Annotated in this window: 101 protein-coding genes, 1 pseudogene and 2 riboswitches (2 of these 104 only partly in view); of the genes and pseudogenes, 66 read left to right on the top strand and 36 right to left on the bottom strand. The window is 72.1% G+C overall.

Features of this window, described 5'->3' with window-relative positions; all coding sequences use genetic code 11:
• The 7 genes from ELQ39_RS09060 to ELQ39_RS09030 all read right to left on the bottom strand — a co-directional run.
• A protein-coding gene (locus tag ELQ39_RS09060; protein WP_242591596.1) for a M4 family metallopeptidase crosses the window boundary here: on the bottom strand, nt 1–1,656 show its 5' portion. Its footprint begins 3 nt before the window's first position; only the first 1,656 of its 1,659 coding nucleotides appear in the window; the start codon lies at nt 1,654–1,656; the stop codon falls past the left edge of the window.
• A gap of 285 nt (nt 1,657–1,941) precedes the next feature.
• Nucleotides 1,942–3,984, bottom strand: a complete 2,043-nt coding sequence (locus ELQ39_RS09055; RefSeq protein WP_242591595.1) for a M4 family metallopeptidase — start codon at nt 3,982–3,984, stop codon at nt 1,942–1,944.
• A gap of 302 nt (nt 3,985–4,286) precedes the next feature.
• Nucleotides 4,287–6,053 carry an ABC transporter ATP-binding protein gene (locus ELQ39_RS09050; RefSeq protein ID WP_242591594.1) on the bottom strand — a complete coding sequence of 589 codons (1,767 nt, stop codon included), beginning with the start codon at nt 6,051–6,053 and terminating at the stop codon, nt 4,287–4,289.
• A complete protein-coding gene (locus ELQ39_RS09045) occupies nt 6,050–7,771 on the bottom strand; it encodes an ABC transporter ATP-binding protein (RefSeq protein WP_242591593.1) in 1,722 nt (573 codons plus the stop codon). The genes ELQ39_RS09050 and ELQ39_RS09045 overlap by 4 nt, the downstream gene beginning before the upstream one ends.
• A 52-nt stretch (nt 7,772–7,823) precedes the next feature.
• A complete protein-coding gene (locus ELQ39_RS09040; protein WP_242591592.1) occupies nt 7,824–8,708 on the bottom strand; it encodes a fructosamine kinase family protein in 885 nt (294 codons plus the stop codon).
• 68 nt (nt 8,709–8,776) lie between these two features.
• Nucleotides 8,777–10,633 carry an ABC transporter ATP-binding protein gene (locus ELQ39_RS09035; protein WP_242591591.1) on the bottom strand — a complete coding sequence of 619 codons (1,857 nt, stop codon included), beginning with the start codon at nt 10,631–10,633 and terminating at the stop codon, nt 8,777–8,779.
• Complete coding sequence (locus ELQ39_RS09030) at nt 10,630–12,417, bottom strand: ABC transporter ATP-binding protein (protein ID WP_242591590.1); 1,788 nt, start codon at nt 12,415–12,417, stop codon at nt 10,630–10,632. Before ELQ39_RS09030 ends, ELQ39_RS09035 begins: the two co-directional genes overlap by 4 nt.
• 220 nt (nt 12,418–12,637) lie before the next feature.
• Between ELQ39_RS09030 and ELQ39_RS09025 the strand changes: the two genes are divergently transcribed.
• Genes ELQ39_RS09025 through ELQ39_RS09010 form a run of 4 tightly spaced genes read left to right on the top strand, consistent with a single transcriptional unit; the run spans nt 12,638 to nt 16,251 of the window.
• Entirely contained in the window at nt 12,638–13,540 is a 903-nt protein-coding gene (locus ELQ39_RS09025) for an ABC transporter ATP-binding protein (protein ID WP_242591589.1), read from the top strand.
• Nucleotides 13,537–14,286 (top strand): ABC transporter permease, encoded by a 750-nt coding sequence (locus ELQ39_RS09020; RefSeq protein ID WP_242591588.1) that lies wholly within the window; start codon nt 13,537–13,539, stop codon nt 14,284–14,286. The genes ELQ39_RS09025 and ELQ39_RS09020 overlap by 4 nt, the downstream gene beginning before the upstream one ends.
• 26 nt (nt 14,287–14,312) lie before the next feature.
• Complete coding sequence (locus ELQ39_RS09015) at nt 14,313–15,587, top strand: sensor histidine kinase (RefSeq protein ID WP_242591587.1); 1,275 nt, start codon at nt 14,313–14,315, stop codon at nt 15,585–15,587.
• Complete coding sequence (locus ELQ39_RS09010; RefSeq protein WP_277994655.1) at nt 15,577–16,251, top strand: response regulator; 675 nt, start codon at nt 15,577–15,579, stop codon at nt 16,249–16,251. The genes ELQ39_RS09015 and ELQ39_RS09010 overlap by 11 nt, the downstream gene beginning before the upstream one ends.
• Before the next feature lie 19 nt (nt 16,252–16,270).
• On the opposite strand, the gene glgX is transcribed toward ELQ39_RS09010, so the two are convergent.
• Entirely contained in the window at nt 16,271–18,523 is a 2,253-nt protein-coding gene (glgX, locus tag ELQ39_RS09005; protein WP_242591586.1) for a glycogen debranching protein GlgX, read from the bottom strand.
• A gap of 186 nt (nt 18,524–18,709) precedes the next feature.
• Here glgX and ELQ39_RS09000 point away from each other — a divergent pair, with 186 nt between their 5' ends.
• The 7 genes and pseudogenes from ELQ39_RS09000 to ELQ39_RS08970 form a co-directional block, all read left to right on the top strand.
• Entirely contained in the window at nt 18,710–19,936 is a 1,227-nt protein-coding gene (locus tag ELQ39_RS09000) for an Ig-like domain-containing protein (protein ID WP_190005626.1), read from the top strand.
• Between the two features lie 152 nt (nt 19,937–20,088).
• Entirely contained in the window at nt 20,089–21,330 is a 1,242-nt protein-coding gene (locus ELQ39_RS08995) for a L,D-transpeptidase (RefSeq protein WP_242591585.1), read from the top strand.
• Between the two features lie 198 nt (nt 21,331–21,528).
• Nucleotides 21,529–22,296, top strand: coding sequence for an enoyl-CoA hydratase/isomerase family protein (locus ELQ39_RS08990; RefSeq protein WP_242591584.1), 768 nt, complete (start codon nt 21,529–21,531; stop codon nt 22,294–22,296).
• Nucleotides 22,297–22,580: 284 nt separating this feature from the next.
• Nucleotides 22,581–23,084, top strand: coding sequence for an ATP-binding protein (locus ELQ39_RS08985; protein WP_242591583.1), 504 nt, complete (start codon nt 22,581–22,583; stop codon nt 23,082–23,084).
• Between the two features lie 85 nt (nt 23,085–23,169).
• Nucleotides 23,170–24,084: a helix-turn-helix domain-containing protein gene (locus tag ELQ39_RS08980; protein ID WP_242591582.1), complete on the top strand. Its 915-nt coding sequence runs from the start codon at nt 23,170–23,172 to the stop codon at nt 24,082–24,084.
• A 43-nt stretch (nt 24,085–24,127) separates the two neighbouring features.
• Nucleotides 24,128–24,340 carry an EF-hand domain-containing protein gene (locus ELQ39_RS08975; protein ID WP_242595569.1) on the top strand — a complete coding sequence of 71 codons (213 nt, stop codon included), beginning with the start codon at nt 24,128–24,130 and terminating at the stop codon, nt 24,338–24,340.
• Between the two features lie 210 nt (nt 24,341–24,550).
• Nucleotides 24,551–25,216 (top strand): annotated as a pseudogene (locus tag ELQ39_RS08970) (NADPH-dependent F420 reductase); the annotation flags it as partial.
• Between the two features lie 223 nt (nt 25,217–25,439).
• Here the strand turns inward: ELQ39_RS08970 and ELQ39_RS08965 are convergent.
• On the bottom strand, nt 25,440–26,405 hold the full coding sequence (locus tag ELQ39_RS08965) for a YihY/virulence factor BrkB family protein (RefSeq protein ID WP_190005630.1): 966 nt from the start codon (nt 26,403–26,405) through the stop codon (nt 25,440–25,442).
• Nucleotides 26,406–26,591: 186 nt separating this feature from the next.
• A complete protein-coding gene (locus ELQ39_RS08960; protein WP_242591580.1) occupies nt 26,592–27,386 on the bottom strand; it encodes a MerR family transcriptional regulator in 795 nt (264 codons plus the stop codon).
• 78 nt (nt 27,387–27,464) lie between these two features.
• Between ELQ39_RS08960 and ELQ39_RS08955 the strand changes: the two genes are divergently transcribed.
• Both ELQ39_RS08955 and ELQ39_RS08950 read left to right on the top strand, forming a co-directional pair.
• Nucleotides 27,465–27,827, top strand: a complete 363-nt coding sequence (locus ELQ39_RS08955) for a nuclear transport factor 2 family protein (RefSeq protein ID WP_190005632.1) — start codon at nt 27,465–27,467, stop codon at nt 27,825–27,827.
• Nucleotides 27,828–27,865: 38 nt separating this feature from the next.
• Nucleotides 27,866–28,654: an SDR family oxidoreductase gene (locus tag ELQ39_RS08950; protein WP_242591579.1), complete on the top strand. Its 789-nt coding sequence runs from the start codon at nt 27,866–27,868 to the stop codon at nt 28,652–28,654.
• A 137-nt stretch (nt 28,655–28,791) separates the two neighbouring features.
• Here the strand turns inward: ELQ39_RS08950 and ELQ39_RS08945 are convergent, their stop codons facing one another.
• The 5 genes from ELQ39_RS08945 to gcvT all read right to left on the bottom strand — a co-directional run bounded on the left by ELQ39_RS08945 (nt 28,792) and on the right by gcvT (nt 33,880).
• Entirely contained in the window at nt 28,792–29,349 is a 558-nt protein-coding gene (locus ELQ39_RS08945; protein ID WP_242591578.1) for a glycoside hydrolase family 25 protein, read from the bottom strand.
• A 103-nt stretch (nt 29,350–29,452) separates the two neighbouring features.
• Complete coding sequence (locus ELQ39_RS08940) at nt 29,453–30,820, bottom strand: L-serine ammonia-lyase (RefSeq protein WP_190005635.1); 1,368 nt, start codon at nt 30,818–30,820, stop codon at nt 29,453–29,455.
• A gap of 166 nt (nt 30,821–30,986) precedes the next feature.
• Nucleotides 30,987–32,246: a serine hydroxymethyltransferase gene (gene glyA, locus ELQ39_RS08935; RefSeq protein WP_225640600.1), complete on the bottom strand. Its 1,260-nt coding sequence runs from the start codon at nt 32,244–32,246 to the stop codon at nt 30,987–30,989.
• A 14-nt stretch (nt 32,247–32,260) separates the two neighbouring features.
• Entirely contained in the window at nt 32,261–32,638 is a 378-nt protein-coding gene (gene gcvH, locus ELQ39_RS08930) for a glycine cleavage system protein GcvH (RefSeq protein WP_190005637.1), read from the bottom strand.
• A 123-nt stretch (nt 32,639–32,761) separates the two neighbouring features.
• The gene (gene gcvT, locus ELQ39_RS08925; protein WP_242591577.1) at nt 32,762–33,880 is read right to left on the bottom strand and encodes a glycine cleavage system aminomethyltransferase GcvT; all 1,119 of its coding nucleotides are present in this window, start codon (nt 33,878–33,880) and stop codon (nt 32,762–32,764) included.
• A gap of 73 nt (nt 33,881–33,953) precedes the next feature.
• Nucleotides 33,954–34,077: riboswitch (glycine riboswitch) on the bottom strand.
• Nucleotides 34,078–34,177: riboswitch (glycine riboswitch) on the bottom strand.
• A 222-nt stretch (nt 34,178–34,399) separates the two neighbouring features.
• On the opposite strand from gcvT, the gene ELQ39_RS08920 reads away from it, so the two are divergent.
• From ELQ39_RS08920 to ELQ39_RS08875, 10 genes are all read left to right on the top strand, one after another.
• On the top strand, nt 34,400–35,068 hold the full coding sequence (locus ELQ39_RS08920) for an AAA family ATPase (RefSeq protein ID WP_190005639.1): 669 nt from the start codon (nt 34,400–34,402) through the stop codon (nt 35,066–35,068).
• A 51-nt stretch (nt 35,069–35,119) separates the two neighbouring features.
• The gene (locus ELQ39_RS08915) at nt 35,120–35,896 is read left to right on the top strand and encodes an enhanced serine sensitivity protein SseB C-terminal domain-containing protein (protein ID WP_242591576.1); all 777 of its coding nucleotides are present in this window, start codon (nt 35,120–35,122) and stop codon (nt 35,894–35,896) included.
• 105 nt (nt 35,897–36,001) lie between these two features.
• Nucleotides 36,002–36,784 (top strand): enhanced serine sensitivity protein SseB C-terminal domain-containing protein, encoded by a 783-nt coding sequence (locus ELQ39_RS08910; protein ID WP_225626478.1) that lies wholly within the window; start codon nt 36,002–36,004, stop codon nt 36,782–36,784.
• Between the two features lie 433 nt (nt 36,785–37,217).
• The gene (locus tag ELQ39_RS08905; RefSeq protein ID WP_242591575.1) at nt 37,218–38,888 is read left to right on the top strand and encodes an ABC transporter substrate-binding protein; all 1,671 of its coding nucleotides are present in this window, start codon (nt 37,218–37,220) and stop codon (nt 38,886–38,888) included.
• 107 nt (nt 38,889–38,995) lie between these two features.
• Nucleotides 38,996–40,000 carry an ABC transporter permease gene (locus ELQ39_RS08900; RefSeq protein WP_190005642.1) on the top strand — a complete coding sequence of 335 codons (1,005 nt, stop codon included), beginning with the start codon at nt 38,996–38,998 and terminating at the stop codon, nt 39,998–40,000.
• A gap of 1 nt (nt 40,001) precedes the next feature.
• A complete protein-coding gene (locus tag ELQ39_RS08895; protein ID WP_190005643.1) occupies nt 40,002–40,961 on the top strand; it encodes an ABC transporter permease in 960 nt (319 codons plus the stop codon).
• A gap of 6 nt (nt 40,962–40,967) precedes the next feature.
• Nucleotides 40,968–41,969 (top strand): ABC transporter ATP-binding protein, encoded by a 1,002-nt coding sequence (locus ELQ39_RS08890; RefSeq protein WP_190005644.1) that lies wholly within the window; start codon nt 40,968–40,970, stop codon nt 41,967–41,969.
• A complete protein-coding gene (locus ELQ39_RS08885; protein ID WP_242591574.1) occupies nt 41,966–43,321 on the top strand; it encodes an ABC transporter ATP-binding protein in 1,356 nt (451 codons plus the stop codon). The genes ELQ39_RS08890 and ELQ39_RS08885 overlap by 4 nt, the downstream gene beginning before the upstream one ends.
• A gap of 69 nt (nt 43,322–43,390) precedes the next feature.
• The gene (locus ELQ39_RS08880; protein WP_225626480.1) at nt 43,391–44,059 is read left to right on the top strand and encodes a trimeric intracellular cation channel family protein; all 669 of its coding nucleotides are present in this window, start codon (nt 43,391–43,393) and stop codon (nt 44,057–44,059) included.
• 52 nt (nt 44,060–44,111) lie between these two features.
• Complete coding sequence (locus ELQ39_RS08875) at nt 44,112–44,972, top strand: thioesterase family protein (protein ID WP_242591573.1); 861 nt, start codon at nt 44,112–44,114, stop codon at nt 44,970–44,972.
• Between the two features lie 58 nt (nt 44,973–45,030).
• On the opposite strand, the gene ELQ39_RS08870 is transcribed toward ELQ39_RS08875, so the two are convergent.
• The gene (locus ELQ39_RS08870) at nt 45,031–45,681 is read right to left on the bottom strand and encodes a TetR family transcriptional regulator (protein WP_242591572.1); all 651 of its coding nucleotides are present in this window, start codon (nt 45,679–45,681) and stop codon (nt 45,031–45,033) included.
• Nucleotides 45,682–45,780: 99 nt separating this feature from the next.
• On the opposite strand from ELQ39_RS08870, the gene ELQ39_RS08865 reads away from it, so the two are divergent.
• From ELQ39_RS08865 to ELQ39_RS08855, 3 genes are all read left to right on the top strand, one after another.
• A complete protein-coding gene (locus tag ELQ39_RS08865) occupies nt 45,781–45,963 on the top strand; it encodes a hypothetical protein (protein WP_190005702.1) in 183 nt (60 codons plus the stop codon).
• Between the two features lie 48 nt (nt 45,964–46,011).
• Entirely contained in the window at nt 46,012–46,278 is a 267-nt protein-coding gene (locus ELQ39_RS08860; RefSeq protein WP_190005649.1) for a DUF4190 domain-containing protein, read from the top strand.
• Between the two features lie 93 nt (nt 46,279–46,371).
• Entirely contained in the window at nt 46,372–47,541 is a 1,170-nt protein-coding gene (locus ELQ39_RS08855; RefSeq protein ID WP_190005650.1) for a cysteine desulfurase family protein, read from the top strand.
• A gap of 24 nt (nt 47,542–47,565) precedes the next feature.
• Here ELQ39_RS08855 and ELQ39_RS08850 read toward each other — a convergent pair whose 3' ends face one another.
• The gene (locus tag ELQ39_RS08850) at nt 47,566–48,288 is read right to left on the bottom strand and encodes an N-acetylmuramoyl-L-alanine amidase (protein WP_242591571.1); all 723 of its coding nucleotides are present in this window, start codon (nt 48,286–48,288) and stop codon (nt 47,566–47,568) included.
• A 60-nt stretch (nt 48,289–48,348) separates the two neighbouring features.
• Here ELQ39_RS08850 and mnmA point away from each other — a divergent pair, with 60 nt between their 5' ends.
• On the top strand, nt 48,349–49,479 hold the full coding sequence (gene mnmA, locus ELQ39_RS08845) for a tRNA 2-thiouridine(34) synthase MnmA (RefSeq protein ID WP_225626483.1): 1,131 nt from the start codon (nt 48,349–48,351) through the stop codon (nt 49,477–49,479).
• A gap of 28 nt (nt 49,480–49,507) precedes the next feature.
• Here mnmA and ELQ39_RS08840 read toward each other — a convergent pair whose 3' ends face one another.
• Nucleotides 49,508–50,287: an alpha/beta fold hydrolase gene (locus ELQ39_RS08840; RefSeq protein WP_242591570.1), complete on the bottom strand. Its 780-nt coding sequence runs from the start codon at nt 50,285–50,287 to the stop codon at nt 49,508–49,510.
• Between the two features lie 80 nt (nt 50,288–50,367).
• Nucleotides 50,368–50,691: a DUF427 domain-containing protein gene (locus ELQ39_RS08835; protein ID WP_242591569.1), complete on the bottom strand. Its 324-nt coding sequence runs from the start codon at nt 50,689–50,691 to the stop codon at nt 50,368–50,370.
• A gap of 78 nt (nt 50,692–50,769) precedes the next feature.
• Here ELQ39_RS08835 and ELQ39_RS08830 point away from each other — a divergent pair, with 78 nt between their 5' ends.
• The 9 genes from ELQ39_RS08830 to gatB all read left to right on the top strand — a co-directional run bounded on the left by ELQ39_RS08830 (nt 50,770) and on the right by gatB (nt 61,578).
• A complete protein-coding gene (locus ELQ39_RS08830) occupies nt 50,770–51,309 on the top strand; it encodes a TIGR00730 family Rossman fold protein (RefSeq protein WP_242591568.1) in 540 nt (179 codons plus the stop codon).
• An 18-nt stretch (nt 51,310–51,327) separates the two neighbouring features.
• Nucleotides 51,328–52,026, top strand: a complete 699-nt coding sequence (locus tag ELQ39_RS08825; RefSeq protein WP_242591567.1) for an SDR family oxidoreductase — start codon at nt 51,328–51,330, stop codon at nt 52,024–52,026.
• A gap of 98 nt (nt 52,027–52,124) precedes the next feature.
• Nucleotides 52,125–53,126, top strand: a complete 1,002-nt coding sequence (locus tag ELQ39_RS08820; protein WP_242591566.1) for a methionine synthase — start codon at nt 52,125–52,127, stop codon at nt 53,124–53,126.
• Nucleotides 53,127–53,140: 14 nt separating this feature from the next.
• Complete coding sequence (ligA, locus tag ELQ39_RS08815; protein ID WP_242591565.1) at nt 53,141–55,336, top strand: NAD-dependent DNA ligase LigA; 2,196 nt, start codon at nt 53,141–53,143, stop codon at nt 55,334–55,336.
• Between the two features lie 260 nt (nt 55,337–55,596).
• Nucleotides 55,597–57,849 carry a putative bifunctional diguanylate cyclase/phosphodiesterase gene (locus ELQ39_RS08810; protein ID WP_225640593.1) on the top strand — a complete coding sequence of 751 codons (2,253 nt, stop codon included), beginning with the start codon at nt 55,597–55,599 and terminating at the stop codon, nt 57,847–57,849.
• Nucleotides 57,850–58,014: 165 nt separating this feature from the next.
• The gene (gatC, locus tag ELQ39_RS08805; RefSeq protein WP_006130840.1) at nt 58,015–58,311 is read left to right on the top strand and encodes an Asp-tRNA(Asn)/Glu-tRNA(Gln) amidotransferase subunit GatC; all 297 of its coding nucleotides are present in this window, start codon (nt 58,015–58,017) and stop codon (nt 58,309–58,311) included.
• Nucleotides 58,312–58,317: 6 nt separating this feature from the next.
• Nucleotides 58,318–59,814 carry an Asp-tRNA(Asn)/Glu-tRNA(Gln) amidotransferase subunit GatA gene (gene gatA, locus ELQ39_RS08800; protein WP_225628771.1) on the top strand — a complete coding sequence of 499 codons (1,497 nt, stop codon included), beginning with the start codon at nt 58,318–58,320 and terminating at the stop codon, nt 59,812–59,814.
• The gene (locus tag ELQ39_RS08795) at nt 59,811–60,050 is read left to right on the top strand and encodes a hypothetical protein (RefSeq protein WP_033276008.1); all 240 of its coding nucleotides are present in this window, start codon (nt 59,811–59,813) and stop codon (nt 60,048–60,050) included. Before gatA ends, ELQ39_RS08795 begins: the two co-directional genes overlap by 4 nt.
• Before the next feature lie 16 nt (nt 60,051–60,066).
• Nucleotides 60,067–61,578 (top strand): Asp-tRNA(Asn)/Glu-tRNA(Gln) amidotransferase subunit GatB, encoded by a 1,512-nt coding sequence (gatB, locus tag ELQ39_RS08790; RefSeq protein WP_225628772.1) that lies wholly within the window; start codon nt 60,067–60,069, stop codon nt 61,576–61,578.
• Between the two features lie 69 nt (nt 61,579–61,647).
• Here gatB and ELQ39_RS08785 read toward each other — a convergent pair whose 3' ends face one another.
• Nucleotides 61,648–62,451 (bottom strand): SAM-dependent methyltransferase, encoded by an 804-nt coding sequence (locus ELQ39_RS08785; RefSeq protein WP_242591564.1) that lies wholly within the window; start codon nt 62,449–62,451, stop codon nt 61,648–61,650.
• A gap of 188 nt (nt 62,452–62,639) precedes the next feature.
• On the opposite strand from ELQ39_RS08785, the gene ELQ39_RS08780 reads away from it, so the two are divergent.
• The 7 genes from ELQ39_RS08780 to ELQ39_RS08750 all read left to right on the top strand — a co-directional run bounded on the left by ELQ39_RS08780 (nt 62,640) and on the right by ELQ39_RS08750 (nt 70,552).
• Complete coding sequence (locus tag ELQ39_RS08780) at nt 62,640–63,086, top strand: hypothetical protein (RefSeq protein WP_242591563.1); 447 nt, start codon at nt 62,640–62,642, stop codon at nt 63,084–63,086.
• 193 nt (nt 63,087–63,279) lie between these two features.
• Nucleotides 63,280–65,526 carry an MMPL family transporter gene (locus tag ELQ39_RS08775; RefSeq protein ID WP_190005664.1) on the top strand — a complete coding sequence of 749 codons (2,247 nt, stop codon included), beginning with the start codon at nt 63,280–63,282 and terminating at the stop codon, nt 65,524–65,526.
• A complete protein-coding gene (locus tag ELQ39_RS08770) occupies nt 65,504–66,085 on the top strand; it encodes a GNAT family N-acetyltransferase (RefSeq protein WP_190005665.1) in 582 nt (193 codons plus the stop codon). Before ELQ39_RS08775 ends, ELQ39_RS08770 begins: the two co-directional genes overlap by 23 nt.
• 35 nt (nt 66,086–66,120) lie before the next feature.
• Nucleotides 66,121–66,675: a hypothetical protein gene (locus ELQ39_RS08765; RefSeq protein ID WP_242591562.1), complete on the top strand. Its 555-nt coding sequence runs from the start codon at nt 66,121–66,123 to the stop codon at nt 66,673–66,675.
• Between the two features lie 182 nt (nt 66,676–66,857).
• The gene (locus ELQ39_RS08760; RefSeq protein ID WP_242591561.1) at nt 66,858–67,037 is read left to right on the top strand and encodes a hypothetical protein; all 180 of its coding nucleotides are present in this window, start codon (nt 66,858–66,860) and stop codon (nt 67,035–67,037) included.
• Between the two features lie 149 nt (nt 67,038–67,186).
• Nucleotides 67,187–70,294, top strand: a complete 3,108-nt coding sequence (locus ELQ39_RS08755) for a helix-turn-helix transcriptional regulator (protein ID WP_242595568.1) — start codon at nt 67,187–67,189, stop codon at nt 70,292–70,294.
• A gap of 45 nt (nt 70,295–70,339) precedes the next feature.
• Nucleotides 70,340–70,552, top strand: coding sequence for a DUF6191 domain-containing protein (locus tag ELQ39_RS08750; RefSeq protein WP_190005668.1), 213 nt, complete (start codon nt 70,340–70,342; stop codon nt 70,550–70,552).
• Nucleotides 70,553–70,566: 14 nt separating this feature from the next.
• Here ELQ39_RS08750 and ELQ39_RS08745 read toward each other — a convergent pair whose 3' ends face one another.
• Both ELQ39_RS08745 and ELQ39_RS08740 read right to left on the bottom strand, forming a co-directional pair.
• Complete coding sequence (locus ELQ39_RS08745) at nt 70,567–71,709, bottom strand: PQQ-dependent sugar dehydrogenase (protein WP_225628794.1); 1,143 nt, start codon at nt 71,707–71,709, stop codon at nt 70,567–70,569.
• Nucleotides 71,710–71,832: 123 nt separating this feature from the next.
• On the bottom strand, nt 71,833–72,831 hold the full coding sequence (locus ELQ39_RS08740; RefSeq protein WP_190005669.1) for an aldo/keto reductase: 999 nt from the start codon (nt 72,829–72,831) through the stop codon (nt 71,833–71,835).
• Between the two features lie 75 nt (nt 72,832–72,906).
• On the opposite strand from ELQ39_RS08740, the gene ELQ39_RS08735 reads away from it, so the two are divergent.
• From ELQ39_RS08735 to serA, 6 genes are all read left to right on the top strand, one after another.
• Entirely contained in the window at nt 72,907–73,857 is a 951-nt protein-coding gene (locus tag ELQ39_RS08735) for a 2-hydroxyacid dehydrogenase (RefSeq protein ID WP_242591560.1), read from the top strand.
• A gap of 397 nt (nt 73,858–74,254) precedes the next feature.
• Nucleotides 74,255–77,266 carry an EAL domain-containing protein gene (locus ELQ39_RS08730; protein WP_190005671.1) on the top strand — a complete coding sequence of 1,004 codons (3,012 nt, stop codon included), beginning with the start codon at nt 74,255–74,257 and terminating at the stop codon, nt 77,264–77,266.
• Between the two features lie 232 nt (nt 77,267–77,498).
• Nucleotides 77,499–79,349, top strand: a complete 1,851-nt coding sequence (locus tag ELQ39_RS08725; protein ID WP_190005672.1) for an acetolactate synthase large subunit — start codon at nt 77,499–77,501, stop codon at nt 79,347–79,349.
• Nucleotides 79,350–79,370: 21 nt separating this feature from the next.
• Entirely contained in the window at nt 79,371–79,895 is a 525-nt protein-coding gene (gene ilvN / locus ELQ39_RS08720; RefSeq protein WP_019524397.1) for an acetolactate synthase small subunit, read from the top strand.
• 117 nt (nt 79,896–80,012) lie between these two features.
• Nucleotides 80,013–81,011, top strand: coding sequence for a ketol-acid reductoisomerase (gene ilvC / locus ELQ39_RS08715; RefSeq protein WP_190005673.1), 999 nt, complete (start codon nt 80,013–80,015; stop codon nt 81,009–81,011).
• Nucleotides 81,012–81,277: 266 nt separating this feature from the next.
• Nucleotides 81,278–82,867, top strand: a complete 1,590-nt coding sequence (gene serA / locus ELQ39_RS08710) for a phosphoglycerate dehydrogenase (protein WP_190005674.1) — start codon at nt 81,278–81,280, stop codon at nt 82,865–82,867.
• 18 nt (nt 82,868–82,885) lie between these two features.
• Here the strand turns inward: serA and ELQ39_RS08705 are convergent, their stop codons facing one another.
• A complete protein-coding gene (locus ELQ39_RS08705) occupies nt 82,886–84,427 on the bottom strand; it encodes an MFS transporter (protein WP_242591559.1) in 1,542 nt (513 codons plus the stop codon).
• An 84-nt stretch (nt 84,428–84,511) separates the two neighbouring features.
• Here ELQ39_RS08705 and ELQ39_RS08700 point away from each other — a divergent pair, with 84 nt between their 5' ends.
• Nucleotides 84,512–85,123 (top strand): TetR/AcrR family transcriptional regulator, encoded by a 612-nt coding sequence (locus ELQ39_RS08700; protein WP_190005676.1) that lies wholly within the window; start codon nt 84,512–84,514, stop codon nt 85,121–85,123.
• Here ELQ39_RS08700 and ELQ39_RS08695 read toward each other — a convergent pair.
• The gene (locus ELQ39_RS08695; RefSeq protein WP_242591558.1) at nt 85,104–86,342 is read right to left on the bottom strand and encodes a PucR family transcriptional regulator; all 1,239 of its coding nucleotides are present in this window, start codon (nt 86,340–86,342) and stop codon (nt 85,104–85,106) included. The genes ELQ39_RS08700 and ELQ39_RS08695 overlap by 20 nt on opposite strands.
• A gap of 138 nt (nt 86,343–86,480) precedes the next feature.
• On the opposite strand from ELQ39_RS08695, the gene ELQ39_RS08690 reads away from it, so the two are divergent.
• Both ELQ39_RS08690 and pruA read left to right on the top strand, forming a co-directional pair.
• Nucleotides 86,481–87,407, top strand: a complete 927-nt coding sequence (locus tag ELQ39_RS08690; protein ID WP_242591557.1) for a proline dehydrogenase family protein — start codon at nt 86,481–86,483, stop codon at nt 87,405–87,407.
• A 36-nt stretch (nt 87,408–87,443) separates the two neighbouring features.
• Entirely contained in the window at nt 87,444–89,075 is a 1,632-nt protein-coding gene (gene pruA, locus ELQ39_RS08685; protein WP_242591556.1) for an L-glutamate gamma-semialdehyde dehydrogenase, read from the top strand.
• 66 nt (nt 89,076–89,141) lie between these two features.
• On the opposite strand, the gene ELQ39_RS08680 is transcribed toward pruA, so the two are convergent.
• Nucleotides 89,142–89,348, bottom strand: a complete 207-nt coding sequence (locus ELQ39_RS08680) for a DUF5988 family protein (RefSeq protein ID WP_190005680.1) — start codon at nt 89,346–89,348, stop codon at nt 89,142–89,144.
• Between the two features lie 335 nt (nt 89,349–89,683).
• Between ELQ39_RS08680 and ELQ39_RS32400 the strand changes: the two genes are divergently transcribed.
• The 3 genes from ELQ39_RS32400 to ELQ39_RS08670 all read left to right on the top strand — a co-directional run bounded on the left by ELQ39_RS32400 (nt 89,684) and on the right by ELQ39_RS08670 (nt 92,289).
• Nucleotides 89,684–89,815, top strand: coding sequence for a hypothetical protein (locus ELQ39_RS32400; RefSeq protein WP_267461806.1), 132 nt, complete (start codon nt 89,684–89,686; stop codon nt 89,813–89,815).
• An 89-nt stretch (nt 89,816–89,904) separates the two neighbouring features.
• A complete protein-coding gene (locus ELQ39_RS08675; RefSeq protein WP_190005681.1) occupies nt 89,905–90,948 on the top strand; it encodes a 3-isopropylmalate dehydrogenase in 1,044 nt (347 codons plus the stop codon).
• 252 nt (nt 90,949–91,200) lie between these two features.
• The gene (locus tag ELQ39_RS08670) at nt 91,201–92,289 is read left to right on the top strand and encodes a branched-chain amino acid aminotransferase (protein ID WP_190005682.1); all 1,089 of its coding nucleotides are present in this window, start codon (nt 91,201–91,203) and stop codon (nt 92,287–92,289) included.
• On the opposite strand, the gene ELQ39_RS08665 is transcribed toward ELQ39_RS08670, so the two are convergent.
• Nucleotides 92,204–93,814: a cytosine permease gene (locus ELQ39_RS08665; RefSeq protein WP_242591555.1), complete on the bottom strand. Its 1,611-nt coding sequence runs from the start codon at nt 93,812–93,814 to the stop codon at nt 92,204–92,206. The two genes, ELQ39_RS08670 and ELQ39_RS08665, sit on opposite strands and share 86 nt — an antisense overlap.
• Before the next feature lie 153 nt (nt 93,815–93,967).
• On the opposite strand from ELQ39_RS08665, the gene ureA reads away from it, so the two are divergent.
• The 7 genes from ureA (at nt 93,968) to ELQ39_RS08630 (ending at nt 101,649) form a co-directional block, all read left to right on the top strand.
• The gene (gene ureA / locus ELQ39_RS08660) at nt 93,968–94,690 is read left to right on the top strand and encodes an urease subunit gamma (protein WP_190005684.1); all 723 of its coding nucleotides are present in this window, start codon (nt 93,968–93,970) and stop codon (nt 94,688–94,690) included.
• Complete coding sequence (locus ELQ39_RS08655; RefSeq protein ID WP_242591554.1) at nt 94,687–96,399, top strand: urease subunit alpha; 1,713 nt, start codon at nt 94,687–94,689, stop codon at nt 96,397–96,399. Before ureA ends, ELQ39_RS08655 begins: the two co-directional genes overlap by 4 nt.
• Before the next feature lie 8 nt (nt 96,400–96,407).
• Entirely contained in the window at nt 96,408–97,457 is a 1,050-nt protein-coding gene (locus tag ELQ39_RS08650) for an agmatine deiminase family protein (RefSeq protein WP_242591553.1), read from the top strand.
• A 9-nt stretch (nt 97,458–97,466) separates the two neighbouring features.
• Complete coding sequence (locus tag ELQ39_RS08645; protein ID WP_242591552.1) at nt 97,467–97,685, top strand: hypothetical protein; 219 nt, start codon at nt 97,467–97,469, stop codon at nt 97,683–97,685.
• Complete coding sequence (locus ELQ39_RS08640) at nt 97,682–98,284, top strand: TetR/AcrR family transcriptional regulator (protein ID WP_242591551.1); 603 nt, start codon at nt 97,682–97,684, stop codon at nt 98,282–98,284. Before ELQ39_RS08645 ends, ELQ39_RS08640 begins: the two co-directional genes overlap by 4 nt.
• A 341-nt stretch (nt 98,285–98,625) precedes the next feature.
• Nucleotides 98,626–100,227, top strand: coding sequence for a citramalate synthase (gene cimA / locus ELQ39_RS08635; protein ID WP_242591550.1), 1,602 nt, complete (start codon nt 98,626–98,628; stop codon nt 100,225–100,227).
• Between the two features lie 87 nt (nt 100,228–100,314).
• Complete coding sequence (locus ELQ39_RS08630) at nt 100,315–101,649, top strand: hypothetical protein (RefSeq protein WP_242591549.1); 1,335 nt, start codon at nt 100,315–100,317, stop codon at nt 101,647–101,649.
• A 99-nt stretch (nt 101,650–101,748) separates the two neighbouring features.
• Here the strand turns inward: ELQ39_RS08630 and ELQ39_RS08625 are convergent, their stop codons facing one another.
• A complete protein-coding gene (locus ELQ39_RS08625) occupies nt 101,749–102,351 on the bottom strand; it encodes a YceI family protein (RefSeq protein ID WP_190005691.1) in 603 nt (200 codons plus the stop codon).
• A gap of 186 nt (nt 102,352–102,537) precedes the next feature.
• The gene (gene hpnR, locus ELQ39_RS08620; protein ID WP_190005692.1) at nt 102,538–104,037 is read right to left on the bottom strand and encodes a hopanoid C-3 methylase HpnR; all 1,500 of its coding nucleotides are present in this window, start codon (nt 104,035–104,037) and stop codon (nt 102,538–102,540) included.
• Between the two features lie 291 nt (nt 104,038–104,328).
• Between hpnR and ELQ39_RS08615 the strand changes: the two genes are divergently transcribed.
• From ELQ39_RS08615 to ELQ39_RS08600, 4 genes are all read left to right on the top strand, one after another.
• Nucleotides 104,329–105,168 carry an SDR family NAD(P)-dependent oxidoreductase gene (locus ELQ39_RS08615; protein ID WP_190005693.1) on the top strand — a complete coding sequence of 280 codons (840 nt, stop codon included), beginning with the start codon at nt 104,329–104,331 and terminating at the stop codon, nt 105,166–105,168.
• 63 nt (nt 105,169–105,231) lie between these two features.
• The gene (locus ELQ39_RS32525) at nt 105,232–105,693 is read left to right on the top strand and encodes a polysaccharide lyase beta-sandwich domain-containing protein (RefSeq protein WP_337662997.1); all 462 of its coding nucleotides are present in this window, start codon (nt 105,232–105,234) and stop codon (nt 105,691–105,693) included.
• Between the two features lie 152 nt (nt 105,694–105,845).
• Nucleotides 105,846–107,429: an acyl-CoA carboxylase subunit beta gene (locus ELQ39_RS08605; RefSeq protein WP_190005694.1), complete on the top strand. Its 1,584-nt coding sequence runs from the start codon at nt 105,846–105,848 to the stop codon at nt 107,427–107,429.
• Between the two features lie 15 nt (nt 107,430–107,444).
• Nucleotides 107,445–107,636: an acyl-CoA carboxylase epsilon subunit gene (locus ELQ39_RS08600; RefSeq protein WP_190005695.1), complete on the top strand. Its 192-nt coding sequence runs from the start codon at nt 107,445–107,447 to the stop codon at nt 107,634–107,636.
• Between the two features lie 192 nt (nt 107,637–107,828).
• Here the strand turns inward: ELQ39_RS08600 and ELQ39_RS08595 are convergent, their stop codons facing one another.
• From ELQ39_RS08595 to ELQ39_RS08560, 8 genes are all read right to left on the bottom strand, one after another.
• Nucleotides 107,829–108,410: a GTP-binding protein gene (locus ELQ39_RS08595; RefSeq protein WP_044384251.1), complete on the bottom strand. Its 582-nt coding sequence runs from the start codon at nt 108,408–108,410 to the stop codon at nt 107,829–107,831.
• The gene (locus ELQ39_RS08590; RefSeq protein WP_242591548.1) at nt 108,391–108,963 is read right to left on the bottom strand and encodes a DUF742 domain-containing protein; all 573 of its coding nucleotides are present in this window, start codon (nt 108,961–108,963) and stop codon (nt 108,391–108,393) included. The genes ELQ39_RS08595 and ELQ39_RS08590 overlap by 20 nt, the downstream gene beginning before the upstream one ends.
• Nucleotides 108,964–109,057: 94 nt before the next feature.
• Nucleotides 109,058–109,471 carry a roadblock/LC7 domain-containing protein gene (locus ELQ39_RS08585; RefSeq protein ID WP_004983065.1) on the bottom strand — a complete coding sequence of 138 codons (414 nt, stop codon included), beginning with the start codon at nt 109,469–109,471 and terminating at the stop codon, nt 109,058–109,060.
• Between the two features lie 10 nt (nt 109,472–109,481).
• Nucleotides 109,482–112,757: a sensor histidine kinase gene (locus ELQ39_RS08580; protein ID WP_242591547.1), complete on the bottom strand. Its 3,276-nt coding sequence runs from the start codon at nt 112,755–112,757 to the stop codon at nt 109,482–109,484.
• A gap of 376 nt (nt 112,758–113,133) precedes the next feature.
• Entirely contained in the window at nt 113,134–113,724 is a 591-nt protein-coding gene (locus tag ELQ39_RS08575; protein WP_037641771.1) for a GTP-binding protein, read from the bottom strand.
• Nucleotides 113,705–114,100 (bottom strand): DUF742 domain-containing protein, encoded by a 396-nt coding sequence (locus tag ELQ39_RS08570; RefSeq protein WP_006130593.1) that lies wholly within the window; start codon nt 114,098–114,100, stop codon nt 113,705–113,707. The genes ELQ39_RS08575 and ELQ39_RS08570 overlap by 20 nt, the downstream gene beginning before the upstream one ends.
• Nucleotides 114,101–114,211: 111 nt before the next feature.
• The gene (locus ELQ39_RS08565) at nt 114,212–114,625 is read right to left on the bottom strand and encodes a roadblock/LC7 domain-containing protein (RefSeq protein ID WP_004983056.1); all 414 of its coding nucleotides are present in this window, start codon (nt 114,623–114,625) and stop codon (nt 114,212–114,214) included.
• Nucleotides 114,626–114,634: 9 nt separating this feature from the next.
• Nucleotides 114,635–115,343: the 3' portion of a sensor histidine kinase gene (locus ELQ39_RS08560; RefSeq protein ID WP_242591546.1), read on the bottom strand. The gene runs 2,966 nt beyond the window's last position; only the last 709 of its 3,675 coding nucleotides appear in the window; the start codon falls outside the window, past its right edge; it ends in the stop codon at nt 114,635–114,637.

Raw genomic sequence — 115,343 nt, 5'->3', positions numbered from 1 at the left:
GCTGACGTTGACCGCCTTCCAGGCCGCGTCGACCGCCTTGTACTCGGCGCTGCTCGCGCCGTACAGCGCGGACGCCGCGTTCAGGGTGCCCGTGCGGGCCGCCTTGTAGTTGGTCGTCGAGGTGAAGTACGTGGTCAGCGCCTTGTACCAGATTTGCAGCGCCTTGGCGCGGCCGATGCCGGTGACGGTGGAGCCGTCGTACGTCGGCGAGTTGTAGCTCACCCCGTTGACGGTCTTCGAGCCGCTGCCCTCGGCGAGCAGGTAGAAGAAGTGGTTCGCCGGGCCGGAGGAGTAGTGGACGTCGACCGAGCCGAGGCTGGAGGACCAGTAGTCCTTGGACGCGCCGTCTTTGCTCGGCTTGTCCATGTACCGCAGGGGGGTCCCGTTGCCGTTGATGTCGATCTTCTCGCCGATGAGGTAGTCACCGGCGTCGGAGGAGTTGTTCGCGTAGAACTCCGCCCCCGCGCCGAAGATGTCGCTGGTCGCCTCGTTGAGGCCGCCGGACTCTCCGCTGTAGCGCAGGCCGGCGGTGACGGACGTGACGCCGTGGCTCATCTCGTGGCCGGCGACGTCCAGCGAGGTCAGCGGGTGGGTGTTGCCCGAGCCGTCGCCGTAGGTCATGCAGAAGCAGCTGTCCTGCCAGAAGGCGTTGACGTAGTTGCTGCCGTAGTGGACGCGGGAGTAGGCGGCCTTGCCGTCGTTGCGGATGCCGCTGCGCCCGAAGGTGTTCTTGTAGAAGTCCCAGGTGATCTGGGCGCCGTAGGCGGCGTCCACGGCCGCGGTCTGGTCGCTGGAGGAGCTGGAGGCGGCGCCGGTGCCCCAGGTGTCGTCCGCGTCGGTGAACAGGGTGCCGGTGCCGGAGGTGCCGCGCGCCAGGTTGTAGGTCTTGTGACCGCCGCGCGAGGTGTCGTACAGCTGGTACGCCGAGCCGGACTTGTACGTGCCGAGGGTGACGGTGCCCGAGTACAGGCTCCTGCCGGTGCCGGTGTGCACGGCCTGCCACTCGTGCAGCTTCTCGCCGGTGGTGGCGTCGGTGATCACGTGCAGCTCGTTCGGGGTGCCGTCCTCCTGGAGGCCGCCGACGACGGTCTCGTAGGCGAGGACGGGCGTGCCCTCGGCGGCCCAGATCACCTTGCGGGGCGCGGAGGCGGCCTCGGTGCGCTCCGAGCCGGCCTTCTCGGCGGCGGCGAGCGCCTGCGTCTCGGCCTTGCCCGCCGCGACCTTCGGCGTCACGGAGGCGACCTTGACGGTGGTCCTCACGGCCTTGGTGACGGTTCTGGCGCCGTCCGCCGGCTCGTGCACGACGAGGTCGCCGCCGAGCACGGGCAGCCCGCCGTAGGTGCGCTCGTACCGGGTGTGGACCGTGCCGTCGACGTCCTTGACGACGTCCTTGACGATCAACTTCTCCTGGGCGCCGAGACCTATCGCGTCGGCGGTCTCGGCGGCCGTGGCCTGCTGCTCCTGGATGAGGGAGGTGCGCGCGGCGGCGGACAGCAGCACGGGGGCACCGCCCATGACCGGCTTGCCGGCGGGGGCGGGGGCGGGGTCGGCGGTCGCGGTACCGGCGGCCAGGCCGGTGGTGAGCAGGGCGCCGGCCGCGACGGCGGTGGCGGCGGCCAGGGCGGTACGGCGGCGACGCGCGTAGAGGGGAGTCACTCGAAGCTCCTCGGGGGGTGAGTGGGGGTGCCGGACGGTGGGGGCCGTCCGGGTGGTGCACCGAGCGAGGGAAGAGTGACATCTACGTCGCGTACATGTCATGAGGGTCTGATGATGTTGGCCGAAAGTCGACGTCCGAACGCATGTTGCGTCCGTGTGAATCCGCGTGACCTCGGCAAAGACGCAACCCGCGGGACGTATGGGGCAGGCAAAAAATGGCGCTGTTCCGGGCGGTGGAAACCACCCGGAACAGCGCCGTGCCGGTGTCCGTCCGGCCAGGTCCGCCTACGGGAAGGTCAGGCTCCAGCCGTTGATGTAGCCGGTGTCGTAGCGGGCCATGTCCTGGACCCGCAGCCGCCAGGTGCCGTTGGCCGTCTCCGACGACGCGTTGACCGTGTACGTCTCGTTGATGTTGTCCGCCGAACCGCCGGTGCGGTTGCGCAGCCGGTACGAGGTGCCGTCCGGGGCCACCAGGTCGACGACGAGGTCACCGCTCCAGGTGTGCACGATGTCGACCGCGACCTGGAGGTTGCCGGGCGCGTTGCCGGTGCGGCCGGTGACGGTGATCGAGGACGTCACCGCGGCGCCGGCGTCCGGGATCGCCACGTCGGTGGTCGACTCGAAGGTGGTGCCGCCGCCTCCGGGACCGCCGGAGCGGGCGCCGACGTTGACGGCCGCCCAGGCGTCCTGCACCGCCTTGTACTCGGCGCTGTCCGTGCCGTACAGCTCGCCGGTCGCCGCCAGGGTGCCCGTGCGGGCCGCCGCGTAGTTCGTGGTCGAGGTGAACTTCGTGGTGAGCGCGCGGAACCAGATCTTCTCCGCCTTGGCGCGGCCGATGCCGGTGACCGGCAGGCCGTCGGAGGTGGGGGAGTCGTAGGTGACGCCGTTGATGGTCTTCGTGCCGCTGCCCTCGCTCAGCAGGTAGAAGAAGTGGTTCGCCACACCCGACGAGTAGTGCACGTCGATCGAGCCGATGCCGGAGTACCAGGAGTCCTTGGACCGGCCGTCCTTGCTCGGCTTGTCCATGTAACGCAGCGGCGTGCCGTCGCCGTTGATGTCGATCTCCTCGCCGATGAGGTAGTCGCCGACGTCGGAGGAGTTGTTCGCGTAGAACTCGACGGTCGCGCCGAAGATGTCGCTGGTCGCCTCGTTCAGGCCGCCGGACTCGCCGCTGTAGACCAGGCCCGCGGTGGCCGAGGTGAGGCCGTGCGACATCTCGTGCGCGGCCACGTCGATCGAGGTGAGCGGGTTGACGTTGCCGGAGCCGTCGCCGTAGGTCATGCAGAAGCAGCTGTCCGACCAGAAGGCGTTGACGTAGTTGTTGCCGTAGTGGACCCGGGAGTAGGCGCCGACGCCGTCCCCGCGGATGCCGCTGCGGCCGTGCACGTTCTTGTAGTAGTCCCAGGTCAGCGCCGCCCCGTAGTGGGCGTCCGCGCCGGCCGACTCCGCGTTGGAGGGGGTGCCGTCGCCCCAGACGTCGTCGGAGCCGGAGAACAGCGTGCCGGTGCCGGAGGTGCCCCGGTTGAGGTTGTACGTCTTGTGTCCGCCGCGCGCCCCGTCGGTCAGGTTGTACGTCGAACCCGACTGGGTGGTCGTCAGGTCGACGGTGCCGCTGTAGACGGTGTGGCCGGTGCCGTTCCGCACGGCCTGCCACTCGTACAGCTTCTCGCCGGTGGTGGCGTCGGTGACGACGTGCAGCTCCTGCGGGGTGCCGTCGTGCTGGAGACCGCCGACGACCGTCTCGTACGCGACGACCGGGGTGCCGCCCGCCGCCCAGATCACCTTGCGCGGAGCCCGGTCGACGTCCGCGTCCGCGGCCTTCTCGGCCTTCGCGGCGGACAGGGCCTGCGCCTCGGCCTTCGCGGCCGGCACCTTCGCGGCGGTGGTGGCGGGCCTCACCGCGGCACGGGTCGCCTTCACGACCTTGTCCGCCTCGCCGGCCGTGTCGCCCTGGACGATCAGGTCGCCGCCGAGGACGGGCAGCCCGTCGTAGGTGCGCTCGTAGCGCACGTGCACGGTGCCGTCGCGGTCCTTGAGGACGTCGCGGACGACGAGCTTCTCCTTCGCGCCCAGACCGAGGTCCTTCGCGGTCCCGGCCTTGACGGAGTCCGCCTGGCGCATCAGCGCGGCTCGCTGGGCGGGGGTGAGCTCGACCGACTCCGAACCGGGCGCGGCGCTCGCGGTCCGGGGCGCCGTGTCAGGGGCGGCGGTGGCGGCGCCGGACTGGACGGCCGTGGCGATCAGTGCGGCCACGCCGGCCAGGGCGACGGCGGCGACGCGGCGCTGCGCGGTGCGGGGGGTGCGTCTGTGGGACGTCCTGCTTCTCAACGCTGACTCCTTCTGCGGGGCCGCGGGGTACGCGGCCTGGGGAGACCGGCCGGCGGGTCAGCCGGCCGGGCAGAACGGAAGTGCTTCGAGCAGTGACCGCCGCACAACGGGCAGCCGAAGCTGTGGGGTTGCTGTGAAGCGGCCGTGGGAAGAGTGGCAGGGGAGCGCGGTTTCTGTCAGGAGCGCGTCAGGAAGTTGGCCGGATCCCGTCCGGTGTCCGGCAGGAGGTGTCCGCTATCCGGGCGACGGCGGGATGGCGGCGGTCCGGTGAGCCGGGCACGCCGCCGCCACGGGGCCCCGTCCTACGCTCTGTCGCCGGTCCGCCCGTCCCCGTGCCACGAGCGCCACAGCGCCGCGTACACCCCGTCCGCAGCCACCAGGGCGTCGTGCGTGCCCAGTTCGGAGAGCCGGCCGTCCTCCATCACGGCCACCCGGTCCGCGTCGTGCGCGGTGTGCAGCCGGTGCGCGACGGCGACGACCGTACGGCCCTCCAGCACGGCGGCCAGGGCGCGCTCCGCGTGCCGGGCGGTCGCCGGGTCGAGCAGGGCGGTCGCCTCGTCGAGGACCAGTGTGTGCGGGTCGGCCAGCACCACGCGCGCCAGCGCGAGCTGCTGCGCCTGGGGGCCGTCGGTGGGGTGGCCGCCCTCGCCCAGCTCGGTGTCCAGCCCGCGCGGCAGCTCCCGCACCCAGCCGTCCGCGCCCACCGCCGCCAGCGCCGCCCACAGCTCCTCGTCCCCGGCGTCCGGTGCGGCGATCCGCAGATTGTCCCGGACCGACCCCAGGAAGACATGGTGCTCCTGGGTCACCAGCACCACCTGCCGCCGCAACCGCTCCGGGTCCAGCGACGCCACCGGCACCCCGCCCACGGTCACACTCCCGGCGGCCGGCGCGTCCACCCCCGCCAGCAGCCGGCTCAGCGTGGTCTTGCCCGCGCCCGACGGCCCCACCACCGCCAGCCGTTCGCCCGGCGTCAGCGTCAGATCCACCCCGCGCAGCACCTCGCCGCCCCCGTCGTACGCGTGGCGCACGCCGGTCACGTCGATGCGGTCGTCCGCAGGGTCCGGGGCGTCACTGCGCCCGGCCGCGCGCGGCGCCCGGGCCAGCCCTTCCACCCGGGCGAACGAGGCGCCGCTGGACTGGAGTTGCTCCAGCCGCATCAGCACCTCGTCCAGCGGGCCGCTCAACTGCAGCAGGTACAGAGAGGTCGCCACGACCGCGCCCAGGCTCACCGCGCCCCGCGCGTGCAGCCACCCGCCGCACAGCAGCACCCCCGCCACCGGCACGACGTACGACAGCTCGACCACGGGGAAGAACACCGAGCGCAGGAACAGCGTGCGCATACGGGTGCGGCGGGACGTCTCCAGCGCCTCCCGGCTCGCCCGGATCCGCCGCTCCTCCATCCGGAACGCCTCCACGGTGCGGGCGCCCGCCGCAGTCGACGCGACGACCTCCGCCACGTCCGAGTTGGCCGCGCCCTCGGCGAGGTACGCGTCCCGGGCCCGCCGCAGGTACCAGCGCAGCACCAGCCAGATCGGGGTGAGGCACAGCAGCCCCAGCGCCCCCAGCAGCGGGTCCACGACCAGGATCGCGACCATGACGAACAGCGACTGCACCAGGTTGACCAGCAGCGAGGGACCGGCGTCGCGCAGCGTGGTGCCCACGGCGGTCACGTCCGCCGTGCCGCGCGTCGTCAGATCGCCGGTGCCGGCCCGCTCCACCACGGCGGACGGCAGCGCCAGCACCCGGTCCACGAACCGCTCCCGCACCCGCGCCAGGGTCCGCTCCCCGAACCGGTGCCCCACGTAACGGGCCCAGCGGGACAGCAGCAGCTGCGCCACCGCGCACACCAGGATGGCCGGGGCCAGCCGGTCCACCACGCCGGTGCCGCCGCCCGCCCGCACCTCGTCGACGATCCGCCCGAGCAGCCACGGCCCGGCCAGACCGGCGAGGGCCGCCGCGCCGTTCAGCGCCAGCACGCCCGCGAAGGCCCGCCCGTCCGCCCGCACCAGCTCCCCGGCCGCCCGCCGCACATCGGCCGGTTCCGCCACCGGCAGTCGCTCGCCGCTCACCGGGCCACCTCCTCGGGGGCTTCCTGTCCGGCGTCCCTGGCGACCAGGCGCCGGTACTGCGGCTCGTCGTCGAGCAGCCGGCGGTGGGCTCCGGTCGCCGTCACCTTGCCGTCGGCCAGGAACAGGACCCGGTCGGCCCGGTCCAGGACCAGCGGCGAGGTGGTGACCAGCACCGTTGTGCGGCCCTCGCGCGCCGCGCGCAGCCGGTCGGCGACCAGGGCCTCGGTGTGCGCGTCGAGCGCCGAGGTCGGCTCCACCGCCAGCAGCACCTCCGGGTCGGCGAGCAGCGCCCGCGCCAGCCGGACCCGCTGCCGCTGGCCGCCCGACAGACTGCGGCCCTGAGCGGACACCACCGAGTCAAGGCCGTCCGGCAGCCCGCGCACCACGTCGTCGGCGGCCGCCGCGCGCAGTGCGGCCAGCACCTGTTCGTCGGTCGCCCCGCCCCGGCCCGCGACCACCTCGCGCAGCGGGCCCGCGAACAGCGCGGCCTCCGGTTCGGCGACCAGGATCCGCTCCCGCACCCGGGCGAGCGCGACCTCGTCCAGCCGGACCCCGCCCCAGGTGACCTCGGACGGTGTGTACCGGCCCAGCCGGTCCACCACGGCCGCCGCGTCGGCGGGCCGGGCGCACACCAGCGCGGTCAGCCGGCCCGGCAGCACCCGCACCCCCGACTCGGGGTCCTCCAGCGTGGACGGCTCGGCGGGCGGTTCGGCGGTGGCCGCGTCCGGCGGCGGCCGCAGCCGCAGCAGGGCCGCCACCCGGCCGGCCGCGACCACGCCCCGGCTGAGGTAGTAGCCGCACTCGATCAGGAACATCACCGGCCACACCAGCACGGTCACATAGCCGTACACCGACACCAGTTCGCCGATGGTGATGTCGCCCTGTGCGGCCTGCCGGGCGGCGATCCACGTCACCACCGCGAGGAACAGCGCCGGCAGACCCGCGGCCAGCGCCTGCATCCAGCTGGTCACCGCCCCCACCCGGTAGCCCTGCTCACGCAGCCGCCCCGAGTCGCGGCGGAACGCGTCCGCGACCAGCCCCTTGCCGCCCAGTCCGCTCAGCACCCGCAGTCCGCCCGCGAGGTCCCCGATCCGCGCGGTCAGCACCCCCTGCCGCTCCCGGTACTCCGTCTCCGCGCCCTGCAGCCGCCCGGCCAGCGGCCCCACCACGAGCCCGATCACCGGCACCCCCAGCAGCACCACCGCGGCCAGCAGCGGTGACACCGTCAGCAGCAGCATCGCCACCGCCGCGTACGCCACGACCGCGCCGATGCCCGGCCCCACGGCGGTGAGCGACTGGGCGATCACCTGGACGTCGCCCACACCGATCGTGACGACCTCCCCGGCCGCCGCCCGCCGGTCCAGCGCCGCGCCCAGCCGCACGGTGTGCCCGACGACCACCTTCACCGTGCGGAAGTTGGCGTCCATCCGCACCTTCGTCATCGTGCGGTGCCGCATCATGCTCAGCCAGGCGTTGAAGGCGGTCACCAGGACCAGCAGACCGGCCCAGCCGGCCAGCGCCGTCATGTCGCCCGTCCCCAGTCCGTCGTCCACCGCCCGGGACATCAGGTACGGCGTGGACGCCAGCAGCACCATCCACACGCTGCCGTACACCGCACCCGCCAGACTGCGCCCCGGCTGCCGGCGCACCAGCCACCACAGATAGCGGGCCCCGCCGCGCCCGTCGGGCGTGCCGGGATCCCCGTAGGCGTCGATCACGTGCGCTTCCCTCCCCGTGCGGCCCGGCGGCCGGCGTGTCTCGTCGGTCGTCTCAGGGGCGTTCGCGGAACGGTGCGAGCGTGGCCCGTATGTGTTCGGCGGCGCCCCAGTCGGGCTCGAACTGGGCGACGACGGCCAAATGCTGACGCAGCTGCAGGACCGGCATCCGCTCCCGCCAGCCGGCGTCCAGCCCGGTCAGCTCGGCGTACCGCTCGAAGAACACCCGCGCCTCGGGCGGCGGCGCGGTCGTCCACAGATGGGCGAGGTCCACCTCGGCCCAGGTGTACGACACGGCCGGGTCGATCAGCGCGGGCCGGCCGTCGGGTGCGGCCATCACGTTCTGCGCCCACAGGTCGCCGTGGGTCAGACAGGCGGGCCGGTCCGGCAGCAGCTCGGGCAGCCGGTCGCACAGCCGTTCCAGCGCCCGGCGGTCGGCGGCGTCCAGCGCCTCACGGACCCGGGGCTCCTCCAGCCAGCGCAGCAGCCGGTGCCGGGCGAAGAACTCGAACCCGTCGTCGGTCCAGGTGTTGACCTGACGGCGACGGCCCAGCCAGTTGTCCCGGTGCCAGCCGAACCGGTCGTGGCGAGTGGTCGTGTGCAGACGCGCGAACGCGTGCGCGCACTCCTCCCAGAACGCCTTCGTGTCCGGCCGGGGACGCAGCACCGACAGCACGAGCAGGTCCCGCTCGGCGAGCACCACGTCCGGCGTGACGACACCGCCCGCCTCGTGCAGCACGGCCAGCCCCTCGGCCTCCGCCGCGAAGGCGTCGTCCGCCGGCGGCTCGCCGAACGCCTTCACGAAGAGCCGGGTGCCGTCCGCGCGGCGGGCCAGACCCGCGGTCGCGGCGAGCCCCCCGGAAGCCGGCTCGACCGCGCCGACGTCCGTGAGACCGGCCGCGTGCAGCCGCGCGAGCAGCATCGACGTCGCCTCCGTCACGGGTGTGCTCCTCTCGGTCGGTCCCCCGGCGCGCCCCCGGGAGCGGGCTCCGACGACGGCGGCGGCCGTCAGGCCAGGCTGTCCCGCCAGGCCCGGTGCAGGTCCGCGAACCGGCCCTTGCCGCCGGTCAGTTCGTCCGGGCTGCCGTCCTCCACGATCCGCCCGTGCTCCATCACCAGCACCCGGTCCGCGATCTCCACGGTGGACAGCCGGTGCGCGATCACCACCGCCGTACGGCCCTTCAGCACCGTGGCCATCGCCCGCTGCACCGCCCGCTCCCCGGGGATGTCCAGCGAGCTGGTCGCCTCGTCGAGGATCAGCACGGCCGGGTCCGCGAGCAGCGCCCGCGCGAACGCCACCAGCTGCCGCTGTCCCGCCGAGATACGGCCGCCGCGCTTGCGGACGTCCGTGTCGTAGCCGTCGGGCAGCGCGGCGATGAAGTCGTGCGCGCCGATCTCCTTGGCCGCCTGCTCGATCTCCTCGCGGGTGGCCTCCGGACGGCCGATCGCGATGTTCTCGGCGACCGTCCCGGAGAACAGGAACGCCTCCTGGGTCACCATCACCACCTCGCGCCGCAGGTCCCGCCCGGTCAGGTCGCGCAGGTCCACCCCGTCGAGCAGCACCCGCCCGTCGCTGGGGTCGTAGAACCGGGCGAGCAGCTTCGCCAGCGTCGACTTGCCCGCGCCGGTGGAGCCGACCACGGCGACGGTCTGCCCGGCCGGCAGGGTGAGGCCGAAACGGGGCAGCACCTCGCCGCCGGTGCGGTACGCGAACCGCACGTCGTCGAAGACCACCTCCCGCCCGGGGAGACCGGAGCGCCGCCCCGGCAGCTCGCGGGGCGCCGCAGGCTCGGGCACGGACGGGCTCTGCGCCAGCAGGCCGGCGATCTTCTCCAGCGAGGCCGCCGCCGACTGGTAGGAGTTGAGGAACATGCCCAGCCGGTCGATCGGGTCGTACAGCCGCCGCAGATAGAGCACGGCCGCCGCCAGCACACCGAGCGCCAGCGTCTCCCCGGCCACGCGGTAGGCGCCCCACAGCACGATCAGCGCAACCGTGGTGTTGGCGGTCACCCGGGAGCCGACGACGTAACGGGCCATCTCCAGCAGCGCGTCGCCGTTGGTCTTCTCGTGCCGCCGGTTCAGCACCGCGAAGTCTGCGTCGTTGGCCTTCTCGCGGCGGAAGGCGCGTACGGGGCGGATGCCGTTCATCGTCTCGACGAACTTCACGATCACCGCGGCGATCGCCGTCGACCGCTTCCGGTACACCCGCTGCGCCCGCCGCTGGTAGGACCGCACCAGCAGGTACAGCGGCACGAACGACGCCACCGCCACCGCGCCGAGGCCCAGGTCCAGCCAGAGCAGCAGCACCGAGATGTACACGGCGGACAGGATGGTCATCACCAGTTCCTGCAGGCCCTCCTCCAAGAGCTCCCGCAGCGACTCGACGTCGGTGGTGGAGCGGGAGATCAGCCGGCCGGAGGTGTAGCGCTCGTGGAAGTCCACGCTCAGCGCCTGCGCGTGCCGGAAGATCCGGCCGCGCAGATCCAGCAGCACGTCCTGGCTGACCCGGGCGGAGGCGGTGATGAACGCGTACTGCAGCGCCCCGGCGGCGGACGCGCACAGCAGATAACCCACCGCCACCGCGACCAGCGGCCCGTGGTCGCTGTCGCGGAACGCGGGCACCGCGCGGTCGATCGCGTACGCCACCAGCAGCGGGCCCGCCTGCACGGCGGCCTGCTGAAGCAGCAGCAACAGCGCGGTCAGCGCCACCCGGCCGCGCATCGGCGCGAGCAGGGAACGCAGCAGCGCGCCGGTGGCGCCCGGGGGAGTGGGCAGCACGTCCCGGTCGAAGGGGTCGCCGCCGCTCTGCTCCGGTGAGCGGTCGTCGTCCTCGTCGCGGACGGGTGCGGTCGTGGCCGCCGTCATCGCTGCTCCTCCAGTTCCTCCGCCGGGTCGCCCGACATGAGGTGGGCGTACTCGGCATTGCCGCGCAGCAGTTCGTGATGGGTGCCGACCGCCGTGATCCGTCCGCCGGACAGCAGCGCCACCCGGTCGGCCAGCAGCACCGTGGACGGGCGGTGCGCGACGATCAGCGCCGTGGTGTCGGCGAGCACCCGGCGCAGCGCGGCCTCGACGGCGGCCTCGGTGTGCACGTCCAGCGCGGACAGCGGGTCGTCCAGCACCAGGAAGCCGGGGCGCCCCACGACCGCGCGGGCGAGCGCGAGCCGCTGCCGCTGCCCGCCGGAGAGGCTCAGGCCCTGCTCGCCGACCTGGGTGGCGGTGCCCTGCGGAAGGGCGTGGACGAAGTCGGCCTGGGCGACGGCCAGGGCGCGGTCCAGGTCCTCCTCGCCGCTGCCGCCGCCCATCAGGACGTTCTCGCCGACGGTCGCGGAGAACAGCGTGGGCTCCTCGAAGGCGACGGCGACCCGGGAGCGCAGCTCCTCCCGGGACATGTCCCTGATGTCCCGCCCGTCGAGGGTGATGCGCCCCTCGGTGACCTCGTGCAGCCGGGGCACCAGCGCGGTCAGCGTGGTCTTGCCGCTGCCGGTCGCCCCGACGAGCGCCAGCGACTCGCCGGGCCGGATGTGCAGGTCGACGCGGTCCAGCACGGGCGGCGAGTCCTCGGGCGCGTCCGGGTAGCGGAAGGTGACGTTCTCGAACCGCAGCCCGTCCTCCCGGGAGCCGCCGTCCTTCGCCGGGGACGCCGTGGTTCCCGACTCGGGCTCCGCGTCCATCACCTCGAAGTACCGCTCGGTGGCCGTCGCCGCCTCCTGGCTCATCGCCAGCAGGAAGCCGATCGAGTCCACCGGCCAGCGCAGCGCCAGCGCCGTGGACAGGAACGCCACCAGGGTGCCCGCCGACAGCTCGCCGTCCGCCACCTGAACGGCGCCCAGCACCAGCGCCGCGCCGATGGCCAGTTCCGGCAGGGTCACGATGATGCCGAGGATCGTCGCCAGCAGCCGCGCCTTGTGCAGCTCCATGCCCCGCAGCTTCCCCGACAGCTCCCGGAACGCCCGCGCCTGGCTGCGGTGCCGGCCGAACCCCTTGATGATCCGGATGCCGAGCACGCTCTCCTCGACCACGGTCGTCAGATCGCCCACCTGGTCCTGCGCCTGCCGCGCCGCCCGCGAGTACTGCTTCTCGAACACCACGCAGGTGATCAGCACGGGCACCGCGGGCACCAGGATGACCAGCCCCAGCGTCCAGTCCTGGACCAGCATGATGATCACGCCGACCAGGATCGTCACCCCGTTGACCAGCAGGAAAGTCAGCGGGAACGCCAGGAACATGCGCAGCAGCATGAGGTCCGTGGTGGCCCGGGACAGCAACTGGCCCGAGGCCCAGCGGTCGTGGAAGGCGATCGGCAGCCGCTGCAGATGCCGGTACAGGCCGGCCCGCATCTCCGCCTCGACGTGCGACAGCGGCCGCGCCACCAGCCAGCGCCGGAACCCGAACAGCAGCGCCTCCGCCAGCCCGAGCAGCAGCAGGTACAGCGCGCCGAGCCACACCCCCGCCGGGTCCCGGTCGGCGATGGGCCCGTCGACCATCCACTTGAGCACCAGCGGGATGACGAGCCCTATGCAGGACGCCAGGACGGCGACGAACGCGGCGGTGAACAGGCGCGCCCGCACAGGCCGCACGTACGGCCACAGCCGTAGCAGCGTCCGCACGGTGGAGCGGGGTTCCCGGGGAGAAGGTGTAGTGGGCATCAGCAGTGAGCGTACGGTTCGCCACTGACGCTGCCCACCGAATTCCGGCCCGGTCCGCCTCGGCCGTGAGTCCTACGACCGGCGCCGGGGGGCCGCCCCACCTCGGTGAACCCCCGCCACAGGCCCGGGAGTCGTACCACTCCATCGGCCGATCGGACGATGCGCGGCCGAGCGCGACGGCCGATGTCCGCGCGCCCCGGTCACGGCGACACTGACCGTCGTGTCCGTCATCGACGTCACCGGTCTGCGCAAGGCCTACGGCGGCCGGCCCGCCGTCGACGGGGTGTCCTTCTCCGTCGACGAGGGCGAGATCTTCGGGATCCTCGGCCCCAACGGCGCGGGCAAGACGACCACCGTGGAGTGCGTGGAAGGGCTGCGCGTCCCCGACGCCGGCCGGGTCCGGGTCGCCGGACTCGACCCCGTCGCCGACCACGAGGAGGTCACCCGCGTGCTCGGCGCGCAGCTCCAGCAGAGCGAACTCCAGCCCAAGCTGACCGTCCGCGAGGCCCTGGAGCTCTACGCCTCCTTCCACCACCGTCCCGCCGACTGGCGGCCCCTCGCCGAACGCCTCGGCCTCACCGCGAAGCTGACCACCCGGTTCGCGAAGCTGTCCGGCGGCCAGAAGCAGCGCCTGTTCATCGCGCTCGCCCTGATCGGCAACCCGCGGGTCGTGGTGCTGGACGAGCTGACCACCGGTCTCGACCCGCGCGCCCGGCGGGACACCTGGGAGCTGATCGAGGACATCCGCGCCGGCGGCGTCACCGTCCTCCTCGTCACCCACTTCATGGAGGAGGCCCAGCGCCTCTGCGACCGGATCGCGGTCATCGACAAGGGACGCGTCGCCGCCCTCGACACCCCGGCGGGACTCGTCCGCCGCTCGGCCGGGGCCACCGTCATCAGCTTCACCCCCTCCGCCCCGCTCGACGACGCCGGCCTCAACGCGCTGCCCGGGCTCGCCTCGGTCGCCCGCAAGGACGGCCGCATCACCCTGTCCGGCACCGACGACACGGTCAACGCCGTCCTCACCCTCCTCGCACGCTCCCGCGTCACCGCCCACCAGCTGCGCGTCACCGACGCCACCCTGGACGACGCCTTCCTGGACCTCACGGAGAACACCGCATGAGCACCGGACCGGTCGACACGGCAGTGCTGCGCACCGAGTTCCGCCTCTTCCGGCGCGAACCCGCCGGCATCTTCTGGGTCGTGCTCTTCCCGGCCCTGCTGCTGGCGATCCTCGGGTCGATCCCGTCCTTCCGCGAGGCCGACCCCGCCCTCGGCGGACTGCGCCCGGTCGACGCCTACGTGCCGGTCACCCTCCTCCTCGGGCTGATCATCGGCGGACTCCAGGGGATGCCGCCCACGCTCACCGGCTACCGCGAGACGGGCATCCTGCGCCGGATGTCCACCACACCGGTCCGCCCCTCCGCCCTGCTCGCCGCGCAGATGACGGTGCTCGGCGCCGCCTCGCTGATCTCCGCGCTGCTCACCCTCGCGGTCGGCCGCCTCGCCTTCGACGTCGCCCTGCCGAGGCAGCCGCTCGGCCACCTCCTGGCGCTGCTGCTCGCCCTTGCCGCCTCCCTCGCGCTCGGCGCGCTGCTGAGCGCACTCGCCCGCACCGTGAAGATCGCCACGGCGACCGGCTCCACCGCCCTGTTCCCGGCGATGTTCACCGCGGGCGTGTGGCTTCCCGTCGAGGCCATGCCGGACCTGATGGCCGACATCGTCGGCTGGACCCCGTTCGGCGCGGCGGCCCAGGCCCTCGACGAGGCGTCCGCGGGCCATTGGCCGGGAGTGTCGCACCTCGCCGTCACGGCGGGCTGGGCGGTGCTGCTCACCGCCGGTGCGGTGCGCTGGTTCCGCTGGGAGTGAGGACGGGCGTGGCGGACACTGGTGCGATGCCGCACGCGACGGACGCGACGAGGAACGGGTCGGGGATCGAGCAGCGCTGGGCCCTGTTCCACCGCTGGGGGCCGTACGTCCTGCTGGGCGCGGGCACCGTGCTGGCGGCGGCCACCGCCGGGCCGCTCGGCATGACCCGTGCGGAGGTGTACGCCTGCGGCGTGCTGGTCGTCGCGGCCCTCGTGCTCCAGCTGTGGTGGGAGCGGGCGTCACACCGCGCCGAGGGGCCGACACGGACGAGCGCGGTGTACTTCGCCGTCCGCATGGCGATCGGCTTCGCCCTCACCTGGATGAACCCGTTGTTCGCCTTTCAGGTGGCCGTCAACTACTGGGACGCGGGGCGGCTGTTGCCGCAGCGGCTCGTCGTCCCCGGACTGGTGGCGGCGGCCGCCACGGTCGCCGGCTCGCAGAGCGGCGGGCTGCCGCCGGACGGCCCGACCGGCTGGCTGGTCTTCCTCGGGCTCGCGGCCGTCAACCTGGGACTGCTCCTGCTGTTCTCCCACCTCGCCCGTCTGGAGGAGGACCGCGCCCGTACCCAGGCGGCGACCATCGCCGAACTCGGACGCACCAACACGGCGTTGCAGCAGGCCCTCGACGAGAACGCCGCCCTGCACTCCCAACTGCTGGTCCAGGCGCGGGAGGCCGGGGTCGCCGACGAGCGCCGCAGGCTCGCCGCCGAGATCCACGACACCCTGGCCCAGGGGCTGACCGGCATCATCGCCCAGCTCCAGGTCGCCGCGAACACCCCCGACCCGGCCGCCGGCCGCGACCGTCTGGACCGGGCCCTCGCCCTGGCCCGCGAGAGCCTCGGCGAGGCCCGCCGCTCCGTGCACAACCTCGCCCCCGTCGCGCTCACCGACGGCGGCCTGCCCGGCGCGTTGAGGCGGGCCGTCGTCGAGTGGAGCGAACGCAGCGGTGTGAAAGCCGAGTTCGCCGTCACCGGGACCGCCGAGCCGCTGCACGACGAGATGGCGGCCACCCTGCTGCGCATCGCCCAGGAGGCCCTCGCCAACACCGCGCGCCACGCGGCGGCCTCCCGCGCGGGCGTCACCCTCTCCTTCATGGGCGACGAGGTCACCCTCGACATCCGCGACGACGGCCGCGGCTTCGACCCGCTCGCCGTCCCCGCGCACACCTCCGCCGGCGGCTTCGGCCTCGGCGGCATGCGGGCCCGCGCCGAACGGGTCGCCGGGGCCCTCACGGTCGAGTCCGAGCCGGGCGGCGGCACGGCGGTCTCGGCTCGCGTACCGTTGGTCCGCCATGACCCGTGACGCCGCCCCCGACGAGACCGACCAGGCCGTGCCCGTGATCACCCTGCTCGTCGTCGACGACCATCCCGTCGTCCGGGACGGCCTGCGCGGCATGTTCGAGTCCGCGCCCGGCTTCCGCGTGCTCGGCGAGGCGGCCGACGGCGCGGCGGCGCTCCGGCGGACGGCGGAGCTGGACCCCGACGTGATCCTGATGGACCTGCGGATGCCCGGCACGGGCGGCGCGCAGGCCATCCGGGAGCTGACCCGCCGGGGCGCCCGCGCCCGGGTGCTGGTGCTGACCACGTACGACACCGACTCCGACACGCTGCCCGCGATCGAGGCGGGCGCGACCGGCTATCTCCTGAAGGACGCCCCGCGCGAGGAGCTGTTCGCGGCCGTCCGGGCCGCGGCCGAGGGGCGTTCCGTGCTGTCCCCGGCCGTCGCCTCCCGGCTGGTGTCCGCCGTCCGCGCGCCCCGCACCCCGGGCGCGGAGCCGCTGTCCGCGCGGGAGCGGGAGGTGCTGGCGCTGGTCGCCAAGGGCACCCCCAACCGGGAGATCGCCCGCGAGTTGTTCATCAGCGAGGCCACGGTGAAGACGCACCTGACGCACATCTTCGCCAAGCTGGGCGCCAAGGACCGGGCGGCGGCCGTGGCGACGGCGTACGACCGGGGCATCCTCGGCTGACCGCGGGTCGCACCTCGCGTCAGGGACGCACCCGCAGCAGCAGCACCGACCGCCCCGGCACGGTCACCGGCGCCCCGGCCCGGTGCACCACGGAGGGTGCGCGGTCCTGCTCCTCCCGCGCCGTGTCGACGACCACCTCGTACCGCTCGGCCCACGGAGGCCCGGGCAGGACGAAGTCCACCGGATCCGCGCCCGCGTGCAGCACGGCCAGGAAGCTGTCGTCGAGGACCGGCGCGCCCTGCTCGTCGCGCCCCGGGATGTCCCGCCCGGAGAGGTACATGCCGAGCGTGGCGGCCGGGGCGTACCAGTCGTCCTCGGTCATCTCCCGGCCGTGCGGGGTGAACCATGCGAGGTCGCGCAGCCCGTCCGCGGAGTGCGCCCGGCCGGAGAAGAAGGAGCGGCGGCGCAGCACCGGGTGCCGGTGGCGCAGCGCGATCAGCCGCGAGGTCAGCTCGGCCAGGGGCCGCCACTCCGGGTCGTCGCGCAGGCTCCAGTCCACCCAGCCGGTCTCGTTGTCCTGGCAGTAGGCGTTGTTGTTGCCGCGCTGGGTGCGGCCCATCTCGTCGCCCGCCACCAGCATCGGCACCCCCGTCGACAGCAGCAGCGTGGTCAGCAGGTTCCGCAGCTGCCGCCGCCGCAGGGCGCGGACGTCCGGGTCGTCCGTCCCGCCCTCCGCGCCGCAGTTCCAGGACCGGTTGTCGTCCGTGCCGTCACGGTTGCCCTCCCCGTTGGCCTCGTTGTGCTTCCGGTCGTACGACACCAGGTCGCGCAGGGTGAAACCGTCGTGCGCGGTGACGAAGTTGACCGAGGCGTAGGGCCGCCGTCCGCCCCAGGCGTACAGATCGCTGGAGCCGGACAGCCGGTAGCCCATCTCCCGCACGTCCGGCAGCGCATGACGCCAGAAGTCCCGCACGGCGTCCCGGTAGCGGTCGTTCCACTCCGTCCACAGAGGCGGGAAGGCGCCCACCTGGTAGCCGCCGGAGCCCACGTCCCACGGCTCTGCGATCAGCTTCACCCGGCGCAGCACCGGGTCCTGCGCGATCACCGCGAGGAACGGGGAGAGCATGTCGACGTCGTGCATGGAGCGGGCGAGCGCCGCCGCCAGGTCGAAGCGGAAGCCGTCGACGCCCATCTCCGTCACCCAGTAGCGCAGCGAGTCCGTGATCAGCCGCAGCACGTGCGGCTGCACCACGTGCAGGGTGTTGCCGCAGCCGGTGTAGTCGGCGTACCGGCGGGCGTCGGGCTGGAGGCGGTAGTAGCCGCGGTTGTCGATGCCCTTCAGGGACAGCGTGGGGCCCAGTTCGCCCCCCTCGGCGGTGTGGTTGTAGACGACGTCGAGGATCACCTCGATGCCGGCCGCGTGCAGGGCGCGCACCATCCGCTTGAACTCGCCGACCTGCTGCCCGGCCGTCCCGGAGGCCGCGTAGGCGGCGTGCGGGGCGAAGTAGCCGACGGAGTTGTAGCCCCAGTAGTTGCGCAGGCCCCGGCGCAGCAGATGGTCCTCGTGCGCGAACTGGTGCACCGGCAGCAGCTCGACGGCCGTCACGCCCAGCTTCACCAGGTGCTCGATCGCCGCGGGGTGCGCGAGCCCCGCGTAGGTGCCGCGCAGTTCCTCGGGGATGTCCGGGTGCCGCTTGGTGAAACCGCGTACGTGCAGCTCGTAGATGACCGAGTCGGCCCACGGCGTCTTCGGCCTCCGGTCGTCCGCCCAGTCGTCGTCGTCATGGACGACCACCCCCTTCGGCACGTACGGCGCCGAGTCGCGGTCGTCGCGCACCGTGTCCGCGACATGCTGCTCCGGCCAGTCCCGGACGTGCCCGTACACCTCTGGCGGCAGCACGAAGTCCCCGTCCACGGCGCGCGCGTAGGGGTCGAGCAGCAGCTTCGCCGGGTTCCAGCGGCCGCCCGTCCACGGGTCCCAGCGGCCGTGCACCCGGTAGCCGTACCGCTGCCCCGGCATCACCCCCGGCACGAAGCCGTGCCAGATGCCGTGCGTCAGCTCGGTCAGCGGGGCCCGGCTCTCCCGGCCGTGCTCGTCGAACAGGCACAGCTCCACGCCCTCCGCCCCGCCCGCCCAGAGCGCGAAGTTGGTCCCCGCCACCCCGTCCGGGCCGGTGCGGAACCGGGCGCCCAGCGGCGTCGGCCGGCCCGGCCGGACGGGCACCGTGGGCACGGGCGGCGCCGGCCGCGCGCCGTTCACGACGACGGCCGGGCGCCCGTCCCCGGTGGCCCGCTCTGCGGCCACCGCCTCCTGCTCGGCTGCGCTGGACACCTGTCAGCCTCCCGCGGCTCGTGGGGGACGACGGCGGACAGGTGAGCCACGGCCCGTGCGGCTCCGGCCGTGGCTCCCCGGTGTGTCGTCCTCCCACAGTTCTGCCCAGAGCGCGCCTCGCACTCACGTTTCCCCGAGGGGCGGCACGGTCGTTTCCCGGAGGCGCGGCCCGTCGTTGGGTACCGCGTGAGGCACGTAACTGGGCGCGCACGGCGCGCGAGGGCCGCGCTGGCCGTCGTCATGACATGGGCAGGACTGCTGACCGCGACCGCCGGGTGCAGCCCGGAGGGTCCCGTCCCGGGGGCGTTCGGGCCGCCGGGACGCGGGGACGTCGTCCAGGTGTCCCCGCGCGACGGCAGCAAGGGCGTACGTCCCGGCGACCCGCTGCGGGTGCGGGTGACCGAGGGCCGGCTCGAGTCGGTGAAGGCGGTCGTGTCGCAGGACGCGCGCGAGTCACCGGTCCCGGGCCGGATCTCCGAGGACGGGCGCACCTGGAAGCCGGACGACGAACGGCTGGCGCTGGCCGCGAAGTACACCGTCGACGCGGTCGCCGTGGACGGCTCGGGACGCCGCTCCGCCCGGCACACCACGTTCACCACGCACGTCCCGGAGGAACGCTTCATCGGCTACGTCGCCCCCGAGGACCGCTCCACCGTCGGCACCGGGATGATCGTCTCCCTGGAGTTCAACCGGAAGATCAGCCGCCGCGCCGCCGTGGAACGCGCGGTCCGGGTCACCGCACGCCCCGCCGTCGAGATCCGGCCGCACTGGTTCGGCGACACCCGCCTGGACTTCCGCCCCGAGGACTACTGGAAGCCCGGCACCGAGGTCACCGTCGACCTGGACCTGCGCGACGTCGAGGGCGCGCCCGGCGTCTACGGCCTCCAGCGCCGCACCTTCACCTTCACCGTCGGCCGCAGCCAGGTGTCCGTGGTCGACGCCGCCGCGCACACCATGCGGGTGCGGCGGGACGGGGAACTGCTCGCCACCGTGCCGGTCACGGCGGGCGCGGCGAAGACGCCCACGTACAACGGCAAGATGGTGATCACCGAGATGCTCGAGGTGACCCGCATGAACAGCCGCACGGTCGGCTTCGGCGGCGAGTACGACATCCCGGACGTCCCGCACGCCATCCGCCTGACCAGCTCCGGCACCTTCCTGCACGGCAACTACTGGGCCGCGCCCGAGGTGTTCGGCAGCGGCAACGTCAGCCACGGCTGCGTCGGCCTGCGCGACGTGAAGGGCGGCAGCGCGGACACCCCGGCGGGCTGGTTCTTCGACCGCAGCCTGATCGGCGACGTGGTCGAGGTGGTCAACAGCAAGGACCGGACCGTCGCCCCGGACAACGGACTCGGCGGCTGGAACATGAACTGGAAGGAATGGAAGGCCGGCGGCGCGGCGAACCGCCGCTGACCGCACCCCCTCGGCCGGGCCGTTGAACTTGGAACGGAACGGTGACAAAACCTCCGCCCCCCACGCTCCTGGCCTGTGGTTACCATTCGCCGTGTGCGCGAGAGGCGCGCTGGGGGGCCGGGTCCGGCCAGACCCGCCGAGGGGAGAAACAAGTGAACGTGGGGCCGATATCGGGGGCGTCGGTGGGCGCGCGGCGCGGCGGCAGGAAGCTGGCGGCGCTGGCACTCGGGGTGATGCTGGCGGTCACCGCCTGCGGCGGGGGATCGGAGACCGGGTCCGGCTCGCAGGACGGCACGGGCAAGGGCAAGGACTCCACGGCGGCGCGCAGCACGCAGTCCGAGGCCCGGGTGACCATCGTGCCGCGCGACGGCGCCAAGTCGGTCGAGACGAGCGGTGAGCTGAAGGTGACGGCCGCCGAGGGCAAGCTCACCGAGGTCGTCGTCAAGAATGCGAAGGGCAAGGCCGTCGAGGGAGCGATATCCGGGGACGGCGCCACCTGGACGCCGTCCACCCACCTCGCCGCCGACACCGCCTACACCGTGCACGCGGTCGCCAAGGACGCCGAGGGCCGCACCACCACGCAGGACTCCCGCTTCACCACCCTGACGCCGAAGGAGACGTTCGTCGGGCACTTCACCCCCGAGGACGGCTCCACCGTCGGCGTCGGCATGCCCTTCTCCCTCAACTTCACCCGGGGCATCACCAACCCCGACGACGTCGAGAAGGCCGTCCGCATCACCACCGAACCGGCCGTCGAGGTCGAGGGCCACTGGTTCGGCAACGACCGCCTGGACTTCCGCCCGCAGACGTACTGGAAGGCCGGCACCAAGGTCACCGTCGACCTGAACCTGGACGGCGTCGAGGGCCGCGACGGCGTCTACGGCGAGCAGTCCAAGCGGGTCTCCTTCACCATCGGCCGCAGCCAGATCTCCGTGGTCGACGCCAAGAAGCACACCATGAAGGTGATCCGCGACGGCAAGGTCATCAAGAAGATCAAGGTCACCACGGGCGCCCCGGGCTACGAGACCTGGAACGGCAAGATGGTCATCAGCGAGAAGCTGACGGTCACCCGGATGAACGGCGAGACGGTCGGCTACGGCGGCGAGTACGACATCAAGGACGTCCCGCACGCCATGCGCCTGTCCACCTCCGGCACCTTCATCCACGGCAACTACTGGGGCGGCGACGCCTTCGGCAACCGCAACGCCAGCCACGGCTGCGTCGGCCTGCGCGACGTGAAGGGCGGCTGGGACAAGAAGGCCCCGGCGGCCTGGTTCTTCGACAACTCGCTGATCGGCGACGTGGTCGAGGTCAAGAACAGCGACGACGCGGTGATCGCGCCGGACAACGGCCTCAACGGCTGGAACATGTCCTGGGAGAAGTGGAAGGCGTAGCGCCGCCGCTCACCCGACCCACGGCCCCGGTGTCCGCACCGGGGCCGTGGGCGTGTCCGCGGGGTTGTGAGCCACGGCACCGGCACAAGGGCCGTTGGTCACCGTGCTGTGCTTGCCCGGGGACAACCCCCGGACCCCCGGCCGGGTGTGAGCCACGGCACCGGAGCGCGTACCGTTAGTCACCGTTAACCTGCTGGCATGACCGTACATCTCGAAGTCGCCGAGGGCGTCGGCACGCTGCGCCTGGACCGCCCGCCCATGAACGCGCTGGACGTCGCCACGCAGGACCGTCTGAAGGAGCTCGCCGAGGAGGCCACGCGCCGCGAGGACGTGCGCGCCGTGGTGATCTACGGCGGCGAGAAGGTGTTCGCGGCGGGCGCGGACATCAAGGAGATGCAGGCCATGGACCACACGGCGATGGTCCTGCGCGCCCGCGCCCTCCAGGACTCCTTCACGGCCGTGGCCCGCATCCCCAAGCCGGTCGTCGCCGCCGTCACCGGCTACGCGCTCGGCGGGGGCTGCGAGCTCGCCCTGTGCGCCGACTACCGGATCGCCGGGGAGAACGCCAAGCTCGGCCAGCCGGAGATCCTGCTCGGTCTGATCCCGGGCGCAGGCGGCACCCAGCGGCTCGCCCGGCTCATCGGCCCGTCCAAGGCCAAGGACCTGATCTTCACCGGCCGTCAGGTGCGCGCCGACGAGGCGCTCGCCCTCGGCCTGGTGGACCGTGTGGTCCCCGCCGACGAGGTCTACGCCCAGGCGCACGCCTGGGCGGCGAAGCTGGCGCAGGGGCCGGCGCTCGCGCTGCGGGCGGCCAAGGAGTCGGTCGACGCCGGTCTGGAGACGGACATCGACACCGGTCTCGCGGTGGAGCGCAACTGGTTCGCGGGCCTGTTCGCCACGGAGGACCGGGAGCGGGGCATGCGCAGCTTCGTGGAGGAGGGCCCCGGCAAGGCGAAGTTCCTGTGACGAGCAGTTGAAATCCCCGCAAGGGACTTGCAGTTGACGTCATGTCTCATCTGGCCCTCTCGGCGGTACGCATTATGGGAGCCTTAACGCACCCTTAAGCCGTTTCCGTCGAGGGGGCCCGTCGATTGCCCGAGCATCAGTCGTTTTCGCAGGTCGAGCAGGTTTTCGGAGGCATCGACCTGCCTGTGGCACATGCCGGAGGACCTGGATCGGAGGGGGGCGTACGGGGGGCGTATTCCCTCGGAACGGCCCCGGCCGCCCCGGTGGGCGGCCATGATGGGGCCATGGCGGGGCTGGAGGGCATGGAACAGCCGCGGGGAGACGGACGCGCCATCGCGTCACGCTGGTCGCCGACGGTCGAGGACGAACGTGCCGTGCACGCGCTGGAGATGCACGGCGACCCCACGGAGGGTGAAGTTCCGCTCCCGTCCCTCCCCGAGTCCGCCGCCGTCGCCCGCCGGCTGGTCCAGATCGTCATCCTGCGCCGCTGGGGCCTGACCCCGAAGGTCACCGAGGACGCCGTGCTGCTCGTCTCGGAGCTCGTCGGCAACGCCGTGCGCCACACCGGGGCACGCGCCTTCGGCCTGCGCATGCGGCACCGCCGGGGCTGGATCCGCGTCGAGGTCCGCGACCCGTCCCGCGCCCTGCCCTGTCTGATGCCGGTGCAGGAGACGGACATCAGCGGCCGCGGCCTGTTCCTCGTCGACCAACTCGCCGACCGCTGGGGCGTCGACCTCCTCTCGCACGGCAAGACCACGTGGTTCGAGATGCGCGTGGCGGACCGCTGAGACCCCCGCCCGCGAGGCGGACCCGGGGGCACGCGCCACCGCCCGGCTTGAGTCTCCACCCGCTGGAAGGCCCACACTCCCCGACATGACCCACGACGGCACCGGGCTCCTCACCATCGGGGCGCTCGCCCGCGCCACCGGCCTGTCCGTGCGCACCATCCGCTACTGGTCCGACGAGGGCGCCCTGCCGCCCGTGGCGCGGTCCGCGGGCGGCTACCGGCTCTACGACGCCGGCTCCGTCGCCCGGCTGGAACTGGTCCGCACCCTGCGTGAACTGGGCCTCGGCCTCGACGACGTACGCCGGGTGCTCGCCGGCGAGACCACGGTCGCCCAGGTCGCGGCCGCGCACGTGGCCGCGCTGGACGCGCGGATCCGGTCGCTGAAGGTGACCCGCGCGGTGCTGTCGACCGTGGCCCGACGGGGCTCGACCGCCGAGGAGACGACCATGATGAACCGACTGGCCCGACTGTCCGCCGCCGAGCGCGCCCGCATCCTCGACGACTTCATGGCGGAGATCTTCCAGGGCCTCGACACCGCGGACCCCGACATCCGGCGTCGTCTGCGGTTCGCCGCGGCCGACCTGCCCGACGACCCCACCCCGGAGCAGGTGGACGCCTGGGTGGAACTGGTCGAGCTGATCCACGACCCGGAGTTCCGGACCGCCATGCGCGGGATGATCGAGTTCAACGCCGCGGACCGGGGTCCCGACGTGCCCGGCGGCAGCTCCCTGTGGTTCATGAGCCGCCTGATCCGCGGCGCCGGCGACGCCCTGCGCGACGGCGTCGAACCGGGCACGCCCCGCGCCGCGGCCGTGCTGCGCGAGCTGATCGGCGACGCCGACCCGGCCGCCGTGCTGAAGCGCCTCGCGGCGGTGGCCGACCCCCGCCTCAACCGCTACCGCGAACTGTCCGCCGTGGTGAACGGATGGGACCGGTCCTGCGCCCACGCCGAGGAGTTCGGGTGGGTGGTCGCCGCACTGGAGGCGCGGGCCGCCGGATAATCTTGCCCGCGTCAGTACCAGCATGAGAATGAGGGGCGGATCGGTGGCGGACATCGAGGAAGCACGCAAGCAGTTCGAGCGGATCGACACGAACGGGGACGGGTTCATCACCGCTGCCGAGTTCAAGACCGCGCTGGCCCAGGGCGGCGACTGGAACGTCACCGAGGCGGTCGCCGAGGCCATCATCAGGTCGCGGGACCTCGACGGCGACAAGCTCCTGTCCTTCGACGAGTTCTGGACCCACCTGAACAAGTAGGGACGGGACCTGGAGGACCGGGGACCCGTAGGACCGGACATTCCCCGGCGCCGGAGTTCCCGGCGCCGGGAATCCGCGCGGACGCCGCGCAGGGGCCGTACGGGCGAAAAGCGCCCGGAATGGTCCGCCCCCGCCCGGGGTTGGTGTCGATGATGGAGGTTCCCCCGGAAACCTCGGCGACATCGACCCCCGGAAAGGGCGAGGCGAGCAGACATGAAGATCGGCATCATCGGCGCGGGCAACATCGGCGGAAACCTCACGCGACGGCTCACGGCCCTCGGCCACGACGTGTCCGTCGCCAACTCCCGCGGTCCGCACACCCTGAAGGAACTGGCCGACGAGACCGGCGCGACCCCGGTGCGGGCCGAGGAGGCCGCCCGCGGCGCCGAGATCGTCGTCGTCACCGTGCCGCTCAAGGCCGTGCCGGACCTGCCCTCCGGGCTGTTCGACGAGGCCGCCGAGGGCCTGGCCGTCATCGACACCGGCAACTACTACCCCCGTCAGCGCGACGGCAGGATCGCCGGCATCGAGGACGAGGGCCTCACCGAGAGCCGCTGGACCGAGCGCCGGATCGGCCACCCCGTCGTCAAGGCGTTCAACGGCACCTACGCCCAGGACCTGCTGGACCGCCACCGCCCCGCGGGCGACCCCGAGCGCATGGCCCTCCCCGTCGCAGGCGACGACGAGGCCGCCAAGCGCAAGGTCCGCGAGCTGATCGAGGAACTCGGCTTCGACACCGTCGACGCGGGCGGCATCGACGACTCCTGGCGCCAGCAGCCCGGCACCCCCGTCTACGGCCTGCGCGGCGGCGTCGACGCCGTCACCCGCGCCCTCGCCGAGGCCTCCCCGGAGCGCCCGGAGGAGTTCCGGGGCTAGGGCCTTTCGTTCGGATCATCCCGGCGTCGCGGGGTCTGGCACGCACTCCCCCACTGCCCTGAACGGGCGGGGGGGGGCACCCCCAGCGGCGTTGTCGTCGGTTGCCAACGCTCCGCGTTGCCGCCCTCCTCCGCCTTGCAGCTGCACGCACCAGACCCCGCTCGGGTCGGCCCAAGACGCACCGCGCCTCACAGCCAGGCTGATCCAAACGAAAGGCCCTAGGTCAGGCGCCCGGTCCGGGGTCCGGCTTCACCGGCGTACGGATGCCCGCCCGGGCCGCCTCCAGCTGCGCCGCGAACGCGATGCCGAGGAAGAGCGCCACGGCGGTCAGGTTGGCCCACAGCAGCAGGGCGATGAAGGCCGTGAGCGGACCGTACACGGCGCCGAAGGCCCCGCTCCGTCCGACGTACAGCGCGAGCAGCCAGGTCGCCGAGATCCACAGCACCAGGTGGACCGCCGAGCCGAAGGCCAGCCAGGTGTAGCCGGGCTGGTCGCGGCGGGGCGACCAGCGCAGGATCACCGCCGACGCGACCCAGGCCAGCAGCAGTCCGGCCGGAACGTCCAGCACGGCCCACCAGGTGGCCCCGCCCGTCCCGTGGCCGAGGGTGCGGGCCACGGCGTCGCCGACCGTCTCACCCGCGACGAGCACCAGGAACCCCAGGACCATCGGCAGGCCGGCCGTGAAGGCGAGCGCCAGGGCCCGGCCGTACTTGCGGACGAAGGGGCGGTCGCGCTCGATGCCGTAGATGCGGTTGGCGCCCCGTTCGATCTGCGCCATGGCCGAGGCGAGGTTCAGCACCGCGAACCCGAGGCCCAGCCAGAGCGCGACCGTGCTCCACACGTCGCTGCCGGCGCTGCGCCGGGTGCCCTCGAAGGCCTTCTCGACGACGTCCGCGCTGGCGCCCGGCACGATCCGGCCGAGGGTCAGCTCGATGACCCGGCCCACGCTCTCCGTGTGCACCGACGTGGCGAGACCCACGAGCACGACGGTGAAGGGGACCAGGCCGAGCACGACCTGGAAGGCGAGGGCCCGGGCGTTGGTGAACCCGTCCGCGTAGCGGAACCGGGTGAAGGCGTCGGCCAGCAGCCTGAGGCCCCCGTACCGCCGCAGGGCGGTGAGGGCTTCGTCGCCGGAGAGTTCTTCTCCGAGCATGTCCCGGGTCTGCGGAACGTGGACGGCGGTTCCCACGATGCGGCTGCTCCTCGTGTCGGGGCGGGCGAGGACGTCGTCCTCCACCCGTGCGCATGCCCCGTGAACGAGACCGCAGCGCGCAGGGGACGGCTTGGGCGGTTTTTCCCGGGTCACACGCCGGCAGGGAGTCCCCGGCCCGCGAGACCACCGTCCGGCCGCCGGCTCCGCACCCCGTTGACCGCTTCAGGTGACACGAAAGACCGGCCAGCCGATCTCGGTGCGCCACGCAGCGGGATCGCTCGTGTCACGGGGGCCGACAAGGTAGACCTCCCGCACCGGCCCGGCCACCGACATCGCGTTCTCCACCACCCAGGTCCCGAGTTCGCCGTACGTGACCTCGATGCCGTCGTGCTCGCCGATGTGGGTGGTGACGGCCAGTTCCGCGGCCGGCAGAGTCATGGGGTGCACTCGCCCGGTGCGGGGTGGCGCAGCGGTCGGCAGGTAGACGACGGCGTGACCGCGCTCCTGCTCGAAGAGGGCGTTGTCGTAGCTGCCGCCCGGCGGTCCGGTCACGGCGGCGCCGACGGCCGCCTCCAACTCGGCCATCGCTCCCGCGTACCAGGTCGCGACGTCGCTGTGCCCGACCACGGCCTCCACCGCGGCGACCGTCCGGGCGGGCTCGGCACGCAGCTCGACGTCGATGGGCGCGGGGTCGGGCCGGAGCAGGCGGCGCAGCGACACGACCGCGGCCCGGGTGCGGTCGAGCGCGTCCTCGAGGCGATGCAGGTGGTCCGCGACCAGGGCCGCCCGGACACCGGGGTCGGGGGTCCGCAGGATCCGCCGCACATCGCTCAGGGGGACGTCGAGCTCGCGGAGCCGGTGGATGACCTGAGCGGTCGGGATCTGGTCGACGCCGTAGTAGCGGTAACCGGTGGTCTCGTCCACCACGGCGGGTTCCAGCAGGGCCGCCTCGTGGTAGCGGCGCAGAGTCCGCACGCTCAAGTGGGTCAGCCGCGAGAACTCTCCGATGGTCAGCATCTCCTCATTCTGAACGCTCCCCCTGGGGGAGGGTCCACGGCTTGACCCTCCCGCGCCGTGAGGTCCCACGGTGGGCTCATGACACAGCACACCGATCTTCCGTCCGATCTGCTCCCGACCACGGTGCGCGAGTTCTTCGCCGCCCACGTCGTCCGCGACGCCGACGCCGCCTCGTCGTTCCTCACCGAGGACGCGGTGGTCGTCGACCAGGACGAGACCTTCCGCGGCCGGGAGGAGGTCCACGCGTTCCTGCGGGACGCCGGATCCGAGTTCACCTACACGACCGAGCAGGTCGGCGCTCGCCGCGTCGATGACGCCCACTGGGTGGTGACCGTGCGGCTCGAAGGCACCTTCCCGGGTGGCATCGCCGAACTCGACTACCGGTTCGCGCTGCGCGACGGCCTCATCGCCGAACTCGTCATCGCCAACCACCCGGCCTGACCGGACCCACGCCACCCCGACCTTCAGTGGAGAGAAGAATGTCCAGTTCAGATCGCGATCGGCTCGACGGTCGCCGGGCGCTCGTCACGGGCGGTTCGAAGGGCTCGGGCAAGGCCGTCGCAGAGAGACTGCGAGAGATGGGCGCCGACGTCTACGTGACGGCACGAACGATGCCCGACGGGTACGAGCACCCCGACCGGTTCATCGAAGCGGACATGCTGACGACGGAGGGCACCGACGCCGTGGCGGCCCGCATCGCGGAAGCCGGCGGCGCACTCGACATCCTGGTGCACGTCGTCGGAGGCGCGTCGACGCCGTCCGGTGGATTCGCGGCCATCACCGACGACCAGTGGCTCACCGAGCTGAACCTCAACCTCCTGGGAGCGGTGCGGCTGGACCGTGCCCTCCTCCCGGCGATGATCGCGTCCGGGTCGGGCGTGGTGCTGCACTTCACCTCGATCCAGCGGGAGCTGCCCCAGTACGAGGCGTCCTTGGCCTACGCAGCAGCGAAGGCCGCGTTGCGCACATACAGCAAGGGACTTGCCAATGAACTCGCGCCCCGCGGCGTACGGGTCAACGCGATCAGCCCCGGCGGAATCGAGACGGAAGCCTACGAGAGATTCGTGGACCGGATCGCCGAGGGCAACGGACTCACACGTGAAGCAGCCAAGCAGACCATCTACGACTCGCTCGGAGGAGTACCCCTGGGACGGTTCGCGAACACCGAGGAAATCGCGGACCTGGCCGGGTTCCTGGTCTCGGACCGCGCCTCGGCGATCGTAGGAGCCGAGTACGTGATCGACGGCGGCACCGTCCCGACCGTCTGAGCCGGGCACCGGCTCCGCGTGACCACGCGCGGACAGCGGTCGCCGGGATCGCGCCCCGCGGCTCCGGACCGGGGTCGGTGCCATGGGGAAACGCCGCAGCGCCGGGTGGAAGCGCGGGGCCGGAACGGGCCTGACCGTCAGGCCCCCGCCCACTCCCGCAGCGCCGACTCGCCGGAGAAGTCCGCCACGTTCTTGTCCAGCGGGTCGTCGGTGTACTGGTGGAAACGCCAGTCCGCCTTGATCCGCGGTTTCCCGGCGGTGGTCGCGTAGTCGGCGATCCAGAGGCCGTCGCCCGCGTAGGACGTGGTGTCGTGGTTCAGCCAGAAATGGCGGTTGCAGTACAGGACGACCTTGTGGTGGGGGCGCAGTTCCTTGACCTTGCGGATGAAGCGGTCCTTCTCGGAATTGCTCGCGTGCGAGCCGTCCCCCGTGGTCTCCCAGTCCACCGCGAGGATGTCGCCCCGCCGCTCGGGCGCCTTGGCGACGAAGTACTCGGCCTGTTCGGTGAGATTCCCCGGCCAGAGGAAGTGGTAGAACCCGACCACCAGACCGGCGTCCCGCCCTCTCTTCGTCTGGGCGGCCAGTTTCGGATTCACGTACGAACGGCCTTCCGTCGCCTTCACGAAGACGAAGGAAAGGCCGTCCGTGTCGTACGAGGAGGACTGGTAGGAACTGACGTCGATGCCACGCAGCATGCAGGTTCTCCCGTGTGGTGCCGTGGGGACGGGATCTGATGGTTCCCTGATTCAACCTGCTTGACGCAAAGCCCTGTTCGGCGCGGCCTTCTCGGCACTCGATTCAGCACTCGATGATGTTCACCGCGAGCCCGCCCCGCGCGGTCTCCTTGTACTTCACCGACATGTCCGCGCCGGTCTCCTTCATGGTCTTGATGACCTTGTCGAGGGACACCTTGTGCGAGCCGTCGCCGCGCATCGCCATCCGGGCGGCGGTCACCGCCTTCACCGCGGCCATGCCGTTGCGCTCGATGCACGGGATCTGCACCAGGCCGCCGACCGGGTCGCAGGTCAGGCCAAGGTTGTGCTCCATGCCGATCTCGGCCGCGTTCTCCACCTGCTCCGGGGAGCCGCCCAGCACCTCAGCGAGCGCGCCCGCCGCCATCGAGCAGGCGGAGCCCACCTCGCCCTGGCAGCCGACCTCGGCGCCGGAGATGGAGGCGTTCTCCTTGAAGAGCATGCCGATGGCGCCCGCCGCGAGCAGGAAGCGCACCACGCCCTCCTCGTCGGCGCCCGGCACGAAGTTCATGTAGTAGTGCAGCACGGCCGGGATGATGCCGGCCGCGCCGTTCGTCGGGGCGGTGACGACCCGGCCGCCGGCCGCGTTCTCCTCGTTCACCGCCATCGCGTAGAGGGTGATCCACTCCATCGCGAGCGCCTGCGGGTCGCCCTCGGAGCGCAGCTTGCGTGCGGTGGTGGCGGCACGGCGGCGGACCTTCAGCCCGCCCGGCAGGATGCCCTCGCGGGACATGCCCCGCTCCACACAGGCCCGCATCACCCGCCAGATCTCCAGCAGCCCCTCGCGGATCTCCTCCTCGGACCGCCAGGCGCGCTCGTTCTCCAGCATCAGCGCGGAGATCGACAGGCCGGTCTCCTTGGTGAGCCGCAGCAGCTCGTCACCGGTGCGGAAGGGGTACTTCAGCACGGTGTCGTCGAGCTTGATCCGGTCCGCGCCCACCGCGTCCTCGTCGACGACGAAACCGCCGCCCACCGAGTAGTACGTCTTGGCCAGCAGCTCCGCGCCGGAGGAGTCGTACGCCCACAGCGTCATGCCGTTGGCGTGGTAGGGGAGCGCCTTGCGGCGGTGCAGCACCAGGTCGTCGTCGAAGGAGAAGCCGATCTCGTGCTCGCCGAGCAGCCGCAGCCGCCCGCCCTCCCTGATCTTCTCGACGCGCTCGTCGGCCGACTCCACGTCCACCGTGCGCGGCGAGTCGCCCTCCAGGCCGAGCAGCACCGCCTTGGGCGTGCCGTGGCCGTGCCCGGTGGCGCCCAGGGAGCCGTACAGCTCCGCCCGCACCGAGGCGACGGAGGCCAGGAGGTCCTCGTTGCGCAGTCGCCGGGCGAACATCCGGGCCGCCCGCATAGGGCCGACCGTGTGCGAGCTGGACGGGCCGATGCCGATCGAGAACAGGTCGAAGACCGAGATGGCCACGGGAGGACTCCTCAGGGTTCGGCGGACGACGCTGTCCACCGGGGAAGGGCGGTTCAGTGGGACGGGTGGGGTGCTGAATCGTTCATGCGCTGCATGGTGCGGGGCACCGCGCCCACCGACCCAGTGTGCGCGATGCCCCGTGCGTCCGTGAAAAAAGCGGACGGAACTACCGCAGACCGGGGTAGAGCGGGTGCTTCGCGGCCAGCGCCGCGACCCGGTCCCGGAGCGCCTCGGCGTCGTACGACGGCTTCAGCGCCTCGGCGATCACGTCGGCGACCTCGGCGAAGTCCTCGGCCGTGAAGCCGCGGGTGGCCAGGGCGGGCGTGCCGATGCGCAGACCCGAGGTGACCATCGGCGGGCGCGGGTCGTTCGGGATCGCGTTCCGGTTGACGGTGATCCCGACCTCGTGCAGCCGGTCCTCGGCCTGCTGGCCGTCCAGCTCCGAGTTCCGCAGGTCCACCAGGACCAGGTGCACGTCCGTGCCGCCGGACAGCACGTCCACGCCCACGGCCTTCACGTCGTCCTGGACCAGACGCTCGGCCAGGATGCGGGCGCCCTCCAGCGTGCGGCGCTGGCGCTCCTTGAACTCCTCCGAGGCGCACACCTTGAAGGCGACCGCCTTGGCGGCGACCACGTGCTCCAGCGGGCCGCCCTGCTGGCCGGGGAACACGGCGGAGTTGATCTTCTTGGCCAGCTCGGCCGTGGAGAGGATCACACCGCCGCGCGGACCGCCGAGGGTCTTGTGCGTGGTGGTGGTCACGACGTGGGCGTGCGGCACCGGGTTCGGGTGCAGGCCCGCGGCGACCAGACCGGCGAAGTGCGCCATGTCGACCATGAGGTAGGCGCCGACCTCGTCCGCGATCCGGCGGAACGCGGCGAAGTCCAGCCGGCGCGGGTACGCCGACCAGCCGGCGACGATCAGCTTCGGCTTGTTCTCCTTGGCCAGGCGCTCGACCTCGGCCATGTCCACGACGCCGGTGTCGTCCACGTGGTACGCGACCACGTTGTAGAGCTTGCCCGAGAAGTTGATCTTCATGCCGTGGGTCAGGTGCCCGCCGTGCGCGAGGTTCAGACCCATGATCGTGTCGCCCGGCTTGAGCAGCGCGAACATCGCGGCCGCGTTGGCCTGGGCGCCCGAGTGCGGCTGGACGTTGGCGTGCTCGGCGCCGAACAGCTCCTTCACCCGGTCGATGGCGATCTGCTCGATCACGTCGACGTGCTCGCAGCCGCCGTAGTAGCGGCGGCCGGGGTAGCCCTCGGCGTACTTGTTGGTCAGCACCGAGCCCTGGGCCTCCATGACCGCGACCGGGGCGAAGTTCTCCGAGGCGATCATCTCGAGGGTGGACTGCTGCCGGTGCAGCTCGGCGTCGACCGCGGCGGCCACCGCCGGGTCGAGCTCGTGCAGGGGCGTGTTCAGAAGCGACATGCGGCTACGGCTCCTCAGCCCGCGACGAACGCGTCGTACTCGGCGGCGGACAGCAGGTCGGCCGGCTCGTCGGTGACCCGCACCTTGAACAGCCAGCCGCCCTCGAAGGGGGCCGAGTTCACCAGCGCCGGGTCGTTCACCACGTCCTCGTTGACCTCGGTGACCTCGCCGGAGACGGGGGAGTACAGGTCGCTGACGGACTTGGTGGACTCCAGCTCGCCGCAGGTCTCGCCCGCGCTCACCGTGTCACCGACCTCGGGGAGCTGGACGAAGACCACGTCGCCGAGCGCGTTGGCCGCGTGCTCCGTGATGCCGACCGTCGACACGCCGTCCTCGGCGGCCGACAGCCACTCGTGCTCCTTGCTGTAACGCAGGTCCTGGGGGTTGCTCATGGCCTGAATTCTCCTGTACGCGGGAAACTGCTGATGACGGGGAGGGCACGCGAAGCGGCCGGACGGGTGGGACCCCCGTGCCGCGGACGCGTGAAAGCCGGCCGGAGGCCGGCTACGACGGTGTCACTTCTGCCGCTTGTAGAACGGCAGCGCCACGACGTCGTACGGCTCGTGGCTGCCGCGGATGTCCACACCGACGCCCTCGGTGCCCGGCTCCGCGTGGCCCGCGTCGACGTAGGCCATGGCGATCGGCCTGCCCAGGGTGGGGGAGGGGGCGCCGGAGGTGACCTCGCCGATCTTCTCGCCGCCGGCGACCACGGCGTACCCGGCGCGCGGCACCCGGCGGCCGTGGGCGACCAGGCCGACCAGGACGCGCGGCGGGTTCTTCGCGGCACGCTCGGCGGCCTCGGCGAGGGCGGCGCGGCCCACGAAGTCGCCCTCCTTCTCGAACTTCACCACCCGTCCCAGACCGGCGTCGAAGGGCGTGAGGGAGGTGCTCAGCTCGTTGCCGTACAGCGGCATGCCCGCCTCCAGGCGGAGCGTGTCCCGGCAGGACAGGCCGCACGGGACCAGCCCGTGGCCCTCGCCCGCCTTCGTCAGCGCCTGCCACAGCTCCACGGCGTGCTCCGGCTTCACGAACAGCTCGAAGCCGTCCTCGCCGGTGTAGCCGGTGCGGGCGATCAGCGCGGGGACCCCGGCCACGGTGCCCGGCAGGCCGGCGTAGTACTTCAGCCCGTCCAGGTCGGCGTCGGTGAGGCTCCGCAGGATCGCCGGGGACTCGGGGCCCTGCACGGCCAGCAGCGCGTACGCGTCGCGGTCGTCGCGCACCTCGGCGTCGAAGCCCGCGGCCCGCTCCGTCAGCGCGTCCAGCACCACCTGGGCGTTGGAGGCGTTGGCCACCACCATGTACTCGGTGTCGCCCAGGCGGTAGACGATCAGGTCGTCCAGGATGCCGCCGTCCTCACGGCAGATCATCGTGTAGCGGGCGCGGCCCGGCTTCACGCCCGAGATGTTGCCCACCAGCGCGTAATCGAGGAGGGCGGCGGCCTGCGGGCCGGTGACCGTGATCTCGCCCATGTGCGAGAGGTCGAAGAGGCCGGCCCGCGTGCGCACGGCGTTGTGCTCGTCGCGCTCGGAGCCGTAGCGCAGGGGCATGTCCCAGCCGGCGAAGTCGGTCATCGTCGCGCCGAGCGACCGATGCAGGGCATCGAGCGCGGTACGGCGGGGTTCGTTACTGCTCATCGGTCGGTCTCCCAAGGCGATGGGTGTCCCTCCCGCGCGAGTTCATTCGAGCGTGGGGGAAGGCGAGGTCGTTTCCTCCCCATCTGTCATCGGAACCTGAGAGGTTCGCCATGACCACCGGCGACACGGCGATCAGGACTTGCACCTTGGGTGGGACCACCGCAGCACTGCGACGGCGGCCCGCTTTTCAGATGTGCCTCGCCCGCGCGGTAACGGTGCCTGAGAGATTCAAGGGAGGGACTTGCTCCTTCGGCGCCCCGGCGGCACAGGTGCCGGGGACTCTCCCGCGCGGATTCAAACGGCCGGTATGCAGTTGGCGCGCACATCATTGCACGCATCGTGGGACACCGGCAGGGGGCCCTTGCCGGGGGTGCACGGCTCGTGCAGGCTCGGTCACAGGGAGCTGTGACAGGCCTGTACCGGAATGAGTACGCGACCGAGAGCGACCTGGCATTACCTTCTCTTTACACGCGGCGGGGATCGGACCTCCATATCCGGCCCCAGGGGAGGACGACCACGGTGAACAGGCCCACGGCGTACGCCGGCACCACAGGCGTCGCGCTGCCGCGGCAGCACGCGCACCGGGCCCACGGCGCCCGCGACGCGGCGCCCGCCCCCCTCGTCCAGGATCTGCGCGCCCGCTCAGGACGCAGCCCGCGCGCCCTGCTCTTCGGCCCCCGCGACCTCGTCGTCGTCACCGGACTGCCCGGCAGCGGCAAGTCCACGCTGATGCGGCGCACGGTGCACGACGACCGCGTCGACTCCCAGGACGCGCGTGACCGCTGGGACAGCCGCATGCCCCGCCTGCTGCCGTACGCCCTCTACCGCCCCCTGGTCCGGCTCGCCCACTACGCGGGACTGCGCCGCGTGCTGCGCTCCGGCCGGCCGGTCGTCGTGCACGACTGCGGCACCCAGACCTGGGTGCGGCGCTGGCTGGCCCGCGAGGCCCGCCGCCGCGGGGCCGCGCTGCACCTGCTGCTCCTCGACGTCCCGCCCGAAGAGGCACTGGCCGGGCAGCTGGAGCGCGGCCGGGGCGTCTCGCGGTACGCCTTCCGCCGGCACCGCACCGCCTGCGGGCGGCTGCTGGAGGCGGTGGAGTCGGGCCGGGTGCCGGAGGGCTGCGCCTCGGCGGTGCTCGTCGACCGGGACGCCGCGAACGCCCTGCGCCGGATCGGCTTCACCGGCTGACCGGCTAGCCTTTCCGCCAAGCAGCGGCATCAGGCAGACGGTGGGCGACAGATGGACTTCCCGGCGGACAACCCGGAGCGGACGCACTTCCACCCGCACGGCGGGTGGCCCGGCAACGAACTGGAGGAGGCGCTCTCCGCCTCCCTCGGCGTCCCCTCGGCGGGAGCCCGCATCGTCGAGGTCCTCGGCCGCAGCTTCGTCTGGGTGCCCCTGCCGAACGGCGGCGGCCCGCACAGCGGCCCCCTCGACCTGCCCACCATGGAACTGGACGGCCAGGCGTATGTGCCGGTCTTCAGCTCCGAGGAGCAGTTCCGCCAGGTCGTCGGCTCCCACATGGGCTGCACCATCGCGCCCGCCGTGGAGTTCGCCCGCGGACTGCCCCCGCAGGCCGGCATCGTGGTCAACCCGGGCGGCACGGTCGCCGTCCCGCTGCCGCCGGCCGCGGTGGCCGAGCTGTGCCGGGCCGGGCGCTCCCCGCTGGACGGCCCGGCGAGCGGCGGCCGCGTCCGGCTGTTCGAACCGGACTGGCAGGACGACCCGGTGGACTTCCTCGCCGCCGCCTCGCAGGAGTTCGACGCCCTCGGTGTGGTGGCGACCGCCCGCCGCTGCCTGGCCGCCATCGAGACGGCGGACCCGGTGCTGTTCGTCGGCGTGGAGCTGCTGCACTGGGAGGGCGACCCGCGCGCGCTGCCGCTGGACGCCCTCGGCCGGGCGCTGGGCCGCAGCCCCGCCCGCTGGCCGGTCAACCTCGTCGTCCTCGACGTGGCCCAGGACCCGGTCGCCGACTGGCTGCGCGCCAAGGTCCGCCCCTTCTACCAGCGTGCGTGACGCCGCCGCCGCCCGCCTTCCGCGCACTGACAGCAGACCCCCGGAGACCGTCGGCTTAAGCTAGGAGCATTGGCCGGCAGGGTGTTGTACGGAGGGGCGATACAAGTGAGCGCTGGCACCGCGGCGGCCGGACAGGTCGAGCACATGCTGCGCCAGGTGACGCCCGGGCGTTACGACGCCTACGAGGCCTTGCTGCGCGCCCTCGCCACCCCCTCGTCCGGCAGGGTCTGGATGCTGCTCTGGCACGGCCAGGCCGGCTCGCCGGACGCCCAGTACGGGACCATGGAGGTCGAAGGGCACGGCTACGCGCCCTGCGTGACCTCCGCCCAGGAGCTGTCCGCCAGCGGCTGGAACCGTTCGTACGAGGTGGTCGACGGGCTCGAGGTGGCCCGCGCCCTCTACCCGGACCGCTACGGCCTCTGGCTCAATCCGCACGCGCCGGGCGGCGGCGTCGGCATCCCCTGGCTCGACCTGCGCCGCATCGCCGGCGGACTCGACCAGCAGCCCGCCGGACCGCTGCGGCTGTCCGAACCGGCCATCGAGATCCCGCAGTTCTACGCCCTCCTCGCGCAGAACGCCCACCGCACCCCGGCCGTGCGCGCGCTGCGCCGCGCCTGGGTGCAGCCCGCGCTGGGCGCCCCGTACCTCGCCATCGGCCTGGACGTGTACGACACCTCGCCGCCCGCCGTGGAGTCGGTGCGGCAGATGATGCGGCAGTCGCTGTCCGCGGTGCCCGACGGGCTGCCGGTCTCCACCGTCGCCCTGTCCGACGAGCACGACCCGGTGGCGATGTGGCTGCGCGTCAACGGGCGTCCGTTCTACGACCGCGAGGCGCACGCCCCGGCCCCCGCCACGGGCTACGGCTACCCGCCCGCACACCGCCTCTGACCGGTACGTCTTCCCGAGGTCCCCGGCACGGCGCCTCGGCCGCCGGGGGTCTCGCGCATGGTGACGCAGTGTCACGACGTCCAGCATGTGGACAAGGGGAAGTCGCTGCGAGTCCTGTCCTGACCCGTCCGCCGCTGATTTTGCGTCAGATTCCGTCGAATGCGATCAGCTACCTGTCGCTAACCCCCTGTCACCTGCGGTTTCACCGCGTCATCACGTCATCCGAGGCCCCGTGAAAGGCACTTGAGGCACCTTCGTTTGTGTCCCCGGTGTTAAATCATCGCGCGAAGATGCCGGAACAGTCCCTTATGTCGACTGTTCAGATCTCAGGTAGGTATCACCGCTATCCGGACTGTTCCTGACTCACTGCGAACGTCTGTAGTGTTCGGCCGGTCAAGATGCATCCACATAGCGGACCCGGAGTGGCCCCAGTATGCGCATATTCAAGACCCGAGCCGCTCGGGCGATCACGGCCGCGGTCGCGGTCGGTCTGATCGCCACGGGCTGCGCCAGCGAGCGGGACAGCGACAACGAGAGCGGCGGCAAGAAGGACACCTTCGTGTTCGCCGGTGCAGGCGACCCGGGATCCCTGGACCCTGCCCTCGCGAGTGACGGTGAAACCTTCCGCGTGACCCGCCAGGCGTTCGAGGCCCTCCTCGAGCACGAGTCGGGCGGCACCAAGCTGGTCGGCGGCCTCGCCGAGACCTGGTCGAGCAACGACGCGGGCACCGTCTGGACCTTCAACCTCCGCAAGGGCGTGAAGTTCCACGACGGCGAGGAGTTCAACGCCGCCGCGGTCTGCGCCAACTACGACCACTGGTTCAACTGGAAGGGCACCTACCAGTCGAGCGCGGTCTCCTACTACTGGCAGACCATCATGGGCGGGTTCGCGAAGAACGAGGACCCGGAGACGCCCGAGGCGAACTACAAGAGCTGCACCGCGAAGGACGAGCACACCGCCGTCATCGAGGTCAAGAAGCCCTCCGCGAACCTCCCCGGCGGCTTCTCGCTGAACGCCCTCGCCATCCACTCGCCGAAGGCGATCAAGGAGTACGAGAAGCAGGAGGCGACCGCCAAGGGCGACGCCATCACGTACCCCAAGTACAGCCAGGAGGCCGGCACGGTCGCCGGCACCGGCCCGTACAAGATCGTCAAGTGGAACAAGGGCAACAAGGAAGTCACCCTCGAGCGCTTCGACGACTACTGGGGCGAGAAGGCCAAGATCAAGAACCTGGTCTTCCGCACGATCGACACCGAGGAAGGCCGCCGCCAGGCGCTCCAGGCCGGTGACATCGACGGCTACGACCTCGTCGCCCCGGCCGACGTCAAGACCCTCGAGAACGAGGGCTACGTCGTCCCGACCCGTGGCGTCTTCAACCTCTTCTACGTGGGCATGAGCCAGACGGCGAACCCGGCCCTGAAGAAGAAGGAGGTCCGCCAGGCGATCGCGCAGGCGATCGACAAGGAGAACCTGGTCAAGACCCAGCTGCCCGAGGGCGGCAAGGTGGCCGACCAGTTCATGCCGGACACCATCCAGGGCTACTCCAAGAACGTCACGCAGTACCCGCACGACCCGGCCAAGTCGAAGCAGCTGCTGAAGAAGGCCGGCGCGCAGAACCTGACGATCGAGTTCTGCTACCCGACCGAGGTCACCCGCCCGTACATGCCTGCCCCGCAGGACCTGTTCGAGCTGATGAAGGCCGACCTCGAGGAGGCCGGCATCAAGGTCAAGCCGAAGGCCATGAAGTGGGCCCCGGACTACCTGGACGCCACCGAGGCCGGCTCCTGCGCCCTGCACATGCTCGGCTGGACCGGTGACTTCAACGACGGCTACAACTTCATCGGCACCTGGTTCGCCGGGTTCGACAAGCAGTGGGGCTTCAAGGACAAGAAGGTCTTCGACGCGGTGAACGCCGGTTCGAAGATGGGCAAGGCCGAGGAGCGCACCGCGGCCTACCAGAAGGCCAACGAGGTCATCATGGACTACCTGCCCGGCGTCCCGATCTCGTCGTCCCCGCCGGCCATCGCCTTCGGCAAGAACGTCAACCCGCCGAAGGTGTCGCCGCTGACGCAGGAAGTCTTCGCCGAAGCCTCCTTCAAGTAGGCGAACCGGCAGGAATTCGATAACGGGGGGGTCCGCCCGGCCGTCGCAACTCGGCGGCCGGGCGGGTCCGTTCATGTAAGACAACACGCAAGAAAGGGGCAAGCGGGGTGCTGCGTCTCGTCGTACGAAGACTGCTCCAGCTCATACCCACGCTGCTCGGCCTGTCGGTTCTGCTCTTCCTGTGGCTCGACCGGCTGCCCGGTGGACCCGCCTCAGCGATCCTGGGGGAGAAGGCCACCGAGGCCGAAGTGGCGCGCATCAACCGTGCGCTCGGGCTGGACCAGCCCGTCTACGTCCAGTACTGGCGCTTCCTCAAGCGCATCGCCGAGCTCGATCTCGGCACGTCCACCCAGACCGGACAGCCGGTGTGGGACGAGTTCGTCCTGCGCTTCCCCGCGACCGTGGAACTGTCCCTCCTCGCGATCCTCATCGCGGTGGCCGTCGGCGTCCCCCTCGGCTACTTCGCCGCCCGCAACCGCGGCGGCTGGCTCGACGTCACCGCGGTCTCCGGCTCGCTCGTCGGCATCTGCATCCCGGTGTTCTTCCTCGCGCTGATCCTCAAGGGCATCTTCGCCGTGCAGCTCGGGATCTTCCCCAGCTACGGCCGCCAGGACACCGGCATCAACGCCACGGACGTGACCGGCTTCGCCGTCCTCGACGGCATCCTCACCGGGGAGTTCGACGCGTCCTGGGACGCGATCATGCACCTGATCCTGCCCGCCGTCGCCCTGGCCTCCATCCCGCTCGCGGTCATCGTCCGCATGACCCGCGCCAGCGTGCTCGAGGTGCAGGACGAGGACTACGTGCGCACCGCCGAGGCCAAGGGCCTCAAGCGGAGCGTCGTCCGCAGCCGGCACGTGCTGCGCAACGCGATGCTCCCCGTGGTGACCGCGGTCGGCCTGCTCACGGGCTCCCTGCTGTCCGGCGCGGTCCTGACCGAGTCGGTGTTCTCCTTCGGAGGCATCGGTTCCTTCATCCGGACCGCGATCGACGGCCGCGACTACCCCGTGCTCGTCGGGTTCATCATGTTCATCGCGATGGTGTACGTCCTGATCAACCTGCTGGTGGACCTGGCGTACAGCCTCATCGACCCGAGAGTGCGGGTGCACTGACATGAGCGTCGCCACCAAGACCGACAAGATCCAGCGCCTCGCGGAACTCACCGCGACCAAGGAGACCAGCACCGGCGCCAGCCTGTGGCGTGAGGCGTTCCGCCGCCTCAAGAGCAGCAAGATGGCGATCATCGGCGCGGTCATCATCGCCGTCTTCGTCGTGATCGCGATCGTCGGCCCGTACCTCACCCCGTACGCGCCGACCGCCCAGACCTGGCGCGGCGAGGTCTTCCCCAACCAGGGCAAGTTCGTCGGCCCGCGCGGCGAGAACTGGTTCGGCCTCGACCACCTCGGCCGGGACATGTTCTCCCGCATGCTGGTCGGCGCCCGCCAGACCCTGCTCGTCGGTGTCGTCTCCACCCTGATCGGCCTGGTCGCCGGCTTCCTGATCGGCGGTCTGTCCGGTGCGGCCGCGACCCTCGGCGGCGAGGCGGGCAAGCGCGTCGACTCCGTCATCATGCGCTTCATCGACATGATGCTGGCACTGCCGTCGCTGCTGCTCGCGGTGTCCGTCGCCGCCGTCATGGGACAGTCCCTCACCACCGTGATGATCGCGGTGGGTGTGGTCCAGGTGCCGGTGTTCGCCCGTCTGCTGCGCGGCTCGATGCTGGCCCAGGGCGGCGCGGACTACGTGCTCGCCGCCCAGTCGCTGGGCGTGCGCAAGCGCCGCATCGTGACCTCGCAGATCATCCCGAACTCGCTCAGCCCGGTGATCGTGCAGGCCACGCTCTCCCTGGCCACGGCGATCATCGAGGCGGCCGCACTGTCCTACCTGGGTCTCGGCAACCCCGACCCGGCGATCCCCGAGTGGGGCGTCATGCTCGCCCAGGCGCAGCGCTTCTTCGACAACGCGCCGATGATGGCGGTCTACCCCGCCGTCGGCATCATCATCACCGCCCTCGGCTTCACCCTCCTCGGCGAGGCCATGCGGGAAGCCCTCGACCCGAAGCTGAGGGGCTGAACCACCATGTCTCTGCTCACTGTCGACGAACTGACCGTCACCTTCGGCGGCCGCGGCCGCAAGGCGTCCCGGGCGGTCGACGGCGTCTCCTTCGAGGTCGACCAGGGCCAGGTCGTGGGCCTGGTCGGCGAGTCCGGCTGCGGCAAGTCCGTCACCTCCCTGGCCCTGATGGGCCTGCTGCCCGCGAAGGGTCTCACCATCGGCGGCCGTGCCGAGTTCGACGGCACGGACCTGTTCACGATGAGCCCGTCCGCCCGCCGCGACCTGCGCGGCAGCGAGATGGCGATGATCTTCCAGGATCCGCTGTCCTCGCTGAACCCGGTCGTCCCGATCGGCGTGCAGGTCACCGAGATCCTGGAGCGCCACCGCGGGATGAAGGGCGAGGCCGCCCGCAAGGAGGCCGCCCACCTGCTGGACCGGGTCGGCATCCCCGACCCGACCCGGCGGCTCAAGGAGTACCCGCACCAGCTGTCCGGCGGTATGCGCCAGCGCGCGCTGATCGCCATGGCGGTGGCCTGCGCCCCGCGCCTGCTCATCGCCGACGAGCCCACCACGGCGCTCGACGTGACGATCCAGGCGCAGATCCTGGAGCTGCTCAAGGAGCTCGTGGACCAGGAGGGCACCGCCCTGCTGATGATCACCCACGACCTCGGCGTGGTCGCCGGCCTCTGCGACCAGGTCAACGTGCTCTACGCGGGCAAGGTCGTGGAGTCCGCCGGGCGCCGCGAGCTGTTCGCCCACCCCACCCACCCCTACGCGCACGGACTGCTGGGCTCCATCCCGCGGCTCGACGCGCCCCGGGGCGAGCCGCTCAACCCCATCCGCGGCTCGATCAACGACCGCATCGCCTGGGCCGACGGCTGCGCCTTCGCGCCCCGCTGCGACCGGTACGAGATGGGCTGCCTGTCCGGCACCCCGCAGCTCGGCGAGCCCCGCGCGGCCGGTCACCAGGTGCGGTGCGTCAACCCCGTACTCGACGACGCGAAGGCCGAGGAGGTCCCCGCATGAGCCTGCTCGAACTGGACGGCGTCAAGGTCCACTTCCCCATCAAGAAGGGCCTCCTGTTCGACCGCACGGTCGGCCATGTGTACGCCGTGGACGGGGTGTCGCTGAAGGTCGAGGCCGGTGAGACCTACGGTCTGGTCGGCGAGTCCGGCTGCGGCAAGACCACCCTCGGGCGGTCGGTGCTGCGGCTGGTGGACATCACCGAGGGCTCCGTCGTCCTCGACGGCACCGACCTGGCGAAGCTGCCCGGCGAGGAGATGCGCCGCTTCCGGCGCCGGCTCCAGATGGTCTTCCAGGACCCGCTGGGCTCGCTCAACCCGCGGCAGAACATCGAGTCGATCCTGTCCGAGGGCATGATCGCCCACGGCATCGGCAAGGACCAGGAGGAGCGCCGGGAGAAGATCAAGGCCATCCTCGACAAGGTCGGCCTCCCCTCCAACGCGCTCGCCCGCTACCCGCACGAGTTCTCCGGCGGCCAGCGGCAGCGCATCGGCATCGCCCGCGCCCTCGTCCTCGAACCGGACGTGATCATCTGCGACGAGCCGGTCTCCGCGCTCGACGTGTCGGTCCAGGCCCAGGTCATCAACCTGCTGGAGGAGCTCCAGGAGGAACTCGGCCTGACCTACGTGGTGATCGCCCACGACCTCGCGGTGGTCCGGCACATCTCCGACACCATCGGCGTGATGTACCTGGGCTCGCTGGTCGAGGAGGCGCCGAGCGACGCGCTCTACGCCGAGCCGAAGCACCCGTACACCAAGGCCCTGATGTCGGCCGTGCCGGTGCCGGACCCGGAGGTGGAGGACAAGCGCGAGCGGATCCTGCTCACCGGTGACCTGCCCTCGCCGGCCAACCCGCCGAGCGGCTGCCGTTTCCACACGCGCTGCCCGTGGGCCCAGGCCGAGCGCTGCGCGACCGAGCGCCCCGAGCTGCGGGACATCGGCGGCGGCCACCGGGTGGCGTGCCACTACGCGGAGGACATCGCGTCCGGGAAGCTCCGGCTGACCAAGGGCGAGGTGGTCTCGGCGACCCGCGAGGGCGTGGAGGACAACCCGACGGAGGACACGCCGGAGGCCGAGGCTCCGGAGGCCGACGCTCCGGCGGCCGAGACTCCGGCGAAGATCCCGGCCCAGGCGGAGAAGCCGGCGGAGAAGGCCGTCGTGGCGGAGAAGGCCGTCGAGGCCGAGGACAAGGCGGCCACGGCCGAGGAGCCCGCCAAGGCCGAGGGCAAGGCGGAGAAGGCCGCCGAGGCCAAGGCTTCGCCGAAGCCCGAGGCTGCCGACGAGGCCGACGAGGCCGACGAAGCCGTCGCGTCCGACGAGGCCAAGGCCTCCGAGGAGCCCGAGAAGGCTGTCTGATCGGCACCCGAACGAAGCCCTCGCCTTGCTTTGCAAGGCGAGGGCTTCTTTCTACGCCACAATATGCAAGTGCTTCAGCAACTGTTCAGCCCGTCCGTCCTGCACACGCTCGATCTGATCGGCATCTTCGTCTTCGCCATCTCCGGGGCCCTGCTGGCCGTCCGGAAGAACTTCGACGTGTTCGGGATCGCCGTGCTGTCCGAGATCACCGCCCTCGGCGGCGGTCTCTTCCGCGACCTGATCATCGGCGCCGTCCCGCCCGCCGCCTTCACGGATCTGGGGTACTTCGTCACCCCGCTGCTGGCCACCGTCCTCGTCTTCTTCCTGCACCCGCACGTCGAGCGCATCCAGGTCGCCGTCAACGTCTTCGACGCGGCGGGGCTCGGCCTCTTCTGCGTCGTCGGCACGACCAAGGCGTACGACTACGGGCTCGGCCTCACCGCGTCCGCCTGTCTGGGCCTGGCCACGGCGGTCGGCGGCGGTGTGCTGCGGGACGTGCTCGCCAACGAGGTGCCCTCGCTGCTGCGCTGGGACCGCGACCTGTACGCGGTGCCCGCGATCGTCGGCGCGGCCATGGTCGCCCTCTGCCTGCGCTTCGACGTGCTGAACCCGGTGACCAGCACCACCGCGGCCGTCACCGCCTTCGTGCTGCGGCTGCTGGCGATGCGCTACCACTGGCGTGCGCCTCGTGCCTGGCACCGCCGTTCGACGGTGACGGAGGAGCAGCCTCCTACCTGATCACAGCGAACAAAGCTACCGCTTAGTATTGTCTTCTTGTACTGTGCACCCCATGCCAAAAGCAGCCTCCGCCCAGGCCACCCGGGCCGTCATCGGTGACAGTGAGTTCGACCGCGACACCGCGCTCACCGCGCGGGCACCCGGTGTCTACGACATCGACCTCTCCGCCGGCTGGACCATCATCAACGCCGTCAACGGCGGATACCTGCTGGCCGTCCTGGGCCGCGCGCTCGCGGACGCGCTGCCGCACCCCGACCCGTTCACGGTCTCCGCGCACTACCTGACCGCCTCCCAGCCGGGCCCGGCGGTCGTCCGCACCGAGACCGTCCGCACCGGGCGCACGCTCTCCACCGGCCAGGCCTCCCTCTTCCAGCGCGACGAGCAGGGCAACGAGGTGGAGCGCATCCGCGTCCTCGCCTCCTACGGCGACCTGGACGCCCTCCCCGACGACGTCCGCACGACCGCCGTACCGCCCGCGCTGCCGCCGATGGACCAGTGCTTCGGCCCCGAGGACGGCCCCGCCCCGGTCGACGGAAGCTCCGAGATCGCCGGCCGGCTGATGCTGAAGCTCGACCCGTCGACCCTCGGCTGGGCCCTCGGACAGCCGTCCGGCAAGGGCGAGATGCGCGCCTGGTTCGGTCTCGCCGACGGCCGTGACCCCGACCCGCTGGCGCTGCTGCTCGCGGTGGACGCGCTGCCGCCGACCGCCTTCGAGATGGGGCTGACCGGCTGGGTGCCCACGGTCGAGCTGACCGTCCATGTGCGCTGCCGCCCCGCGCCGGGTCCGCTGCGTGTGTCCATCACCACCCGCAACCTCGCGGGCGGCTTCCTGGAGGAGGACGCCGAGGTCTGGGACAGCGCCGACCGTCTCGTCGCGCAGTCCCGCCAGCTGGCGCGCGTGCGGCTGAGCTGAACCGACACGGAGGGGTGGTGCGGGGTCGCGGGCGACTCCGCACCACCCCTCCGTGCTGTCACCGGCTCCCGGCCGCGCCCGTCCCGTCGAGCCAGTGCTGCCGCCCCACATGAATCAGCCGCAGCTGACGCGACGCCACCTTCGACACCCGCTCCCGGGCCCCGGGCGAACTCGCCGGCGCCTCCAGGAAGAGCGAGGCGGTGATCAGCATCTGGTCCACGTAGAGCTGGGCCAGCATCAGCAGGTCCTCCTCGCTCCAGCCCGCCGACTCCGCGTCCCCGGCCAGCGCCTCCCCGACCTCCGCCGTGAACCGGGCCAGCTGCTCCTGTATCGCCTCGCGGACCCGACGTACCCCGCCGTGCCGTTCACGGGCGATGAACCTCACATGGGCCGGGTGCGCGTCCACATGACCGGCGATCAGCTCGATGGCGCGCGCGATGCGTTCCTCGCCCTCGCCGGCCGGGGACACCGTCGTCCGGATCATCGGATGCAGGCTGCCCAGGGCCTCCTCGACCAGCGCCACGCCCAGGTCCTCGACCGACCGGAAGTGCCGGTAGAACGCGGTCGGGGCGATCCCGGCGGCGCGCGTGACCTCACGCAGGCCCAGGCTGCTCAGGCTCTGGCCCTCCAGCAGCTCGAGCGCCGCGTCGAGGAGCGCCTGCCGGGTCTTCTGCTTCTGGGCCTGCCGGATGCCGGACGTGTGACTCATACCATGCAGTTAACAACTGTTCTCCCAAATTGAAAAGTGAGAAGGGCCGCTAGACTGGGAAGTCAGTGAACAAGTGTTTCTACAACCGTTCACCCAAACTTGGGGGTCCGACTCATGCTGTTCCTCGTCGCCGCGCTGCTGCTGCTGGGCGTCGTCCTCGGCGCCGTCGCGCACGCGCCGCTCACCTTCTCCCTCGTTGTCGGCGCCGTCATCGCCGTCTGGCTCGGCGTCTTCGCCCTGCGCGAGCTCCAGGGCCGCGACCGCGGCACCTCCGCGCACTGACCCGCGCCGTCCGACCGACCACCCTCCGACCGCAGGAGTCCGATCACCATGCAGCTCACCGCACCGGCCGGCCGCCGCACCGGAATCCGTGACACCGACGGCATGGCCGTCGCCTCGTTCGTCCTGGGCCTGCTCGGCCTGCTCGTCCTCAACGTCTTCCTCGGCCCGAGCGCCATCGTGCTGGCGTCCGTCGCCCTGTGGCGGGGCACCGCCCGCCGCGGCCGCGCCCTGCTCGGCCTGGGCCTCGGCATCGCCGACCTCGTCGTCCTCGCCGTGTTCATGCAGGCGGACGGCACGATCTCGTGGAGCTTCTGACGAGCGGACCCGCCGCACCGGCCGTACGGGCGTCACATCCCGGCCACCGGGATCCGTGGCTCATGCACCGGGCCCCGTAGAATCGGCCCCACCATGGCTTACCTCGACCACGCCGCGACCACCCCGATGCTGCCCGAGGCGGTCGAGGCGCTCACCGCGCACCTGGGCGTCACCGGCAACGCCTCCTCCCTGCACGCGGCCGGCCGCCGCGCCCGGCGCACCGTCGAGGAGGCCCGCGAGACCCTCGCCGAGGCCCTCGGCGCCCGCCCCAGCGAGATCGTCTTCACCTCGGGCGGCACGGAGGCCGACAACCTCGCCGTGAAGGGCCTGTACTGGGCGCGCCGCGACGCCGACCCGGCCCGCACCCGGGTCCTCGCCAGCCCCGTCGAACACCACGCCGTCCTCGACGCCGTCGACTGGCTCGCCACCCACGAGGGCGCCACCGTCGAGTACCTCCCCGTCGACGCCCACGGCCGGGTACACCCCGAGGCCCTGCGCGAGGCCGTCGCCCGCAACCCCGACGACATCGCCCTCGCCACCGTGATGTGGGCCAACAACGAGATCGGGACGATCCTGCCGGTCGCCGAACTCGCCGCCGTCGCCGCCGAGTTCGGCATTCCCCTGCACTCCGACGCGGTTCAGGCCTTCGGACAGGTCCCGGTGGACTTCGCCGCGTCCGGTCTCGCCGCCATGACCGTCTCCGGCCACAAGATCGGCGGCCCGTACGGCATCGGAGCCCTGGTCCTGGGCCGCGAGCACACGCCCGTGCCCGTGCTGCACGGCGGCGGCCAGGAACGCCACGTCCGCTCCGGCACCCTCGACGTGCCGGCGATCGCCTCCTTCGCCGTCGCCGGACGGATCGCCGCCGAGGAGCGGGAGCGGTTCGCCCTGGAGATCGGACGCCTCCGCGACGACCTGGTCGCCGCCGTCCTCGAGGCCGTCCCGGACGCGATCCTGGGCGGCGACCCCGCCCCCGGCGGACGCCTCCCCGCCAACGCCCACTTCACCTTCCCCGGCTGCGAGGGCGACTCCCTGCTGCTCCTCCTGGACGCCCAGGGCATCGAGTGCTCCACCGGCTCCGCCTGCACCGCCGGCGTCGCCCAGCCCAGCCACGTCCTCCTCGCCACCGGCACCGACCCCGACCTCGCCCGAGGCACCCTCCGCTTCTCCCTCGGCCATACCTCCACGGACGCCGACGTCAAGGCCCTCGCCAAGGCCATCGGCCCGGCGGTCGAGCGCGCGCGTGCGGCGGGCCTGAGCTGAGGGGGTTCCGGGGTCCCCGGGCGGCTACGAACCCGGCGTGGGGCTCCCCGAGCCCCCCGCCGGGACCGCCGAGCGTCTGTCCTCGGCCCGGGCCGTCCCCGCGCGGCGGACCAGGTTGAGGTAGCGGTCCCAGTCCCAGTGGAGGCCAGGATCCGTGTGGTCCGTGCCCGGCACCTCGACGTGGCCGATGATGTGCTTCCGGTCCACCGGTATCTCGTAGCGCGCGCATATGCGGGCCGTCAGGCGGGCCGAGGCCGCGTACATCTCGTCCGTGAAGTCCTCCGGACGGTCCACGAAGCCCTCGTGCTCGATGCCGATGCTGCGCTCGTTGTAGTCCCGGTTGCCCGCGTGGTACGCCACGTCCAGCTCGCGGATCATCTGCGTGACCCGGCCGTCCTTGCCGACGATGTAGTGAGCCGCCGCCTTGTGGCCCGGGTTCTGGAACGCCCGCACCGCGCTGTCCAGGCTGCCCTGCGTGACATGCACGACCACCATGTCGATGTGGAAGTCGTCCGGCCGGTCCGCGCCGCGCCAGTTGGCGTCCGAGGCCGCCACCCACCGGGCGCCCGCGAAGTCGACCTCGCCCGGCGTGCGCGGCTTGTCGATCCCGGGCAGCCGCCACCACAGCCGCGCCAGTTCGTCGCGCGCCAGCGCCGCCGTCCCGGCCGCTGCCGCGAGCCCGCCCACGATCAGGGCGCGCCGCCCGATGCGCCGGTCGCCGTCCTCGGATGCTCCCTTGGCCCCCATGTGATCGTGAACGCATATCCGGCGGCCGTGGTTCCCGCGCCCCCGTACCCTGGAAGGGCTATGACTGACACCCCGCAGCGCACCCGCCCCCTCCGCGTCCTGGCCGCCATGTCCGGAGGCGTCGACTCCGCCGTCGCCGCCGCCCGTGCCGCCGAAGCGGGTCACGACGTGACCGGCGTCCACCTCGCGCTCTCCGCGAACCCCCAGTCGTTCCGCACGGGCGCGCGGGGCTGCTGCACCATCGAGGACTCCCGGGACGCCCGCCGCGCCGCCGACGTCATCGGCATCCCCTTCTACGTGTGGGACCTCGCCGACCGCTTCCGCGAGGACGTCGTCGAGGACTTCGTCGCCGAGTACGAGGCCGGCCGCACCCCCAACCCCTGCCTGCGCTGCAACGAGAAGATCAAGTTCGCCGCGCTGCTCGACAAGGCGCTCGCGCTCGGCTTCGACGCCGTCTGCACCGGCCACTACGCCAAGGTGGTCCTCCGCGAGGACGGCACCCGCGAACTGCACCGTGCCTCCGACATGGCCAAGGACCAGAGCTACGTCCTCGGCGTGCTCGACGACCGCCAGCTCGCCCACGCCATGTTCCCCCTCGGCGACACGGTCACCACCAAGGAGGAGATCCGCGCGGAGGCCGAGCGCCGCGGACTCGCCGTCGCCAAGAAGCCCGACTCGCACGACATCTGCTTCATCGCCGACGGCGACACCCAGGGCTTCCTCGCCAAGCGGCTCGGCAGGGCCGAGGGCGACATCGTCGACGAGTCCGGCGCCAAGATCGGCACCCACGAGGGCGCGTACGGCTTCACCATCGGCCAGCGCAAGGGCCTGCGCATCGGCACCCCCGCCCCCGACGGCAAGCCGCGCTACGTCCTCGACATCTCCCCGGTGGACAACACCGTCACCGTCGGCCCCGCCGCCTCCCTGGACGTCGGCGCCCTCACGGCCATCCGCCCCCGCTGGTGCGGCGCCGCCCCCACCGGCCCCGGCGCCTACACCGCCCAGCTGCGCGCCCACGGCGACGAGACCCCGGTGACCGCCGAACTCGTCGGCGAGGAGCTGCGCGTGCGCTTCGCCCAGCCGGTCCGCGGCGTCGCCCCCGGCCAGGCGGTCGTGCTCTACGACGGCACGCGCGTGGTGGGCTCGGCGACCATCGCCTCCACGGAGCGGGCCACGGCGGGAGTGGCCTGAGCGGTCCCGCCCCGGCCGGTCACCCGGATCACCGGGCGAAGAACTCCGCCAGCACCGGCGCCAGGACGTCCGGTTCGGCCATGTGGGTCTGGCCCCCCAGGGTGCGGTACGCGCCCCGGGGGACCGACTCCGCGATCGCCTTCGCCGCCCGACGCATCCAGGCCGGGCTCGCGTCGCCCGCGATGGACAGCACCGGCACCCCGATCGACGCCAGCGTCTCCCGCGGCACGCTCCCGTCGCCCATCACGGCGTCGTCGTACGCCAGACTCGGCGCCAGCGCCTCCATCCCGGCCCACATCGGCGACTGCCGCGCGCTGTCGATCACCGCGTCGTCCAGCCCGGTCAGCTGGAGGAAGAGCTCCACCGCGTCGCCCCGCCGCCCCTCCTCCAGGGCCGCGGTCAGCCGCTCGGTGTACCGGGCGCGCTCCGCGAGATGTTCCTCGGACATCGCGTACGGCGTCTCGTACACCGCGACCTGGCGGACCGGCAGCCCGCTCGCCGCCGCCCGCAGCGCCAGCGCGCCGCCCGAGGAGACGCCGTACAGCCCCGCCTCGCCGCCCGCCGCCTCGATCAGCGCCGCCAGGTCCTCCACCTCGCGCTCCACCGCGTACGGCGGCGTGTCACCGCTCGCGCCCCGGCCGCGGCGGTCGTAGACCACCACCCGGAACCGCTCCGAGAGCGGGGCGGCCAGCGGCGCCACCGTGGCGCCCGTCGACATCGCGCCGCTGACGAGGACGATCGTGGTGCCGCGCCCGGCGCTCTCGTAGGCGAGGGAGGTGCCGTCGCGCGAGGAGATGTTCTGGTCCATGTCTCACCAGACTGCCGCACGGCACGGGAATCGTCGGTGAGGCGGGCGGCGCGTCCGCCGATCACACCTCCTGCGCGCGGTCAGTCCACTTCCGTGTCGTAGAAACACAGGTGGTCCTTGATCGGCGCCACCGCCGGCTTCGGGTCGGGGTACGACCACACCAGGTCGGGGGCGTCCGGCAGCGACCAGTACGACGCGGTCCCCTTGAACGGGCAGTACGTGTGCGTCGCGGACGGTGTCAGCAGATCGAGCCGCACGTCCTCCGGCGGGATGTACCAGCGCGCGGGGCAGCCCGTCTCGTGCAGCACCAGCGCCCGGTCGCTCTCCGCCAGCACGCGTCCGTCGCGCACCACGCGCACGTGCCGGTCGCCGGGCTCGACGGTGATGCGATGGCCTGTGGTCACGGCGTCCTCCTCGTCGGTCGGTCCACCCCGTACAGCGCCCCTCGGGGCGGCCTTCTTCCCGGGCGTAGGCTGACGCCCGTGAACATCTGTGTCTTCCTCTCCGCCGCCGACCTCGACGACCGCTACACACGCCCCGCGCGGGAGTTCGCGCGCCTTCTCGGCAAGGGCGGGCACACCCTGGTCTGGGGCGGCTCGGACGTCGGCCTGATGAAGGTCGTCGCCGACGGGGTGGAGGAGGCCGGCGGACGGCTCCTCGGCGTCTCGGTGGAGTTCCTCGCGGCGAAGGCACGCCCCGGCGTCGACGAGATGGTGGTCGCCAAGGACCTCGCCGAGCGCAAGCGGCTCCTCCTGGAGAAGGCCGACGCGGTGGTCATCATGGTCGGCGGCACGGGAACGCTGGACGAGGCGACCGAGATCCTGGAGCTGAAGAAGCACGGTCACACCGAGAAGCCGGTGGTGCTGCTCAACACCGCGGGCTTCTACGACGGCCTCAAGGAGCAGTTCCGCCGCATGGAGGACGAGGGCTTCCTGCCCCGCCCGCTCACCGAGCTGGTCTTCTTCGCCGAGGAGCCGGTCGGCGCGCTGGCCTACCTGGAGGAGAGCCTGGGCGTCGCCTGACCGAGCGGTGATGCGAGCATGGCGGTCATGGCTACACATGTGATCACCGGAGCCGGCTCCGGCATCGGCGCCGCCGTCGCGCGCCGCCTCCACGCGCGCGGGGACGACCTCGTGCTCCACGCGCGCGACGCCGGCCGCGCCAAGGAGCTGGCCGCCGAGTTCCCCGGTGCCCGCACCCTGGTCGGCGACCTGGCCGACCCGGACCGGCTCAGCTGGGCGTTCTCCCACCAGTCGCTGCCCGACCGGGTGGACTCGCTGCTGCACGTCGCGGGCGTCGTCGACCTGGGCCGCGTCGGCGACCTCACCCCGAAGAGCTGGCGCCACCAGCTCAACGTCAACCTCGTCGCCCCCGCCGAACTGACCCGCCACCTTCTGCCCCAGCTCCGCGCGAGCCGCGGCCACGTGATCTTCGTCAACTCCGGCGCCGGCCTCGCCGCCCACGCCGACTGGTCCGCCTACGCGGCCTCCAAGCACGGCCTGAAGGCCCTCGCCGACTCCCTCCGCGCGGAGGAACACGCCAACGGCGTCCGCGTCACGTCGGTCTACCCGGGCCGCACCGCCAGCCCCATGCAGGCCAAGGTCCACCAGCAGGAGGGCAAGGACTACGACCCGTCGAAGTGGATCGACCCCGAGTCGGTCGCCACGGCGATCGTCATGTCGCTGGACCTCCCGAGGGACGCGGAAGTGAACGACCTGACGGTCCGGCCAGGGCGCTGACGGGCCGAAAGGGGGTCTGGGGGCGCAGCCCCGGGGACGGGACGGTAAGGGGCGGCGGGGGCGAGAACCCCCCGCCCCGCACTGCGTACGCTTCCGGTGTGAACGACACCCTTCACTTCCCGCCCGCCACCGGCCTCGGCTCCCTCCCCGGCACAGACGCGAGAGAGGCCGCCAAGGCGGCCACAGGCAGCTTCGAGGACTTCCCCCACCTCCCCGAGCTCCCCGCACGCGGCCCCGGCGCCGACATGATCGGCCGCACCGCCGGCCTGCTCGTCGAGCTCTACGCGCGCGTGGAGCCCAGCGGCTGGCGGATCGGTGACCGTCCGGGCCGGGACACCCGCCGTGCCCGCTCCTGGCTGGGCGAGGACCTGGACGCCCTGGAGGAGTTCACCCAGGGCTACGAAGGGCTCCTCAAGGTGCAGGCGGTGGGCCCCTGGACCCTCGCCGCGGCCCTGGAACTGAAGAACGGCGAGGCGGCCCTCTCCGACCCCGGCGCCTGCCGCGACCTCGCCGCCTCCCTCACCGAGGGCCTGCGCCTGCACCTCGAGGAGGTGCGCCGCCGCGTCCCCGGCGCGCGGCTCGTCCTCCAGCTCGACGAACCGTCCCTCACCGCCGTCCTGCGCGGTCAGGTGAAGACGGCCAGCGGCTACCGCACCCACCGCGCGGTCGACCGCCAGACCGTCGAGGGGACCCTGCGTGACGTGGTCGGCGTGCACGACGGCGGGCCGGTCGTGGTCCACTCGTGCGCCGCGGACGTCCCGTTCGCCCTGCTGCACAGGACGGGCGTGGCGGGCATCTCGTTCGATTTCTCCCTCCTCACCGAGCGTGACGACGAGGCGATCGGGGAAGCGGTCGAGGGCGGCACCCGCCTGTTCGCCGGTGTCGTCCCCGGAGCGGACGCTCCATTGTCGGACCCTGCCGGTAGCGTCATGGGTGTCAGGACGCTCTGGCGCAGGCTGGGGCTGCGGCCGGGACTTCTCCCGGAGGCGGTCACGGTCACCCCGGCGTGCGGACTCGCGGGGGCGTCCCCCGGGTACGCGCGATCGGCCTACGCCCACTGCGTCCGGGCGGCGAGATCCCTCGCGGACAACCCTGAGTAACGGGAGGACACACGGTGGCCGGCGACAAGCAAGCGGAGACGACGAGCGTGCCCGCACAAGCGCGGGAGCAGCACGCCACGCTCGCCGAGCAGATCGAGGAGCACCGCTTCCGGTACTACGTGAACGACGCGCCCGTGATCAGCGACGCCGAGTTCGACCGCCTGCTGCGGGAGCTCGAGCAGCTGGAGGAGCGCTACCCGGAGCTGCGCACGCCGGAGTCGCCGACCCAGAAGGTCGCCGGGGCCTACGAGACGGAGTTCACCTCCGTCGAGCACCGCTCCCGGATGCTCTCCCTGGACAACACGTTCAACGACGAGGACCTCGCCGCCTGGGCCGACCGCGTCCACCGCGAACTGGGCGACCAGACCTACCACTTCCTGTGCGAGCTGAAGGTCGACGGCCTGGCGGTCAACCTCACCTACGAGCGCGGCCGGCTGGTCCGGGCGGCGACCCGTGGCGACGGCCGCACGGGCGAGGACATCACGCCCAACGTCCGCACCATCGCCGAGATCCCGGACCGCCTCAAGGGCGACAAGGTGCCCGACGTCGTGGAGATCCGCGGCGAGGTCTACTTCCCGATGGAGAAGTTCCAGGAGCTCAACGCCCGGCTGGTGGAGGCCGGCGACAAGCCGTTCGCCAACCCGCGCAACGCGGCGGCCGGTTCGCTGCGCCAGAAGGACCCGCGGGTCACCGCCACCCGTCCGCTGCACATGGTGGTGCACGGCATCGGCGTGCTCGAGGGCTACAAGGGCCTGACCCGGCTCTCCCAGGGCTACGACCTGCTGAAGGAGTGGGGACTGCCGACCTCCCCGCACAACCGGGTGGTCGACGGCCTGGAGGGCGTGCGCGAGTTCATCGCGTACTACGGCGAGAACCGCCACTCCGTGGCCCACGAGATCGACGGCGTCGTGGTCAAGCTCGACGAGATCCCCCTCCAGGGACGCCTCGGCACCACCTCGCGCGCCCCGCGCTGGGCCATCGCGTACAAGTACGCGCCGGAGGAGGTCAACACCAAGCTGGTGAACATCCGGGTGGGCGTCGGCCGCACCGGGCGCGTCACGCCGTACGCGCAGGTCGAGCCGGTGACGGTGGCCGGCTCGGAGGTCGAGTTCGCCACGCTGCACAACCAGGACGTGGTGAAGGCCAAGGGCGTCCTCATCGGCGACACGGTGGTCCTGCGCAAGGCCGGCGACGTCATCCCGGAGATCCTCGGCCCGGTGGCCGACCTGCGCGACGGCAGCGAGCGGGAGTTCGTGATGCCGTCCGAGTGCCCCGAGTGCGGCACCCCGCTCAGGCCCATGAAGGAGGGCGACGTCGACCTGCGCTGCCCCAACGCCCGCGCCTGCCCCGCCCAGTTGCGCGAGAGGCTGTTCTACCTCGCCGGACGCAAGGCGCTGGACATCGAGCACTTCGGGTACGTCGCCGCCACGGCCCTCACCAGCCCGCTGGAGCCGGACGAGCCGCCGCTGAAGGACGAGGGAGACCTCTTCGCCCTCACCGTCGAGCAGCTGCTGCCCATCAAGGCGTACGTCCTCGACCAGGACAGCGGACTGCCCAAGCGGGACCCGAAGACCGGCGAGGAGAAGGTCGTCACCGTCTTCGCCAACCAGCAGGGCGAACCGAAGAAGAACGCCCTGGCGATGCTGAGGAACATCGAGGCCGCCAAGGAACGCCCGCTGGCCCGGGTGCTCACCGCCCTGTCGATCCGCCATGTCGGCCCGGTCGCGGCGGAGGCGCTGGCCCGCGAATTCCGCTCCGTCGACCGCATCGAGCAGGCCACCGAGGAGGAGCTGTCGGCCACCGAGGGCGTCGGCCCGACCATCGCCGCCTCCCTCAAGGAATGGTTCGCCGCGGACTGGCACCGGGAGATCATCCGCAAGTGGAAGGCGGCCGGGGTCCGCATGGAGGACGAGCGCTCCGGCGAGGACGAGGGCCCTCGTCCGCTCGAAGGACTCACGGTCGTGGTGACCGGAACCCTGGAGAACTTCACCCGGGATGGCGCGAAAGAGGCGCTGCAGAACCGGGGCGCGAAGGTGACCGGATCGGTGTCCAAGAAGACCTCGTTCGTCGTCGTGGGTGACAACCCCGGGTCGAAATACGACAAAGCGGTGCAGTTGAAGGTGCCGGTTCTGAACGAGGACGGTTTCCAGGTCCTGTTGGAGGAGGGACCCGACGCCGCGGCCGAGGCCGCCCTTTCGGCCGAGGAGTAACGGTTGAAGCCTCCCCGATCGGCGCATACCAGATGCATACGGGTGGCTGGGGCGCATTCGGGCAACCGTCGGCGACCGGTGCCCGTACAAGCCTTCCGCGGCCTACTGTTGAGATGTGCGCCCGCCGTGCCCAGTTGCGGTCGGGGCAACCCCCGTACCCGTGACGGGTCCGGGGAAGGGCTTTCCACGGCGGAGCCGCTGAGGGATGTCGGGCATCGGGCCGCGTGGCGTGGGCACCGCCGGCTGTGAGAGGGACGGGAATGGAACCGACCGAGAGCGCCGCCCCGGGCTCACGGCTGCGCCTGCGCCGCCTGGCGGTCGTCCGGCGGCGCGGCCGTGAGGACGGGCGGCCGGCGGAGCGACCGGACGCGCGGGGGCGCACCGGGGCGGGCGCCGCGGACGCGCGCGACGCCGGCGCGGCACGCCCGGCCGGCGGGCACGGCATCTCAGAGCCCACGGCGGAGACCGAACGCCACCCGTCCTGGCCCGCGTTGCCCACCGCGGTCGTCGCGGCGGCCGGCTTCGTGCTCGGCGCCGGCTTCCTGCGCGCCTTCACCGGCGGACACGCCCTCTTCCCGTCCGGCACGGTCGGCTGGTCGCTGGCCGTGCTCACCGGCATCATCGTCGGCCACCTCGTGATGCTGGGCCGGTCCCGCTGGTGGGGCGGCACCGGCTCCGGCGCGGCCCTCACCCTCGCCGTGCTGCTCCTCTACGGCTGGGTCCCGGCCGGCATGGTCAGTCTCACCGTCGTCGTGCTGGTCGGCGTAGCCCGCCGGGGCCGCTGGCGGCAGGGCGTGCTGCACGGCGCGGTCGACCTGCTCGGCATCGGCGCCGGAGCGCTCGTCCTGGCCGCGTTCGGCACCGTGCCGTCCGTCGAGTCGCCGTCCACCCCCGACACCTGGACCCTCTACACCGGTCCCGGGGTGGTGCTCGTCGCCGCCGCCTATCTCGCGGTCACCCGCACCCTGTTGTGGTGGTTGCACACCCCCCGCTCGGGCCTGCCCACCGTCGCCCGCACCGCCCTGGTCCGCCAGGGGCTCGTCGCGGTGGCCCTGCTCGGCATCGCCCCGCTGGTGTGCGTGGTCGCCGACGCCAAACCCGTCCTGCTGCCGCTGTTCGCCATCCCGCTGATCGCCCTCGACTCCACCCTGTGGATAGCCCGCGCACGGGCCGAGGAGCAGCTGCGCGACCCGCTGACCGGACTGCCCAACCGGCAGTGGCTCCAGGAGCGCATCTGGACCGCGCTGGACGACGCCGAGCGGGCCGGCTCCCGCGCCGCGCTCATGCTCATCGACCTCGACCGCTTCCGGTCGGTCAACGACACCCTCGGCCATCTCGCCGGCGACCGGCTGCTGCTGCAGATCGCCGACCGGCTGAGAGCGGCCCTGCCGCGCGGGGCGGAGGCCGCGCGGCTCGGCGGCGACGAGTTCGCCGTGTTACTGCCCGTCGCGGACTCCACCACGTCCGCGACCCGCGCCGCCCGCGGACTCGTCGCGGCCCTCAGCTCCCCGCTCGACCTCGACGGGCTCACCCTCGTCCTGGAGGCGAGCGCGGGAGTCGCCGTCTTCCCGGACCACGCGTCCGACGCCGAAGGACTGCTGCGGCGCGCGGACGTGGCGATGTACCAGGCCAAGCGGGACCGCACGGGCGTCGAGGCGTACGAGTCCAAGCGGGACTCCAACACCCCCGACCGGCTGGGGCTGCTGGGCGACCTGCGCCGCGCCCTCGACGCGCACGAGGTGGAGCTGCACTACCAGCCGAAGGTCCGCTTCGACGGCCAGGTCTCCGGCCTCGAGGCGCTGGTGCGGTGGGTGCATCCGGAGCGCGGGCGGGTCCCCCCGGACGAGTTCATAGCGATAGCCGAGTCGTCGGGGCTGATGCCCCAGCTCACCGAGTACGTACTGGAGACCGCGCTCGGGCAGGTCGCCGAGTGGCGCTCCCAGGGGCTGTTCGTGCCGGTCGCCGTCAACGTCTCGCCGCGCGACGTCCACAGCCCCGGCTTCGCCGGCTCCGTCGCCGCGCGCCTGGCCCGGCACGGGGTGCCCGCGGGGGCGCTTCAACTGGAGATCACCGAGCACGTGCTGCTGGAGGACCCCACGCGGGCCGCCGACACCCTCAACGCGCTGACGGGCCACGGCGTCAAGATGTCCCTCGACGACTTCGGCACCGGCTACTCCTCGCTGGTGCACCTGCGGCGGCTGCCGGTGAGCGAGCTGAAGATCGACCGCTCCTTCGTGGCCCGGCTGGCCATCGACACGGAGGACGCGGAGATCGTGCGCTGCACGATCGACCTGGCCCACTCGCTCGGCCTGCTCGTCGTCGCCGAGGGCGTGGAGGACGACGAGACGTGGGAACGGCTGCGGGACCTGCGGTGCGACGCGGTGCAGGGGTGGCTGGTCGCGGCAGCGATGCCGCCGGACGAGACCACGGCGTGGCTGCTCGCCCGGGGGTCGCGGGGGTGGCAGCGGCCGGCGGCAGCCTTGCCGGCGGCCACGGGTACGGCGGAGGACTAGCCTCCGCCTGAACACCGCCGTACGCCGGCCGCGGGTCCGACGTGGCAGGGCGCGCAGTTCCCCGCGTCCCTCACGGGGCGCTCAGGGCGGAGGGTTTCACGGGCATGGGGCCCCGCCCCATAGGATTGGTCCCAAACACACACACTCACCCCAGAGGATCGCTGCATGCCTGGCATCACGCGCGAGGAGGTCGCCCACCTCGCCCGGCTGGCGCGTCTGGAGCTGAAGCCCGAAGAGCTCGACCACTTCGCGGGCCAGCTCGACGACATCATCGGCGCGGTCGCCCGCGTCAGCGAGGTCGCCGACCAAGACGTACCGCCGACCTCGCACCCGCTCCCGCTGACGAACGTTATGCGGGCCGACGAGGTCCGTCCCTCGCTCACCCCCGAGCAGGCGCTCTCCGGCGCCCCGGCCCAGGAGCAGCAGCGTTTCAAGGTGCCGCAGATCCTGGGGGAGGAGTAAACCGCCATGAGCGATCAGATCATCAAGCTCACCGCGGCCGAGACCGCAGCGAAGATCGCCTCCGGCGAGCTCACCGCGGTCGAGGTCACCGAGGCCCATCTGGCCCGCATCGAGGCCGTCGACGAGAAGGTGCACGCCTTCCTGCACGTCGACCGTGAGGGCGCCCTCGCGCAGGCCCGCGCCGTGGACGCCAAGCGCGAGCGCGGCGAGAAGCTCGGCCCGCTCGCCGGCGTGCCCCTCGCGCTGAAGGACATCTTCACCACCGAGGGCATCCCGACCACCGTCGGTTCCAAGATCCTCGAGGGCTGGATCCCGCCGTACGACGCGACGCTCACCAAGCGCCTCAAGGCAGCCGACGTCGTCATCCTCGGCAAGACCAACATGGACGAGTTCGCCATGGGGTCCTCCACCGAGAACAGCGCCTACGGCCCGACCGGCAACCCGTGGGACCTCACCCGCATCCCCGGCGGTTCCGGCGGCGGCTCCTCCGCCGCGCTCGCCGCGCACATGGCGCCGCTCGCCATCGGCACCGACACCGGCGGCTCGATCCGCCAGCCGGCGGCCGTCACCGGCACCGTCGGCGTGAAGCCGACGTACGGCGCGGTGTCCCGGTACGGCATGGTCGCCTTCTCCAGCTCGCTGGACCAGGGCGGCCCCTGCGCCCGCACGGTCCTGGACGCGGCCCTGCTGCACGAGGTGATCGCCGGGCACGACCCGATGGACTCGACCTCCATCGACGAGCCGGTCCCGCCGGTCGTGGAGGCCGCCCGCAACGGCAGCGTCCAGGGCATGCGCGTCGGCGTCGTCAAGCAGTTCCGCGGCGAGGGCTACCAGGCCGGTGTCGTCCAGCGGTTCGACGAGTCGGTCGAGCTCCTCAAGGAGCTGGGCGCCGAGATCGTCGAGCTGGACTGCCCGTCCTTCGACCTGGCCCTCTCCGCGTACTACCTGATCGCCCCCTCCGAGTGCTCCTCCAACCTCGCCCGCTTCGACGGCCTGCGCTACGGCGCGCGCGTCGGCGACGACGGCACGCACTCCGCCGAGGAGGTCACCTCGCTGACCCGCGAGGCCGGCTTCGGCGACGAGGTCAAGCGCCGCATCATGCTCGGCACGTACGCGCTCAGCTCCGGCTACTACGACGCGTACTACGGCAGCGCCCAGAAGGTCCGCACGCTCATCAAGCGGGACTTCGACAAGGCCTTCGAGCAGGTCGACGTGATCGTCTCCCCGACCACGCCGACCACCGCCTTCCCGATCGGCGAGCGCGCCGACGACCCGATGGCGATGTACCTCGCGGACCTGTGCACCATCCCGACCAACCTGGCGGGCAACGCCGCCATGTCGCTGCCCTGCGGTCTCGCGCCGGAGGACAACCTGCCGGTCGGGCTGCAGATCATCGCCCCGGTCATGAAGGACGACCGCCTCTACAAGGTGGGTGCCGCCGTCGAGGCCGCCTTCGTGGAAAAGTGGGGCCACCCGCTGCTCGAGGAGGCTCCGTCGTTGTGAGTGCACTGACCAAGGCCAAGGGCTTCAAGAAGTCCCGGTCCGGTACGTACCTGTCCATGGCCGCCACCGCGTTCGGCGCGTTCGGCGTCGCCAAGCGGCTGAAGACGGCGCGCGCCGAGAAGGACACCCTGGTCCTGATCGACGCCACGGTGTCCGCCGCCGCGATCGTCACCGGCCTCGCCATCCTCTACCGCGAGCTGAAGCGGCTGGGCGACGACGACGTCCTGCTGGGCTGAGAGGGAAGTTTTCACCGTGACCACCACGACCGACCTGGTGTCGTACGAGGACGCACTCGCGTCGTACGACCCCGTCATGGGCCTCGAGGTCCATGTCGAACTCGGCACCAAGACCAAGATGTTCTGCGGCTGCTCGACCACGCTCGGCGCCGGCCCGAACACCCAGACCTGCCCGGTCTGCCTCGGCCTGCCCGGCGCGCTCCCGGTCGTCAACGCGACCGGCGTCGAGTCCGCGATCAAGATCGGCCTCGCGCTGAACTGCGAGATCGCCGAGTGGTGCCGCTTCGCCCGGAAGAACTACTTCTATCCGGACATGCCGAAGAACTTCCAGACCTCCCAGTACGACGAGCCGATCGCCTTCAACGGCTACCTCGACGTGCAGCTGGAGGACGGCGAGGTCTTCCGCGTGGAGATCGAGCGCGCCCACATGGAGGAGGACACCGGCAAGTCGACGCACGTCGGCGGCGCCACCGGCCGCATCCACGGCGCGTCCCACTCCCTGCTGGACTACAACCGGGCCGGCATCCCGCTCATCGAGATCGTCACCAAGCCGATCACCGGCGCGGGCGAGCGGGCTCCCGAGGTCGCGCGGGCGTACGTCCGTGAGCTGCGCGAGCTCATCCGTGCGCTCGGCGTGTCCGAGGCCCGCATGGAGATGGGCCAGATGCGCTGCGACGTCAACCTGTCGCTGATGCCGAAGGGCGCCGACAAGTTCGGCACCCGCAGCGAGACGAAGAACGTCAACTCGCTGCGTTCCGTCGAGCGGGCCGCCCGCTTCGAGATCCAGCGCCACGCGGCCGTGCTGTCGTCCGGCGGGACGATCGTGCAGGAGACCCGGCACTTCCACGAGGACACGGGGTCCACGACCTCGGGCCGCGTGAAGGAGGAGGCCGAGGACTACCGCTACTTCCCCGAGCCGGACCTGGTGCCGGTCGCCCCGGCCCGCGAGTGGGTCGAGGAACTGCGCGCGGGCCTGCCCGAGCTGCCGCTGGTGCGCCGCAACCGGCTCCGCGAGGAGTGGGGCGTCTCCGCCACCGACATGCAGGCCATCCTCAACGCCGGTGCGCTGGACCTGATCGTCGCGACGATCGACGCCGGCGCCGACGCGGCCTCCGCCCGCAAGTGGTGGATGGGCGAGCTGGCCCGCAGCGCCAACGAGTCCGGCACGGCGCTGGACGAGCTGGCGATCACCCCGGCGCAGGTGGCCCGCGTCACCGAGCTGGTGGCCAAGGGCGACCTGAACGACAAGCTGGCCCGCCAGGTCATCGAGGGCGTCCTCGCCGGTGAGGGCACCCCGGACGAGGTCGTGGAGAAGCGCGGCCTGAAGGTCGTCTCCGACGAGGGTGCGCTCACCGCCGCCGTCGACGAGGCGATCGCCGGCAATCCGGCCGTCGCGGACAAGATCCGCGGCGGCAAGGTCGCCGCGGCCGGTGCGCTGGTCGGCGCGGTCATGAAGGCCACGCGCGGCCAGGCGGACGCGGCCCGGGTGAAGGAGCTGATCCTTCAGAAGCTGGGCGTCGAGGGCTGAGCCCGTACGGCATGAGGGAAGGGGGGCGCACCCACCGGGTGCGCCCCCCTTCCCGTGTGTCAGACCGGGTCAGCGGCGGCGGCCCACCACGCGGGTGAAGCCCAGCGTGCGGCCCTGGTCGGCGCGCACCAGCCGCGCGTTCTCCCGGCTCATCCGCACATGGAGCTCGTCCGGGTGGTGCTCGGCCACGACCTCGCTCCACAGCAGCCACTCCCGCCAGCCGTCCTCCAGCCAGTCGGCCGCCAGGACGTCCACGGCCCCGCTGCGGGTCCAGTGGCGGCGCCACCAGGCGGGGCTGTGGAAGCACCAGAATGCGGGCTCCCAGAAGGGCCTCAGATGCTGCGGGGGTTCGCTGCCCTCGATCTCCTCGGACAGGGACGGGACGACGACCCCGATCCGCCCGCCCGGCTTCAGCAGCCGGGTCAGCGTGGGCAGGTACAGGTCGTCGGTGCCGAAGTACTGGTAGGCGTCGACGGAGACGATCGCGTCGAAGGTCTCCTCCCCGAAGGGCAGGTCGTGCGCCTCCGCGAGGACGGGCTGGACCCGGTCGGCGACGCCCGCCTCGGCGATCCGGCGGGCGTTCTCGTCCGGCCTGATCCACAGGTCGGCGGCGGTGACCTGGACGTCGTACTCCCTGGCCAGGAAGACGGACGTCATGGCGCGGCCGCAGCCCAGGTCGAGCACCCGGGCGCCGGGGCGCAGGGTGTCCAGGCCGAGGGCGGGGGCCAGCCACTCCAGCAGCCACAGCGCGTGCGGGCCCATCTGGTTGTCGACGGTCCACTGCGGGTCGTAGGCGCCGCTGCGCGGGTACCGGGGCAGGCTCAGGCGGCTAGCGAGGTCGTCGTGCGAGGTGTTCGGTGTGATGTCCGACATCGGTGAACGGGCTCCTTGAGGCCGTGAAGAGGGAAAGGGTCGCGTCGGAGGTCGGACGGACAAGCATCAAAGCACCTGCTTCGGCCGGCGGCGGACTGCCGCGGGGATGTCGGACCGACGGACGCTAGCAGCCGTCCGGGCGGACCCGCATCCGGGTTTCCGGAGGTGAGGCGATACGCTCCGGCGCCATGAGTGGACGCCCCGATTCCGACCTGACCCCGGACACTCAGACCTCCCCGGACACGGCCGAGGGCGCCCCGGAGACTACGGAGGACGCCCCCGAGCGGGCCCCGGAGGACGCTCCGGAGGACCTTTCCGAGGCCGATGACGAGCACGACGACGAGCACGACGGCGAGCACGACGACGAGCACGACGGCGACCTTCTCGAGGAGCAGGCCCGCCGCGCCCGTTGGGCCGCCGCCGGCACCGGCATCGTGCTCGCCCTCGCCGGAACGGCCGCCGCGCTGCTCCGGGTCTCCGGGACCGCCCCGGCCCTCGTCCCCGTCGCCTACGCCTGCGGCGCGGCCGTCTGCGCCCTCGCGGCGGTGCTGGGCGCGCGCGGACGCACCCGCAGGGCGCTGTGGGCCGCCGTCGCGGGCGTCATGATCATGGCGCTGGGCGACCAGTTCGACTGAGACGAGCGGCCCGGGAACCCCCTGTGACCGGCCAAGAAGAAGAAATGTGAGTTAGTCCACGAAGGCGACAAACGATCATTTTCGCCTGTAACAGTGGCAGGGCATTGCTCATGCGTTCTTTGCGGACCGTCCGGCCGTTCGCCGCCCGGTGTCCGCCCAAAGATCCACCCCGAGCCATACCGGGAGCACGCCTGTGGCAGCCCTAGCACGTTGGTGCGTTCAGCGCCGTCTGGTCACCGTTCTGCTGTGGCTGCTCGCCCTGGTCGGGATCGCGGCGGGCGCCTTCGTCGCCGGCTCCGCCTACTCCAACGACTACAAGGTGCCCGGCACCGAGTCGGGGCGTGCCACCGAGCTGCTGAACGAAGGCTTCCCCTCGCTGGGGGGCGACAGCGACAGCGTGGTCTGGCACACGCCCTCCGGCACCGTCCGCGACAGCGGCGTCGAGCAGACCATGACACGCACCCTCGACCGGCTCGAGGAACTGCCCGGCGTCGCCTCCGTCAGCGGCCCGTACGACGACGGGGGCGCCGGACGCATCAGCGCCGACGGCCGTACCGCCTACGCGACCGTGACCTTCGAGCACTCCGGCAAGGACATCACCAGCGGTGAGGCCGAGGCCGTGGTCAAGACGGCGAAGGCCGCCGAGACCGACGGGCTGGACGTCGAGCTGGGCGGCAGCGCCGTCGAGCTGAGCGAGCCGTCCGGCGGGCACACCGCCGAGATCGTCGGCGTGGCCGTCGCCGCCGTGGTGCTGTTCCTCGCCTTCGGCTCCCTCGCCGCCTCCCTGCTGCCCATCGCCACGGCGCTGGTGAGCGTGGGCACCGCCTACGCGGGCATCGTGCTGCTCGGCCACGTGATGACCGTCGCGGACTTCGCGCCGATGCTCGGCCTGCTGATCGGGCTCGGCGTGGGCATCGACTACGCGCTGTTCATCGTCACCCGGCACCGGCGCGGGCTGAAACGCGGCCTGAGCGTCACCGAGGCCGCCACCAACGCCGTCGCCACCACCGGCCGTGCGGTCGTGTTCGCGGGTGCGACCGTCTGCATAGCCCTGCTGGGCATGCTGATCCTGCGCCTGAACTTCCTCAACGGCGTCGCCGTGGCCGCCTCGCTCACCGTGGTGCTCACCGTCGCCGCCTCCGTCACCCTGCTGCCCGCCCTGCTGTCGCTGATCGGCACCCGCGCCCTCAGCCGCAGGGAGCGGCGCCGGCTCGCCGAGCACGGGCCGGAACCTGAGCTGCCCACCGGGTTCGCCGCCCGCTGGTCGGCGTTCGTGGAGCGCCACCCCAAGCTGCTCGGCGCGGTCGCCGTCGTCGTGATGGCCGTCCTCGCGCTGCCCACCTTTTCGCTCCACCTGGGCACCTCCGACCAGGGCAACGACCCGAAGACCTCCACCACCCGCCAGGCCTACGACCTGATCGCCGACGGCTTCGGGCCGGGCGTGAACGGGCCGCTCACCCTCGTCACCGAGGTCGACGACGCCCAGGACCGGCTCGCCCTGGACAACCTGGGCTCCACGCTGCGCACCACCGAGGACGTCGCCTCCGTGTCGCCGGTGACGTACAACCAGGGCGGCGACACCGCCTTCCTCACCGTCGTACCGGAGTCGTCCCCGCAGTCGAAGCAGACCAGCGACCTGGTGGACCGGCTGCGCGAGGACGTCCTGCCCCGCGCCGAGTCGGGCACCTCGCTCGACGTGCACGTCGGCGGTGTGACGGCCGGCTACGACGACTTCGCCACCGTCATCGTCGACAAGCTGCCCCTGTTCGTCGGGGTGGTGATCGGCCTGGGCTGTCTGCTGCTGCTCCTCGCCTTCCGCTCCATCGGCATCCCGCTCAAGGCCGCCGCGATGAACGTGGCCGCGGTCGCCGGGGCGTTCGGCGTGGTCGTCATGATCTTCCAGTGGGGCTGGGGGAGCGACCTGCTCGGCCTCGGCAGCGCGGGCCCCGTCGAACCCTTCCTGCCCGTGATCATGGTGTCGGTGCTGTTCGGGCTGTCCATGGACTACCAGGTCTTCCTGGTGAGCCGGATGTACGAGGAATGGCTGGAGACCGGCGACAACCGGCGGGCCGTGCGCGTGGGCCTCGCCGAGACCAGCCGCGTGATCAACTCCGCCGCCGTCATCATGATCTCGGTCTTCCTCGCCTTCGTGCTCAGCGGCGACCGTGTGATCGCCATGTTCGGCATCGCCCTCGCCGCGGCCGTCGCCCTCGACGCGTTCGTGCTGCGCACCCTGCTCGTGCCCGCGCTGATGCACCTCCTCGGCGGCGCCAACTGGTGGCTGCCGAAGTGGCTGGACCGGATCCTGCCCCGGATCAGCATCGAACCGCCCGAGTGCCGTGCCGCCCATGAGAGGCTGGCCGCCGTCACGGACGCGGAGGTCGCGGACGTGCTGGCGGAGGAGGAGCGGCAGCGGGATGTACGCGATACGACTGGGTGACGACGGCGCCGAGATGCGCCCCCTGGAGGTCTGGCACGCCGAGGAGTTCCTCGCCCACCTGGACCGGGGCCGCGCGTTCATCAACCGCTTCGTCCCCTTCGGGTCCCGCGCCACCGACCTGGACAGCGCGCGTGAGGCGCTCCAGCGGTACGCCGACCTGCGCGCCGCCGACACGGCCTCGCTGCACGGGCTGTGGCTCGACGGCAAGCTGGTCGGCGGGGTCCTCACCCTGAACTTCGACGCGGCGGCCGGCACCTGCGAGGTCGGCTGCTGGCTGGAGCCCGCAGGCACCGGACGCGGACTGGTCACCCGCGCCATGCGCGTGCTGATCGACTGGGCCGTCGAGGAACGCGGCATCCACCGCGTCGAATGGGTCGCCGCGTCCGGCAACACCGCCAGCATCGCCGTCGCCCGCCGGCTCGGCATGACCCGTGACGGCGTCCGCCGCGAGGCCCACCTCCACCACGGCGTACGGCACGACCTGGAGGTCTGGTCCCTGCTGGCCCCCGAGTGGCGCGCCCGCGCCACGCAGCCCGAAGGCCGCTGGGCCGGGCGTTAAGCGGAATCTCAGACGGTCTCCGTACGGTGCGGGGCATGGCTGAGAAAACAGAGGACGAGACCGAAACCGGAACCACGACCGTCGTGACGTCCGACGAGCGGACAGCGGTGCGGACGCAGGAGCGGCCGGAGGAGGCCGTCGCCGGACCGGAGGACACCGCAGCCGAGGAGCACGCCGAGCCGGCCGAGGCCCCCTCCGGGACCGGACAGGGCGCGGCGGCGGTCGTCTCCGCGGCGCTCGGCCTGGTCTCCCTCACCGGCGGCTGGCCGGGCACGGTGGCCGCCGCCCGCGAGACCCTGGTGGGCCAGCTGCGCACCGCCGCCGACGCGAGCGTCGCCACCCAGATCAAGGAGGTCTACGGCGACGCCTGGGACACCACCGCCCTGTGGGGCGGCCTGTTCGCCCTCGTCGCGCTGATCACCGGCGTGGTGGTCCTGGTCCGGCCCGCGTTCGGCGCGCCCGGCCGCACCGCGCAGGCGCCGTGGACCAAGTCCGTCGCCTGGGCCGGCGTCACCCTCGGCGTCATCGGACTGCTGCTGGCGGTGCTCACGTACACGGGCGTGCTGCTGGGCCTGCCCGCGGCATCCTGAGGGGTCCTAGGCACCCTCTTAGGCGTCCTCTCAGGCGCCTGCTCCGTCAAGGCACGCGACGTCTAAGGCGTCCCCGCCCGCGAAGATATGGAACTCTCCCGATGCGGCTCGTCCGCCTTGGAGACGAAGGTGGAGGCATCGCAGAACGCGATACCGACACCGGATCCGAGGGGGAAACCATCATGTTCGACATCGAGCTGCACCGGCTCCGCCACGACGACCTGGTCCGCCGGGCCGAGGCGGAGCGCCGGGTCCGCGAGGCGGTACAGGTCCGCCGCGCCGCCCGCCGCACAGCCGCCGCACGCGGCGCCGAGCCCGAGAGCCATACCCGGCGCCGGTCCTGGTTCACCCGGACCGCATGAGCACCGCCCGGGGGCGGCGGCCGCACGCAAGCGGCCGCCGCCCCGTCGTCGGTGCGCACGGCCGGGCGACACGTGGACGAGAAGGAGGGGGCGCCGTGCCGGTGCACCGGGAGACGAAAACCGCTGCGCCGTCGCCGCGGACGCGTGCGATGCTCGGGGGCGTGGAGACCAAGTCCGTCAGTCCCGTGTTCGTCGGCCGCACCGGCGAACTCGCCACCCTGGTCGACGCGTTCGCCCGGGCCGGCGCCGGTGAACCGCAGGCGCTGCTGGTCGGCGGCGAGGCCGGGGTGGGCAAGACCCGTCTCGTGGAGGAGTTCGCCGCCGCCGTCCGCGACCGGGGCGGGGTCGTCGCCCTCGGCGGATGCGTGGAGATCGGCGCCGACGGCCTGCCCTTCGCCCCCTTCTCCACGGCCCTGCGGCAGCTGCGCCGGGAACTGCCCGAACAGCTCGCGGCCGCCGCCGACGGGCAGGAGGAGGAACTGGCCCGGCTGCTGCCCGAGCTCGCCGTCGCCGCCGCCCGCGAGGCCCGCCGCGACGAACAGGGCATGGCCCGGCTCTTCGAGCTCACCGCCCGCCTGCTGGAACGGGTCGCCGCCGAGCACACCGTCGTCCTCGTCCTGGAGGACCTGCACTGGGCCGACGCCTCCACCCGCCATCTGCTCGCCTACCTCTTCCGCACGCTGCGCACCGGCCGCCTCGTCGTCCTCGCCACCTACCGCTCCGACGACATCCACCGCCGCCACCCGCTGCGCCCCCTCCTCGCCGAACTCGACCGGCTGCGCACCGTCCACCGCGTCGAACTGGGCCGCTTCAGCCGCGAGGAGGTGCACCGGCAGATCGCCGGCATCCTCGCCCGCGAACCGGAACCGGACCGCGTCGACGACATCTTCGAACGCTCCGACGGCAACGCCTTCTTCGTCGAGGAGCTCGCCGTCGCCGCCGACGAGGGCTGCCGCACCGGCCTCACCGACTCCTTGCGCGACCTGCTCCTGGTCAGGGTCGAGAACCTGCCGGAGAGCGCCCAGCGGGTCGTCCGGATCGTCGCCGAGGGCGGCTCCACCGTCGAGGACCGGCTGCTCGCCGCCGTCGCAGGACTCGACGAGGACGACCTCATCGAGGCCCTGCGCGCCGCAGTCAACGCCAGCATCCTCACACCCGCCCCCGACCGCGACGGCTACCGTTTCCGGCACTCCCTGGTCCGCGAGGCCGTCAGCGACGACCTGCTGCCCGGCGAACGCTCCCGCCTCAACCGCCGCTTCGCCGAGGCCCTGGAGGCCGACCCCGCGCTCGTCCCCGCCGACGAGCGGCCCACCCGGCTGGCCAGCTACTGGTACCACGCCCACGACGCCGCCAAGGCCCTGCCCGCCGTCCTCGACGCCTCCGTCGTGGCCCGCCGGCGCCACGCCTACGCCGAGCAACTCCGCCTGCTCGAAAGGGCGATGGAGCTGTGGGACGCGGTCCCCGACACCGTGCGCGCCGGACTTCGGCCGCTCGACCAGGCCGAGGCCTACCCGCCCCCGCCGCCCGGCTGCGACGAGGACCCCTGCGCCGACGACGCCGCCACACGGCCGCTGCGCCACCTCGACCTCCTGGCCGAGGCCGCCGTCGCGGGCCGCCTCTGCGGCGAACGCGAACGCTCCCTGAAGCTCACCAGGCGGGCGCTGCGCCTCCTCGACGAGGACCCCGACCCGCTGCGCGCCGCCTGGTTCTGGGTGCAGCGCTCCCGGCTCACCCAGGCCCTCGCCCGCGGCGACGGCTGGGAGGAGCTGGGCACCGCCCAGGAACTGGTGCGCGGACTGCCGCCCTCCGAGGTGCACGCCGAGGTGCTCGCCTCCGTCGCCGGCTGGTCGATGCTGCACGACCCCGGCCCCGACGCCATGGCCGACGCGGAACGCGCCGTCGAGTACGCCCGCATGGTCGGCGCCCACGACATCGAGCTCAACGCCCGGCTCACCCTCGGCGGCCTCATGGTCGACGCCGGCGACATCGAGGCCGGACTCGCCGAGATGTACGAGGTCAAACAGCGGGCGACCGAACTGGGCGTCGACATGGTGCTGGCCCGGTCCTTCGTCAACCTGCCCTCCGTGCTGGAGGGCGTCGGCCGCTCCGAGGAGGCTGTACGGCTCCTCGAGGAGGGGGTGGAGGTCACCCGGCGGCTCGGACTGCTGGACTCCGAGGCATGGGTGTGGGGCAACCTCGCCGAGTCCTTGGTGTCCGTCGGGCGCTGGGAGGACGCCGCCCGCGCCGCGGCCGGAGCGCAGCGGATCGAGCAGAGCGCCAAGCCGCGCGCCGGCGGCTCGGTGCGCCTGGCCCATCTCGCCTTTCTGCGCGGCGACACCGCCGAGGCGGCGCGCTGCCTCGCCGAGGCCCGCGCCCACTTCGGCACGCATGACCCGATGCCCCAGTATGCCCTGCCGATGAAGTGGGTCGCCCTCCGCGTCGCCGCCGCCGAGGGCCGCCCGGAGGAGGCCCGCGCCGAACTGTTCGCCGCGCTCGACGCCGGCTTCCCGCCCGGCACCCAGCGCTACGCCTGGCCCCTGCTGCTCGCCGCCACCACCGCCGAGGCCGACCGGTACGGCGACCCCGCGACCGAACCGGGCCGCCCGGAGGTCCTCGACCGGATCCGCGGGGCGGCGAGGAACCTCGCCACCGGCGTGCCCCTCTGGCAGGCCCACGACCAGTGGCTGCGCGCCGAACTGCTGCGCGCCGAGGGCCGCGGCGAGCCGGACGCCTGGTCCGAGGCCGTCGCCGCCCTGGAGCCGCTGGGGCGGCCCCATGACCTCGCCTGCGTCCGCCTCCGGCTCGCCGAGGCACTGCTGGCCGCAGGCGGGGGCGAGGACGAGCGGGCCCGCGCCACCGAGCTGCTGCGCCTGGTCGACGCCGTCGCCGGCCACCTCGGCGCTGCGCCGCTGGCCCGGGACGCGGCGCTGCTGGCCCGGCGCGGACGCCTGGCGCTGACGCCGGCCCCCCGCGAGGAGCCGGCCCCGGTGCCCGCCGACCCGGCCGAGGCGCTCGGCCTGACCAGCAGGGAGCGGGACGTGCTGCGCCTGGTGGCGGCCGGGCACACCAACCGGCGGATCGCCGAGGAGCTGTTCATCTCGCCGAAGACGGCCAGCGTCCATGTCTCGAACATCCTCGCCAAGCTGGGCGTCTCCGGCCGCGGCGAGGCGGCGGCCGTGGCCCACCGCCTCGGCCTGTTCCCGGACGGTTCTGCCGACGGATCCGGGAAGCTCGCCACCGCGCGACAATCGGTGTAGGACACAAGCGGCCCGGCACCCGGGGCGCCCTGCGAAAGGGGAGCGATGTTCAACGCCTTCGAGGAACTGTTCTCCCCCGGGCGCAAGCACACCCAGGACGAGCAGAAGCGGCTGGCGCTGACCCGGGAGGACGTCGGTGACGCCGACCCCGGACGCGGCCCGATAGACCTCGCCTCCGGAAAGGTCACCGTCCGCCGCCCGGCCCCGGCGGACGAGGAGACGGACGGCACCGGGGACGCCGCCCCGGACCCGGCCTGATCCGAACGGAAGACCTAGCTGACCCTCAGCTCCAGCACGCGGTCGTCCTCCGGCTCCGGGACGCCCCGGCCGTCCGTGTTGCTCGTCACCAGCCACAGCCGGTCGCCGCCCGCCGCGACCACCGTGCGCAGCCGGCCGTACTCCTCCTCCAGGAACGCCTGCGGCTTCGCGGAGGCCTCCGTGCCCTTCAGGGGTATCCGCCACAGCCGCTCGCCCCGCAGCCCCGCCATCCAGACCGATCCCTCGGCGTACGCGATGCCGCTGGGCGAGGCGTCCTCGGTGCTCCACTGGGCGATGGGGTTGTGGAAGCCGCCCTCGTCCGCGTGGCCCTCGGCCTCGGGCCAGCCGTAGTTGTCGCCCGGGGCCACCGCGTTCAGCTCGTCCCAGGTGTTCTGCCCGAACTCCGAGGCGAAAAGCCGCTGTTCACGGTCCCAGGCCAGGCCCTGCACATTGCGGTGGCCGTAGGAGTACACGGGGGAGCCGGGGAACGGGTTGCCCGGGGCCGGCTCGCCGTCCGGGGTCAACCGCAGGATCTTGCCGCCGAGGGACTTCTTGTCCTGGGACAGCCCGGTGTCGCCGCTCTCGCCCGTGCCCGCGTACAGCATCCGGTCCGGGCCGAACGCGATCCGGCCGCCGTTGTGGATCACACCCTTGGGGATGCCCCGGAACACCGTGTCGGGCGCCCCGAGCTGCTCGCCCGCCGGCTTCCGCTCGTTGTAGAGCATCCGCACGATGCGGTTGTCGGAGGCCGAGGTGAAGTACGCGTAGATCATGTGGTCGGAGGCGAAGCCGGGGGAGAGGGCGATGCCCAGCAGGCCCCCCTCGCCCTCGGACGCCACCCCGGGCACCTCGCCCAGCTCGGTCTTCCTGCCCGTCTCCCCGTCGATCCGGGTGATCGTGGCCTCGTCGCGGGAGGAGACGAGGAGGTCGCCGTCCCCGACCGGGGCCAGGCCCCAGGGACTGGCCAGCCCCGTCGCCACCGTACGGACCACCGTCACCGAGCCCTTCGCGGGCGGGGTCTCCTCCGCCTTCCCGGACGGAGAGGACGGGGCCGCGGCGGCCGAGGAGGCGGCGGCGTCCTTCTCCGGCGGCGCTCCGTCGTCGGAGGAGCAGCCGGCGGTCAGCAGGAGCGCTGCGGCGGCCAGCACGGCCGGCACGGCTCGTCGTTGCACGATCTCGTCCCTTCGACGCGGCGGGTTCTGTCTGTCATACACCGCTCGCGCCTCACAGGTTCCCGCTTCGCCTGCCCCGAACCTCGGAGCGCTGCGGGGGCGGGACCCTCAGTCCCACGACCCCTGGGCCGGCGGCAGCCCCGCGATCTCCGCCAGGTCCTCGTCGGTCAGCCGAAGCCCGGCCGCCCCCGCGTTCTCCGTCACCCACCGCTCCCGCTTGGCGCCCGGCACCGCGATCACCTGCCGGCCGCGGCTCAGCACCCAGGCCAGGGCGACCTGCGCCGGGGTGACGTCCTCCCCGTGGCGGCGCGCGACCCGGCGCAGACCGGCCACGATCGGCTGGTTCGCGGCCATCATCTCGGCCGTGAACCGCGGGTGCCGGGCGCGCAGGTCGTCCGCCTCGAACCCCTCGCCCGGCGTCAGCGTCCCGGTCAGGAAGCCGTTGCCCAGCGGCATCGCCGCCAGGAAGCCCACGCCTCGCGCCTCGCACCAGGGCAGCAGCGTCTCCAGCGCCTCCGGCGACCACACCGACAGCTCCGCCTGCACCGCGCTCACCGGGAAGACCTGCTGCACCCGCTCCAGCTGCCGGATCGTCGCGTCGTGCAGCCGCGCCCCCGGCCGCCGCGACGAGCGCGCCCCGACCGCGCACAGACCCAGCGCCCGCACCTTGCCCGCCCGCACCAGCTCCGCCATCGCGCCCCAGGTCTCCTCCACCGGGACCTCCGGGTCGGCGCGGTGCAGCTGGTAGAGGTCGATCACGTCGGTCTGCAGCCGCCGCAGCGACGCGTCGCAGGCCCGCCTGACGTACCCGGGGCGGCCGTTGGCCACGATGTGCTGGTCGCCCACCAGCAGTCCGACCTTCGTCGACACGAAGGCGTCGGCACGCCGCTCCTTCAACACCCGCCCGAGCAGCAGCTCGTTGGTGAACGGTCCGTACATGTCGGCGGTGTCGAGGAGGGACGAGCCCGCGTCCAGCGCCCGGTGCACCGCCCTCAGCGACTCCTCGCCGCGCTGCCTGGACGTGCTGTAGGCCCAGCTCATCGGCATGCACCCGAGACCCACCGCGCCCACCGAGAGCGCCGCCGCGCCGATCGTCCTGCGCTCCACCTGCTCGTGACCCTCCCTCTCCGGTCCCCCAACCTAACCTCTGCCGTCCCGGCGGCCTGAACTAGCCTCCGGGGCATGACTCCTGACGTGTGGCTTCCCATCCCCCCGGACGAGATCGACGGACTCCCCGAGGGGCCGCGCTACCACTTCTGGGACGGCGGCGAGACGTACCCGGCCGACCCGGAGAACTGCGACGTCTACGTCGTGCCGTACATGAAGCCCGCCGAGGTGTGCCTGCGTCCCCTGCCGCGGATGCGGTCCGTGCGCGTGGTGCAGACCCTGTCGGCCGGCATCGACCATGTGCAGCCCGGCCTGAAGGACCTGCCCTCCGGCGTGCGGCTGTGCAACGCGCGCGGTGTGCACGAGGCCAGCACCGCGGAGCTCACGCTCACCCTGATCCTCGCCTCCCTGCGCGGCATCCCCGGCTTCGTGCGCGCCCAGGACCGAGGGGAGTGGCAAGGCGGGTTCCGGCCGGCGCTCGCCGACCGGACCGTGCTGATCGTCGGGTACGGCTCGATCGGCGCGGCCATCGAGGACCGGCTCGCCCCGTTCGAGCTCGCGCGGGTGGCGCGCGTCGCGCGCTCCGCGCGCACAACGGAGCGCGGGCCGGTGCATCCGCTCACCGAACTTCCCTCCCTGCTCCCGGAGGCGGACGTCGTCGTCCTGTCCACCCCGCTGACCGAGGGCACCCGGCACCTCGTGGACGCCGCCTTCCTGGGCCGGATGAAGGACGGGGCCCTGCTCGTGAACGTCGCCCGCGGGCCGGTCGTCGACACCAAGGCCCTGCTCACCGAGGTGGAGAGCGGCCGCCTCACCGCGGCGCTCGACGTCACCGACCCCGAACCCCTGCCCGCCGACCACCCGTTGTGGCGGGCGCCCGGCGTCCTGATCACCCCGCACGTCGGCGGACCGACGTCCGCGTTCCTCCCCCGCGCGAAGCGCCTGCTGCGCGACCAGTTGGGCCGATACGTGAACCGCGAGGAGCTCGGGAACGTGATCCTGGTGACGGGAAGGGAAGACGTGTAGTCCGCTTCGAGTACCGTCCGCGACTCCCCGGGAGCGGTGGGTACTCGGCGGTTCGATGATCGTCACGGAGCGTAGAGGACCTATGTCCCTGAGTGACGATACTGGTGTATCGTCCCGACAGGGGCTGCGCCGACGACCAACGGCGCGGGGGAGCGACACGGAGACGGTGAGGGGGGCGACGGGCGATGCACGGCCAGACGACCAGCGATCCGACGCGGCAGACGCGTCGGCGGCGACACCGGCACGCGGACACGCACAGGCACGGTCAGCACATCCGGCGCGGCGGACGGACCGACGGCGCCGGTCACCACCCTCCCCGGCGGACGAGCCGCCCGACCCGTGCCCAGGCGCACCGGGGTCCCTGGAGCGCGGAGGCGGCGCGGACCGGGAGGGACCGGTGAGCGCGCCGCCGACCCCCACCCTCGACGGAGCGCTGCGTCCCGCGTCCGCCCCGCGGACCCTGCTGCCGGCGTCGAGCGCCGGCCGCCGCCCGGGCCCTGCCGCCCAGTTCGTGCTCGCCCTGGTCTGCGGCGCCTACGCCGTCGGCGCCGCGTTCGGCTGGGGGTCGGAGCGACTCGCCCTGGTCATGGGGGACTTCGGGCTGAGCGCGGCCGCCGCGGCCGCCGCCGTGTCCTGTGCGGTCTACGCCCGCAACCGCCGCACCCGGTACCGGTCCGCCTGGATGCTGTTCGGGATCTCCTCGGCCATGGCGTCCCTGGGCAACCTCGTCTGGGGCTGGTACGAGGTCGTGCTGGGCCGCGAGGTGCCGAGCCCCAGCTACGCCGACCTGTTCTTCCTCTGCTTCGCGCCGCCCGCCATCGTCGGCCTGCTGGTGCTCGCCAAACGGCCCGTGACCAAGGCCGGCTGGGTGTGCCTCGGCCTCGACGCCTGGCTGATCGGCGGCTCGCTGCTGACCCTGGCGTGGAGCCTCGCCCTCGCCCAGGCGGCCCAGGCCGAGGGGCCGAGCGTCGCGCACACGGCGCTGTCCCTGGCGTACCCGCTGCTCGACATCGCCCTCGTCAGCATGGTCCTCGCGCTGCACTTCCGGCGCGCGTCGGTCAACCGCTCGGCGGTGAACACCGCGATCGGGGCGCTCGCGCTCACCGTGATGTGCGACGCCCTGTTCACCTCCCCGCTGCTGCACGCCGACTACCGCTCGGGGCAGTTGCTCGACGCGGGCTGGTTCGCCGGGTCGCTGCTGCTGGCCTACGCGCCCTGGACCGCGCCCCGCCCCGGCGGACCGGACCGGGGGCCGTCCGCGCGCGTGGTCCGCGAGCACCTGCCCGGGCGGCGCGCCGCCCCCGACCACCCGTACGCGCCGCCGCCCGGCGGGGGAGCGGGCCGGTACCAGCTCTCCCGGCCCATCGCCGGATCACTCGCCGCGCTCACCCCGTACCTGGCGGCGGCCGTGTGCACCCTGGGGATCCTCTACAACGTCCTCAACGGCCGCAGCGTCGACCGGGTCGTGCTGATCACCGGGGGCACCGTGGCGCTCGCGCTCGTCGTGCGCCAGGGCATCATGCTCCTCGACAACATCACCCTCACCCAGGAACTCGCCCAGGCGGAGAACCACTTCCGCTCCCTGGTGCAGGGCTCCAGCGACGTCATCATGATCGCCGCTCCCAGCGGCGTCCTGCGCTACGTCTCCCCGGCCGCCGCCGGGGTGTACGGCCGCCCGGCGGAGGACCTGGTCGGCACCGAACTGGCCTCCCTGATCCACCCCGAGGACCTCGGCTGCGTCGTGCACGAGGTACGGCGGTTCCTCGCCGCCGACCCGGTGGAGGAGCCCACCACGCGCATCGAGTGCCGCTTCCGCTTCGGCGGCGGGGGAGAAGCCGGGAGCGGGGGAGGCTGGCTCAACGTGGAGTCCACCGTCAACCGGCACCAGGGCGGCCTCATCTTCAACAGCCGTGACGTCACCGAGCGGGTCCGCCTCCAGGCCCAGCTCCAGCACAACGCGGAGCACGACCCGCTGACCGACCTGCCCAACCGGGCCCTGTTCACCCGGCGCGTGCAGCAGGCGCTCTCCGGCCGCCGCGCCTCGGACCGGGGCGCCGCCCTGCGCGGCACGGCGGTGCTCTTCATCGACCTCGACGGCTTCAAGGGCGTCAACGACACCATCGGCCACCAGGCCGGGGACGAACTGCTCGTGCAGGCCGCCCGCAGACTCCAGGACGCCGTCCGCAAGGGCGACACCGCCTCCCGGCTCGGCGGCGACGAGTTCGCGGCGCTCATCGTCGGCGACGGCGTACGCGACCGGGACGCGCGCGAGGGGCACATCCTCGAGCTGGCCGACCGGCTCAGAGTCACCCTTTCCCAGCCCTACCTCATCGACGGCAACGATGTCCGCGTCAACGCCTCCATCGGCGTCGCCTTCGCCGAACCGGGCATCGGCGCGGGCGAACTGCTGCGCAACGCCGACCTCGCGATGTACCGGGCGAAGGCCGCGGGCAAGGGCCGCGTCGAGCTGTACAAGCCGCACATGCAGCAGGACGTCGTCCGCAAGGCGGAGCTGGCCACACGGCTGCGCGCGGCGCTGCACCACGGCGAGTTCGCCCTGCTGCACCAGCCCGTGGTGTGCCTGGCGGACGGCCGGATCGCTTCCGTGTCCGCCCAGGCGCGCTGGCGCTCCTCCCAGGGCGTGCTGTTCACGCCCGAGGAGTTCCTGCGTGTCGCCGAGGACAGCGAGAAGACCGCCGAGCTGGGCCGCTGGATGCTGGAGGAGGCCGTCGAGCAGGCCGCCGAACGGCACGCCACGGGCCTGCCCGTGCCGGTCGCCGTGCGGCTGAGCGCGCGCCGGCTGCTGGACCGCTCGCTGCCCCTCGGCTCGGTCGAGGCGCTGCTCACCCGGCACGGTCTGCCGTCCGGCTCGCTGATCGTGGAGCTGGCCGACACCGACCCCCGGGTCCCCCTCGACGAGCTGGAGCGGCGGCTCACCGTGCTCAAGCGGCTCGGCGTACGGATCTCCCTGGACGGCTTCGGCAGCGGACGCGCGGCGATCACGGCACTCCGACGGCTGCCCGCCGACATGCTGAAGCTCGACCGCAGCCTGGTCGACGGTGTGGCGGAGTCCGCGCGGTTGTACAAGATCACCCACGGGCTGCTGCGGATCGCCTCCGACCTCGGGCTGCAGACCGTGGCCGACGGCGTGGACCTGCCCGAGCAGGCCGAGGCGCTGCGCGCGATGGGCTGCACCCACGGACAGGGACTGGCCTTCTCCGGGCCGCTCGACGAGTACCGGCTGCGCCGGGCGCTGGCCACCGGGCACTACCCGGTTCCGCACGCCCCGGCCGAGCCGGTGCTGGCCGGCGGGGGCGGTTCCCCCGTGTACTCCGCGGGGGTGACGGCGGTGCTCAAAAGCGCTACGACACTCCGCTCACATAATGAGACTCCCGTCCCACCCACTTGACAGTGAGTGTGCGCCGGGGGGAGGGTCAGTGCCATGCGCACCCGAATTCTCGTACTTGGAAAGCGCGTCGGCTGACGCTGAGCGACGAAAGCTCAGCGACCCACCACCCGGCGCGCTCCCCTCGCTTGCCTTACGGCACGAGGGGTTTTTTGTTGCACAGGCACCTGCCGAGCAGCACGCGTAACCCGCACGAACTTCGCAGAAAACCCTCAGCATCGAGAAGAGAATGCCGATGACCGAGCAGGCCACCGGGGCCCATCACCCGCAGCCGCGGCCCCGTACCGGAGGACAGCAGTCCGCCCCCGTCGAGCACGTCACGGGCGCGCAGTCCCTCATCCGCTCTCTCGAGGAGGTCGGCGCCGACACCGTATTCGGCATTCCCGGCGGTGCGATCCTTCCGGCGTACGACCCGTTGATGGACTCCACGCGGGTGCGCCACGTGCTGGTCCGGCACGAGCAGGGCGCGGGTCACGCGGCCACGGGTTACGCGCAGGCCACCGGCAAGGTGGGCGTCTGCATGGCGACGTCGGGTCCCGGCGCCACCAACCTGGTGACGCCCATCGCCGACGCGCACATGGACTCCGTCCCGCTGGTGGCGATCACCGGCCAGGTCGCCTCCAAGGCGATCGGCACGGACGCCTTCCAGGAGGCGGACATCGTCGGCATCACCATGCCGATCACCAAGCACAACTTCCTGGTCACCAAGGCCGAGGACATCCCGCGGGTCATCGCCCAGGCGTTCCACATCGCCTCCACCGGCCGCCCCGGCCCGGTGCTGGTCGACATCGCCAAAGACGCCCTCCAGGCGAAGACCACCTTCACCTGGCCGCCCGTCATGGACCTGCCCGGCTACCGGCCCGTCACCAAGCCGCACGCCAAGCAGATCCGTGAGGCCGCCAAGCTCATCACCTCCGCGAAGCGACCCGTCCTCTACGTCGGCGGCGGGGTCATCAAGGCCCGGGCCACCGCCGAGCTGAAGGTCCTCGCCGAGCTCACCGGAGCGCCCGTCACCACCACCCTGATGGCGCTCGGCGCGTTCCCCGACAGCCACCCGCTGCACGTGGGAATGCCGGGCATGCACGGTTCGGTCACCGCCGTCACCGCGTTGCAGAAGGCCGACCTGATCGTCGCCCTCGGAGCCCGCTTCGACGACCGCGTCACCGGCAAGCTGGACAGCTTCGCCCCGTACGCCAAGATCGTCCACGCCGACATCGACCCGGCGGAGATCGGCAAGAACCGCGCCGCCGACGTGCCGATCGTCGGTGACGCCCGTGAGGTCCTCGCCGACCTCATCCAGGCCGTCCAGAAGGAGCATGCCGAGGGTCACCGCGGCGACTACGGCGCCTGGTGGAACGACCTGAACCGCTGGCGCGACACCTACCCGCTGGGCTACGACCAGCCGGCGGACGGCTCGCTCTCCCCGCAGCAGGTCATCGAGCGCATCGGGCAGCTCGCGCCCGAGGGCACGATCTTCGCGGCGGGCGTCGGCCAGCACCAGATGTGGGCCGCGCACTTCATCCAGTACGACAAGCCCGCCACCTGGCTGAACTCCGGCGGCGCCGGGACGATGGGCTACGCGGTCCCGGCCGCCATGGGCGCCAAGGCCGGCGCGCCCGACCGCGCGGTCTGGGCGATCGACGGCGACGGCTGCTTCCAGATGACCAACCAGGAGCTCACCACCTGCGCCCTGAACAACATCCCGATCAAGGTCGCCGTCATCAACAACGGCGCCCTCGGGATGGTCCGTCAGTGGCAGACGCTGTTCTACAACCAGCGGTACTCGAACACGGTCCTGCACTCCGGTCCCGACGACGTCAACCCGGAGGCGAGGGGCACCCGCGTCCCCGACTTCGTGAAGCTGTCGGAGGCCATGGGCTGCTACGCGATCCGCTGCGAGGACCCCGCGGACCTCGACAAGGTCATCGAGGAGGCGAACTCCGTCAACGACCGTCCGGTCGTGGTGGACTTCATCGTCCACGAGGACGCGATGGTCTGGCCGATGGTCGCCGCCGGCACCTCCAACGACGAGATCATGGCCGCCCGGGACGTGCGCCCCGACTTCGGCGACAACGAAGACGACTGAGCGAGAGAGACCGAAGAGATCATGTCCAAGCACACGCTCTCCGTCCTGGTGGAGAACACCCCCGGCATCCTGGCCCGGATCGCCGCCCTGTTCTCCCGCCGCGGCTTCAACATCGACTCGCTCGCCGTGGGTGTCACCGAGCACCCCGACATCTCCCGCATCACCATCGTGGTGAGCGTCGACGAGTTCCCGCTGGAGCAGGTCACCAAGCAGCTCAACAAGCTCGTCAACGTGCTGAAGATCGTCGAGCTCGAACCCGGGCAGGCCGTCCAGCGCGAACTCGTTCTGGTGAAGGTGCGCGCAGACAACGAGACGCGCTCCCAGATCGTCGAGATCGTCCAGCTGTTCCGCGCCAAGACCGTGGACGTCTCCCCGGAGGCCGTCACCATCGAGGCCACCGGGAGCAGCGACAAACTGTCCGCCATGCTCCGGATGCTGGAGCCCTTCGGCATCAAGGAGCTGGTCCAGTCCGGCACCATCGCGATCGGACGCGGTGCCCGTTCGATCACGGACCGGTCGCTGCGCGCCCTGGACCGGTCGGCCTGAGACACCGAACGGGCGGCCGGGACACGGCCGGCCGCCCGTATCGCGAGACCCCCAACCTTCCCCCTCCCTCACCGTCATACGGTGGGACGCAACACCTGCACACAAGGAGAGAACCCAGTGGCCGAGCTGTTCTACGACGCCGACGCCGACCTGTCCATCATCCAGGGCCGCAAGGTCGCGGTCATCGGGTACGGCAGCCAGGGCCACGCCCACGCCCTGTCGCTGCGCGACTCCGGCGTCGACGTGCGCGTCGGTCTGCACGAGGGCTCCAAGTCCAAGGCCAAGGCCGAGGAGCAGGGCCTGCGCGTGGTGACCCCGTCCGAGGCCGCCGCCGAGGCCGACGTCATCATGATCCTCGTCCCGGACCCGATCCAGGGTCAGGTCTACGAGGAGTCCATCGCCCCGAACCTGAAGGACGGCGACGCGCTGTTCTTCGGCCACGGCTTCAACATCCGCTTCGGCTTCATCAAGCCCCCGGCCGGCGTCGACGTCTGCATGGTCGCCCCGAAGGGCCCGGGCCACCTGGTGCGCCGTCAGTACGAGGAGGGCCGCGGCGTCCCCTGCATCGCGGCCGTCGAGCAGGACGCCACGGGCAACGCCTTCGCGCTCGCCCTGTCGTACGCGAAGGGCATCGGCGGCACCCGCGCCGGCGTCATCAAGACCACCTTCACCGAGGAGACCGAGACCGACCTGTTCGGTGAGCAGGCCGTCCTCTGCGGTGGCACCGCCGCGCTGGTCAAGGCGGGCTTCGAGACGCTGACCGAGGCCGGCTACCAGCCGGAGATCGCCTACTTCGAGTGCCTGCACGAGCTGAAGCTGATCGTGGACCTCATGTACGAGGGCGGCCTGGAGAAGATGCGCTGGTCGATCTCCGAGACCGCCGAGTGGGGCGACTACGTCACCGGCCCGCGGATCATCACCGACGCCACCAAGGCCGAGATGAAGAAGGTCCTCGCCGAGATCCAGGACGGCACCTTTGCGCAGACCTGGATGGACGAGTACCACGGCGGTCTGAAGAAGTACGACGAGTACAAGAAGCAGGACTCCGAGCACCTCCTGGAGACCACCGGCAAGCAGCTGCGCAAGCTGATGAGCTGGGTCGACGAAGAGGCCTGAGCCGACCGTCCTGAGGGCCGGGGCAGCGCGCCCCGGCCCTCAGGACGAACCAGGGGTAACGTCGGTGGTACGGCGTTGTCCGTCCCGTCCGCCACGGACGGGTGATCCTTCCGAAGCGGCGTAAGACGACGCCCTCGGCGCCACTACACTGCTGCACTACATACGCGTCAGGCCCACAGCGTCGTGCGTCTTCCACGCGGCTAGCACTTCTTCACCGCCTGCGGCCGTCGGGACGGCCGTCCGCATTGGGACTTGTGAGGACTCACGTGAGCTCGAAACCCGTCGTACTCATCGCTGAAGAGCTGTCGCCCGCCACCGTCGACGCACTCGGCCCGGACTTCGAGATCCGGCACTGCAACGGCGCGGACCGCGCCGAACTGCTCCCCGCCATCGCCGACGTGGACGCGATCCTCATCCGCTCGGCCACCAAGGTCGACGCCGAGGCGATCGCCGCCGCGAACAAGCTGAGGGTCGTCGCACGAGCCGGCGTCGGCCTCGACAACGTCGACGTCTCCGCCGCCACCAAGGCCGGCGTGATGGTCGTGAACGCCCCCACCTCGAACATCGTGACCGCCGCCGAGCTCGCCTGCGGTCTGATCCTCGCCACCGCGCGCAACATCCCGCAGGCCAACGCCGCGCTGAAGAACGGCGAGTGGAAGCGGAGCAAGTACACGGGCGTCGAGCTCGCCGAGAAGACCCTCGGTGTCGTGGGTCTGGGGCGGATCGGCGCCCTCGTCGCGCAGCGCATGTCCGCCTTCGGCATGAAGGTCGTCGCCTACGACCCCTACGTGCAGCCCGCGCGGGCCGCGCAGATGGGCGTCAAGGTGCTGTCGCTGGACGAGCTGCTCGAGGTCTCCGACTTCATCACCGTCCACCTGCCGAAGACCCCCGAGACGCTGGGCCTGATCGGCGACGAGGCGCTGCGCAAGGTCAAGCCGACCGTGCGCGTCATCAACGCCGCGCGCGGCGGCATCGTCGACGAGGAGGCGCTGTACTCGGCGCTCAAGGAGGGCCGCGTCGCCGGCGCCGGCCTCGACGTGTACGCGAAGGAGCCGTGCACCGACTCCCCGCTCTTCGAGTTCGACCAGGTCGTCTGCACCCCGCACCTCGGCGCCTCCACGGACGAGGCGCAGGAGAAGGCCGGCATCGCCGTCGCCCGCTCGGTGCGCCTCGCCCTCGCCGGTGAGCTGGTCCCCGACGCGGTGAACGTCCAGGGCGGTGTCATCGCCGAGGACGTCAAGCCGGGCCTGCCGCTCGCCGAGCGCCTCGGCCGCATCTTCACCGCGCTCGCCGGCGAGGTCGCCGTCCGCCTCGACGTCGAGGTGTACGGCGAGATCACCCAGCACGACGTGAAGGTGCTGGAGCTGTCCGCGCTCAAGGGCGTCTTCGAGGACGTCGTCGACGAGACCGTCTCCTACGTCAACGCCCCGCTGTTCGCGCAGGAGCGCGGCGTCGAGGTGCGGCTGACCACCAGCTCGGAGTCGGCCGACCACCGCAACGTCGTCACCGTGCGCGGCACCCTGGCCGACGGCGAGGAGATCTCGGTCTCCGGCACGCTGGCCGGCCCGAAGCACGTCCAGAAGATCGTCGCGGTCGGCGAGTACGACGTCGACCTGGCGCTCGCCGACCACATGGTCGTCCTGCGCTACGAGGACCGCCCGGGTGTCGTCGGCACCGTCGGCCGCATCCTCGGCGAGGCCGGCATCAACATCGCCGGTATGCAGGTCGCCCGTGCGACGGTCGGCGGCGAGGCGCTCGCCGTGCTGACCGTCGACGACACGGTGTCCACCTCGGTTCTCGGTGAGCTGGCCGCGGAGATCGGGGCGACCTCCGCGCGGTCCGTGAACCTGGTCTGACCCGCCTCTCGTCAGGGCCTACACGCCGGACGGGCTGAGATCCTCAGCCCGTCCGGCGTTCTCCGTGTCCGGGCGTACCCGGATGTGCCGCAGGCCCGCCACCGCGATGCCCGCCGCGACCAGGAGCAGCAGCGCCCCGGCGACCGCGGCGCCCCGCATCCCGTCGGTGAACGCCTCGCGTGCCGCCGTGACCAGGGCGTCCCCCGCGCGCCCCGGGAGTTCGGCGGCGACGGCGAGTGCCCCGCCGAGGGTCTCCCGCGCCGGTTCCGGCGCGCTGTCCGGCATCGCGTGCCGGTAGACGGCCGCGCCGATCGACCCGAGGGCGGCCATGCCCAGGGCGCCGCCGAACTCGGTGCCGGTCTCCAGCAAGGAGGACGCCGAGCCTGCCCGGTCCACCGGGGCCGAGCCGAGCGCCAGGTCGGTGAGCAGGGACATCACCACGACGATGCCCGCGGCCATCACCCCGCACGCCGCCAGCACCAGCCACAGGGAGTCCGTCCCGGCCAGGGCGAGCAGCCCGTAGCCGCAGGCGGAGATCACGAACCCGGCGGTGACGACGTGCGCGCGCTCGGCCCCGCGCTGCACCAGCGTCGCCGCGACCGGGGCGGCGACGCCGATGAGCACCGACGGCAGCAGGCTCCACAGCGCGGCCTCCAGCGCGCTTCTGCCGAGCACCGACTGCAGGTACTGGGTGGTGAAGATCGCGGAGCCCATCATCCCGAACGCCGACAGGGTGTTGAGGGCGAGCGCCGGACTGAAGCCGTGCCCGCGGAACAGGGCGGGCGGGATCATCGGGGAGCGCGCGGTGCGCTGCCTGTGCACGAACAGCGCGGCGAACAGCAGGCCGAGGGTGATCGAGACGACGTAGCGGACGTTCCATCCCTCGGAGGGCAGTTCCTTCAGGCCGTAGACCACGGGGAGCACGGCGGCCAGGGACAGCGGGACGCTCGGCCAGTCGAAGCGGCCGGGGGAGGGGTTCCTCGACTCCGGCAGCAGCAGCGGTCCGAGGACCAGCAGCAGCGCCATCGCGGGCAGGTTGACCAGGAAGACCGAGCCCCACCAGAAGTGCTCCACGAGCAGCCCGCTCATCACCGAGCCGAGAGCGATGCCGCCCGTCATCACCCCGGACCACAGCCCGATCGCCTTCGCCCGCTGGCCGGGGTCGGTGAACATCGTGCGGACCAGCGCCATCGTCGACGGCATCAGGGTGGCGCCGCCGATGCCGAGGACCGCGCGGGCCACGATCAGGGTTTCCGCGGACTGCGCGTAGGCCGCGAGCAGGGAGGCGGCGCCGAAGGCGGCCGCGCCGCACAGCAGCAGCCGGCGGCGGCCGATGCGGTCGCCGAGCGCGCCCATGGTCATCAGCAGGCCGGCCAGTACGAAGCCGTAGATGTCGAAGATCCACAACTGCTGGGTGCCGGTCGGCTCCAGGTCGGCGCTGATCTCGGGGACGGCGAAGTAGAGGACGGAGACGTCCATCGAGACCAGAAGCAGCGGAAGCATCAGGACGACGAGCGCGGTCCACTCGCGGCGGCCGGCCCGGTTCGGGTTCGGTGTCATGACGCCGACTGTACGCACGTCTTATACGACTGTCTAGAACGCTTGTATAAGACGGCTGTATGGGGTGCGGGGTAGGCTGCGGCCATGGGACACCGTGAGGATCTGCTCGAAGGGGCCAAGCGCTGCCTGCTCGCCAAGGGATTCGTGCGCACCACGGCGCGCGACATCGTCAAGGAGTCCGGCACCAACCTCGCGTCGATCGGCTACCACTACGGCTCCAAGGACGCCCTGCTCGCGCAGGCCTACGTCTCCCTCGTCGAGGGCATGGGCGACGCGTTCGACGGCGACGGCACCGTGGACGCGGCCGCGCCCGGATCCCTGGAGCGGTTCGAGCGGGTGTGGGCGAACATCATCGCCACCATGAAGGACCCCGGCTCGGTGTGGCGGCTCAGCATGGAGGTGCTCGCCATGGGCGACCGGCTGCCCGAGGTGCGCGCCCACCTCGCCACGGCCCAGCGCGAGGCCGGACGCGGTCTGGTGCCGCTGATGATGGGCGGCCGCGAGGAGGACGTCTCCGACGCGACCGCCGACACCCTCGGCTCGTTCTACGTGACCCTGATGACCGGCCTCATCGCCCAGTGGACCTTCGACCCGGGCAGCGCCCCCGACGCGGAGCGGCTCACCGCCGGCCTGCGCCAGGTGGTCGAGGCTGCCGCGTCCGCCGAGGGCGGCGCGTCTACAGGCGGTGCGCCTTGAGCGCCATGTGCAGCAGCAGCCGGTCCTCGCCGTCGTCCAGGTCCAGGCCGGTGAGACGCTCGATCCGCGACAGCCGGTAGTACAGCGTCTGCCGGTGCACGCCCAGCTCCGCCGCCGTGCGTCCGGCCTGGCCCGCGCAGTCGAGATACACCTCGGCAGTGCGGGCCAGTTCCGTGTGCGCGGGGGAGAGCAGCGGGCTGACGACGGGGTCGTGGGCGGCGCCGGGGGACAGTGCGGTCAGCAGGCGGTACGGGCCGATCGACGCCCAGCGGGCCACCGGTCCGAGGCGCGGCTCGGCCAGCGCCGCCCGCGCCGACGCCGACGCCTCGTCCCAGGCCGTGCCCAGATCGCCCAGCCCCGTACGCGGCGCGGCGATCCCCGCGGCCGCCGGGGGCGGCCCGGACCGTCCGGCCGCCCTGCCGTCCCGGGCCCGCTCCAGCAGCCGCCCGGCCGCGGTCGTCGCCGGGGTCAGCACATCGGCGGAGCGCAGCCGCAGCAGCAGTGCCAGCGACACGGCCGTCGTGCCCCACGGCAAAGTGCACAGCGCGGTCGCTCCCGGCACCGTGCGGACCGAGGGCGCGTCGTCGGGGTCGGCGGACGGCCAGGGCGCGACACAGACCACCGTGTGCAGGCCTTCCGCGCGGACGCCGAGGGCGGCGCGCAGTTCGGCCACCGCCATGTCCCGCTGCCAGCCACGCTCGGCCGTCAGCACTGTCCGCAGCTCACGGGTGAGGTCCGCCCCGTGCTGGGCCTCGTCCGCGAGCAGCGCGCCGATCCGCGCCGTCACCCGCATGGCCGCATCGAGCTGTTCCGCCGTGGGCCCGGGGTCGTCCTCCAGCAGCCACACGTAGCCGAGAGCCACCCCGCGATGCCGGACGGGAAGACAGACGCGTCCCCGGTGCACGCCCGCCTCCGGGGTGCGCGGGATGTGGACCGGGCCGGTCGCGCGGGTGATGCCGAACCCCTCGAACCAGGCGCGGACGGCGGGCGTGGAGCGCCGGGTCAGGATCGAGCGGGCGCGCACCGGGTCGAGCGCCGACGGGTCGAGGTCGCCCTCGCTGTCGTACGCGCCGAAGGCGATCAGCTCGAAGTCGCGGTTCTCCAGGGTCGCCGGAGCACCGAGAAGCTCCGAGATCTCGTCCACCAGCTCCTGGTAGTCGTCCCTGTACTCCGACGTCACCCGGCCATTCTGCCGCAGGAACCGGCGTTCTTCATACATCTGTCTGAGATCTGGCTCAGGGATGCGTGACGTCTGTCGATGGCCCAGGATCAGGGTCATCCTTAGGTTTCACGGTGGTTCTCCGTGCCGTCCCCGAACCGTCGGGTGGCGGCCTCTCGCAGCTTGTGGAGGTGCCCCGTGCTGGGTCCCGTGATTCTCGCCGCGTCGCGCAGCGACCGGATGCGACGCCTGATCTCGGCGGCCCCGGTGACCAAGCAGGTCGTCGACCGCTTCATCCCCGGTGAGACCGTGGACGAGATCCTGCCGATCGTGCGGGAGCTCACCGACAACGGCCTCGAGCTGACCATGGACGTCGTCGGCGAGGACATCACCACCCCGGAACAGGCCGCGGCCGCCCGCGACGCCTACCTGGAGCTGATCGACCGGCTGAAGCCGCTGGAGCTCGGCGAGCGCGCCGAGATGTCCGTGAAGCTGTCGATGTTCGGCCAGGCGCTCCCCGGCGGCCACGAGCTGGCCCTCGCCAACGTCCGCCCGGTCGTCGAGGCCGCCGCGGAGATCGGCACCACGGTCACCCTGGACGCGGAGGACCACACCACCCTCGACTCGATGTTCGCCATCCACGAGGAGCTGCGGAAGGACTTCCCGGGGACCGGCTGCGTCATCCAGGCCTACCTCTTCCGCACCGAGGAGGACGCGCGCCGGCTCGCCGCCGCGGGCAGTCGCGTACGGTTGGTGAAGGGCGCCTACAAGGAGCCCGCCGAGGTCGCCTACCAGCAGAAGCACGAGATCGACAAGGCGTACGTGCGCATCCTGCGGACGCTGATGGAGGGCGAGGGCTACCCGATGATCGGGTCCCACGACCCGCGTCTGATCGCCATCGCCCAGGAACTGGCCCGCACCGCCGGACGCAAGCTCGACGAGTACGAGTTCCAGATGCTCTACGGCATCCGCGGCGACGAGCACCTCCGCCTCGCCGCGGAGGGCCACCGCATGCGCGTCTACACGGCCTACGGCACCGACTGGTACGGCTACTTCATGCGGCGCCTGGCGGAGAAGCCGGCCAACCTCCGGTTCTTCGCCCGCAGCATGATCACCAAGGGCTGACACCACACCCCGCTCAGACAAGGAGTTACGGAACCCATGGACGCTGTGACCCAGGTCCCCACCCCCGTCAACGAGCCGGTGCACGGCTACGCCCCCGGAAGCCCCGAGCGGGCCCGTCTCGAGGCCAAGCTCAAGGAGCTGGCCGACAACCCGATCGAGCTGCCCTGCACCATCGGCGGCGTCAAGCGGATGGGCGGCGGCGAGCGCTTCGACGTCGTGCAGCCGCACAACCACAAGGCCCGCCTCGGCACCTACGCCAACGCCACCCAGCAGGACGCCCAGGACGCGATCGACGCGGCACTCGCCGCCGCCCCGGCCTGGCGCGCCATGTCCTTCGACGACCGCGCGGCGATCATCCTGCGCGCCGCCGAGCTGCTGGCCGGCCCCTGGCGCGAGACCATCGCCGCCTCCACCATGCTCGGCCAGTCCAAGACGGCCCAGCAGGCCGAGATCGACAGCCCCTGTGAACTGGTCGACTTCTGGCGCTTCAACGTCCACTACGCGCGCGGCATCCTCGCCGAGCAGCCTCCGGCCAACTCCCCGGGCGTGTGGAACCGCCTGGACCACCGGCCGCTGGAGGGCTTCGTCTACGCGATCACGCCCTTCAACTTCAGCGCCATCGCGGCCAACCTGCCGACCGCGCCCGCGCTGATGGGCAACGTCGTGGTGTGGAAGCCGTCCCCGACGCAGACCCACGCCGCCGTGCTGCTGATGCAGCTCCTCGAGGAGGCCGGGCTGCCCAAGGGCGTCATCAACCTGGTCACCGGCGACGGCATCGAGGTGTCCAAGGTCGCCCTGGAGCACCGGGACCTCGCCGGCATCCACTTCACCGGCTCGACCAAGACCTTCCAGTACCTGTGGAAGACGGTCGGCGCCAACATCGAGAAGTACCGCTCGTACCCGCGTCTGGTCGGCGAGACCGGCGGCAAGGACTTCGTCGTCGCCCACCCGAGCGCCGACCGCGCCGTGCTCAGGACCGCGCTGACCCGTGGCGCCTTCGAGTACCAGGGCCAGAAGTGCTCGGCCACCTCGCGCGCGTACATCCCGGCCTCGATCTGGAACTCCGGCTTCAAGGAGGAGTTCGCGGCCGAGGTGGACGGCATCAAGATGGGTGACGTCACCGACCTGTCCAACTTCATCGGCGCCGTCATCGACGAGCGGTCCTTCGCCAAGAACAAGGCCGCCATCGACCGCGCCAAGGAGGACCCGGCCTGCACGATCGTCGCGGGCGGCACCTACGACGACTCGGTCGGCTACTTCGTCCGCCCGACCGTCATCGAGTGCAGCGACCCGGAGAACGAGGTGTTCCGCACCGAGTACTTCGGCCCGATCCTCGCCGTGCACGTCTACGAGGACGACAAGTACGACGAGATGCTGACCCAGATGGAGTCGGTGTCCGACTACGCCCTCACCGGCTCCGTCATCGCGAACGACCGCGCGGCGGCCGCGTACACGATGGAGAAGCTGCGCTACGCGGCCGGCAACTTCTACATCAACGACAAGTCGACCGGCGCCGTGGTCGGCCAGCAGCCCTTCGGCGGCGGCCGTGCTTCCGGCACCAACGACAAGGCCGGCGCCCCGCAGAACCTGATGCGCTGGACGCTGACCCGCGCCATCAAGGAGACGCTGGTCCCGCCGACCGACTACACGTACCCGCACATGGGCTGACGTCCCGCCGTGACGTGACAGGGGCCGGGCGCACGACGCGCCCGGCCCCTTCGCGCTGTCCCGGGGTCAGCCCGGCATCTCCGTCCGCTCCCACCACTCGTACACCGGCAGCCGCCCCTCCGCCGTGTCCGCCTGACGCGAGGTCGGCCGGAAGTGCTCGTAGCCGTTGCGCAGCTCGACCTTCACATCGGGGCCCGGGTCGGGGGCCGGGACGATCCGCTCGGGCAGATCGTCCGGCCCGCCTTCGAGGAACACCTTCGCCGTGTCGTTCATGCCGGTCACCGTTCCCCTCCCGGCGTGGGCAGTCGCCCGCCGGGCGCCGGGATCAGCCGAGTGGCCCAGCTCGCATCGGTGAAAGCGCAGGTCGGCAGCGTGGTGAGGGGGCCGCCGTCTCAGATAGTAGGAAGCCCAAGTAATTGTGCAGACAGATGCGGGCGCCGCCCTTACTTTTGTAGGAGCCGAACGCATCGCCGATCCAGCGAACGGCGGTTGAGAGCAGGCCCCGTGCAGGCGACCCCTGCGGCCGTGGCTCCCCGCCCCTTCCGGCGTCTCGTCACCCTCCGCGCCTCTTCGAGTCCGCGCGTCTCTTCCGAAGGAGTCGATCCGCCATGCCCGAGACGACCGCCCGCCGCCGCGTCCGCCGTTCCGCCCGCAGTGCCGAGAGCGACCGCAAGAACGCCGCCGCCGCCCTGCAGCGCGCCCTCGACCGCCGGGACAACGGCGGCTCGACCGGTCACTGAGCAGCCGCCGGCCGGCCTCCGACACGCCCGGGGTGTCCGTATGCCGGACGCCTCATGTCATCCCGTGGGACGAGGAGTAGGGTGCCCGCATGTCTCGCAGCATCAATCTCGCAGTGATCCCCGGTGACGGCATCGGCCAGGAGGTCGTGGCCGAAGGCCTGAAGGTCCTCTCCGCCGTCCTTCCGCAGGATGTGAAGCTGGAGACCAAGGAGTACGACTTCGGCGCCCGGCGCTACCACGCCACCGGTGAGACCCTCACCGACGCCGACCTCGACGCGCTCAAGCAGCACGACGCGATCCTGCTCGGCGCCATCGGCGACCCGGGCGTCCCGTCCGGCGTCCTCGAGCGGGGCTTCCTGCTGAAGCTCCGCTTCGCCTTCGACCACCACGTCAACCTGCGCCCGTCGAAGCTCCTGCCGGGCGTCGCCACGCCCCTCGCCGGACAGCCCGAGATCGACTTCGTGGTCGTCCGCGAGGGCACCGAGGGCCCCTACACGGGCAACGGCGGCACCATCCGCAAGGGCACCGCGCACGAGGTCGCCACCGAGGTCTCCGTCAACACGGCCTTCGGTGTCGAGCGCGTGGTCCGCGACGCCTTCGCCCGCGCCCAGGCCCGCCCGCGCAAGAAGCTGACGCTGGTCCACAAGAACAACGTGCTGACCTTCGCCGGCCACCTGTGGACGAACATCTTCAACAAGGTGGCCGAGGAGTACCCGGACGTCACCACCGACTACATCCACGTCGACGCCGCGACCATCTACCTGGTCACCGACCCCGGCCGGTTCGACGTGATCGTCACCGACAACCTCTTCGGCGACATCATCACCGACCTCGCCGCTGCCGTCTCCGGCGGCATCGGCGTCGCGGCCTCCGGCAACATCAATCCGAGCCGCGAGTTCCCGTCCATGTTCGAGCCCGTGCACGGCTCGGCCCCGGACATCGCAGGACAGGGCAAGGCGGACCCCACCGCCACCGTGCTGTCCGTCGCCCTCCTGCTGCGCCACCTCGGCCACGAAGCCGAGGCCGCCCGCATCGAGGACGCCGTCTCCGCCGACCTCGCGGAGCGCGGCGACCTGCCCGCCCGCAGCACCTCGGACATCGGCGACGCCCTCGCCGCACGAGTAGCCGGCTGACCCGGCGCCCACCTCGACACACTCGAAGCCGCCGGGTCGCATCCGCACCCGGCGGCTTCGACGCGTTCCTCCGCCGGGTGACGTGTCAACGACCACCGGGCCGCATTCACCCTGTTTCTTCCCCCGCCTCCGCCGGGCGATAATCGAACGCGGAGCCGCGGATTGAGGGAATGCTCGGACGTCCTAGTACTGGCCACAGGCCGTACGGGCGTGTGCGCGGCCCGTCACTACAACGGTGAAGGACAACCACTCATGACGACGCCCACGATCGAGCTCAAGCCCTCGGCCCACCCGCTCTCCGCCGCGGAACGCGAAGCGATCCTGGCCAACCCCGGCTTCGGCCGCCACTTCACCGACCACATGGTGACGATCAGGTGGACCGAGGGCCGCGGCTGGCACGACGGCCAGCTCGTCCCGTACGCGCCGATCCCCATCGACCCGGCGACCACGGTGCTGCACTACGCGCAGGAGATCTTCGAGGGCCTCAAGGCCTACCGGCAGCCCGACGGGTCCGTCGCCACGTTCCGCCCCGAGAAGAACGCCGAGCGGTTCCAGCGCTCCGCGCGCCGTCTGGCCATGCCGGAGCTGCCGGTCGAGACGTTCATCGAGGCGTGCGACGCCCTGGTCGCCCAGGACCAGGCGTGGGTGCCCGCGCACGGCGGCGAGGAGTCCCTCTACCTGCGCCCCTTCATGATCGCGACCGAGGTCGGGCTGGGTGTGAAGCCGGCCAACGAGTACCTGTTCCTGGTGATCGCCTCCCCGGCCGGCGCCTACTTCCCGGGCGGCGTGAAGCCGGTGTCCATCTGGGTCTCCGAGGACCGCGTCCGCGCCGTCCCCGGCGGCATGGGCGACGCCAAGACCGGCGGCAACTACGCGGCCTCCCTGCTCGCGCAGGCCGAGGCGGCCGCCAAGGGCTGCGACCAGGTGTGCTACCTCGACGCCGTCGAGCACAAGTGGGTCGAGGAACTGGGCGGCATGAACCTGTACTTCGTGTACGGCAACAAGATCGTCACGCCCACCCTCACCGGGTCCATCCTGGAGGGCGTCACCCGTGACTCCCTGCTGGGCGTCGCCCGCGACCTCGGCTACGAGGCGGTCGAGGAGCGCGTCTCGGTCGAGCAGTGGCAGCGCGACTCGGAGAACGGCACGCTGACCGAGGTCTTCGCGTGCGGCACCGCGGCCGTGATCACGCCCGTCGGCACGGTGAAGCGCGCGACCGGCGAGTGGCAGCAGGGCGGCGGCGAACCGGGCGAGGTCACCCTCCGTCTCCGCCAGGCCCTCCTGGACATCCAGCGGGGCACGGTGGAGGACAAGCACGGCTGGATGCACAAGCTGGCCTGACGAAGACAGGGGCCGGGGCGGCAGCCCCGGCCCCTCGTCGGGTACGGCGCCGCTGGACGCGCTCGTCCTCCGGCGCCCGTACGGACGGCTGCTGGACGCGCTCGTCCTCCGGTGCCCGCGGGGACGTCACAGCCGCCGCGGCTTTTCCGGTGCCGCGCGTCGCCAGCACGTACGCCGCTCCTCCCACCGCGCCCGACAACAGGAAGCTCGCGTCCACCCCTCCCGTCAGGGTGACCAGGGGGCCCTCGTAGGAGGGGAGGGAGACGGCCAGGAGACCGACGAGCGAGCCCAGGGCCCAGGACGCCGTCGCCGGGATGTTCCAGCCGGCCGTGTACCAGTACGCCCCGCCCCGCGCGCGGCGGTTGAAGACCTGGAGGGCGTCCGCGTCGTAGACACCTCGACAGCGGACCGAGCCGATCAGGGTGATCACCGCCCACGGCGTGCCCACGGCCGTGAGCAGCAGCACGAACGACGTCATCGCGTCCTGCGCGGTCGAGAGATGGTGGCCGGCGAAGACGCAGACCGTCGCGACGGCCGCGACGACGTACGTCGCCGTCGTGCGCGAGGCGCGCGGCAGGATCGCGTCCAGGTCCAGCCCCATCGAGTACAGCATCAGCCCCGCGTTGCCGACCGACCCCGCCGACGCGGCCAGCAGCAGCGGGACCAGGTACCAGCCGGGCGCCGCGTCGACCAGCGGCCCGGCGTAGTCGAGGGCCGCGCGGGCCGCGTACGCCGTGAACGTGCCGAACAGCTGCGGCACCAGCAGCCCCAGCATCAGCCCCAGCCAGGTCGCCCGCAGCACGCGCCGGGAGGAGAAGCGGGCGGGGGAGATGTAGCGGGTGTAGTCGCCGAGCAGGGTGATGAAGGCGATCGGCCCGGACAGCCCGGCGGCCACCGCGGCCAGCAGCCACGTCGGCCAGTACCCGTCCAGCAGATAGCCGCCGGTCTCCGGCAGCGCCTCGGTGGTGAAGTCCGGCGCGTACGCGAACACGCCCAGCACCAGCAGCGCCGTCATGCCGAACGCCAGCACCCGGGACATCGCGAGCAGCACCCGGTACCCGTACACCGCGCCCGCCACCGTCGCCGCCGCGAGCAGTGCGTAGACCACCGTGTACGCCGTCCCGTCGGCAGGCAGGCCGAACAGCCGCCCCAGCACGCCCACCATCACGTCCCCGCCGATCCACACGGTCAGCGCGGTGTAGCCGAGCGCCAGCAGCAGTCCCACGACCGACCCCACCAGCCGCCCCCGCACGCCGAACTGCGCACCGGACGAGGTGGACAGGTTGGTGGCGGTGCGCAGCGACACCAGGGCCAGCGGGGCCGTGAACAGCGTGCCGGCCACGGTGCCCGCCACCACCGAGGTGACCGACGACCACCAGTCCAGGCCGAAGGACGGCGGCAGCCAGCCGAAGACGATCACTCCGAGGCAGAGGTTGGAGCCCAGCAGGATCGAGACGAGGTCCCGCGGGCCGCTGGTGCGTTCCGCCTCGGGGATGGTGTCGACTCCGCGCAGTTCCCTCGGCATGGGCAGGTCTCCTTCAACGGTGCACCGACGACTTTTGAGTGACGTTCAATGTGACTTCTTCGCCTGGAAACGTCAATGGTTCCGTTAAGCGACGTCTAGGTTTAGAGTGATGCTCTAATCGAGGGCGAGGGAAGGCGAGGAGGTGTTCACGGCATGAGACTGACCCCGACGGAACGCGACCGGCTGCTGCTCTTCGGCGCGGCCGAGCTGGCCCGGGCCCGCCGCGCCCGGGGACTCAGGCTGAACGTGCCCGAGGCCACGGCCCTGATCGCCGACACCGTCTGCGAGGCCGCGCGGGACGGCGCGCGCCTGGCGGAGGCCGTCGAGCGGGCCCGGTCGGTGCTGGGCCCGGACGACGTGCTGCCCGGGGTGGCGGAGGTGGTCACCGAGGTGCATGTGGAGGCCGTGTTCGACGACGGCTCCCGGCTGGCCGTCGTCACCGACCCCATCGGCGGTCGCCCGGGCGAGGACGCCCCGGGCGCGCTGCTGCCCGGACCCGCGCACAGCGATCCCGCGCCGGCGGCGACGGTGACCGTCACCAACACGGCCGCCGTGCCCGTCTCGGTCACCTCCCACTTCCACTTCTTCGAGGCCAACCCCCGCCTGGACTTCCCCCGCGCGGACGCCTACGGCATGCGACTCGCGGTGCCCGCCGGTTCGTCGGTCCGCTTCGCTCCCGGCGAGACCCGGCAGGTCGGTCTCGTGCCGATCGGCGGGGACCGCGTCGCCGTCGGCTTCGCCGGACTCGTCGACGGCCCGCTCGACGCGCCGGGCGCCAGGACGGAGGCGCTGCGCCGCGCGGCGGCCTGCGGCTACCTGGGCGCCACCGCCCCCGACGACGACCGCCCCGGCGCCCCGGAAGGAGCGACGCGATGAGCCGCACCCTGGGCCGCGAGGCCGGCGAGTACGACGGCCTCGACCCGCACGCCTACGCCGCCACCCACGGCCCCCGCGCCGGTGACCGGCTCCGCCTCGGCGACTCGGGCCTGGTGGTCCGGGTGGAGTCCGACGCCCAGCGGTACGGCGACGAGTTCCTCGCCGGGTTCGGGAAGACCGCCCGCGACGGACTGCACCTCAAGGCCGCCTCCGTGCGCGAGACCTGCGACGTCGTCATCAGCAACGTCGTCGTGATCGACGCCGTCCTCGGCATCCGCAAGGTGTCCGTCGGCATCCGGGAGGGGCGGATCAGCGCGGTCGGGCGCGCCGGGAACCCCGACACCCTCGACGGTGTGGACGTCGTCGTCGGCACCGGCACCACGATCGTCTCCGGTGAAGGGCTCATCGCCACCGCCGGCGCCGTCGACACCCACGTCCATCTGCTGTCGCCGCGCGTCATGGAGGCGTCCCTCGCCTCCGGGGTGACCACGATCATCGGGCAGGAGTTCGGCCCGGTGTGGGGCGTCGGCGTCAACTCGCCCTGGGCACTGCGCCACGCCTTCTCCGCCTTCGACGCCTGGCCCGTCAACATCGGCTTCCTCGGCCGGGGTTCGTCCTCCCACGAGGCCCCGCTGACCGAGGCGCTCGTCGAGGGCGGCGCGTGCGGCTTCAAGGTGCACGAGGACATGGGCGCCCACACCCGCGCCCTGGACACCGCGCTGCGGGTCGCCGAGGAGCACGACGTCCAGGTGGCCCTGCACAGCGACGGGCTGAACGAGTGCCTGTCGGTGGAGGACACCCTGCGCGTGCTGGAAGGGCGCACCGTCCACGCCTTCCACATCGAGGGCTGCGGCGGGGGCCACGTCCCCAACGTGCTGAAGATGGCGGGCGTGCCGAACGTCATCGGCTCCTCCACCAACCCCACCCTGCCCTTCGGCCGGGACGCGGTCGCCGAGCACCACGGCATGATCGTCTCCGTCCACGGCCTCAAGCCCTCCTTGCCCGGCGACGCCGCCATGGCCCGCGACCGGGTGCGCGCCGGGACGATGGGCGCCGAGGACGTCCTGCACGACCTGGGCGCCATCGGCATCACCTCCTCCGACGCGCAGGGGATGGGGCGTGCCGGCGAGACCGTCCGCCGCACCTTCGCCATGGCCGGGAAGATGAAGGCCGAGCTGGGCGCGGACGGCGACGACGACAACGAGCGGGTGCTGCGCTACATCGCCAAACTCACCGTCAACCCGGCGGTCGCGCACGGCCTCGCCCACGAGGTCGGCTCCCTCGAACCGGGCAAGCTCGCCGACATCGTGCTGTGGCGCCCGGAGTACTTCGGCGCCAAACCGCAGCTCGTCCTCAAGGCCGGCTTCCCCGCGTACGGCGTCACCGGCGACCCCAACGCGGCCACCGACACCTGCGAACCCCTCGTGCTCGGACCGCAGTTCGGCGCGTACGGCGCCACACCCGCCGAGCTGTCGGTGGCGTTCGTCGCCCGCGCCGCCGTCGAGCAGGGCCACGACACGCTGCCCACCCGGCGCCGCCGCGTCGCCGTGCGCGGCACCCGCGGCATCGGGCCCGCCGACCTGCTGCACAACTCACGCACCGGCGCCGTCGACGTCGACCCCCGCACGGGTCTGGTCACCCTCGACGGGGAGCCGCTGCGCTCCCTGCCCGCCGACTCGGTCTCCCTGAACCGCCTCTACTTCCTCTGAGGACCCGGATGAACACGCCCGCCGCCGACGGTTTCCGCATGCCGGCCGAGTGGACGCCGCACGAGCGCACCTGGATGGCCTGGCCAGGACCCAACCCCACCTTCGCCGACCCCGGAGCCCTCGCCGCCGCCCGCACCGCCTGGGCCCGGGTCGCCCGCGCCGTGCGCCGCTTCGAGCCGGTCACCGTGGTGTGCGGACCCGGCCAGTCGGCACAGGCGCGCGACCTGCTCGGCCCCGGCATCGACACCGTCGAGCGGGAGCTGGACGACGCGTGGATGCGGGACGTCGGCCCGACGTTCCTCACCGACGGCGCGGGCCGGCTGGCCGCCGTGGACTGGACGTTCAACGGCTGGGGCGCCCAGGAGTGGGCCCGCTGGGAGCACGACGCGAAGATCGCCGCGTACGTCGCGGACCTCGCCGGGGCGCGAACGTACGCCACGGACCTCGTCAACGAGGGCGGCGGGATCCACGTCGACGGCGAGGGGACCGTGCTGCTCACCGAGACCGTCCAGCTCGGCCCCGAGCGCAACCCCGGCAGGACCCGGGAGCAGGTCGAGGCGGAGATCCACGCACACCTCGGCACCCGCAAGGCGATCTGGCTGCCGCGCGGCCTCACCGCCGACTATCCGCCGTACGGCTTCGGCACCCTGGGCCACGTCGACATCGTCGCCGCGTTCGCCCGGCCCGGCGTGGTCGTCGCCCACCACCAGCCGGACCCGGCCCACCCCGACCACGAGGTGACCGAGGAGGTGATCGGCATCCTCCGCTCCGCGACCGACGCCCTCGGCCGCCCCCTGGAGGTCGTCCCGGTCTCCGCCCCCACCGTGCTGGAGGCGGACGGCCACTGGGCCGACTACTCGTACATCAACCACTACCTGTGCAACGACGGCGTGGTCCTGTGCGCCTTCGACGACCCCCGCGACGAGGAGGCGGCCGCCCTCTTCCGCCGCCTCTTCCCCGCCCGCGCGGTCATCCAGGTCGACGCCCGCCCGGTCTTCGCGGCCGGCGGCGGCATCCACTGCATCACCCAGCAGCAACCGCGCACGCCGGTCCGGTAGAACGTACGGGTGAACGTACTGCTCTGCGCGACCCGCGGGACCCGGCTGACCGAGCCCGTCCGCCGGCCCGACGAGATGCCCGAGTACCTGGGCCGGGACGGGCTGCCGGGCCCGGACGGCCGCCGGCACGGCCCGCCGGGCGTCCCGCGCGGGACGTACGTCGTCGACCCGCTCGGCTACGCGACCCGGCTGGTGCCGGACGCCGTCCGCGTGGAGGCCGCCCCGTGACCCCGCGCCGTCGTACCCCCGCGCCGCCGCGTGAGGACGTGCTCGCCGCCGCCATGGCGATGATCGCCGAGCGGGGGCTGGAGAAGCTCACCATGGCGGCGCTCGGGCGGGAGGTGGGGATGAGCAGCGGGCACCTGCTCTACTACTTCCGGTCCAAGGACGAGCTGCTGCTGCGCACGTTGGAGTGGAGCGAGGGGCGGCTCGGGGCCGAGCGGGCGCGGCTGCTCGCGCGGCCCGGCACCGCCCGCGAACGACTCGACGGCTATGTCGGGCTGTACGTGCCCGACGGGCACCGTGACCCGCACTGGACGCTGTGGCTGGAGGTGTGGAACCGCTCACAGAACGCGGGGGCAGAGGCGCGCGACCGGCAGGCCGCCATCGAGGGCGCCTGGCACCGCGATCTGGTGGCGCTGCTCGCCGAGGGCGTCTCGCGGGGCGAGTTCCGCCCGGTGGACGCCGACCGTTACGCCGTCCGGCTGCGCGCCCTGCTCGACGGTCTCGCCATCCACGTGGCGATCGGCCTGCGCGGCACCGGCCGGTCCCAGGTCCTGGACCACGTACGGGAGTTCCTCGACGGGACGCTGGCCAAGGGCGCCTGAGCCCCGGCCGGGAAGCGCCCCCGGCGTCTCACCGCATCGCGCCGCACGCCCGCATCCTGAGACGGGCGGTGAGCGGGCGGGCGGGTTGTGCCAAAATCCCCCCGTGCTCTCGTTCGCCACGATTATTGGCAGCAGGCGCGCCGGTCCGCAGTGACCGCACGTACGACACCGTACGGGCGGACACCGTCGTCCTCGACCCGCGCGCAGACCTCTCGCACCCGCGAGGGGTTTTTCTGTTTCTCGGCCCACCCGCAGCCGGGAACCGGGCGCGAGGGACCATGGGGGAACGGTGGAACCGGTCATTCCGGTAGACCGAGATCCAGTACAGGAGCCTTCAGACCATGACCGCACCCAGCGAGCTCGACGACTCGTTCCACGTCTTCGACACCACCCTGCGCGACGGCGCCCAGCGCGAGGGCATCAACCTCACGGTCGCCGACAAGCTGGCCATCGCACGGCACCTGGACGAGTTCGGCGTGGGCTTCATCGAGGGCGGCTGGCCCGGCGCGAACCCCCGGGACACCGAGTTCTTCGCCCGGGCCCGGCAGGAGATCGAGTTCCGCCACGCCCAGCTGGTCGCCTTCGGCGCCACCCGCCGCGCCGGCACCACCGCCGACCAGGACCCCCAGGTCAGGGCGCTCCTCGACTCCGGTGCGCCGGTGATCACGCTGGTCGCCAAGTCCCACGACCGGCACGTCGAACTCGCCCTGCGCACCACTCTCGACGAGAACCTGGAGATGGTCCGCGACACCGTCTCCCACCTGCGCGCCCAGGGCCGGCGCGTCTTCGTCGACTGCGAGCACTTCTTCGACGGCTACCGTGCCGACCCCGCCTACGCCAAGGCCGTCGTCCGCACCGCCCACGAGGCCGGCGCCGACGTGGTGATCCTCTGCGACACCAACGGCGGCATGCTCCCCGCGCAGATCCAGGCCGTGGTCGCCACCGTCCTCGCCGACACGGGCGCCCGGCTCGGCATCCACGCCCAGGACGACACCGGCTGCGCCGTCGCCAACACCCTGGCCGCCGTCGACGCGGGCGCCACCCACGTCCAGTGCACCGCCAACGGCTACGGCGAGCGGGTCGGGAACGCCAACCTGTTCCCCGTCGTCGCTGCCCTGGAGCTGAAGTACGGCAAGAAGGTCCTGCCCGAGGGCCACCTGCGCGAGATGACCCGCATCTCCCACGCCATCGCCGAGGTCGTCAACCTCACCCCCTCCACCCACCAGCCCTACGTCGGCGTCTCCGCCTTCGCGCACAAGGCCGGTCTCCACGCCTCCGCGATCAAGGTCGATCCGGACCTGTACCAGCACATCGACCCCGAGCAGGTCGGCAACACCATGCGGATGCTCGTCTCCGACATGGCCGGCCGCGCCTCCATCGAGCTCAAGGGCAAGGAGCTCGGCATCGACCTCGGCGGCGACCGCGAACTGGTGGGCCGCGTCGTCGAGCGGGTCAAGGAGCGCGAGCTCAAGGGCTACACCTACGAGGCCGCCGACGCCTCCTTCGAGCTGCTGCTGCGTGCCGAGGTCGAGGGCGGGCCGCTGAAGTACTTCGAGGTCGAGTCCTGGCGCGCGATCGTCGAGGACCGCCCCGACGGCACCCACGCCAACGAGGCCACCGTGAAGCTGTGGGCGAAGAGCGAGCGGATCGTCGCCACCGCCGAGGGCAACGGCCCGGTCAACGCCCTCGACCGTGCCCTGCGCGTCGCCCTGGAGAAGATCTACCCGCAGCTCGCCAAGCTGGAGCTGGTCGACTACAAGGTCCGCATCCTGGAGGGCAAGCACGGCACCCAGTCCACGACCCGGGTACTGATCTCCACCTCCGACGGGGCGGGGGAGTGGTCGACCGTCGGCGTCGCGGAGAACGTCATCGCCGCCTCCTGGCAGGCCCTCGAGGACGCCTACGCCTACGGACTGCTGCGTGCCGGGGTGGAGCCCGCCTGAGTCCGCCGGCCTCCGGACCGGCGGGCGCCGGGATCGCCCACCGGTCCGGATGCCCGTTTCGGGGCGTATTCGGGTAGCTTCGAATATATGAAGGCCGCATCGATGCGCACCCTCGTACGTCTGCTGATCGTGCCGGTGGCCGCCGTACTGGCGGTCCTCCTGGCCGGCGCGCCGGGGGCGCACGCGGCCACGGACGTCTCCGTCGTCGCCGAGAAGCTGCGCGAAAGCCCCGTATACGTCGATCCCGAGGCCCGGGACATCCTGTCGGAGTCCGACGCCGAGGCCCTCGCCGACAAGATCGAGGACGCCGACAAACCCGTCTTCGTCGCCGTCCTCCCGGCCGACTTCCCCACCCAGAACCTCTTCCGCGACCTGCGCACCGACACGGGCGTCACCGGTCTGTACGGCGTCCGCCTCGGCGACCGGTTCGACGCCCGCGCCGACAGCAGTGTGCTCAGCCGGCAGGGCGTGTCCAACCTGGTCGGGTCCGTGCAGGACGCCGGGGACGCCAAGGCCCAGCTCAACGACTTCGTCGACACCGCGATCCGCAGCATCGGAGGCGGGGCGCCCAACTCCCGGAACGACGGCTCCGGTGACGTGCCCGTCGGCGGGCTGATCACGGTCGGCGCGCTGGTGGCGGCCGGCGGAGCGGGCGCGTACGCCGTGACCCGCCGCCGCAGGCGCCGTCACGAGGAGGAGCAGGCGGCCGCCCTGGAGAAACTGCGCGTCGTGGTCGACGAGGACATCACCGCCTTCGGCGAGGAACTGGACCGCCTCGACTTCCACCCGGGCGAACCCGGCGCGGACGACGCGATGCGCGCGGACTACGCACGCGCGCTGGACGCCTACGAGCAGGCGAAGTCGTCCATGGCGGCGGCCCGCAAACCGGAGGACGTCCGGGCGGTGACCCAGGCCGTGGAGGACGGCCGGTTCGCGCTCGTGTCGCTGGCCGCCCGCCGTGAGGGCAGGCCGGTGCCGGAGCGCCGCCCGCCGTGCTTCTTCGACCCGCGCCACGGCCCCTCCGTCGCCGACGTCCGGTGGACCCCGCCCGGCGGGGCGGAGCGCGAGGTGCCGGTGTGCGCGGCCGACCAGGCCCGGCTGGCCGAGGGCCGCGACCCCGCGGTCCGCGAGGTCGACACCGAGTACGGCCGCCGCCCCTACTGGGAGGCGGGACCGGCGTACGGCCCCTGGGCCGGCGGCTACTTCGGCGGCGGGCTGCTGCCCGGACTGCTGGTCGGCACTCTGCTCGGCAGCATGATGTCCGGCCCCGGCTACGCGTCGGACTACGGCTCCGGGTACGGCGACTTCGGCGGATACGACGGCGGTGACGTCTCCGGCGCGGACTTCGACTCCGGTGACTTCGGCGGCGGGTTCGGCGGAGGCGACTTCGGAGGCGGAGGCGACTTCGGCGGAGGCTTCTGACCCGGGCGCGTGCCCCACGCGGGCCCGGGTCTCTCGGCAACGCCGAGCGCCCGCCCTCCCGTACCGGGAGGAGCGGGCGCGCTCGGGTGCGGCGGGGCGTCAGCCCTTGCGGATCGCCGAGATGTCGAAGACCAGCTTGATCTTGTCGGACACCAGCACGCCGCCCGTCTCCAGGGCCGCGTTCCAGGTCAGACCCCACTCGGAGCGCAGGATCTCGGCCTTGCCGTCGAAGCCGACGCGCTCGTTGCCGAACGGGTCCTTCGCGGCGCCGTTGAACTCCAGGTCGATGACGAGCGGCCGGGTGGTGCCGAGGACCGTCAGGTCGCCGGTGATGCGGTAGTCGTCGCCGCCCAGGGCCTCCGCCTTGGTGGAGCGGAAGGTCATGGTCGGGAACTCGTCGGTCCTGAAGAAGTCCGAGCTCTTCAGGTGACCGTCGCGGTCGGCGTTGCCCGTGTCGATGCTGTCCATCACCACGTCGATGGAGGCCGTGGACCTGCTCGGGTCGGCGCCGTCCAGGTGCAGCTGACCGGAGAAGTCCTTGAAGTGGCCCTTCACGTTGGTGACCATCGCGTGGCGGGCGACGAAGCCGATCGTGGTGTGCGCCGGGTCCAGCTCGTAGTCACCGGTCAGCGCTGCCAGGTCCGGGCTCACCGCGGAGTCGGTGGTGCCCTTGTCGTCGTCCTTGCGGCCGAAGAGACCCATGGTGTTCCTCCTGGGGACGGGGATGGGGACGGGATAATCCCGTTGAATGTTCAACTACTCAACACGGCCTACCGTAGACCCATTCCCTTCAATTTTCAACATCTTTCGGGAAGGTGTCGCGATCCGTTCGCTCGAACGAGTGAGAACGAGCGGTCGGGCTGTGACCGCCGGGGGCGAGCGGCCCGGCTAGTCCGGCAGCCGGCGGGCCGGGGCACCCTGGGTCGCGCCGCGGGTGTGGATGTACAGCTGGCGCCGGTCGCCCACGTCGAGCCGCTGGGGGAGCGGCAACTCGTGACGCACCGGACGTGCGTGGTCGGCGAGCTGCCGGCGCGGGTTGTAGACCTGGTTGAACTTCCACAGCATCCGGGCGAAGTTCGTCTGCCCGTGGGCCAGGTTCCGGGCCAGCACCCGGGCCGCCCCGAACGCCGTGCGCAGCCCCAGGTGCTTGCGGTTGATGACCGCCTGGGTGCGCACCAGCTCCTCGTAGAAGCGGTCCAGCGGCAGCGTGGTGGGCACCACCGCGTGCTGGATGTCGAACAGCCGGTAGTCGCGGGTGGTGAGCCGGCGCGACTCGGTGTGCCAGATCTCCGTGCCCGGGTACGGCGTCATCACCGTGAAGTGCACGATCTCCGGCACGGCCGTCGCGAACTCGCGCACCACCCGGAAGCGCTCCTCGTCCCAGGCCGGGTCCACGATCAGGTTGATGGCGACCCGGATGCCCATCCGCCGGGCCGTCTCCAGCGCCTTCAGGTTCTCGTCCGGACTGACCCGCTTGCGGTACAGGTCGAGCCCTTCGGCGTCGATCGCCTCCATGCCGAGGAACATGTACCGCAGCCCCAGCCGCGCCCAGCGCTCGAACACCTCCGGGTGACGCAGCAGCACGTCGGAGCGGGTCTCCAGGTAGTACTGCTTGCGGATGCGCCGCCGCTCCACCTCCGCGGCGATGGCGTCGCCGTGCTCGGGCCGGATGAAGGCCACGTCGTCCACGATGAACACGTTCGGCTCGCGGATCGCCGCCAGGTCGTCCGCCGCCGCCTCCGGGGACGCCTTGCGGTAGCTGCGGCCGTAGAACGTCCACGCGGAGCAGAACGAGCAGTCCCAGGGGCAGCCCCGGGTGAACTCGATCGACGCGCACGGGTCCAGCTCGCCGATGAAGTACCGGCGCCGGCTCCGCATCAGGTCACGGGCCGGAAGGGGCTCGTCGATGCTGTGCAGCATCAGCGGGGCGGGGCCGCGCCCCGACGCCGTGACGACACCCGGCACCCCCTCCACACCGCCGTCCCGCACCGCCTCCAGCAACGGGGCGACGGCGGGCTCGCCCTCGCCCCGGACCACGGCGTCCACGGCACCCTTCGCCTGCTCGATGACCTCCTGGGCGACGAACGAGACGCTGTGGCCGCCGAGGAACACGAAGCAGTCCGGCAGCTCCTCCTTCACCCGCTCGGCCAGCCGGATCGCCTCGGGGATGTTCGCCAGGTAGTTCAGCGAGATGCCGAGCGCCTCCGGGCGGAACGACCGCACCTCGTCGCGCAGCCGCCGCACGCTCAGCACCTGGAGGTCGACCACCCTCACCTCGTGACCCGCCTCGCGGGCGGCGCCGGCCACCCGCTCCAGCCCCAGGGGTTCGAGCCGGAGGAAGATCTCGGAGTACATCAGGGCGCTGGGATGGACGAGCAGCAGGCGCATGGGGGACCTCGTCACGGTGCCGGGAACAGGGGCGGGACCTCCCTTTCGTAACCCGCCGCGCCGGGTCGCGTACTGCCCATACGCCCGCATGGCCCACCCGGCGGCACGCAGGAGTGGTTGCGCGGCGCGGCGCACCGGCCCCCGCGGCCCCCGCGATTACCGGCGCCAGGGCCCTGTGGAGGGCCGCCGCCGGGGCTGCCGCCGAGGGGCCGCTGCGCTGGCGCGGCCCCCCGGACCGGGGGTGTCCTGGATGGCGAGGCCCGCAGCGACAGCGCATGGGAGACCGTACTCGTGACCACCACCGGCTCCGATTCCACCTACGACCCCCCGGCGGACCCCGCCGCCTCCGCCGCGGCCGCGGCGGTCGAACGGACCCCGCCCCGCACGGACCGCCGCGTCGCCCTCGTCACCGGCGCGTCCTCGGGCATCGGCGCGGCCACCGCCCGGCGCTTCGCCGCCGGCGGATGGCACCTGCTGCTCAGCGGACGCGACCGGCGGCGGCTGGAGGAGACCGCGTCCGGCACCTCCGCCGTCCTGCTGCCCGCCGACCTCGCCGCCGCCGACGGGGCGAAGATGCTGGCCGAGGCCGCGCTGCGGGAGGCGGGCCGGATCGACCTGCTGGTCGCCGGGGCGGGCATCGGCTGGGCGGGCCCCTTCCTGACCATGCCGCACACCGACATCGACCGGGTGCTCTTCCTCGACCTCAACGCCACCCTCCACCTCGTGCGCGAGGTGCTGCCCGCGATGGTGGCGGCCGGAAGCGGCCGGGTGGTGCTCGTCGGGTCGGTGGCCGGGTCGGTGGGCGTCCGCGAGGAGGCGGTGTACTCCGCCGCCAAGGCGGGTCTGGCCGCGTTCGCCGAGGCGCTGCGGCAGGAACTGCGCGGTACCGGCGTCGGCGTCACGCTGGTCGTGCCCGGCCCCGTCGAGACGGGCTTCTTCGCCCGCCGCGGCCGCCCCTACCACCGCTCCCACCCACGCCCCACCTCAGCCGGCCGCGTCGCGGCGGCGGTCTGGGACGCGGTGAGCGAGTCCCGCGACGACACGTACATCCCGTCATGGCTGACGCTCCCGCCCCGCGTGCGCGCGCTGACACCCCGTCTGTACCGCAGGCTCTTGGACCGCTTCGGCTGACCGCGCGCGGCTCGGCCGCGCGGGTGGGCGCGACGCGTTTCCGACGCGGGTACGGGATCCGCGGTGCCGTGTGCAGGGGCAGGGCGCGGGCGGCCGCGTCCTTCGGCCCGCTCGGTTCCGGGCCACTCCGGAGAGAGGTGCCGGGCCACTCCGGAAGAGGCCGTATGCGACCCCGGCCGCGCGGCCGGGCAGGGCCAACCCGGGGGGAGTCCGGCCCGGCCGTCCGCACCCGCGGCCCCGGCCGGGCACACCTGGAGGGCCAGGGCGGCCGGATCGTCCTCCGCGGGAGGGGTCACCGTGGCCCACCCGGCAGCCGTGCTGCTCCGGCGTCAGGGGCGTACCGCTACGCTCTGCGTGAGCGACCCGACCCGAACGGGCGAAGCCCTGGAACTTGAATGGGACCACCCGGGACGGGAGGCCCCGGACCCCGTGGAGATTCTGGCCACCGGGCCCCGGCTGCGGCCGCGCGTCACTCCGGGGGAGGCATGCGCGACCCATGGGTGTGAGGCGGCTCTCAGCCGCTGAGCTTTGTGCGACCCCCACAAGCAGCAGGCCCTCTGAGCAGTCGGAACGCCTGCACGGCCCCCTGGTTCTGTTCAGTGCTACCAGGAAAACACCCCGGAGACTGTGAGGTGTCGACGGCTCGCAATCAGCGGCGGGCTTCGTAAGGTCACTACATGACCGTTTTGGATGAGGCGCCGGGTGAGCCGACCGACGCGCGCGGACGCGTGGCCGAACTGCACGAGATCCGTGCCCAGGTACTGGCCGGCCCGAGCGAGAAGGCGACCCAGGCGCAGCACGCCAAGGGCAAGCTGACCGCGCGGGAGCGCATCGAACTGCTGCTGGACGCGGGCTCCTTCCGCGAGGTCGAGCAGCTTCGCCGGCACCGGGCCACCGGCTTCGGTCTGGAGGAGAAGAAGCCGTACACCGACGGTGTCATCACCGGCTGGGGCACGGTGGAGGGGCGGACGGTCTTCGTCTACGCCCACGACTTCCGCATCTTCGGCGGCGCGCTGGGCGAGGCGCACGCCACGAAGATCCACAAGATCATGGACATGGCCATCGCGGCCGGTGCGCCGCTGGTCTCCCTGAACGACGGCGCCGGCGCCCGCATCCAGGAGGGCGTGTCGGCCCTCGCGGGCTACGGCGGGATCTTCCAGCGCAACACCAGGGCGAGCGGTGTCATCCCGCAGATCTCGGTGATGCTGGGCCCGTGCGCGGGCGGCGCCGCCTACAGCCCGGCGCTGACGGACTTCGTGTTCATGGTCCGCGACACCTCGCAGATGTTCATCACCGGCCCGGACGTGGTCAAGGCGGTCACGGGTGAGGAGATCACCCAGAACGGCCTGGGCGGCGCGGACGTGCACGCCGAGACCTCCGGTGTGTGCCACTTCGCCTACGACGACGAAGAGACCTGCATCGCCGAGGTGCGGTACCTGCTCTCCCTGCTCCCGCAGAACAACCGGGAGAACCCGCCGCGGGTGGAGAGCTCCGACGCAGCCGACCGCCGGTCGGACGTGCTGCTGGACCTGGTCCCGGCGGACGGCAACCGCCCGTACGACATGGCGAAGGTGATCGAGGAGATCGTCGACGACGGCGAGTACCTCGAGGTCCACGAGCGCTGGGCCCGCAACATCATCTGCGCACTGGCGCGGATGGACGGCCAGGTCGTCGGCATCGTCGCCAACCAGCCGCAGGCGCTGGCGGGTGTGCTGGACATCGAGGCCTCCGAGAAGGCCGCGCGCTTCGTGCAGATGTGCGACGCGTTCAACATCCCCATCCTTACCTTCCTGGACGTGCCCGGCTTCCTGCCGGGCGTGGACCAGGAGCACGGCGGCATCATCCGCCACGGCGCGAAGCTGCTGTACGCGTACTGCAACGCCACGGTGCCGCGGATCTCGCTGATCCTGCGCAAGGCCTACGGCGGCGCGTACATCGTCATGGACTCCCAGTCCATCGGCGCCGACCTGACCTACGCCTGGCCGACGAACGAGATCGCGGTGATGGGCGCGGAGGGCGCGGCGAACGTGATCTTCCGCCGGCAGATCGCCGAGGCCGAGGACCCCGAGGCCATGCGGGCGCGCATGGTCAAGGAGTACAAGTCCGAGCTGATGCACCCCTACTACGCCGCCGAGCGCGGTCTGGTCGACGACGTGATCGACCCGGCCGAGACCCGCGAGGTGCTGATCCGTTCGCTGGCGATGCTGCAGACCAAGCACGCCGACCTGCCGTCGCGCAAGCACGGCAACCCGCCCCAGTAACTGGGAGAACTGACGATGACGACACCTGACATCCGTGTGGAGAAGGGGCATGCCGAGCCGGAGGAGGTCGCGGCGATCGCGGCGATCCTGATGGCCCGCGCGGCCGCGCCGCAGTCCGCCGCACCGGCCCACCGGGGCCGCCCCCGGGCCGGCTGGCGCCGCCTGGAACGCGAACCGGGTTTCCGGGCCCCCCACAGCTGGCGCTGACCCCGAAGGGCCCCGCCTTCACGTGAAGGCGGGGCCCTTTCGCAATCCCGGAAAAGGGGCGCGGGTAACTGCGCGACCAGCCACCGACTGCACCACACACCCGGCAACAGAACCCGGCGTTCTGGTAGCCGTACCCACGGAAACAGCCCCCGTGCCGACTAGGCACCGGGGGCTGTTCTCGCGTGGAAGCGGCTAGCGCAGGCGCGCCATCAGCGCATGCTCCACCAGCGTGATGAGCGTCGACTTCGCATCGGCCCGATGCCGCGCGTCCGTCGTGATGATCGGCGTGTCCGGCCCGATCTGGAGAGCCTCCCGGACCTCGTCCGGGGAGTACGGCTGCTGTCCGTCGAAGCCGTTGAGGGCGATGACGAAGGGCAGTCCGCTGTTCTCGAAGTAGTCGACCGCGGGGAAGCAGTCGGCGAGGCGGCGGGTGTCGACGAGGACGACGGCGCCGATGGCGCCGCGCACGAGGTCGTCCCACATGAACCAGAACCGGTCCTGGCCGGGCGTGCCGAACAGGTACAGGATCAGGTCCTGGTCCAGGGTGATACGGCCGAAGTCCATGGCCACCGTGGTGGTGGTCTTGTCCCCGGTGTGGGTGAGGTCGTCGATGCCTGCCGAAGCAGACGTCATGACGGCCTCCGTGCGCAGCGGGTTGATCTCCGAAACGGCCCCGACGAACGTGGTCTTGCCCACGCCGAAGCCACCCGCCACCACGATCTTCGCCGAGGTGGTGGAGCGGGAAGGACCGCCGCTAGAGCTTGCGAAGTCCACTGAGCACCCTTTCGAGCAGTGTCACGTCTGGCTGGCCGCCGGCGTTCTCGTCGCCGCCGGGCTGATGGATGGCGACCAGTCCCGCCTCCGCCAAGTCGGCGACGAGGATCCTGGCCACGCCGAGAGGGATGGTCAGCAGGGCCGAGATCTCGGCCACCGACTTGATTTCCCGGCAGAGGTTGCAGATCCGCTGATGCTCGGGCAGCTGGCCCTGCATCTGGTGCGGCTGCGCGGTGGTGTGCACCAGCGCCTCGATGGCGAGCTGGTACCGCGGCCTGGTGCGGCCGCCCGTCATCGCGTACGGGCGCACCAGGGGGTTGTTCGACGCCCCGGCGGGCGACGCCTCGGGTGCCCGGCGCTGCGGCTGCACGGGCTGGATGCGCGGGCTGTGCGGCTGGTCGTACGGCGAGGGGCCGGGGCCCTGAGGCGTGTACGGCTGACCGTGCTGCGGCGTGGAGGGGTAACCGTACCGGTTCTGGGAACCGTCGTTCTGACCCTGGGCAGGGCCGTACGACCAGTTGCCCGCCGATGAACCGTCTGGGGGTGTTGCCACTTTCTCCTCCTCCGACTGTGCCTGGCGCCCATCTCTGTGGAGCCGCGTCCCGAAACCTTACGGCCCCGGGACGCCATATCGCACCGTCCGCTTGTCAGTTGAGAAGGCTCCCCTGGAGTTCCGCTCGAAGGTCCGGCGTGAGGACCGTACCCGCTCGGTCGACCAGAAGGGCCATCTCGTAACCAATGAGACCGATGTCCGCCTCGGGGTGTGCGAGAACCGCGAGTGACGAACCGTCGGAAATGGACATGATGAAGAGGAATCCCCGCTCCATCTCCACAACCGTCTGATTCACGCTGCCGCCCTCGAAGATCCGAGAGGCGCCGGCGGTGAGTGAGGTCAGACCGGAGGCGACGGCCGCGAGCTGGTCGGCGCGGTCGCGGGGGAAGCCTTCGGACATCGCCAGAAGGAGTCCGTCGGCGGAGACCACCACCGTGTGGGACACCCCCGGGGTGTTGTCCACGAAGTTGGTGATCAACCAGTTCAGGTTCTGTGCCGCCTGGCTCATCGGGCTCACACTAACGCTCCTGGTTGTAGGTGCTGTCAGGACCGAAGCCCTGGCCGTTCGTTTCACTGCCTGCGGTGCGGCCTCGTTGGACACCGCGCCGCAGGTTGCTCAGCCTGCCCCGGACGTCCTCCGGGGCTCGGGAGACCTGTGGGCCTCCCTGGGGGGTCGTTTCGGCGGCTCCCTGGACCAGGTTGGCCTTCGGGACCCTCCGAGGCAGGCCGGAGGAGGTCACTCCGCCCGCCTTGGGCTTCCGGAGCGCGGAGGCCTGCTGCCAGCGCTCGTCGTTCGCCGAGCGCCAGCCGTTGTCGCCGTTGCTCTCCGGGCTGGTGGCCGGCGGCTCCTGGCTGCCGTGTCCCGTGCCGCCCGTGCCGTTCGCGGAGGACCCGCGGCGCGGAAGCCCGGCATCGGTCAGCGCGTGGGCGTCGGAAGGAGCCGGTCCCGGACGGTCGAAGCCTACGCTGTCCGGCTCGCGCGCGTCAGCGGCCTGCGAGGATTCCCCCTCCGGGGCCTGAGCAGGGTACTGGTCCTGGTAGCCGTTGCGGTAGCCGTCGTGCTGCGGCCAGTCGTCCTCCTGGCGCCGCCCGCCGAAGCCCGGGAACGAGCCCGTGGCGCCCGCGGGGGCCTGGCCGCCCTGGCCCGGTTCGGCGTAGGAACCGTTCTGGTAGCCGCCGTTCTGCTGGAAGGCGTCGTTCTGCGGCAGGTTGCCGTTCGGCGTGTAGTAGCCCTCGCCGTACGACTGCTGCTGCTGGTCGTCGTAGCCGCCCTGCCGGCCGTCGTCGTACGACTGCTGGTCGTACCCGCCGCCCTGCTGCTGGTCCTGGTAGCCGTTGTCGTAGCCCTGGGCGTCGTAACCCTGGCCGTCGTCGTAGCCCTGCTGCTGCCCGGCGAACTCGTCGCGGTAGCCGCCCTGCTCGCCGCCGTCCTGGGCGTTCCCGGCGGTCAACTCGCCCTGCTGCGGCTGCGACTGGGCCTCCAGGGCCGCACGCCGCTCCTCGCGCATCAGGGACCGGCCGACCGGGTCCAGCTCGCGGATGTCGTCGGGGACGTCCGAGTAGCGGCTGTCGTCGAAGCCCAGCTCCGCGGCGGTGCGCATCGGCTGGCTGAAGCTCTCACCCTGGAAGTTCTGCTCCGGGATGATCTGCGAGACCGTGAACTCGTCCTGGGCCGGGGCCGCCTCGCCGCCACCGCCGTGGGTGATGGCGTCCGGCAGCATGACCAGCGAGGTGGTGCCGGCCTGCTCGCCCGAGGGGCGGAGCTGGACGCGGATGCCGTGCCGGTCGGACAGCCGGCCGACCACGAACAGGCCCATGCGCTGCGAGATCGCGGCGTCCACGGTCGGCGGGTTGGCCAGCTTGTGGTTGATGTCCGCGAAGTCCTCGGCGGTGAGGCCGATGCCCTTGTCGTGGATCTCGATCATGATGCGGCCGTCGGGCAGACGGGTCGCGGTGACGCGCACCTTCGTCTGCGGCGAGGAGAACGTGGTGGCGTTCTCCAGCAGCTCGGCGAGCAGGTGCACGAGGTCGGTGACCGCGCGGCCGTGGATCTCGGCGTCCGGCACGCCGGACAGCTCGATGCGCTCGTACTGCTCCACCTCGGAGGAGGCGGCGCGCAGCACGTCGACCAGCGGGACCGGCTGGTCCCAGCGGCGGCCGGGCTCCTCGCCGGCGAGAACCAGGAGGTTCTCGCCGTTGCGGCGCATACGGGTCGCGAGGTGGTCCAGCTTGAAGAGGTTCTCCAGCTGGTCCGGGTCGGCCTCGTTGTTCTCCAGGTCGGTGATCAGGGTCAGCTGGCCCTCGATCAGCGACTGGTTGCGGCGCGACAGGTTGGTGAAGATCGCGTTGATGTTGCCCCGCAGCAGGGCCTGCTCGGCGGCGAGCCGGACGGCCTCGCGGTGGACCTGGTCGAAGGCGCGGGCGACCTCGCCGATCTCGTCCGTGGAATTGATCGGGATGGGCGCGACCTTGGTGTCCACCCGGCCCGGGTCGGTCCGGGAAAGCTGGTCGACCAGCATCGGCAGGCGCTGCTCGGCGATGCCGAAGGCGGCGTTGCGCAGCTGGCGCATCGACTGGCTCATCTGGCGGGCGACCATGCCGGCCAGGATGAACGCGGCGAGCAGCGCGAGGACGACCGCGGCGCCGGTGATGAAGGCGTCCCGCTGGGCGTCGGAGGCGATCTGCGAGGCCTCGTTCACGGCGGTGTCGGCGAGGTCGGACTCGATCTCGCGGTAGCCGTCGAACTTGAGGGTGTTCATCGCCCACCAGTTCTCGGGCGTGATGCCCTTGGCGGCGAGGTCCTGACGGGCGGACTCGTCCGTGGTGGACAGGCGGCCCAGCTCGGAGATCATGGTCTCCGGCTTGGACGGCGGCGGGACGTAGTCCGGGTCGCTCTGCGCGGCCTCCTTCGCCCTGGCGGCGCCCTCGTTCTGGATGCGTGCGGCGACCTCTTCGAGCTTGGCGTTGTCCGCCTCGGTGCCGCCGCCCTTGTACTCGTCGAGGGCGATGCGCTCGAGGTAGGCGTACGACAGGAAGGCCACGCGCTGGCTGGCCAGCTGGCTGTCGGTCGGGCCCGGCTTCACCAGCAGGTGCATGCCGATGGAGCGCTGGAGCGACGAGGCGGCCTTGGTCAGCGAGATCGCGTAGACCGTGCGCCCGTAGCTGGTGATGTTGCCGGTGCCGAGGCCGAGCTCGTTGGCGATCTCCATCAGGGGGTGGGCGACGGCGACGTAGCCCTCCTCCGTCTCCACGCCCTTGAACTTGGAGGTGTACGCGCCGGCGCGCAGCGCGGACAGCTTCGGCTCCGCTTCACGGACGAGCTGGAGGCGGCGCTGCAGACCCGGCTTGTCCGGCGCTTCCTGCGCGGCCTCGTCGAAGGCGTCGGCGGCCTTGTCGGTCGCCTCGCGGGCCTTGGAGACGTCCGGGTCGTCCTCGCCCTTGCCGCTCAGCAGCGGCACGGCGCTGACGTCGCGCTCGTTGTAGAGGGCGTTGGCGTAGGTGAGGGAGGCCCGCACCAGACGCGCGGTGTTCTCGGCGTCCTGGGCCTCGGTCCACGTGTCGATCGAGCTCTTCACCTGGAAGCCGCCCATGACAAGGCCGACCAGCACGGGTATGAGCAGGATCGCGTTGAGCCTCGTGGCCACGCGCCAGTTCCGCGGGGACATGCGTCCTCCGCTCTGTGCGGGCGCGGCCTTCGGCTCGGGACCGGGCACGGGGGCGGGCGCCGCTGTGCGCGGCGGCGGCGTGAAGTTGCCCCGGGCCGACGGCTCGGGACTGTTCTTGCTTCGCCTCACTCGACCAACAACCTCTCGGCGGTCGGCACCTTCGTCGTGCCGCAGTGTCTCAGAGCCCGGCATGCCATCGACTACTGAGTACGTCTTTGACCCATGGGCAGTTCAGGCATTCCAGCATGCCGACCAGCGCTCTTCCAAACATGGAAAGGCAGGGATCCCGAGTGATGTAAGCCCCAGATAAAACGGTCATAAAGAGCGAGGACCGCCAAATGGCGAGGTCTTCGTGCGCACAGTGGTACCGCGCGACCGCGTCGCGTGTCGGCCTCACCCGATTCCTCTGCCGAAACGTTATGAACACCGGGGCCGGCCGTGTCAAAGGACACAGCCGGCACCGATACATCTACGACAACTGCAGTATGCCGCTTTTGATTTGCCTCTAGCGGAGCCGTGCCATGAGGGCGTGCTCGACCAGGGTGATCAGCGCACTCTTGGCGTCCGCGCGATGACGGGCGTCCGTGGTGATGATCGGGGCGTCGGGTCCGATCTGCAGCGCCTCCCGCACTTCCTCCGGGGAGTACGGTTGCTGTCCGTCGAAGCCGTTGAGGGCGATGACGAAGGGCAGTCCGCTGTTCTCGAAGTAGTCGACCGCGGGGAAGCAGTCGGCGAGGCGGCGGGTGTCGACGAGGACGACGGCGCCGATGGCGCCGCGCACGAGGTCGTCCCACATGAACCAGAACCGGTCCTGGCCGGGCGTGCCGAACAGGTACAGGATCAGGTCCTGGTCCAGGGTGATACGGCCGAAGTCCATGGCCACCGTGGTGGTGGTCTTGTCCCCGGTGTGGGTGAGGTCGTCGATGCCTGCCGAAGCAGACGTCATGACGGCCTCCGTGCGCAGCGGGTTGATCTCCGAAACGGCCCCGACGAACGTGGTCTTGCCCACGCCGAAGCCACCCGCCACCACGATCTTCGCCGAGGTGGTCGCACGGCTCTCGGAGACCGTCCCGCCGCTAGAGCTTGCGAAGTCCACTGAGCACCCTTTCGAGCAGTGTCACGTCCGGGGCGCCTGTCGCCTCGTCGCCGCCCGGCTGGTGCACGGCGACGAGTCCCGCCTCCGCCAGGTCCGCCACCAGGATCCGGGCGACGCCCAGCGGCATGTTGAGCAGTGCCGAGACCTCGGCGACCGACTTCACCTCTCGGCACAGGTGGCAGATGCGCTGGTGCTCGGGAAGGAGCCCCATGAGCGCTGCCGGGTCGGCCGTCGTACTGATCAGTGCCTCGATGGCCAGCTGGTAACGCGGCCTGGTCCGGCCGCCGGTCATCGCGTACGGACGAACCAGCGGCTGGTCGCCCTCGTCCTCGTACGGCTCCGCGTACGGATCATGAGAGGCGGTGGGCGGGGTCATGAATCCTCCGGGCGGGACAGCAAGCGGTCAGTCAAGCTGTTTGATGGGGCCGGTGGGGGGAATTGTGGCGGCCGGACGGTGATTTGGTGAGACGGGTGGTGCCGGGGCCGTTCAGTGGAGCAGACTTCCCTGTAGCTCGGCGCGCAGGTCCGGGGTGAGGACCGCCCCCGCGCGGTCGACCAGGAGCGCCATCTCGTAGCCGACGAGGCCGATGTCACACTCGGGGTGCGCGAGCACGGCGAGGGACGAGCCGTCGGAGACGGACATGAGGAAGAGGAACCCACGTTCCATCTCCACGACCGTCTGAGCGACGTTGCCGCCCTCGAAGATCCGAGAGGCGCCGGCCGTCAGGGAGGTCAGCCCCGAGGCGACGGCCGCGAGCTGGTCCGCGCGGTCGCGCGGGAAGCCCTCGGAGAGCGCCAGGAGGAGACCGTCGGCGGACACGACGACGGTGTGGGACACACCTGGGGTGTTGTCCACGAAGTTGGTGATCAACCAGTTGAGGTTCTGTGCCGCCTGGCTCATCGGGCTCAACTAACGCTCCTGCTGGTGAGTGGGCCGCGGGAAGCTGCCGGTCTGTGCGGACCCGGCCTGACGACCCTGTGCGATACCCCGACGGAGATTGGTCAGCCGGCCGCGCACGTCATCGGGGGCGCGCGAAACCTGAGGACCGCTCTGGTGGTTCTGCTGCTGAGCCGTGCCCGGGACGAGGTTCGCCTTGGGCACCCGGCGCGGCAGGCCGGAGGTGGTGACGCCGCCCGCGGCCGGCTTGCGGACGCGTTCGGCCTGCTTGACGAGCTCGTCGTTGGGCGAGCTGCGCCAGGCGGCGTTGGACCGCTGCGAGCCGGTCGGGCTCTGCGGTTGCGGGGACTGCTGCTGCGGCTGCTGCTGCGGGGCGGCCGGCGCGGAGCCGTTGCCCTGCTCCTGCGCACCGCCCTGGCCGCCGCGGAACCAGTTGGTCTCCAGCGTGTCGTACAGCGGCGTACGGCCGTCGCCCGGGCCGGAGGCCGGGGGCAGCGCCCACTGGTCGGACGGCTGGCGCTGCTCCTGCTGCTGCGGGACCGCCTGCGGACGCGGGGGGACGGGGCCGGAGCCGTGCGTGCCGTTCACCCGCGGACGCTCGAACTGGCCCGTGTTCGACGGGTCGGAGCCCGGGCGGCCGGGCAGCGCGTACTGGCCGGTGCCGTTGTCCTGGCCCGGGGCCGCGTACTGGCCGGTGCCGTTGTCCTGGCCCGGGACCGGG

The sequence above is a fragment of the Streptomyces sp. GB4-14 genome, assembly GCF_022696125.1.
Taxonomy (GTDB): domain Bacteria; phylum Actinomycetota; class Actinomycetes; order Streptomycetales; family Streptomycetaceae; genus Streptomyces; species Streptomyces werraensis.
The sequence above is the reverse complement of the archived record's forward strand: the minus strand, read 5'-3'. Positions and strand labels throughout refer to the sequence as shown.

Excerpts from the sequence above, each read along its gene's own strand:
- ELQ39_RS08980 (WP_242591582.1), top strand. The coding sequence starts at position 23,170 with ATGACCCACGACGGCACCGGGCTCCTCACCATCGGGGCGCTCGCCCGC.
- ELQ39_RS08810 (WP_225640593.1), top strand. The coding sequence starts at position 55,597 with ATGGAACCGACCGAGAGCGCCGCCCCGGGCTCACGGCTGCGCCTGCGC.
- ELQ39_RS08655 (WP_242591554.1), top strand. The coding sequence starts at position 94,687 with ATGAGCCGCACCCTGGGCCGCGAGGCCGGCGAGTACGACGGCCTCGAC.
- ELQ39_RS08695 (WP_242591558.1), bottom strand. The coding sequence starts at position 86,342 with ATGTATGAAGAACGCCGGTTCCTGCGGCAGAATGGCCGGGTGACGTCG.
- ELQ39_RS08905 (WP_242591575.1), top strand. The coding sequence starts at position 37,218 with ATGCGCATATTCAAGACCCGAGCCGCTCGGGCGATCACGGCCGCGGTC.
- ilvN (WP_019524397.1), top strand. The coding sequence starts at position 79,371 with ATGTCCAAGCACACGCTCTCCGTCCTGGTGGAGAACACCCCCGGCATC.
- ELQ39_RS08890 (WP_190005644.1), top strand. The coding sequence starts at position 40,968 with ATGTCTCTGCTCACTGTCGACGAACTGACCGTCACCTTCGGCGGCCGC.
- ELQ39_RS08700 (WP_190005676.1), top strand. The coding sequence starts at position 84,512 with ATGGGACACCGTGAGGATCTGCTCGAAGGGGCCAAGCGCTGCCTGCTC.
- ELQ39_RS08945 (WP_242591578.1), bottom strand. The coding sequence starts at position 29,349 with ATGCTGCGTGGCATCGACGTCAGTTCCTACCAGTCCTCCTCGTACGAC.
- gcvT (WP_242591577.1), bottom strand. The coding sequence starts at position 33,880 with ATGAGCAGTAACGAACCCCGCCGTACCGCGCTCGATGCCCTGCATCGG.
- ELQ39_RS08650 (WP_242591553.1), top strand. The coding sequence starts at position 96,408 with ATGAACACGCCCGCCGCCGACGGTTTCCGCATGCCGGCCGAGTGGACG.
- ELQ39_RS08765 (WP_242591562.1), top strand. The coding sequence starts at position 66,121 with ATGGCTGAGAAAACAGAGGACGAGACCGAAACCGGAACCACGACCGTC.
- ELQ39_RS08915 (WP_242591576.1), top strand. The coding sequence starts at position 35,120 with ATGGACTTCCCGGCGGACAACCCGGAGCGGACGCACTTCCACCCGCAC.
- glyA (WP_225640600.1), bottom strand. The coding sequence starts at position 32,246 with ATGTCGCTTCTGAACACGCCCCTGCACGAGCTCGACCCGGCGGTGGCC.
- gatC (WP_006130840.1), top strand. The coding sequence starts at position 58,015 with ATGCCTGGCATCACGCGCGAGGAGGTCGCCCACCTCGCCCGGCTGGCG.
- hpnR (WP_190005692.1), bottom strand. The coding sequence starts at position 104,037 with ATGCGCCTGCTGCTCGTCCATCCCAGCGCCCTGATGTACTCCGAGATC.
- ELQ39_RS08675 (WP_190005681.1), top strand. The coding sequence starts at position 89,905 with ATGTCTCGCAGCATCAATCTCGCAGTGATCCCCGGTGACGGCATCGGC.
- ELQ39_RS08665 (WP_242591555.1), bottom strand. The coding sequence starts at position 93,814 with ATGCCGAGGGAACTGCGCGGAGTCGACACCATCCCCGAGGCGGAACGC.
- ELQ39_RS08625 (WP_190005691.1), bottom strand. The coding sequence starts at position 102,351 with ATGGGTCTCTTCGGCCGCAAGGACGACGACAAGGGCACCACCGACTCC.
- ELQ39_RS08860 (WP_190005649.1), top strand. The coding sequence starts at position 46,012 with ATGCAGCTCACCGCACCGGCCGGCCGCCGCACCGGAATCCGTGACACC.
- ELQ39_RS09015 (WP_242591587.1), top strand. The coding sequence starts at position 14,313 with ATGCCGCACGCGACGGACGCGACGAGGAACGGGTCGGGGATCGAGCAG.
- ELQ39_RS08825 (WP_242591567.1), top strand. The coding sequence starts at position 51,328 with ATGGCGGTCATGGCTACACATGTGATCACCGGAGCCGGCTCCGGCATC.
- ELQ39_RS08870 (WP_242591572.1), bottom strand. The coding sequence starts at position 45,681 with ATGAGTCACACGTCCGGCATCCGGCAGGCCCAGAAGCAGAAGACCCGG.
- ELQ39_RS08680 (WP_190005680.1), bottom strand. The coding sequence starts at position 89,348 with ATGAACGACACGGCGAAGGTGTTCCTCGAAGGCGGGCCGGACGATCTG.
- ELQ39_RS08895 (WP_190005643.1), top strand. The coding sequence starts at position 40,002 with ATGAGCGTCGCCACCAAGACCGACAAGATCCAGCGCCTCGCGGAACTC.
- gatA (WP_225628771.1), top strand. The coding sequence starts at position 58,318 with ATGAGCGATCAGATCATCAAGCTCACCGCGGCCGAGACCGCAGCGAAG.
- ELQ39_RS08670 (WP_190005682.1), top strand. The coding sequence starts at position 91,201 with ATGACGACGCCCACGATCGAGCTCAAGCCCTCGGCCCACCCGCTCTCC.
- ELQ39_RS08570 (WP_006130593.1), bottom strand. The coding sequence starts at position 114,100 with ATGACCCCGCCCACCGCCTCTCATGATCCGTACGCGGAGCCGTACGAG.
- pruA (WP_242591556.1), top strand. The coding sequence starts at position 87,444 with ATGGACGCTGTGACCCAGGTCCCCACCCCCGTCAACGAGCCGGTGCAC.
- ELQ39_RS08875 (WP_242591573.1), top strand. The coding sequence starts at position 44,112 with ATGCCAAAAGCAGCCTCCGCCCAGGCCACCCGGGCCGTCATCGGTGAC.
- ureA (WP_190005684.1), top strand. The coding sequence starts at position 93,968 with ATGAGACTGACCCCGACGGAACGCGACCGGCTGCTGCTCTTCGGCGCG.
- ELQ39_RS08990 (WP_242591584.1), top strand. The coding sequence starts at position 21,529 with ATGACCGTACATCTCGAAGTCGCCGAGGGCGTCGGCACGCTGCGCCTG.
- ELQ39_RS08565 (WP_004983056.1), bottom strand. The coding sequence starts at position 114,625 with ATGAGCCAGGCGGCACAGAACCTCAACTGGTTGATCACCAACTTCGTG.
- ELQ39_RS08960 (WP_242591580.1), bottom strand. The coding sequence starts at position 27,386 with ATGCTGACCATCGGAGAGTTCTCGCGGCTGACCCACTTGAGCGTGCGG.
- ELQ39_RS08755 (WP_242595568.1), top strand. The coding sequence starts at position 67,187 with ATGCTCGGGGGCGTGGAGACCAAGTCCGTCAGTCCCGTGTTCGTCGGC.
- ELQ39_RS08950 (WP_242591579.1), top strand. The coding sequence starts at position 27,866 with ATGTCCAGTTCAGATCGCGATCGGCTCGACGGTCGCCGGGCGCTCGTC.
- ELQ39_RS08785 (WP_242591564.1), bottom strand. The coding sequence starts at position 62,451 with ATGTCGGACATCACACCGAACACCTCGCACGACGACCTCGCTAGCCGC.
- ELQ39_RS08770 (WP_190005665.1), top strand. The coding sequence starts at position 65,504 with ATGTACGCGATACGACTGGGTGACGACGGCGCCGAGATGCGCCCCCTG.
- mnmA (WP_225626483.1), top strand. The coding sequence starts at position 48,349 with ATGACTGACACCCCGCAGCGCACCCGCCCCCTCCGCGTCCTGGCCGCC.
- ELQ39_RS08750 (WP_190005668.1), top strand. The coding sequence starts at position 70,340 with ATGTTCAACGCCTTCGAGGAACTGTTCTCCCCCGGGCGCAAGCACACC.
- ELQ39_RS09010 (WP_277994655.1), top strand. The coding sequence starts at position 15,577 with ATGACCCGTGACGCCGCCCCCGACGAGACCGACCAGGCCGTGCCCGTG.
- ELQ39_RS08985 (WP_242591583.1), top strand. The coding sequence starts at position 22,581 with ATGGCGGGGCTGGAGGGCATGGAACAGCCGCGGGGAGACGGACGCGCC.
- cimA (WP_242591550.1), top strand. The coding sequence starts at position 98,626 with ATGACCGCACCCAGCGAGCTCGACGACTCGTTCCACGTCTTCGACACC.
- ELQ39_RS08840 (WP_242591570.1), bottom strand. The coding sequence starts at position 50,287 with ATGGACCAGAACATCTCCTCGCGCGACGGCACCTCCCTCGCCTACGAG.
- ELQ39_RS09020 (WP_242591588.1), top strand. The coding sequence starts at position 13,537 with ATGAGCACCGGACCGGTCGACACGGCAGTGCTGCGCACCGAGTTCCGC.
- ELQ39_RS08735 (WP_242591560.1), top strand. The coding sequence starts at position 72,907 with ATGACTCCTGACGTGTGGCTTCCCATCCCCCCGGACGAGATCGACGGA.
- ELQ39_RS08630 (WP_242591549.1), top strand. The coding sequence starts at position 100,315 with ATGAAGGCCGCATCGATGCGCACCCTCGTACGTCTGCTGATCGTGCCG.
- ELQ39_RS08855 (WP_190005650.1), top strand. The coding sequence starts at position 46,372 with ATGGCTTACCTCGACCACGCCGCGACCACCCCGATGCTGCCCGAGGCG.
- ELQ39_RS08600 (WP_190005695.1), top strand. The coding sequence starts at position 107,445 with ATGACGACACCTGACATCCGTGTGGAGAAGGGGCATGCCGAGCCGGAG.
- ELQ39_RS08705 (WP_242591559.1), bottom strand. The coding sequence starts at position 84,427 with ATGACACCGAACCCGAACCGGGCCGGCCGCCGCGAGTGGACCGCGCTC.
- ELQ39_RS08605 (WP_190005694.1), top strand. The coding sequence starts at position 105,846 with ATGACCGTTTTGGATGAGGCGCCGGGTGAGCCGACCGACGCGCGCGGA.
- ELQ39_RS08885 (WP_242591574.1), top strand. The coding sequence starts at position 41,966 with ATGAGCCTGCTCGAACTGGACGGCGTCAAGGTCCACTTCCCCATCAAG.
- ELQ39_RS09035 (WP_242591591.1), bottom strand. The coding sequence starts at position 10,633 with ATGACGGCGGCCACGACCGCACCCGTCCGCGACGAGGACGACGACCGC.
- ELQ39_RS08585 (WP_004983065.1), bottom strand. The coding sequence starts at position 109,471 with ATGAGCCAGGCGGCACAGAACCTGAACTGGTTGATCACCAACTTCGTG.
- ELQ39_RS32400 (WP_267461806.1), top strand. The coding sequence starts at position 89,684 with ATGCCCGAGACGACCGCCCGCCGCCGCGTCCGCCGTTCCGCCCGCAGT.
- ELQ39_RS08955 (WP_190005632.1), top strand. The coding sequence starts at position 27,465 with ATGACACAGCACACCGATCTTCCGTCCGATCTGCTCCCGACCACGGTG.
- ELQ39_RS08850 (WP_242591571.1), bottom strand. The coding sequence starts at position 48,288 with ATGGGGGCCAAGGGAGCATCCGAGGACGGCGACCGGCGCATCGGGCGG.
- ELQ39_RS09030 (WP_242591590.1), bottom strand. The coding sequence starts at position 12,417 with ATGCCCACTACACCTTCTCCCCGGGAACCCCGCTCCACCGTGCGGACG.
- ELQ39_RS08760 (WP_242591561.1), top strand. The coding sequence starts at position 66,858 with ATGTTCGACATCGAGCTGCACCGGCTCCGCCACGACGACCTGGTCCGC.
- ELQ39_RS08780 (WP_242591563.1), top strand. The coding sequence starts at position 62,640 with ATGAGTGGACGCCCCGATTCCGACCTGACCCCGGACACTCAGACCTCC.
- ELQ39_RS08725 (WP_190005672.1), top strand. The coding sequence starts at position 77,499 with ATGACCGAGCAGGCCACCGGGGCCCATCACCCGCAGCCGCGGCCCCGT.
- gcvH (WP_190005637.1), bottom strand. The coding sequence starts at position 32,638 with ATGAGCAACCCCCAGGACCTGCGTTACAGCAAGGAGCACGAGTGGCTG.